104 protein-coding genes, 1 tRNA gene and 1 pseudogene (2 of these 106 only partly in view) are annotated in these 113,277 nt (G+C 73.3%); 50 read left to right on the forward strand and 56 right to left on the reverse strand.

Features of this window, described 5'->3' with window-relative positions:
* On the reverse strand, window positions 1-212 hold the start of the coding sequence (gene uvrA, locus E4623_RS08955) for an excinuclease ABC subunit UvrA (protein ID WP_134766154.1). The gene continues 2,815 nt to the left of window position 1, outside the view; 212 of the gene's 3,027 nt are visible here — the first part of the coding sequence; it begins with the start codon at window positions 210-212; its stop codon lies beyond the left edge, outside the window.
* A 171-nt stretch (window positions 213-383) separates the two neighbouring features.
* On the opposite strand from uvrA, the gene E4623_RS08960 reads away from it, so the two are divergent.
* Both E4623_RS08960 and E4623_RS08965 read left to right on the forward strand, forming a co-directional pair.
* A complete protein-coding gene (locus E4623_RS08960; RefSeq protein WP_167736539.1) occupies window positions 384-1,055 on the forward strand; it encodes a maleylpyruvate isomerase family mycothiol-dependent enzyme in 672 nt (223 codons plus the stop codon).
* 2 nt (window positions 1,056-1,057) lie between these two features.
* Entirely contained in the window at window positions 1,058-1,750 is a 693-nt protein-coding gene (locus tag E4623_RS08965; protein ID WP_134766458.1) for an MBL fold metallo-hydrolase, read from the forward strand.
* Window positions 1,751-1,753: 3 nt separating this feature from the next.
* On the opposite strand, the gene E4623_RS08970 is transcribed toward E4623_RS08965, so the two are convergent.
* Window positions 1,754-2,407 carry an SDR family oxidoreductase gene (locus E4623_RS08970; RefSeq protein WP_134766156.1) on the reverse strand — a complete coding sequence of 218 codons (654 nt, stop codon included), beginning with the start codon at window positions 2,405-2,407 and terminating at the stop codon, window positions 1,754-1,756.
* A 674-nt stretch (window positions 2,408-3,081) separates the two neighbouring features.
* On the opposite strand from E4623_RS08970, the gene E4623_RS08975 reads away from it, so the two are divergent.
* The 4 genes from E4623_RS08975 to E4623_RS08990 all read left to right on the forward strand — a co-directional run bounded on the left by E4623_RS08975 (window position 3,082) and on the right by E4623_RS08990 (window position 6,816).
* Window positions 3,082-4,335, forward strand: coding sequence for a DUF222 domain-containing protein (locus tag E4623_RS08975; protein WP_134766157.1), 1,254 nt, complete (start codon window positions 3,082-3,084; stop codon window positions 4,333-4,335).
* A gap of 289 nt (window positions 4,336-4,624) precedes the next feature.
* Complete coding sequence (locus E4623_RS08980; RefSeq protein ID WP_134766158.1) at window positions 4,625-5,107, forward strand: flavodoxin family protein; 483 nt, start codon at window positions 4,625-4,627, stop codon at window positions 5,105-5,107.
* 25 nt (window positions 5,108-5,132) lie between these two features.
* Complete coding sequence (locus E4623_RS08985; protein WP_134766159.1) at window positions 5,133-5,957, forward strand: septum formation family protein; 825 nt, start codon at window positions 5,133-5,135, stop codon at window positions 5,955-5,957.
* Window positions 5,950-6,816 carry a septum formation family protein gene (locus E4623_RS08990; RefSeq protein ID WP_134766160.1) on the forward strand — a complete coding sequence of 289 codons (867 nt, stop codon included), beginning with the start codon at window positions 5,950-5,952 and terminating at the stop codon, window positions 6,814-6,816. The genes E4623_RS08985 and E4623_RS08990 overlap by 8 nt, the downstream gene beginning before the upstream one ends.
* Window positions 6,817-6,901: 85 nt before the next feature.
* Here the strand turns inward: E4623_RS08990 and era are convergent, their stop codons facing one another.
* From era to E4623_RS09010, 4 genes are read right to left on the reverse strand one after another with little or no spacing between them, the layout of a single operon-like run.
* A complete protein-coding gene (era, locus tag E4623_RS08995) occupies window positions 6,902-7,852 on the reverse strand; it encodes a GTPase Era (RefSeq protein WP_134766161.1) in 951 nt (316 codons plus the stop codon).
* A 1-nt stretch (window position 7,853) separates the two neighbouring features.
* The gene (locus tag E4623_RS09000; RefSeq protein ID WP_134766162.1) at window positions 7,854-8,636 is read right to left on the reverse strand and encodes a siderophore-interacting protein; all 783 of its coding nucleotides are present in this window, start codon (window positions 8,634-8,636) and stop codon (window positions 7,854-7,856) included.
* A gap of 22 nt (window positions 8,637-8,658) precedes the next feature.
* Entirely contained in the window at window positions 8,659-9,960 is a 1,302-nt protein-coding gene (locus E4623_RS09005; RefSeq protein ID WP_134766163.1) for a cyclopropane-fatty-acyl-phospholipid synthase family protein, read from the reverse strand.
* A 4-nt stretch (window positions 9,961-9,964) separates the two neighbouring features.
* The gene (locus E4623_RS09010; RefSeq protein WP_134766164.1) at window positions 9,965-11,350 is read right to left on the reverse strand and encodes an FAD-binding oxidoreductase; all 1,386 of its coding nucleotides are present in this window, start codon (window positions 11,348-11,350) and stop codon (window positions 9,965-9,967) included.
* A 194-nt stretch (window positions 11,351-11,544) separates the two neighbouring features.
* Between E4623_RS09010 and E4623_RS09015 the strand changes: the two genes are divergently transcribed.
* Window positions 11,545-13,128, forward strand: a complete 1,584-nt coding sequence (locus E4623_RS09015) for a peroxidase family protein (RefSeq protein ID WP_134766165.1) — start codon at window positions 11,545-11,547, stop codon at window positions 13,126-13,128.
* 4 nt (window positions 13,129-13,132) lie between these two features.
* Here E4623_RS09015 and E4623_RS09020 read toward each other — a convergent pair whose 3' ends face one another.
* The 5 genes from E4623_RS09020 to E4623_RS09040 are packed head-to-tail and all read right to left on the reverse strand — an operon-like array spanning window position 13,133 to window position 18,076.
* A complete protein-coding gene (locus E4623_RS09020; protein WP_134766166.1) occupies window positions 13,133-13,495 on the reverse strand; it encodes a cytidine deaminase in 363 nt (120 codons plus the stop codon).
* Between the two features lie 5 nt (window positions 13,496-13,500).
* Window positions 13,501-15,222, reverse strand: coding sequence for a signal peptide peptidase SppA (gene sppA / locus E4623_RS09025; protein ID WP_134766167.1), 1,722 nt, complete (start codon window positions 15,220-15,222; stop codon window positions 13,501-13,503).
* Window positions 15,223-15,267: 45 nt separating this feature from the next.
* Window positions 15,268-16,575 (reverse strand): hemolysin family protein, encoded by a 1,308-nt coding sequence (locus E4623_RS09030; protein ID WP_134766168.1) that lies wholly within the window; start codon window positions 16,573-16,575, stop codon window positions 15,268-15,270.
* A 30-nt stretch (window positions 16,576-16,605) separates the two neighbouring features.
* A complete protein-coding gene (ybeY, locus tag E4623_RS09035) occupies window positions 16,606-17,055 on the reverse strand; it encodes an rRNA maturation RNase YbeY (RefSeq protein ID WP_134766169.1) in 450 nt (149 codons plus the stop codon).
* Window positions 17,056-17,062: 7 nt separating this feature from the next.
* Complete coding sequence (locus tag E4623_RS09040) at window positions 17,063-18,076, reverse strand: PhoH family protein (RefSeq protein WP_134766170.1); 1,014 nt, start codon at window positions 18,074-18,076, stop codon at window positions 17,063-17,065.
* 115 nt (window positions 18,077-18,191) lie between these two features.
* Here E4623_RS09040 and E4623_RS09045 point away from each other — a divergent pair, with 115 nt between their 5' ends.
* Window positions 18,192-18,458 (forward strand): hypothetical protein, encoded by a 267-nt coding sequence (locus E4623_RS09045; protein ID WP_134766171.1) that lies wholly within the window; start codon window positions 18,192-18,194, stop codon window positions 18,456-18,458.
* A 31-nt stretch (window positions 18,459-18,489) separates the two neighbouring features.
* Here the strand turns inward: E4623_RS09045 and E4623_RS09050 are convergent, their stop codons facing one another.
* Window positions 18,490-18,846: a histidine triad nucleotide-binding protein gene (locus tag E4623_RS09050; protein ID WP_134766172.1), complete on the reverse strand. Its 357-nt coding sequence runs from the start codon at window positions 18,844-18,846 to the stop codon at window positions 18,490-18,492.
* A gap of 82 nt (window positions 18,847-18,928) precedes the next feature.
* Between E4623_RS09050 and E4623_RS09055 the strand changes: the two genes are divergently transcribed.
* The 4 genes from E4623_RS09055 to E4623_RS09070 are packed head-to-tail and all read left to right on the forward strand — an operon-like array spanning window position 18,929 to window position 23,202.
* Complete coding sequence (locus tag E4623_RS09055; RefSeq protein WP_134766173.1) at window positions 18,929-19,447, forward strand: SigE family RNA polymerase sigma factor; 519 nt, start codon at window positions 18,929-18,931, stop codon at window positions 19,445-19,447.
* On the forward strand, window positions 19,444-21,141 hold the full coding sequence (locus E4623_RS09060) for a Gmad2 immunoglobulin-like domain-containing protein (protein WP_134766174.1): 1,698 nt from the start codon (window positions 19,444-19,446) through the stop codon (window positions 21,139-21,141). Before E4623_RS09055 ends, E4623_RS09060 begins: the two co-directional genes overlap by 4 nt.
* A gap of 38 nt (window positions 21,142-21,179) precedes the next feature.
* Complete coding sequence (locus E4623_RS09065; protein ID WP_167736540.1) at window positions 21,180-22,133, forward strand: Gmad2 immunoglobulin-like domain-containing protein; 954 nt, start codon at window positions 21,180-21,182, stop codon at window positions 22,131-22,133.
* Window positions 22,134-22,155: 22 nt separating this feature from the next.
* Complete coding sequence (locus E4623_RS09070) at window positions 22,156-23,202, forward strand: winged helix DNA-binding domain-containing protein (RefSeq protein ID WP_134766176.1); 1,047 nt, start codon at window positions 22,156-22,158, stop codon at window positions 23,200-23,202.
* Window positions 23,203-23,205: 3 nt separating this feature from the next.
* On the opposite strand, the gene E4623_RS09075 is transcribed toward E4623_RS09070, so the two are convergent.
* Genes E4623_RS09075 through hrcA form a run of 3 tightly spaced genes read right to left on the reverse strand, consistent with a single transcriptional unit; the run spans window position 23,206 to window position 26,218 of the window.
* Window positions 23,206-23,952, reverse strand: a complete 747-nt coding sequence (locus E4623_RS09075; RefSeq protein WP_134766177.1) for a 16S rRNA (uracil(1498)-N(3))-methyltransferase — start codon at window positions 23,950-23,952, stop codon at window positions 23,206-23,208.
* Between the two features lie 38 nt (window positions 23,953-23,990).
* On the reverse strand, window positions 23,991-25,151 hold the full coding sequence (dnaJ, locus tag E4623_RS09080) for a molecular chaperone DnaJ (protein WP_134766178.1): 1,161 nt from the start codon (window positions 25,149-25,151) through the stop codon (window positions 23,991-23,993).
* A 56-nt stretch (window positions 25,152-25,207) separates the two neighbouring features.
* The gene (gene hrcA, locus E4623_RS09085; RefSeq protein WP_134766179.1) at window positions 25,208-26,218 is read right to left on the reverse strand and encodes a heat-inducible transcriptional repressor HrcA; all 1,011 of its coding nucleotides are present in this window, start codon (window positions 26,216-26,218) and stop codon (window positions 25,208-25,210) included.
* 150 nt (window positions 26,219-26,368) lie between these two features.
* On the opposite strand from hrcA, the gene E4623_RS09090 reads away from it, so the two are divergent.
* From E4623_RS09090 to E4623_RS09105, 4 genes are read left to right on the forward strand one after another with little or no spacing between them, the layout of a single operon-like run.
* Window positions 26,369-27,124 (forward strand): hypothetical protein, encoded by a 756-nt coding sequence (locus E4623_RS09090; RefSeq protein ID WP_134766180.1) that lies wholly within the window; start codon window positions 26,369-26,371, stop codon window positions 27,122-27,124.
* Between the two features lie 31 nt (window positions 27,125-27,155).
* Window positions 27,156-28,034 (forward strand): MBL fold metallo-hydrolase, encoded by an 879-nt coding sequence (locus E4623_RS09095; protein ID WP_134766181.1) that lies wholly within the window; start codon window positions 27,156-27,158, stop codon window positions 28,032-28,034.
* Window positions 28,035-28,085: 51 nt separating this feature from the next.
* Window positions 28,086-28,304 (forward strand): hypothetical protein, encoded by a 219-nt coding sequence (locus E4623_RS09100; RefSeq protein ID WP_134766182.1) that lies wholly within the window; start codon window positions 28,086-28,088, stop codon window positions 28,302-28,304.
* A 35-nt stretch (window positions 28,305-28,339) separates the two neighbouring features.
* Window positions 28,340-29,179, forward strand: coding sequence for a DUF3097 domain-containing protein (locus E4623_RS09105; RefSeq protein ID WP_134766183.1), 840 nt, complete (start codon window positions 28,340-28,342; stop codon window positions 29,177-29,179).
* An 11-nt stretch (window positions 29,180-29,190) separates the two neighbouring features.
* Here the strand turns inward: E4623_RS09105 and hemW are convergent, their stop codons facing one another.
* The 6 genes from hemW to lepA all read right to left on the reverse strand — a co-directional run bounded on the left by hemW (window position 29,191) and on the right by lepA (window position 36,920).
* Window positions 29,191-30,417, reverse strand: coding sequence for a radical SAM family heme chaperone HemW (gene hemW / locus E4623_RS09110; protein ID WP_134766184.1), 1,227 nt, complete (start codon window positions 30,415-30,417; stop codon window positions 29,191-29,193).
* A gap of 33 nt (window positions 30,418-30,450) precedes the next feature.
* The gene (locus E4623_RS09115) at window positions 30,451-31,440 is read right to left on the reverse strand and encodes a 3,4-dioxygenase subunit beta (RefSeq protein WP_134766185.1); all 990 of its coding nucleotides are present in this window, start codon (window positions 31,438-31,440) and stop codon (window positions 30,451-30,453) included.
* Window positions 31,441-31,524: 84 nt separating this feature from the next.
* Window positions 31,525-33,345, reverse strand: coding sequence for an AMP-dependent synthetase/ligase (locus E4623_RS09120; protein WP_134766186.1), 1,821 nt, complete (start codon window positions 33,343-33,345; stop codon window positions 31,525-31,527).
* Between the two features lie 132 nt (window positions 33,346-33,477).
* Window positions 33,478-34,050, reverse strand: coding sequence for an MOSC domain-containing protein (locus E4623_RS09125; protein WP_134766187.1), 573 nt, complete (start codon window positions 34,048-34,050; stop codon window positions 33,478-33,480).
* 4 nt (window positions 34,051-34,054) lie between these two features.
* Window positions 34,055-34,948, reverse strand: coding sequence for an aminoglycoside phosphotransferase family protein (locus E4623_RS09130; protein WP_134766188.1), 894 nt, complete (start codon window positions 34,946-34,948; stop codon window positions 34,055-34,057).
* A 79-nt stretch (window positions 34,949-35,027) separates the two neighbouring features.
* Window positions 35,028-36,920 carry a translation elongation factor 4 gene (gene lepA, locus E4623_RS09135; protein ID WP_134766189.1) on the reverse strand — a complete coding sequence of 631 codons (1,893 nt, stop codon included), beginning with the start codon at window positions 36,918-36,920 and terminating at the stop codon, window positions 35,028-35,030.
* Window positions 36,921-37,033: 113 nt separating this feature from the next.
* On the opposite strand from lepA, the gene E4623_RS09140 reads away from it, so the two are divergent.
* A complete protein-coding gene (locus E4623_RS09140) occupies window positions 37,034-38,623 on the forward strand; it encodes an alkaline phosphatase D family protein (RefSeq protein ID WP_134766190.1) in 1,590 nt (529 codons plus the stop codon).
* 46 nt (window positions 38,624-38,669) lie between these two features.
* Here E4623_RS09140 and E4623_RS09145 read toward each other — a convergent pair whose 3' ends face one another.
* Entirely contained in the window at window positions 38,670-40,391 is a 1,722-nt protein-coding gene (locus E4623_RS09145; RefSeq protein ID WP_134766191.1) for a thiamine pyrophosphate-dependent enzyme, read from the reverse strand.
* A 40-nt stretch (window positions 40,392-40,431) separates the two neighbouring features.
* Window positions 40,432-42,012: an FMN-binding glutamate synthase family protein gene (locus tag E4623_RS09150; RefSeq protein WP_209020577.1), complete on the reverse strand. Its 1,581-nt coding sequence runs from the start codon at window positions 42,010-42,012 to the stop codon at window positions 40,432-40,434.
* A gap of 64 nt (window positions 42,013-42,076) precedes the next feature.
* Between E4623_RS09150 and E4623_RS09155 the strand changes: the two genes are divergently transcribed.
* The 3 genes from E4623_RS09155 to rpsT all read left to right on the forward strand — a co-directional run bounded on the left by E4623_RS09155 (window position 42,077) and on the right by rpsT (window position 44,427).
* On the forward strand, window positions 42,077-43,042 hold the full coding sequence (locus E4623_RS09155; protein WP_134766192.1) for a phosphotransferase: 966 nt from the start codon (window positions 42,077-42,079) through the stop codon (window positions 43,040-43,042).
* The gene (locus E4623_RS09160) at window positions 43,039-44,043 is read left to right on the forward strand and encodes a phosphotransferase (RefSeq protein ID WP_134766193.1); all 1,005 of its coding nucleotides are present in this window, start codon (window positions 43,039-43,041) and stop codon (window positions 44,041-44,043) included. Before E4623_RS09155 ends, E4623_RS09160 begins: the two co-directional genes overlap by 4 nt.
* A gap of 123 nt (window positions 44,044-44,166) precedes the next feature.
* Entirely contained in the window at window positions 44,167-44,427 is a 261-nt protein-coding gene (gene rpsT / locus E4623_RS09165; protein ID WP_134766194.1) for a 30S ribosomal protein S20, read from the forward strand.
* A 151-nt stretch (window positions 44,428-44,578) separates the two neighbouring features.
* On the opposite strand, the gene holA is transcribed toward rpsT, so the two are convergent.
* The 5 genes from holA to leuS form a co-directional block, all read right to left on the reverse strand.
* Complete coding sequence (gene holA / locus E4623_RS09170; RefSeq protein ID WP_134766195.1) at window positions 44,579-45,568, reverse strand: DNA polymerase III subunit delta; 990 nt, start codon at window positions 45,566-45,568, stop codon at window positions 44,579-44,581.
* A gap of 29 nt (window positions 45,569-45,597) precedes the next feature.
* Entirely contained in the window at window positions 45,598-47,934 is a 2,337-nt protein-coding gene (locus tag E4623_RS09175; protein ID WP_245154979.1) for a ComEC/Rec2 family competence protein, read from the reverse strand.
* A 4-nt stretch (window positions 47,935-47,938) separates the two neighbouring features.
* Complete coding sequence (locus tag E4623_RS09180; RefSeq protein WP_209020578.1) at window positions 47,939-48,943, reverse strand: helix-hairpin-helix domain-containing protein; 1,005 nt, start codon at window positions 48,941-48,943, stop codon at window positions 47,939-47,941.
* Between the two features lie 146 nt (window positions 48,944-49,089).
* Window positions 49,090-49,974, reverse strand: a complete 885-nt coding sequence (locus E4623_RS09185; protein ID WP_134766196.1) for a DegV family protein — start codon at window positions 49,972-49,974, stop codon at window positions 49,090-49,092.
* Between the two features lie 43 nt (window positions 49,975-50,017).
* On the reverse strand, window positions 50,018-52,537 hold the full coding sequence (gene leuS, locus E4623_RS09190; RefSeq protein ID WP_134766197.1) for a leucine--tRNA ligase: 2,520 nt from the start codon (window positions 52,535-52,537) through the stop codon (window positions 50,018-50,020).
* Window positions 52,538-52,732: 195 nt separating this feature from the next.
* On the opposite strand from leuS, the gene serS reads away from it, so the two are divergent.
* Both serS and E4623_RS09200 read left to right on the forward strand, forming a co-directional pair.
* On the forward strand, window positions 52,733-53,995 hold the full coding sequence (gene serS / locus E4623_RS09195) for a serine--tRNA ligase (RefSeq protein ID WP_134766198.1): 1,263 nt from the start codon (window positions 52,733-52,735) through the stop codon (window positions 53,993-53,995).
* A 28-nt stretch (window positions 53,996-54,023) separates the two neighbouring features.
* A complete protein-coding gene (locus E4623_RS09200) occupies window positions 54,024-54,491 on the forward strand; it encodes a VOC family protein (protein WP_134766199.1) in 468 nt (155 codons plus the stop codon).
* A gap of 13 nt (window positions 54,492-54,504) precedes the next feature.
* On the opposite strand, the gene E4623_RS09205 is transcribed toward E4623_RS09200, so the two are convergent.
* A complete protein-coding gene (locus E4623_RS09205) occupies window positions 54,505-55,128 on the reverse strand; it encodes a TetR/AcrR family transcriptional regulator (protein WP_245154980.1) in 624 nt (207 codons plus the stop codon).
* A 120-nt stretch (window positions 55,129-55,248) separates the two neighbouring features.
* On the opposite strand from E4623_RS09205, the gene E4623_RS09210 reads away from it, so the two are divergent.
* Genes E4623_RS09210 through E4623_RS09225 form a run of 4 tightly spaced genes read left to right on the forward strand, consistent with a single transcriptional unit; the run spans window position 55,249 to window position 59,513 of the window.
* Entirely contained in the window at window positions 55,249-56,043 is a 795-nt protein-coding gene (locus E4623_RS09210; RefSeq protein ID WP_134766200.1) for a glucose 1-dehydrogenase, read from the forward strand.
* A gap of 2 nt (window positions 56,044-56,045) precedes the next feature.
* On the forward strand, window positions 56,046-57,188 hold the full coding sequence (locus E4623_RS09215) for a DUF5938 domain-containing protein (RefSeq protein ID WP_245154981.1): 1,143 nt from the start codon (window positions 56,046-56,048) through the stop codon (window positions 57,186-57,188).
* Between the two features lie 4 nt (window positions 57,189-57,192).
* Complete coding sequence (locus tag E4623_RS09220; RefSeq protein WP_134766202.1) at window positions 57,193-58,743, forward strand: long-chain fatty acid--CoA ligase; 1,551 nt, start codon at window positions 57,193-57,195, stop codon at window positions 58,741-58,743.
* Window positions 58,740-59,513 carry a 3-oxoacyl-ACP reductase family protein gene (locus E4623_RS09225; protein ID WP_134766203.1) on the forward strand — a complete coding sequence of 258 codons (774 nt, stop codon included), beginning with the start codon at window positions 58,740-58,742 and terminating at the stop codon, window positions 59,511-59,513. Before E4623_RS09220 ends, E4623_RS09225 begins: the two co-directional genes overlap by 4 nt.
* A gap of 27 nt (window positions 59,514-59,540) precedes the next feature.
* Here the strand turns inward: E4623_RS09225 and E4623_RS09230 are convergent, their stop codons facing one another.
* Together E4623_RS09230 and E4623_RS09235 are read right to left on the reverse strand one after the other, a co-directional pair.
* Entirely contained in the window at window positions 59,541-60,989 is a 1,449-nt protein-coding gene (locus E4623_RS09230; protein ID WP_134766204.1) for a TIGR00366 family protein, read from the reverse strand.
* A gap of 151 nt (window positions 60,990-61,140) precedes the next feature.
* Window positions 61,141-63,198, reverse strand: a complete 2,058-nt coding sequence (locus E4623_RS09235; protein WP_134766205.1) for a PhoX family phosphatase — start codon at window positions 63,196-63,198, stop codon at window positions 61,141-61,143.
* A 195-nt stretch (window positions 63,199-63,393) separates the two neighbouring features.
* Between E4623_RS09235 and E4623_RS09240 the strand changes: the two genes are divergently transcribed.
* A complete protein-coding gene (locus tag E4623_RS09240) occupies window positions 63,394-65,094 on the forward strand; it encodes an alkaline phosphatase (RefSeq protein WP_134766206.1) in 1,701 nt (566 codons plus the stop codon).
* Here E4623_RS09240 and E4623_RS09245 read toward each other — a convergent pair.
* Entirely contained in the window at window positions 65,069-66,103 is a 1,035-nt protein-coding gene (locus tag E4623_RS09245) for an AraC family transcriptional regulator ligand-binding domain-containing protein (protein WP_134766207.1), read from the reverse strand. The genes E4623_RS09240 and E4623_RS09245 overlap by 26 nt on opposite strands.
* A 71-nt stretch (window positions 66,104-66,174) precedes the next feature.
* Between E4623_RS09245 and E4623_RS09250 the strand changes: the two genes are divergently transcribed.
* Window positions 66,175-67,668: an NAD(P)/FAD-dependent oxidoreductase gene (locus E4623_RS09250; protein WP_134766208.1), complete on the forward strand. Its 1,494-nt coding sequence runs from the start codon at window positions 66,175-66,177 to the stop codon at window positions 67,666-67,668.
* Between the two features lie 114 nt (window positions 67,669-67,782).
* On the opposite strand, the gene E4623_RS09255 is transcribed toward E4623_RS09250, so the two are convergent.
* From E4623_RS09255 to E4623_RS09285, 8 genes are all read right to left on the reverse strand, one after another.
* Window positions 67,783-67,855: transfer RNA gene (locus E4623_RS09255), tRNA-Ala, on the reverse strand.
* 91 nt (window positions 67,856-67,946) lie between these two features.
* Window positions 67,947-68,597, reverse strand: coding sequence for a histidine phosphatase family protein (locus tag E4623_RS09260; RefSeq protein ID WP_167736541.1), 651 nt, complete (start codon window positions 68,595-68,597; stop codon window positions 67,947-67,949).
* Complete coding sequence (gene rsfS, locus E4623_RS09265; RefSeq protein ID WP_134766210.1) at window positions 68,594-68,971, reverse strand: ribosome silencing factor; 378 nt, start codon at window positions 68,969-68,971, stop codon at window positions 68,594-68,596. The genes E4623_RS09260 and rsfS overlap by 4 nt, the downstream gene beginning before the upstream one ends.
* Window positions 68,968-69,585, reverse strand: coding sequence for a nicotinate-nucleotide adenylyltransferase (nadD, locus tag E4623_RS09270; RefSeq protein ID WP_134766211.1), 618 nt, complete (start codon window positions 69,583-69,585; stop codon window positions 68,968-68,970). Before nadD ends, rsfS begins: the two co-directional genes overlap by 4 nt.
* Window positions 69,586-69,587: 2 nt before the next feature.
* Window positions 69,588-69,755: a hypothetical protein gene (locus E4623_RS22570; protein ID WP_167736510.1), complete on the reverse strand. Its 168-nt coding sequence runs from the start codon at window positions 69,753-69,755 to the stop codon at window positions 69,588-69,590.
* Between the two features lie 35 nt (window positions 69,756-69,790).
* On the reverse strand, window positions 69,791-70,255 hold the full coding sequence (locus E4623_RS09275) for a VTT domain-containing protein (protein WP_134766212.1): 465 nt from the start codon (window positions 70,253-70,255) through the stop codon (window positions 69,791-69,793).
* Between the two features lie 6 nt (window positions 70,256-70,261).
* Window positions 70,262-70,882, reverse strand: coding sequence for a CDP-alcohol phosphatidyltransferase family protein (locus tag E4623_RS09280; protein ID WP_134766213.1), 621 nt, complete (start codon window positions 70,880-70,882; stop codon window positions 70,262-70,264).
* A 30-nt stretch (window positions 70,883-70,912) separates the two neighbouring features.
* Window positions 70,913-72,184: a glutamate-5-semialdehyde dehydrogenase gene (locus E4623_RS09285; protein ID WP_245154982.1), complete on the reverse strand. Its 1,272-nt coding sequence runs from the start codon at window positions 72,182-72,184 to the stop codon at window positions 70,913-70,915.
* A 69-nt stretch (window positions 72,185-72,253) separates the two neighbouring features.
* Here E4623_RS09285 and E4623_RS09290 point away from each other — a divergent pair, with 69 nt between their 5' ends.
* Both E4623_RS09290 and E4623_RS09295 read left to right on the forward strand, forming a co-directional pair.
* Window positions 72,254-72,697: a hypothetical protein gene (locus tag E4623_RS09290; protein WP_134766214.1), complete on the forward strand. Its 444-nt coding sequence runs from the start codon at window positions 72,254-72,256 to the stop codon at window positions 72,695-72,697.
* A complete protein-coding gene (locus E4623_RS09295) occupies window positions 72,586-73,215 on the forward strand; it encodes a hypothetical protein (RefSeq protein ID WP_134766215.1) in 630 nt (209 codons plus the stop codon). The genes E4623_RS09290 and E4623_RS09295 overlap by 112 nt, the downstream gene beginning before the upstream one ends.
* Before the next feature lie 71 nt (window positions 73,216-73,286).
* On the opposite strand, the gene E4623_RS09300 is transcribed toward E4623_RS09295, so the two are convergent.
* The 4 genes from E4623_RS09300 to E4623_RS09315 all read right to left on the reverse strand — a co-directional run bounded on the left by E4623_RS09300 (window position 73,287) and on the right by E4623_RS09315 (window position 76,608).
* Entirely contained in the window at window positions 73,287-74,240 is a 954-nt protein-coding gene (locus E4623_RS09300; protein WP_134766216.1) for an electron transfer flavoprotein subunit alpha/FixB family protein, read from the reverse strand.
* A gap of 46 nt (window positions 74,241-74,286) precedes the next feature.
* A complete protein-coding gene (locus E4623_RS09305) occupies window positions 74,287-75,096 on the reverse strand; it encodes an electron transfer flavoprotein subunit beta/FixA family protein (protein WP_134766217.1) in 810 nt (269 codons plus the stop codon).
* Between the two features lie 156 nt (window positions 75,097-75,252).
* The gene (locus E4623_RS09310; protein WP_245154984.1) at window positions 75,253-75,720 is read right to left on the reverse strand and encodes a hypothetical protein; all 468 of its coding nucleotides are present in this window, start codon (window positions 75,718-75,720) and stop codon (window positions 75,253-75,255) included.
* A 108-nt stretch (window positions 75,721-75,828) separates the two neighbouring features.
* The gene (locus tag E4623_RS09315) at window positions 75,829-76,608 is read right to left on the reverse strand and encodes an enoyl-CoA hydratase-related protein (RefSeq protein WP_134766218.1); all 780 of its coding nucleotides are present in this window, start codon (window positions 76,606-76,608) and stop codon (window positions 75,829-75,831) included.
* A gap of 79 nt (window positions 76,609-76,687) precedes the next feature.
* Here E4623_RS09315 and glgX point away from each other — a divergent pair, with 79 nt between their 5' ends.
* The 3 genes from glgX to E4623_RS09330 all read left to right on the forward strand — a co-directional run bounded on the left by glgX (window position 76,688) and on the right by E4623_RS09330 (window position 79,959).
* Window positions 76,688-78,844, forward strand: coding sequence for a glycogen debranching protein GlgX (glgX, locus tag E4623_RS09320; RefSeq protein ID WP_134766219.1), 2,157 nt, complete (start codon window positions 76,688-76,690; stop codon window positions 78,842-78,844).
* A gap of 79 nt (window positions 78,845-78,923) precedes the next feature.
* Window positions 78,924-79,151 carry a hypothetical protein gene (locus E4623_RS09325; protein WP_134766220.1) on the forward strand — a complete coding sequence of 76 codons (228 nt, stop codon included), beginning with the start codon at window positions 78,924-78,926 and terminating at the stop codon, window positions 79,149-79,151.
* On the forward strand, window positions 79,129-79,959 hold the full coding sequence (locus E4623_RS09330; protein WP_134766221.1) for an N-acetylmuramoyl-L-alanine amidase: 831 nt from the start codon (window positions 79,129-79,131) through the stop codon (window positions 79,957-79,959). Before E4623_RS09325 ends, E4623_RS09330 begins: the two co-directional genes overlap by 23 nt.
* Here E4623_RS09330 and glgP read toward each other — a convergent pair.
* Window positions 79,956-82,556, reverse strand: coding sequence for an alpha-glucan family phosphorylase (glgP, locus tag E4623_RS09335; RefSeq protein WP_134766222.1), 2,601 nt, complete (start codon window positions 82,554-82,556; stop codon window positions 79,956-79,958). The two genes, E4623_RS09330 and glgP, sit on opposite strands and share 4 nt — an antisense overlap.
* A gap of 111 nt (window positions 82,557-82,667) precedes the next feature.
* Here glgP and E4623_RS09340 point away from each other — a divergent pair, with 111 nt between their 5' ends.
* From E4623_RS09340 to E4623_RS09360, 5 genes are all read left to right on the forward strand, one after another.
* Window positions 82,668-84,656 (forward strand): maltotransferase domain-containing protein, encoded by a 1,989-nt coding sequence (locus tag E4623_RS09340; protein ID WP_134766223.1) that lies wholly within the window; start codon window positions 82,668-82,670, stop codon window positions 84,654-84,656.
* A complete protein-coding gene (gene treS, locus E4623_RS09345) occupies window positions 84,653-86,449 on the forward strand; it encodes a maltose alpha-D-glucosyltransferase (RefSeq protein WP_134766224.1) in 1,797 nt (598 codons plus the stop codon). The genes E4623_RS09340 and treS overlap by 4 nt, the downstream gene beginning before the upstream one ends.
* Window positions 86,446-87,885: a hypothetical protein gene (locus tag E4623_RS09350; protein WP_134766225.1), complete on the forward strand. Its 1,440-nt coding sequence runs from the start codon at window positions 86,446-86,448 to the stop codon at window positions 87,883-87,885. The genes treS and E4623_RS09350 overlap by 4 nt, the downstream gene beginning before the upstream one ends.
* A complete protein-coding gene (glgB, locus tag E4623_RS09355; RefSeq protein WP_134766226.1) occupies window positions 87,882-90,134 on the forward strand; it encodes a 1,4-alpha-glucan branching protein GlgB in 2,253 nt (750 codons plus the stop codon). Before E4623_RS09350 ends, glgB begins: the two co-directional genes overlap by 4 nt.
* A 168-nt stretch (window positions 90,135-90,302) precedes the next feature.
* Window positions 90,303-91,370, forward strand: coding sequence for an NUDIX hydrolase (locus E4623_RS09360; RefSeq protein ID WP_134766227.1), 1,068 nt, complete (start codon window positions 90,303-90,305; stop codon window positions 91,368-91,370).
* Window positions 91,371-91,379: 9 nt separating this feature from the next.
* Here E4623_RS09360 and E4623_RS09365 read toward each other — a convergent pair.
* Window positions 91,380-92,327 (reverse strand): annotated as a pseudogene (locus E4623_RS09365) (EamA family transporter); the annotation flags it as partial.
* Between E4623_RS09365 and E4623_RS09370 the strand changes: the two are divergent.
* The 3 genes from E4623_RS09370 (at window position 92,280) to E4623_RS09380 (ending at window position 95,223) form a co-directional block, all read left to right on the forward strand.
* Complete coding sequence (locus tag E4623_RS09370; protein WP_134766228.1) at window positions 92,280-93,182, forward strand: LysR family transcriptional regulator; 903 nt, start codon at window positions 92,280-92,282, stop codon at window positions 93,180-93,182. The pseudogene E4623_RS09365 and the gene E4623_RS09370 sit on opposite strands and share 48 nt — an antisense overlap.
* 84 nt (window positions 93,183-93,266) lie before the next feature.
* Window positions 93,267-94,796 (forward strand): APC family permease, encoded by a 1,530-nt coding sequence (locus E4623_RS09375; RefSeq protein ID WP_134766229.1) that lies wholly within the window; start codon window positions 93,267-93,269, stop codon window positions 94,794-94,796.
* Between the two features lie 4 nt (window positions 94,797-94,800).
* Window positions 94,801-95,223, forward strand: a complete 423-nt coding sequence (locus tag E4623_RS09380) for a universal stress protein (protein WP_134766230.1) — start codon at window positions 94,801-94,803, stop codon at window positions 95,221-95,223.
* Window positions 95,224-95,238: 15 nt separating this feature from the next.
* Here E4623_RS09380 and E4623_RS09385 read toward each other — a convergent pair whose 3' ends face one another.
* Window positions 95,239-96,612 (reverse strand): MFS transporter, encoded by a 1,374-nt coding sequence (locus E4623_RS09385; RefSeq protein ID WP_167736542.1) that lies wholly within the window; start codon window positions 96,610-96,612, stop codon window positions 95,239-95,241.
* An 18-nt stretch (window positions 96,613-96,630) separates the two neighbouring features.
* Here E4623_RS09385 and E4623_RS22575 point away from each other — a divergent pair, with 18 nt between their 5' ends.
* Window positions 96,631-96,975 (forward strand): helix-turn-helix domain-containing protein, encoded by a 345-nt coding sequence (locus tag E4623_RS22575; RefSeq protein ID WP_167736543.1) that lies wholly within the window; start codon window positions 96,631-96,633, stop codon window positions 96,973-96,975.
* Here the strand turns inward: E4623_RS22575 and E4623_RS09390 are convergent.
* Window positions 96,962-97,732 (reverse strand): EI24 domain-containing protein, encoded by a 771-nt coding sequence (locus tag E4623_RS09390; protein ID WP_134766232.1) that lies wholly within the window; start codon window positions 97,730-97,732, stop codon window positions 96,962-96,964. The two genes, E4623_RS22575 and E4623_RS09390, sit on opposite strands and share 14 nt — an antisense overlap.
* 12 nt (window positions 97,733-97,744) lie before the next feature.
* Window positions 97,745-98,695, reverse strand: a complete 951-nt coding sequence (locus E4623_RS09395; RefSeq protein WP_134766233.1) for a tetratricopeptide repeat protein — start codon at window positions 98,693-98,695, stop codon at window positions 97,745-97,747.
* Window positions 98,696-98,778: 83 nt separating this feature from the next.
* Here E4623_RS09395 and E4623_RS09400 point away from each other — a divergent pair, with 83 nt between their 5' ends.
* Window positions 98,779-100,044, forward strand: a complete 1,266-nt coding sequence (locus E4623_RS09400; RefSeq protein WP_209020579.1) for an endonuclease/exonuclease/phosphatase family protein — start codon at window positions 98,779-98,781, stop codon at window positions 100,042-100,044.
* Between the two features lie 72 nt (window positions 100,045-100,116).
* Here E4623_RS09400 and meaB read toward each other — a convergent pair whose 3' ends face one another.
* Together meaB and E4623_RS09410 are read right to left on the reverse strand one after the other, a co-directional pair.
* Window positions 100,117-101,091, reverse strand: a complete 975-nt coding sequence (gene meaB, locus E4623_RS09405) for a methylmalonyl Co-A mutase-associated GTPase MeaB (protein WP_134766234.1) — start codon at window positions 101,089-101,091, stop codon at window positions 100,117-100,119.
* Complete coding sequence (locus E4623_RS09410; protein WP_134766235.1) at window positions 101,075-102,265, reverse strand: acetyl-CoA C-acetyltransferase; 1,191 nt, start codon at window positions 102,263-102,265, stop codon at window positions 101,075-101,077. The genes meaB and E4623_RS09410 overlap by 17 nt, the downstream gene beginning before the upstream one ends.
* A gap of 142 nt (window positions 102,266-102,407) precedes the next feature.
* On the opposite strand from E4623_RS09410, the gene mce reads away from it, so the two are divergent.
* From mce to E4623_RS09430, 4 genes are all read left to right on the forward strand, one after another.
* The gene (gene mce / locus E4623_RS09415; RefSeq protein ID WP_134766236.1) at window positions 102,408-102,857 is read left to right on the forward strand and encodes a methylmalonyl-CoA epimerase; all 450 of its coding nucleotides are present in this window, start codon (window positions 102,408-102,410) and stop codon (window positions 102,855-102,857) included.
* Between the two features lie 94 nt (window positions 102,858-102,951).
* Window positions 102,952-104,301 carry a crotonyl-CoA carboxylase/reductase gene (gene ccrA / locus E4623_RS09420; protein WP_134766237.1) on the forward strand — a complete coding sequence of 450 codons (1,350 nt, stop codon included), beginning with the start codon at window positions 102,952-102,954 and terminating at the stop codon, window positions 104,299-104,301.
* Window positions 104,302-104,456: 155 nt separating this feature from the next.
* Window positions 104,457-105,728 carry a hypothetical protein gene (locus tag E4623_RS09425; protein WP_134766238.1) on the forward strand — a complete coding sequence of 424 codons (1,272 nt, stop codon included), beginning with the start codon at window positions 104,457-104,459 and terminating at the stop codon, window positions 105,726-105,728.
* Window positions 105,725-106,921 (forward strand): AI-2E family transporter, encoded by a 1,197-nt coding sequence (locus E4623_RS09430; RefSeq protein ID WP_245154986.1) that lies wholly within the window; start codon window positions 105,725-105,727, stop codon window positions 106,919-106,921. Before E4623_RS09425 ends, E4623_RS09430 begins: the two co-directional genes overlap by 4 nt.
* A 45-nt stretch (window positions 106,922-106,966) precedes the next feature.
* On the opposite strand, the gene E4623_RS09435 is transcribed toward E4623_RS09430, so the two are convergent.
* Window positions 106,967-107,950, reverse strand: a complete 984-nt coding sequence (locus E4623_RS09435) for a DMT family transporter (protein WP_134766239.1) — start codon at window positions 107,948-107,950, stop codon at window positions 106,967-106,969.
* 39 nt (window positions 107,951-107,989) lie between these two features.
* Here E4623_RS09435 and E4623_RS09440 point away from each other — a divergent pair, with 39 nt between their 5' ends.
* Together E4623_RS09440 and E4623_RS09445 are read left to right on the forward strand one after the other, a co-directional pair.
* Window positions 107,990-108,526, forward strand: a complete 537-nt coding sequence (locus E4623_RS09440; protein WP_134766240.1) for a CGNR zinc finger domain-containing protein — start codon at window positions 107,990-107,992, stop codon at window positions 108,524-108,526.
* Between the two features lie 80 nt (window positions 108,527-108,606).
* On the forward strand, window positions 108,607-108,894 hold the full coding sequence (locus E4623_RS09445; RefSeq protein ID WP_134766241.1) for a hypothetical protein: 288 nt from the start codon (window positions 108,607-108,609) through the stop codon (window positions 108,892-108,894).
* Between the two features lie 4 nt (window positions 108,895-108,898).
* Here E4623_RS09445 and E4623_RS09450 read toward each other — a convergent pair whose 3' ends face one another.
* The 4 genes from E4623_RS09450 to E4623_RS09465 form a co-directional block, all read right to left on the reverse strand.
* Window positions 108,899-109,663 (reverse strand): endo alpha-1,4 polygalactosaminidase, encoded by a 765-nt coding sequence (locus E4623_RS09450; RefSeq protein ID WP_167736544.1) that lies wholly within the window; start codon window positions 109,661-109,663, stop codon window positions 108,899-108,901.
* 9 nt (window positions 109,664-109,672) lie between these two features.
* The gene (locus E4623_RS09455; protein WP_134766243.1) at window positions 109,673-110,395 is read right to left on the reverse strand and encodes a GNAT family N-acetyltransferase; all 723 of its coding nucleotides are present in this window, start codon (window positions 110,393-110,395) and stop codon (window positions 109,673-109,675) included.
* The gene (locus E4623_RS09460) at window positions 110,395-112,215 is read right to left on the reverse strand and encodes a 3-hydroxybutyryl-CoA dehydrogenase (protein WP_134766244.1); all 1,821 of its coding nucleotides are present in this window, start codon (window positions 112,213-112,215) and stop codon (window positions 110,395-110,397) included. Before E4623_RS09460 ends, E4623_RS09455 begins: the two co-directional genes overlap by 1 nt.
* A gap of 100 nt (window positions 112,216-112,315) precedes the next feature.
* A complete protein-coding gene (locus tag E4623_RS09465; RefSeq protein WP_167736545.1) occupies window positions 112,316-112,846 on the reverse strand; it encodes a GNAT family N-acetyltransferase in 531 nt (176 codons plus the stop codon).
* A gap of 25 nt (window positions 112,847-112,871) precedes the next feature.
* Between E4623_RS09465 and nucS the strand changes: the two genes are divergently transcribed.
* Window positions 112,872-113,277, forward strand: partial view of an endonuclease NucS gene (gene nucS / locus E4623_RS09470; RefSeq protein ID WP_209020580.1) — the 5' portion only. It continues 293 nt past the right edge of the window; the window shows 406 of its 699 coding nt (coding positions 1-406); the start codon lies at window positions 112,872-112,874; its stop codon lies off the right edge, out of view.

Consider the following 113,277-nt stretch of genomic DNA (forward strand, 5'->3'; position numbering starts at 1 on the left):
TTGTCCATCTGGCCGAGGAACTGGCGCGCGTACGCCGAGAGCGACTCGACGTAGCGCCGCTGGCCCTCGGCGAAGATCGTGTCGAAGGCCAGCGACGACTTCCCCGAGCCGGAGAGACCCGTGAAGACGATGAGCGAGTCGCGCGGGAGGTCGATCGACACGTCCTTGAGGTTGTGCTCGCGCGCGCCTCGGATGATGAGCTGGTCAGCCACTGGGGTCCCTGGGTCGAAGGCTTGGGGGGTCGAGAGATTCGAACAAGTGTTCGTCATCGGTGGTCGATCGGGCAAGTCACCGCGCCGACCGGGCAAGCCTAGGCGGCGGCACCGACAGTCCCTCCCCTCGACGGGGTGACCGTGCGGCTGATGTGGCGCAGGATGGGTCCTGTGACCCACGACGTGCTCGACGTCTCGACCCAACGGCTGGTCCGGACCATCGATTCCCTCGCCGACGAGGCCTACCCGGCGCCGTCGCTCCTCCCCGGCTGGACCCGCGCGCACGTGGTCGCCCACCTCGCCCTGAACGCCGAGGGCCTCGCCGGGGCGCTCCGCGGGGTGGTCGAGGGGCGCCCCGTCCCGATGTACGCGTCGGCCGAGCTCCGCGACGCCGACATCGAGACGCTCGCCGCGGCGTCGCCGTCCGAGCTGCGCGACCGGCTCCTCGGCAGCACGACGGTCCTGGGCGAGGCGCTCCGCCACCTCCCCGCCGACTCCTTCGAGACCGAGATCGAGCGCACGCCGCACGGGCGGGGCTTCGCCGCCGGCGACGTGATGTCGATGCGGTTGCGCGAGGTCGAGATCCACCACGTCGACCTCGACGCCGGCTACACGCGCGCCGACTGGTCCGCGGCCTTCGCCGAGGTGCTGGTCTCCCAGCTCGCGGGCCGCGCGCCCGCGACCCTGGTCGCCACGGACCTCGGCCACACCTGGCAGGCTGACGACGACGCGACGCCCCGGGTGTCCGGCACGGCCGCCGACCTCGGCTGGTGGCTCACCGGGCGCGGCGACGGCGACGGACTGACCACGGACGGCGAGCTGCCGAGGATCGGAGCATGGTGACGATGGACGACCAGGCGGACGGCTACACCGGCGAGGTGACGGTCGGCGGCGACGCCGACGTCCGCGAGCTCGCCCACCTCACCATCACCAAGGTGGCGGTCGACGAGGAGATGAGCAACAACTGCTACCTGCTCCGCTGCCGGGCGACGGGCGAGCAGGTGCTCGTCGACGCGGCCGACTCCGCCGCGACGCTGCTCCCCCTGATCGGCGACGCGGGCCTGACCACCGTTGTGACGACGCACCAGCACTGGGACCACCACCGCGCGCTGGCCGCGGTCGTCGAGGCGACCGGGGCCGAGGTCGTCGCCGGCGTCCCCGACGCCGCCGCGATCACCGAGCAGACCGGCGTCCCCGTGACCCGACCCGTCGAGCAGGGCGACACCGTCACCGTCGGCGCGTGCACGCTGTCGGTGATCGCGATCGCCGGCCACACCCCCGGGTCGGTCGCCCTCGTCTACGACGACACCGCCGACGGCGGGCAGCACCACCTCTTCACCGGCGACACGCTGTTCCCCGGCGGGGTGGGTGGCACGTTCGGCGACGCCGCGGCGTTCCAGCAGCTGATCGGCGACGTCGAGACGAAGGTCTTCGGCACGCTCCCCGACGCGACCTGGTTCTACCCCGGCCACGGCTCCGACTCCACGCTCGGCGCCGAGCGTCCTTCGCTGCCGGAGTGGCGCCAGCGCGGCTACTGACCCTCAGCCGTCGTAGGCGACCTCGGTCCGCCACGCGTCGGCCGGCTGGTCGAGCGCGGCGCGGATCGCGGCGGCCACCCGGTCGGGCGTGAACGCGCCCTCGCGGGACAGCGTGCCCCGCACCGTCACCGACACGGCGCGGATGCCGTCGGCGCGCAGGGTCGCGTCGATGCTGTGGACGAGGTTGCGCACGCCGGCCTTCTGCACGCCGAGGGACGCCGCGCGGTGCCACGGCTCGTCGGCGGCCATGCTCCCGGTGACGGTGATGCGGCTGCCGTCGTGGAGGTGGGGACGCGCCGCCCGGACGACGGTGAGCAGGGCGCCGACGCCGAGGGCGACGTCCTGGAGCAGCTCGGCCGGGGTGAGCTCGAGCGGGTCCTTCTCGCGGAACGCACTCGGGTTGAAGTGCAGGACGTCGACCGGGCCGAGCGCCTCGGCGAGCCCCGTGACGGCGGCGTGGGTCGCGTCGACGTCGGTCAGGTCGGCCAGCCGGCTCTCGACCCGGGCGCCGGCGTCGGCGAGCTGCCCGGCGAGCTCGCGGACGGCGTCCTCGTCGGCGCCGACGAGTCCCACCGGGTGACCCTCACGGGCCAGCAGCCGGGCCAACGAGCCGCTGACGCCGGGGCCGGCCCCAGCGATGATCACGCTTCCGCTCATGGGCCCAGCGTGCGTCTCCAGCAGGTCCGTGGCAACCTCCGGGACCGTGGCCGCGACCGCGGGTCGGCGTCGTCCCGACCGCCGTGGTGACCGCCGCCGCGGCTGGGACCAACCTCTCCTGCACGTGTGGTCGGCCTTTGTGCGACGAGCCGCAGCCTCGTCGAGCGCCCAGCAGCAGCCAGCGGAGCGGTGTCGGGGGCTGGCGGCGGCGCGGACGCCTCCGTCCGCGCGTGAGCCGACCCCGAGACCTTCGACGCGATCCCCCGGTCGCCGCGATCACCGATCACCGCGGTTCGCTGACCCGACACCGGGTCCACGTCCCGGACGACCAGGTCGCCTCCGCGCCGTGCCAGCGGACGCCTACCTCCTCGCCGTGCGTCCAGACCGGCGCCGCCGACATCGGCGCGTCGTCGACCTCGCGAACGCGGTCCGGGGACGAGCTGCACCCACGCCGATCGAGGTTGAGCACCCTGTGGCCGTCCGGGAACCAGCGGGGACGGCGCCGTCGTTGCTGCGGGCGTCGCGGGCCAGACGCCTGCCTCTCCGGGTGACCCGCCCGGGCGGTGGTCTGCCAGCAGCGGAGCAGTCGGGCGGACTTCCGGAGGCTGCAACATCCATCCACAGATTGATCGAACACACTGTCGAATCGTGAACGAGCGGCGTAGAATCATGGCATGGCCGCACCCACCGCCACCCAGGACGCCGACCCGGCACTGGTGGCGGTGCGCGCCAGCGACCACGCAGCCCGCGAGGCCGAGGTCGCCCGGCTGGTCGCGGTCCTCGACTGGGCAGCGGGCCACACCACCGAGGCCGACCCGCACACCGTGACCTTCGGTGAACGCGCCCTCGCCCTGGGTGGTGCAGGGTGCCCCGCGGTCGAGGAGTTCGCCGCTCACGACCTCGCCGCCGCCCTCGGGCTCTCGACGGAGTCGGGGTTGAAGTACCTCGCCCGGGCCCTGGAGCTGCGCCACCGCCTCCCGCGGCTGTGGGCCGCGGTCCTCGCCGGACGGCTGGCGGTGTGGAAGGCCGGCAGGATCGCCGACGCCACCATGCGCCTCCCCCTCGACGGCGCCGGCTACGTCGACCAGCGTCTCGCCCAGGCCGTCCGGTCCATCACCGTCACCCAGCTCGACCGCCTGGTCGAGGAGGCCGTCGCCCGCCACGCACCCCACGAGCTCGCCCGGGTCAAGGACGACCGGCACGTGTGGGTCGACCTCGACCGCCCGAGCATCGAGGGCCACGTCCGCCTCGATGGGCTCCTGTCGGTGCCCGACGCCCTCGACCTCGAGCAGGCGCTGCAGGCCGGGGCCGACACCCTCGCCGACGCCGGGTGCCACCTACCCCTCGACGTCCGCCGCTCGATCGCCCTCGGCGACCTCGCCCGCGGCGACCGACCCCTCGACCTCACCAGCCAGAGCAGCCGCCCGCTTGTGGTGCACCTCCACCACGACAGCCCCGACGTCGCGCGTTGCGGGACCACCCGGACACCCCTCACCGTGGAGACCATCCGGTCCTGGTGCGCCGCCTCCGCGACGGTGGTCGTCAAGCCCGTCATCGACCTCCACGACCACGTCCACGTCGACGCCTACGAAGCCCCCGACCGGCTCCGCGAACAGATCGAGCTGCGCGACCTCACCTGCGTCTTCCCCCACTGCCGCAGAACCGCCACCCGCTGCGACCTCGACCACATCACCCCGCACGCACACGGCGGCACCACCAGCAGCGACAACCTCGCCCCCCTCTGCCGCAGGCACCACCGCGCCAAGACCCACAGCCGCTGGACCTACACCACGACCGAGCCCGGCACCTACCACTGGACCGCACCCTCCGGCCTCACCTACCGACGAGACCACCACGGCACCACCCCACTCGACCCACCACCACAACCACCACCACCAGCCGAGCCAGCCGAGCCAGCCGAACCCTGACCACCCCGCCCCAGACCCCGCCCCGGCGGGGCTCTCGGCACGCCCGGGCCGTCGCGGGGGGATCACCCGCGTTGCTGCGACGCCCTCGCGCACGAACCGCGGTGGGGAGCAACCGTGGGAGGCGTCCCGGCCGCGATGCTGCGGGTCCGTGGCTCGCCCGACCCAGCCCCGACCGGCCACGTCCCAGGACCGGGGCGTGACGACACCGTCGGTCGGCGCCCGTCGTCGGTGCTCGAGCGCCACGACGTGCACCCCCGCGCCCACGTCCCGTCGTGGCTATCGTGCGAGCGTGCCGCGCCTGCTGATCGTCCACCACTCCCCGACGCCGCTCGTGCGGCTGCTGACCGACGCGGTCGTGGCCGGAGCGCACGACGACGCGATCGAGGGCGTCGAGGTCGTCGTCCGGGCGGCCCTGGAGGCCACGGCGGACGACGTGCTGGCCGCCGACGGCTACCTGCTCGGGACGACGGCCAACTTCGGCTACATGTCGGGCGCGCTGAAGCACTTCTTCGACACGATCTTCCTCACCGCCGGCGGGGCGCTGTCGGACGACGGCTCGGGCACACCGGGCGCCGGCGGGAGGAAGCCGTACGGGCTGTGGGTGCACGGGAGGTACGACACGACGGGGGCGGTGCGCAGCGTCGCCTCGATCGTCCAGGCGCTGCCGTGGCGTCGGGCTGCCGACGTCCTGGAGGTGCTCGGGGACGTGGGTGCGCCCGAGCTCGAGCGCGGCTACGAGCTGGGCGGCACGCTGGCCGCGCTGCTCGCGTGAGGGCCCGCAGGTAGCATCGCCCCTCGTGGCGAGGAGCAGACGGACGACGTGGCGCAGCGGCGCGATCGTGGTCGCGGCGACCCTCACGGTCCTCCTGGGCGCCTGCGGTACACCGACCCAGGCCGACCCGGACGCCGACCCCGACCAGGTCGACGCGGTGGAGACGCCCGAGCTCGGAGCCTGCCGGCTGCTGACGCTCGAGGAGATCTCGGCGCCGTCCAACGCCACCCGCACCGTCGACTGCGGCCAGAAGCACACCGCCCAGACCTACGCCGTCGGCGAGCTCCCCGACGAGCTGCGGGAGTCGGCCTACGACGCCCCCGAGGTCGGCGAGTTCGCCTACCGCACCTGCAACACCAAGCTCAGCGCGTTCCTCGGCGCCGACGAGAGCCTCGCGATGCGGACCATCCTCAGCTGGGCCTGGTTCCGCCCCTCGGAGAAGGCGTGGGACGACGGCGCCCGCTGGTACCGCTGCGACGTCGTCGGCGGCGGCGAGCAGAGCGCCACGCTGGTGCCGCTCCCCGAGACCGCCGAGGGCCTGCTCCAGGGGCGCCCGGACGACGCCTGGATGGCGTGCGTGGCCGAGCCCGCCTTCGCCGGGTCGAAGAAGATCCCGTGCGACCAGGACCACCAGTGGCGCGCCGTGACCACCATCAAGCTGGGCGAGGCCACCGACCCGTACCCCGGCGACCGGCTCTCGGAGGTCCAGAGCCGCGACTTCTGCTCGAAGTCCGTGCTGGCCTTCCTCAACTACCCGGTCGAGTACGACTTCGCCTACACGTGGTTCCACGAGAGCGAGTGGAACGCCGGCAACCGCCGCTCGGTCTGCTGGGCCAGGACCAGTGACTGACCGCCGGACGCACCGGACGCGGACCGCCGGCACCCTCGCCGCGGTGCTGGTCGCGGGACTGGGCCTCACCGGGTGCACCTCGGACGACGAGCCCGACGACACCGTGCCGACGTCCACCCCGACGCCGACCCCCACCGCACCCCCGCGAGCCACCGCCGCGCCGATACCGGCCGACGACTCCTGCTACCGCCTGACCTACGAGGAGGCGGTCTCCCCCACCGCCGAGATCGAGCCGGTCGCCTGCCGCGGCAGCCACACGTCGGAGACCTTCGCCGTCGGCCGCATCGACAACGTCGTCGACGGGCACCTGCTCGCCGTCGACTCCCAGCGGGTGCAGGACCAGGTCGCCGCGTCCTGCCCGGCCGCCCTCGGCGACGTCGTCGGCGGCACGGTCGAGGACCTGCGGCTGAGCATGCTGCGGGCGGTGTGGTTCACCCCGAGCCTGGACCAGGCCGAGGCCGGCGCGTCGTGGTACCGGTGCGACGTCGTCGCCCTCGCCGGCCGCGACCGGCTGGCGAGCGTCAGGGGCAGCCTCGCCGGCGTCCTCGACGACGAGGAGGGCCGCGACCGCTACGGCATGTGCGGCACCGCCAGCCCGGCGGCGAAGGGCTTCGAGCGGGTGCCCTGCAGCGCCGAGCACTCGTGGCGCGCCTTCGAGGTCGTCGACCTCGACCCCGGGGACGGCCCCGACGGCTACCCCGGCCGCACCGCGGTCACCGCGGCCGGCGAGGGGCCCTGTGAGGACGCCGCCGCCGGCGTCGCCGAGGACTCCCTCGACTACGAGTGGGCCTTCGAGGGTCCCGACCCGGAGCAGTGGGCCGCCGGCCAGACCTACATCCGCTGCTGGTCGCCCGACTGATCCCGACTGATCCCGGCTGATCCCGGCTGATCCCGGCTGATCCCGGCTGATCCCGGCTGGTCCCGGCGGGCCGCCCGCGGGCGGCTCAGAAACCGAGCTTGCGCAGCTGGCGCGGGTCGCGCTGCCAGTCCTTGGCGATCTTGATGTGCAGGTCGAGGTAGACCGGGGTGCCGAGCAGCGCCTCGATCTGGAGCCGGGCCCGGCGGCCGACGTCCTTGAGGCGGGCGCCCTTGTGGCCGATCATGATCCCCTTCTGGGAGTCGCGCTCGACGTAGAGGTTGGCGTGGATGTCGAGCAGCGGCTTGTCGGCGGGGCGGTCCTCGCGCAGGCCCATCTCCTCGACGACGACGGCGATGGAGTGCGGCAGCTCGTCGCGCACGCCCTCGAGCGCGGCCTCGCGGATCAGCTCGGCCACGATGATCTCCTCGGGGGCGTCGCTGAGGTCGCCGTCGGGGTAGAGCTGCGGGCCCGTGGGCAGCAGGCCGACGAGGAGGTCCTCGAGCAGCTTGACCTGGTGGTTCTCCTTCGCCGAGACCGGGACGATCTCGGCCCACTCGGTGCCCGTCTCGGTGCCGAGGCCGGCGATGTCGAGCAGGTGCTGGCCGAGCTGCTCGGGCGTGGCGAGGTCGGTCTTGGTGGCGATCGCGACCTTGATGGTGCGCTTGACCTTGCCCATCTCGTGGACGATGAAGCGGTCGCCGGGGCCGATCTTCTCGTTGGCGGGGAAGCAGACCGCGACGACGTCGACCTCGGACAGCGTGGTCTTGACCAGGTCGTTGAGCCGCTCGCCGAGCAGGGTGCGCGGACGGTGCAGACCGGGGGTGTCGACCAGGATCAGCTGGGCGTCGTCGCGGTGCACGATGCCGCGGACGACGGTGCGCGTGGTCTGCGGCTTGGAGCTGGTGATCACGACCTTCGAGCCGACCAGCGCGTTCGTGAGCGTCGACTTGCCCGCGTTCGGGCGCCCGACGAACGAGGCGAACCCGCTCTTGTGCTCGGGGGTGTGCTCGGGGGTGTGTCCGGTGTCCTGCGTCATGTCAGCCTCGCGCCTCGTCGTAGTCGGCCCAGATCTCCTCGTCGGACTTGCCCGCCCTCTTGCCGGCCCGGTAGACCGGGCCGGGATCGACGGCGCGGGGCTGGCGCCCGGTGGTCTCGCGCCAGTAGCCCATGACGTCGTACGCCGTGCCGGGGAGTCCCCGCTCACGCATCAGGTGCTTGCGGATCGCGCGCATCTGCGCCGACTCCCCCGCCATCCAGAAGTAGCCGTCACCCTCGGGCCAGACCAGGTCGGTGACGACGTCGGCGAGCCGGCTGACCCCGTCGCCGGGCTGCTCGAGCCAGTCGACCTCGAGGCGTCCGGGCAGGTAGCCGGCGAGCGCCACGACGTCGTCGGGCACCTCGGCCCACGCCCGGGTCGGCACGCCGGTGACCTCCGCGATCCGCGCCATCGCCGGCAGCGCGGTCAGGTCGCCGACCAGCATCAGCCAGGCCGCGTCGGCGGGCATCGCGAACGAGCCCTTCGGCGCGCTGACGACGACGACGTCGCCGACGCAGTCGCCCTTGGCCCACTCGGTGACCAGGCCGACGTCGTGGACGACGACGTCGAGCACCAGCGCGCCGGCGACCGGGTCCCAGGACCGCACGGTGTAGTAGCGGCTCTGGAACTGACCGGGCACCAGCAGCCCGACCCACTCGTCCGGCACGCCGGTGGAGGTGAAGTCGGCCAGTCCCGGTCCGCCGAGCACGAGGCGCACCAGGTGCTCGCTCAGCGGGGTCCGTGAGAGCACCTCCGCCTCGTAGGTCGCTGCCCGGGTGCTCACCAGGAGAGGGTAGTGCGCTCCCTCACCACGTCGGCCGGAGGGCGAAGCCGTCGGCCCCGTCGTCGCCGGTGCGGACGCCGAGCACCTGGTGCAGCTGCACCTCGTTGCGCTCGAAGCCGACGCGGCAGGCGGCCATGTAGAGGCCCCACACGCGGGCGGTGCCGATGCCGACCTCCTCGACGCACGCGTCCCAGCTGTCGACCAGGTTGCGGTTCCAGTCGCGCAGGGTGCGGGCGTAGTGCAGCCGGATGTTCTCCGAGTGCATGACCTCCAGGCCGGCGTCCTGCATCTCGGTGATGATCCGGCCCGAGCCGGTCAGCTCGCCGTCGGGGAAGACGTAGCGGTCGATGAACGCCCCGGTCGTCGCCGGCCGGTTGTCGTGGCGGGTGATGCAGTGGTTGAGCAACCGGCCCTCGGGCCGCAGGTGGTCGCGCAGGAACCCGAAGTACGACGGGTAGTTCCTGACCCCGATGTGCTCGGTCATGCCGATCGAGCTGATCGCGTCGAAGTCGGTCTCGAGCACGTCGCGGTAGTCGAGGTGGCGGACCTCGGCGAGGTCGGCGAGGCCGGCGGCGTCGATGGCCTCCTTGGCCCACGACGCCTGCTGCTGGCTGAGCGTGACCCCGACCGCCTTGACGCCGTACTCCTTCGCGGCGTGCAGCACCATGCCGCCCCACCCGCAGCCGACGTCGAGCAGGCGCTGGCCCGGCTGGAGGTCGAGCTTGCGGGCGACGAGGTCGAACTTCTCGCGCTGCGCCTCCTCGAGGGTGGCCGACTCGTGCGGGTAGACCGCGCAGGTGTAGGCCATCGAGGGTCCGAGCACGTGGCGGTAGAAGGTGTTGGAGATGTCGTAGTGGTGGTGGATCGCCTCGGCGTCGCGGGTGAGCGTGTGCCGCATCCCCTCCATCAGCCGGCGCCAGCGCGGCAGGTGCTCCTGCGGCGGCGGGGGCGGCGGCTTGAGGTTGGAGATCCCCAGGCCGCGGAGGATCGTGACCAGCTCGGACGCCGACGGCGCCCGGAACTTCGTGTGGTCCTTGAGCTTCTGCATCACCTCGTAGGGGTTGCCCGGGTGTCCGCCGTGGACGACGAGGTCACCGGACACGTAGGCCCGCGCGAGCCCGAGGTCACCCGGGGCGGTGACGAGGTACTGGAGGCCGCGCTGGTTGACCAGCTCGAGACGGATCTCGGCGTCGGCGGGCCCGGCGGCGCTGCCGTCGTAGGCCTCGAACCGCAGTGGCATGCCACCGCGGGTCAGGTCGGCGACGACGTCGGCGATCCGGAAGTCGGCCCTGGACGTGGTTCGGGAGTCGGTGCGGTTGCTCATGCGATCACTTCCTGCGGACGGTCTTGTCGTAGAGGTCGGTGAGACGGTGGCCGGGGTCGTAGCGGTCCTTGACCGCCGCGAGGGCCGGTCCGTCGTAGAGGGCGTCGAAGGTGGCGCGGTCGTAGAACGACTCGGAGTAGAGCGACTTGTGGCCGCCGAGGCGGTGCACCTCGGCCTCGATGGCGCGGTTGCGGGGCGCGTCGACGGCGTCCGGCCCGACGTGGACGGTGCCCCAGAAGCCGGCGTTGACGTAGGTCTCCCCCGGTGCCAGCGGGTACGTCGGCCAGGCGCGCCGCGCCACCAGCGGGCACAGCCACACCGGCCGCATGCCGATCTCGTCGTCGAACCAGGCGAGGAACTCCGCGATCCGCTCGACCGGCACCTCGATGTCCTGGACGACGCGCTCGCGCTGCGGACGGCCGGCCCGGCGGTCGAGCCGGTCGGCGACGTCGAAGCGCCGGTCGAGACCGAGCAGCCTCATGTAGACGTCGGAGCGTCGCAGCCGGCGCGGCCACAGACGGCGGATCCGCGGATCCTGCGCACCGAAGGCACCCGAGCACCAGAACCAGTCGGTGTCCCAGCGCCACAGGTAGTCGTACATCGTGAGCAGGTCCGTCTCGCGCTCCTGCAGGGAGCGGAAGTAGACGTCCTGGCCGGTGTAGTCGGACGCGGCTCCCCCGGCCGACGCGTCGGCGGGGTCGTCGGTCCAGCGGGCCAGCGTCAGGTAGAGCTCGCCGGGCGCGAACGCGACGCCGTCGAGGCCGTCGACCCGCTGGCCGGCGTGCTCGTGGGTGGCGGTGATCTCGGCGATCGTCTTGGCCAGCAGGCCGGCGTCGTCGAAGCGCACGTGGCGCAGCGCGACGTAGGCCGGCACCGCCTCGAGCTCGATCCGCAGCCGGGTGGCGTAGCCGAGCGAGCCGTAGGAGTTGGGGAAGGCGTCGAACAGGTCGTCGCCGGGGCGCGTCGTGACGACCGTGCCGGCGCCGGTGAAGACGTCCATCTCGAGCACCGACTCGTGCGGGAGCCCGTTGCGGAAGCTGGTGGACTCGATGCCGAGACCGCTGACCGCGCCACCGAGGGTGATCGTGCGGAGCTGGGGGACGACGAGCGGGATCAGGCCGTGCGGGAGGGTCGCGTCGACGAGGTCCTCGTAGGTGCACATGCCCTGCACCTCGGCCGTGCGGGCGACCGGGTCGACCTCGATCACGCCGTCGAGGCCGGAGACGTCGAGGCCGGGCGCCGAGGTGACGCTGCGGACCCGGAAGAGGTTCGTCGTGCGCTTCGCGAGCCGCACCGGCGACCCGGCCGGGATCGCGGCGTACGACGCCGCCAGCCGGGCGACCGCCTGCTCGTGCTGGGCCCAGGCGTCCGGGACCGTGTGCTTCCCCACCCCTCGAAACTACTCCGCCCGTGTGTCGGGCAGGTTGCGGGCCGGCGGCGCGCCGCGAGATCGGTGCCGGCCATCACACCCCGGGCCGCACGAGCCGGGCCGCACGAGCCCGGCCCGATCGAGCCCGGCCGGACGAGCTCGGGATGACGAGTTCGGGTCATGTGCGCGGGTCCGCCCGTTCCTATCGTCGAGGGATGGGCACCCACCGGCACGGCACCGAGACCTTCTTCATCGACGGCGAGGGTCTGGTCGAGACCGACGTCGGCCGGCGCAGCGCGCAGACCCGCGCGCTCGCCCGGGCCGAGGCGCCGCCGTTCCGGTTCTTCCGGGCCGGCCCGCGCGGGCGCCGGGCCGCCGACTCGCTCAACCGCAAGCTCGCGCTCGCGATGGTCGCCGGGGGTGGCGGCGCGGGCGACGTCCCGGCCGGCTACACCTACCTCGGCCAGTTCATCGACCACGACCTCACCCTCGACCAGACCCTGGTGCGGCTCGGCGAGGACGTCACGCCCGCCGAGCTGGTGCAGGGGCGCTCACCGCGGCTCGACCTCGACTCCCTGTACGGCGCCGGGCCGGCCGACCCGGTGTCGGCGGCGTTCTACGAGGCCGACGGGCTGCACCTGCGCACCGGCGACACGATCGAGATCGGCGCGGACGGCGTCAAGGCCGGCCACGACCTGCCGCGGCGCGGCACCGGGTCGCGGCGCGAGCGGCGCACGGCGCTGGTCCCCGACGTCCGCAACGACGAGAACCTGATCGTCGCCCAGACCCACCTCGCGATGATCCGCTTCCACAACCGCGTCGTCGACACCCTCGGCGCGGGCGTCGCGCCGGCCGCGAGGTTCCGGCGGGCCCGCAAGCGGGTCACGCTGCACTACCAGTGGATGATCCGGCACGACTACCTGCCGCGCCTCCTCGACCCGGCCGTCGTCGACGACGTCTTCACCCACGGTCGCGCGGTCGTCGAGCCGGACGCAGCCCCGACCGACGTGCCGCGGATGCCCGTGGAGTTCTCGGTGGCGGCGTTCCGGCTCGGCCACAGCATGGTGCGGGCGTCGTACAACTGGAACCGGCGCTTCGCGGGGCCGAACGGCTTCCTCGACTACATGTTCCAGTTCTCCGCGACCGGCGGCGACCTCGGCGGCGAGGACCGGCTGCTGAGCAACTGGATCGCCGACTGGCGCCGGATGTACGACTTCCCGGCCGGCGGCCACCCCGAGCTCGCGGCGCCGAACGACAACGTCTCGCGGGCGATGCGGCTCGACACCCTGCTGACCGACCCGCTCAAGAACCTGCCGCCCGGGACCTTCGGCGGGCCGGCCGGGACGCCGTTCGACGACGTCTCCCGCAACCTCGCCTTCCGCAACCTGACGCGCTCCTCGATGCTCCGGCTCGCCAGCGGTCAGCAGATGGTCGAGCACCTCGCCGCGCGCGGGGTGGTCGTGCCGGCCCTGACCCGCGGGCAGGTGCTCGACGGCGCCGGCGGCGCGTCGCTGGCGGCCCTGACGGCCGCCGAGAAGGACGCCGTCGCGGCCCGGACGCCGCTGTGGTTCTACGTGCTGCGCGAGGCCGAGGTCAACGGCGGCCGGATGACCGGGGTGGGCGCGCGCCTGGTGGCCGAGACGATGCACCGCGCGATGGAGGGCAGCCGGAGCTCGATCGTGCGCGACCCGTCGTTCCGCCCGACGCTGGGGCGCGGTGACCTGTTCGAGATGACCGACCTGCTCCACGTCGCGTTCCGCGGCCGCGCCAGCGGGATCAACCCGCTGGGCGGGCCGTAGCCGGCTAGGTCGCGTCCGCGCGGGGCCGGATCGCGCCCCGCGCGTCACCGAGGTGGACGACGACGTCGGGGCCGGCGTACTCGTCGAGGACGGCGCGGTCGGGCGAGGTGAGCTCGGTGGCGTCCCCGAGGACGACCACGGCGGCCAGGCCGCGCGAACCGGCGGCCACCGCCATCGCCACGCAGGCCTGCACGGCGCTGAGGTGGAGGGCGTCGAGCTCGACCGTGGCGGCGGCGTAGGTGCGACCGTCGAGGTCGCGCACGGCGGCGCCCTCGGCCGCCTGGGTGCGGGCCCGGGTCGCCCGCGCCAGGGTGACGAGCTTGGTGTCCTCGGCGCTGAGGGCGGTCGGCGTGGGCTCCTGCGACATGGGCCTCAGCCTAGGAGACGCAGGCCGGGCGGCATCGAGAGCACCCCGTGGGTGAGCGGCAGGCCGACCACCTCGGAGAGCCGCGCGAGCATCGCCTCCGGTCCGCCGAGGGTGACGGTCGCGGCCGTGGTGAGCGACGCCGCGGCCGGCGACTCGCTCGACTCCGCCACCCGCAGCTGGCGCAGGAAGTCGAGCGGGGACGGCGTGCGCAGGGCGACGTCGTCGACGTCGAGGCCGGCGAGGGCACAGACCCGCTCGAGCGCGAGCCGGGTGCCGCCGAGGTGGTCGACGAGACCGCGGTCGGTGGCGTCGCCGCCGGTCCAGACCCGGCCGCGGGCGAGCGGCTCGAGGACGTCGAGGGCCAGCCCGCGGTCGGCCGCGGCCTTGGCGGTGAAGTCGGCGTACACGTCGTCGAGCCAGGCGTCGAGCACCGCGCGCTCCTCGTCGGTGAAGGGCCGGCTCACCGCCATCATCGCCGCCCGCGGACCGGCGCTGACCGACTCGTGCACGATGCCGGCGCGGTCGAGCAACCGCTCCACGACCATCTTGCCGGCGAGGACGCCGATCGAGCCGGTGAGGGTGGTCGGCTGGGCGACGACCTCGTCGGCGCCCATCGCGACGAAGTAGCCCCCGGACGCGGCCACCGTGCCCATCGCGGCGACGACCGGGCGGCCGGACTCGCGCAGCCGGAGCACCTCGCGGCGGATCGCGTCGCTGGCGACGTACGAGCCGCCCGGGCTGTCGACGCGCAGGACCACGCCCCGGACGTCGTCGTCACGACCGACCTCGCGCAGCCGGGCGCCGATCCGCTCGGCACCGGCCTGCCGCGCCGTCCCCGGGCCGAGGACGATCGGGCCGGTCACGTCGACGACGGCGACGCCCGGCCGGTGCCGCTGGGTCAGCGCGCGGAGCGCACCACCCGCGCCGCCCGGGCCGTCACCGGCGTACCGGTGCACGAAGCGCGGCTCCCAGGCCGGCGTCCACGTCTCCCGGGCCCACGCGTAGACCTCGTCGGCGTAGCCGAGCCGGTCGACGAGACCGGCGTCCAGCGCAGCGGTGGCGCTCAGCGGCGCGGCCGCCATCGCGGCGCGCACCTGGTGCTCGGTGAGCGAGCGCCGCGCCGCCACCCGCGCGACGGTGTCGTCGACGACGGCGTCCGCGAGCCGCTGGGTCATCTCGCGGTTGGCCTCGCTCACCTCGCGCCCGGCGAGCTGCTCGGCGGCCGACTTGTACTCGTGGCGCTGCTCGAGCTCGGGGTCGATGCCGAGCTTCTCCAGCCCGCCGCGGAGCAGGGTGATCCCCGCGCTCACCCCGACGAGCCCGACCGCGCCCGACGGCTGGAGCCAGACCTCGCGCGCGTGGACGGCGACGCGGTAGGCCGCCAGCCCGCTGGTCAGCTCGCCGAACGTCTCGGTCCACGCCACCGACGGCTTGTCCTGCGAGAAGTCCGCGACCAGTGCGCCGACCTCGTCGGCCTGCGCGAGGGTGAGCGGGCAGGTGCCGACGTGCACGAGCAGGCCGAGGACGTCGTCGTCCGCCGCGGCGCGGCGCAGCCCGTCGCCGAGCGCCCGCAACGTCGGCGCCTGGCGCAGGCGGAGCGCCTGGAGGGGGCTGCCCGGCGGCCCGACCTGGACGCCGTGGGACAGGTCGAGCTCGAGCACGGTCCGCGGGTGGTCGCCCCCGCGGCCGGGGAGCCGGTCGATCAGGGGCAGGGCGCGCAGGTTCATGCGACCGACCCTAGGCGGCCTCTCCCAGGGCGCCCGCGCGACGAGTCAGTCGTCGGCCGGCTCGTCGCCGGCCGGCTCCGGCACCGGGACGACGGCCGGGCGGATCCGCACGGTGCCGACCTTGTTGCGGCGGCCGGCGACGTCCTCGGCCTCGAACCGCAGGCCGTGCGCCTCCACGACGGAGCCGGCGATCGGCACCCGGCCGAGGTGCTTGGCCATCAGGCCACCGACGCTGTCGACGTCCTCCTCCTCGACGTCGAAGCCGAAGAGGTCGTCGAGGTCGTCGACGGGGTAGCGCGAGGAGACGCGGTAGCCGCCGTCGAGCCCGTCGACCTCGTCGAGCTGCTCGACCTCGACCTCGTCCTCGTCGAACTCGTCGGTGATCTCGCCGACGATCTCCTCGAGCAGGTCCTCGATGGTGATCAGGCCGGCGGTCCCGCCGTACTCGTCGACGACGACGGCGATGTGCTGGCGGTCGGCCTGCATCTGGCGCAGCAGGTCGTCGACCGGCTTGGACTCCGGCACCCACAGGACCGGCCGCATGGCCTCCTCGACGTGCTGGGTGAGCTCGATGTCGGGGTCCTCGAAGTCGCGGCGGACGACGTCCTTGAGGTAGGCGAACCCGCGGATGTCGTCGAGGTTCTCGCCCACGACGGGCAGCCGCGAGAAGCCGCTGCGCAGGAACAGCGACATGGTCTGGCGCAGGTTCTTGTAGTGCTCGATGTAGACGACGTCGTTGCGCGGCACCATCACCTCGCGCACGGTGGTGTCGCCGAGCTCGAAGACCGAGTGGATCATCCGCCGCTCGCCCTCCTCGATCAGCGCCGACGCCTCGGCGATGTCGACCATCTCGCGCAGCTCGGTCTCGCTGGAGAACGGACCCTCGCGGAACCCCCGCCCGGGGGTGATCGCGTTGCCGAGCAGGATGAGCAGCCGCGGCAGCGGGCCGAGGACGGTGGTGAAGGCCGACAACGTGCCGGCCGAGAGCAGCGCGACCGTCTCGGAGTGCTGGCGCCCGAGGGTGCGCGGCCCGACGCCGATGACGACGAACGAGACGACGAGCATGACACCGATCGCGACGAGCACGCTGATCCACCACTCGCCGTCGAGGACCTCGTCGAGGTCGAGGGTGACGAGCACGATCGCGGAGATCTCGCAGAGCAGCCGCAGCAGCAGCGCGGTGTTCAGGTGGCGCGGCGCGTCCTCGAGCAGCCGGACCAGCTGCTTGGCGCCGGCCCGCTCCTCGGTGACGAGCTCGGCGGCGCGGGCCTTCGAGAACGACCCCAGGGCGGCGTCGACGGCGGTGAACACGCCGGCCAGGACGACGAGGACCGCGGCCAGGACCCAGGTCATCGGCGGGTCACCGGCGGAACGGGAGGCGGGTCACGGGGTGCGCCACTCCCCCAGGATCTCGTCCTGGAGGGCGAACATCACCCGGTGCTCCTCGGGCTCGGCGTGGTCGTAGCCGAGCAGGTGCAGGATGCCGTGGGTCGTGAGCAGCTCGATCTCCGCCAGGGTGCCGTGCCCGGCCGTCTCGCCCTGCCGGACGGCGACCGCGGGGCACAGCATGATGTCGCCGAGGACACCCTCCTCGGGCTCCTCGTCGACCAGTCCCGGGCGCAGCTCGTCCATCGGGAAGGCGAGCACGTCGGTCGGGCCCTCCTTCTCCATCCACTGCTCGTTGAGCTGGGCGATGGTGTCCTCGTCGACGGCCTTGATGCACAGCTCGGCGAGCGGGTGCACGCGCATCCGGTCCATCACGAACCTGCTCAGCCGGGCCAGGTGCTGCACGTCGACGTCGAGCCCCGACTCGTCGATCACCTCGATCGTCACGAGCCGCTCACCTGGTCTGCTCCTTCGCGTTCTGGAGGCCCCCGCGGGCGTCGAACTCGTCGTAGGCCGCGACGATGCGGCCCACCAGCCGGTGCCGGACGACGTCGTGGCTGGTCAGGCGCTGGAAGGAGATGTCGTCGACGTCGTCGAGGATCCCCTGGATGACCCGCAGGCCGGACTTCGTGCTGCCCGGCAGGTCGACCTGGGTGACGTCGCCCGTGACGACGATCTTCGATCCGAACCCGAGCCGGGTCAGGAACATCTTCATCTGCTCGGGCGTCGTGTTCTGCGCCTCGTCGAGGATGATGAAGCTGTCGTTGAGGGTGCGCCCACGCATGTAGGCCAGCGGCGCGACCTCGATGGTGCCCGCCGCGAGCAGCTTCGGGATCGTGTCGGGGTCGATCATGTCGTGCAGCGCGTCGTACAGCGGGCGCAGGTAGGGGTCGATCTTCTCGCTGAGCGTGCCGGGCAGGTAGCCGAGGCTCTCCCCCGCCTCGACGGCCGGGCGGGTCAGGATGATCCGGTTGGCCTGCTTGCTCTGCAGGGCCTGCACCGCCTTCGCCATGGCGAGGTAGGTCTTGCCGGTGCCGGCCGGGCCGATGCCGAACGTGATCGTGTGCTTGTCGATCGAGTCGACGTAGCGCTTCTGGTTGAGCGTCTTGGGCCGGATCGAGCGGCCGCGGTTGCTCAGGATGTTGAGCGACAGGACGTCGGCGGGGCGCTCGGTGGTCTCGGTGCGGAGCATCGTGATCACCCGCTCCACGGTCTCGGACGTGATGCCCTGGCCGGTGCGGATGATGGTGACGAGCTCGTCGAGCAGCCGCTCGGCCAGAGCGACCTCGCCCGGCTCGCCGTGCAGGGTGATCCGGTTGCCGCGGACGTGGATCTCGGCCTGGAAACCGCCCTCGATGATGCCGAGGTGCTCGTCGCCCGGACCGAGCAGGGTGACCATGTCGATGCTGTTGGGGACCACGACGGTGTGGCGGGTCTGGAGGTCACCGGTGCTGTGGGAGTCGGTCATGGGTGCCCGGGCGGGCGGCCTTTCGGGTCGGGAGGTCGTGGGAGATCCATGGTACGCCGCGGGTCGTGGGCCCTTCCACCGCGTAACCCGCGGCCCGGGGTCGTACCGTGTGCGCATGCAGCGCGACGAGTTCGACGAGGACCTCGCGCCCGACGACGCCGGCGAGCCCGCGCCGCCGTACTGGTTCCCCGGCGGGATGCTGCCCGAGGACGCCCGCAAGATGGGGTTGACCCACCACGTGCCCGACGGCGCGCTCCTCGACTTCGCCGGCAGCCTCGACGGCACCAAGCCGCTGCACCGCATCACCGCCTGGGTGCTGCTGGTGGTCTTCGGGATGCCGGTCCTGTTCGCGGTGCTCCGGATCGTCTTCGCCGTCCTCTGAGCCCCGGCCCGCCGAGGCCCGGCGCCCGCCGTCAGCCGGGCGGCCAGTCGAACGAGCGGCCGGCGAGCAGGTGCAGGTGGGCGTGGAAGACCGTCTGGCCGGCACCGGAGCCCGTGTTGAACACGAGCCGGTAGTCGTCGTGGCCCTCCGCGCCGGCGACCGCCGCCGCCGTCCGCACCAGCTCGGCCGAGGCCTCCGGGTCGGCAGCGGCGAGGGCGGCGGCGTTCTCGTGGTGGTCGCGGGGGACGACGAGCACGTGGCTCGGCGCCTGCGGGTTCAGGTCACGGAACGCGACCGTGCGCTCGGTGCTGTGCACGACCTCGGCCGGGATGTCACCGGCGACGATCTTGCAGAACAGGCAGTCACCGACGGGGGCCACGGAGGTCATGGGCACCCACGGTAAACCCCGGGGCCCCGGTGCGCGTCGCACTACCGTGATCACCCATGTCGGCACCGAGGACGAGGCAGCCATGAGCGGGTCCCGTGACTGGGACGCCGACCAGGCCGTCGAGTCCCTCTACGCCGCCCACTGGCGCCAGCTGGTCCGGCTCTCGGTCCTGCTCGTGCGCGACGTCGGGACCGCCGAGGAGGTCGTCCAGGACGCGTTCGTCGCGATGCACGGTCACTGGCGACGTCTGCGCGACCCCGACAAGGCGCTGTCCTACCTGCGCCAGGCGGTGGTCAACCGCTCCCGCTCGGTGCTGCGCCACCGCGGCGTCGTCGACCGGCACGCCGCTCGCGAGCGGCTGCCCGACCCGGCGCCCCCGGCGGACGAGCCGGCCCTCGCCCACGCCCGCCGCGAGGTCGTGCTCGACGCGCTGCGCGCGCTGCCCGGACGCCAGCGCGAGGTGCTCGCGCTGCGCTACTACCTCGACCTCAGCGAGGCCGACATCGCCGGTGCCCTCGGCATCAGCCGCGGTGCGGTCAAGTCCCACGCCTCCCGCGGAGCCGCTGCGCTCCGCGTCCTCCTGGACGGAGCAGACCTGTGACCACCCCCGACCCCTGGCAGCGCCGCCACGACGACCGCCACGACGACCGCCACGACGACCGGCGCGACGACGACCTGCGCGCGCTGGTGGGCGACGCCGTCGCCGACGTGGAGCCCACCGACCGGCTCGCGGCCATCCGGGCCCGGACGACGCCACCGCCCCGCAGGGGCTGGTGGGCGGCCGGCGGCTCCGCGCTGCTCGCGGCTGCCGTCGTCGTGGCCGTCGCGGTCGTCGTCGACCGCGGCGGCGACGACCCCGACGTGGCCGCCCCGACGACCGCCCCCACCACCACGTCGCCGCCGACGGGCCAGGTCCCTCCGCCCGACACCGCGCCGTCCGGTGCCACCCAGGCCGTCGGCCTCTACTTCCTGGGCGACACGCCCGAAGGGACCCGCCTGTTCCGCGAGTTCCAGCAGGTGCCCAGGTTCGACCGCAGCCGTGACGTGCTGGAGGCGGTCGAGGCCCTGGCGGATCCCGACGACCCCGACTACCGGACCTCGTGGCCGGCCGGCTCGGTGACCGGTGCCCGGGTCGTCGAGGGGGAGGTGCGGGTGCAGCTCGCCCCGGACGCGCCGGACGACGAGCTGGCCCTGCAGCAGCTGCGGGCGACGGTCGCGGCGGCCTCCGAGCTGCAGTCGATCACGTTCTCCCGCGGGGCCGAGGCCTTCACCGTCGAGGCCGACCCCGGTGCCCTGGCCCTCGTGAGCATCAGCGACCCCCGCGAGGGGCGCACCGTGTCCGGCAGCTTCACCGCCCGGGGGGTCGCCAACTCCTTCGAGGCGACCGTGCCCTGGCAGGTCGTCGACGCCGACGGCACCGTGGTGAAGGAGTCCTCGGCGACGGCCGAGGGCGCCTACGACCGGCTCTACCCGTGGGAGACCGAGATCGACGTCTCCGACCTCGAGCCCGGCACCTACACCTTCATCGCCCGGACCGACGACCCCACCGGCGGCGAGGGTGGCGGGCCGACCGAGGACACCCGCACGATCGTCGTCGCGGCCGAGGGGGCCGGGGACACCGGGTCTTCCGGGGCCTCCGCCTACTTCGTCGGGCCCGGCCCCGACGGACCGGACGCGCCGGCCGAGGTGCTCTACCGGTCGACGTCGTCCGGTAGCGACGCCCTGGGCGCGCTGATGGCCGGTCCCGCCGACCCGGACTACGAGACCCGGTGGCCGGAGGGCTCGCTGGTGTCCTACGAGGTCGGCGACGACGTCGTCCGCGTGGTCGTCGACGGCGGCCCCGCCGACGACCCGGTCGCCGTCCAGCAGCTCGTCCTGACGCTCCAGGCCACCGAGGACACCGACCTGCCCGTGGAGCTCGTGGACGCCGGCGGCGACGTGGTCGTGGCGCCGACGGCCGCCGAGGACGAGCTGACGGTCCAGTCGCACGTGCAGATCCACGCGCCCGCCGAGGGCACCGTCGTCAGCGGCGCGTTCACGGCGTCCGGGGTCGGGAGCTCGTGGGAGGGGTCGATCTTCTGCCAGCTCCTCGACGCCGACGGCGACGCGGCCCGGGAGCGGGCGACCGTCAACGGCGGCCTGCTCGACGACGCGCTGGAGCCGTGGGAGACGCGGGTGGCCCTCGCCCGGGTCGAGCCCGGCGACTACACGCTCCGGTGCCAGACCGACGACCCCACCGCAGGCACCGAGGGCAGGGGCACCGACGTCGACACGCGCACGCTCACCGTCGGATGAACCACCGATCGACCGCCCGACGACGCCAGGATGGACCCATGAACCTCAGGACCCGCGGAGCCGCTCTCGTACTCGCCGCCCCCCTGGCGCTCGGCCTCCTGGCCGGCTGCGGCGACGACGACCCCGAGCCGGCGTCGTCCGGCACCGGGACCGACCCGAGCCCGAGCGAGTCCCCGGGCGACGACGACGGCGACACCCCCGACGACGGACCGAGCAGCAGCCCGGAGGAGTCCGGCGCCCCGTCGACCGCGCCGAGCGAGCCCGCCGCCACGACCGCGGTGCCGGTCTACTTCACCGGGGACTCCCCGTTCGGGCAGCGGCTCTACCGCGAGTTCCGCGAGGTCGGGTCCGACAACCCGCTCGAGGAGGCGGCCGCGCTGCTCGTCGCCGGGGACGCGCTCGACCCCGACTACGGCACCCTGCTGAACGCCGTCACGATCGAGACGGTCGCCCAGCAGGACGGCGCCATCGTGGTGACCCTCGCCGAGGACTCGGTCACCAGCCCCGACAAGGGCCTCTCCCCCGCCGACGCGAGGCTCGCGGTGCAGTCGCTGGTCTACACGCTCCAGGGCGTCGCCGGGTCCCGCGAGCCGGTCCGCGTCGTCCTCGCCGACGGCGCCCCGGTCGACCTGCTCGGCCAGCCCACCGGCGACGGCGTCGAGGCGGCCAAGCCGCTGAAGGTCCTCGCCCTGGTCAGCCTGACCACGCCGGAGGAGGGCGCGACGGCGAGCGGGAGCCTGAGCATCGAGGGCGTGGCGTCGTCGTTCGAGGCGACGGTGCCGTTCTTCGTCACCGACGCCTCCGGCAAGGAGGTGCTGCGCGACTTCGCCACGGCCGAGGGCTGGATCGACGACCTGTACCCGTGGTCGGCGGAGGTCGACGTCTCCTCGCTCGCCCCCGGCGAGTACGTCCTGCACGCGCAGACCGACGACCCCAGCGGCGGCGAGGGGCCCGGCCCCTACGAGGACACCCGGACCTTTACCGTCGCGTAGCGCCCACTGACCGGTCGCCGACGTGAGGCTGTCGCCGCGGACCCTGAACCGCACGCTGCTGCGGCGCCAGCACCTGCTCGAGCGCACCGACGCGAGCGTCGTCGACGAGTCCCGCCACCTCCTCGGGCTCCAGGCCCAGGAGAACCTGCCCCCGTTCCTGTCGCTCGCGGCGCGGCTGTCGTCGTTCGACCCGGACGACGTCACCCGCGGTCTCGAGGACCGGACCCTGGTGCGCCTCCTGACGATGCGCGGCACCGTGCACCTGCTCGCGGCCGACGACATCGGGCTGCGCGCCTTCACCGCGACGGTCCACGAGCGCGAGATCAGGAGCAGCCAGAACGTCGGGCCGGCTCGCGACGTCGACCGGACGGCGTTCCTCGCCGCGCTCGACGAGGTGCTCGCCGACGGGCCGCTGCCGCAGCGGGCGATCGGCGCCGCGCTGGCCGAGCGGTTCCCGGCGTACCCCGCCACCCGGCTGGGCCAGCTCGCGCGCTCGGCCGCCCCGCTGGTGCAGCTGCCGCCCCGCGGCACGTGGCGCGGCGTCGGCGGCGTCGTCTACGACCGCGCCGACCGCTGGACCGGTCGCCCGCTCGACGCCCCCGCCACCGAGAACGTCGTCCGCCGCTACCTCCGGGCGTTCGGTCCGGCCACGGCGGCCGACCTGACGGCGTGGTCGGCGGTGACCCGGCTCGGTCCGGTCGTCAGGGCGATGACCGACCTCGTCGTCCACGAGGACGAGGACGGCCGCACCCTGTACGACGTCGAGGGTGCGCCGATCGCGGCGGCCGACGAGCCCGCCCCCGTCCGCCTACTCGGCACCTACGACAACCTCTGGCTCTCGCACGCCCGGCGCGACCGGGTCACCGCGCCCGGAGCGCGCGACGCCTGGTCAGGCGTCAACGGCGCCTCGGCGATGACGCTGTTCGTCGACGGCTGGCTCACCGGTCTGTGGCACGTCGCCGAGGGCCGCGTCGTCGTCCTCGAGACGCTGCGCGACCTCACCCGCGCCGAGCGCGCCGAGCTGGCCGAGGAGTCGGCCCGGGTCGAGGCGCTGCTCGCGAGCCGCTGATCCTCAGGACCAGCGCGGCGTGCGGGCCAGCAGCGCGCCGACGGCCACGACCCCGGCCGTGGAGGTCCGCAGCACCTCCGAGCCCAGCCGGACGCCGTGCGCCCCGGCCGCGACGAGGGCCGCGACCTCGTCGTCGCTCAGGCCGCCCTCGGGACCCACGACCACCACGATCCGCCCGGACGCCGGCACCGCGACGGCGGCGAGCGGCGACGTCGCCGCCTCGTGCAGGACGACGGCGAGGTCGGCGTCGGCGACCAGCCGGACGACGTCCGCGGTGCTCGCGAGCGGGGTCACCACGGGGTGCCACGAGCGGCGGGCCTGCTTGGCGGCCTCGCGGGAGGTCGCGCGCCAGCGGGCCAGCGACCTCTCGGCGCGCTCGCCCTTCCAGACCGCGACCGAGCGGGACGCGGCCCACGGCACGACCTCGGCGACCCCCACCTCGGTGAGCACCTCGACGGCGAGCTCGCCGCGGTCGCCCTTCGGCAGGGCCTGCACGACGGTGACCGCCGGTGACGGCTCGGGCACGACGTCGACCTCGTCGACGACCACCGTGAGCCGGCGCTTGCCGGTGCCGTCGACCGTGCCGGTCACCGACGTGCCGGCGCCGTCGGTGAGCACCAGGCGCTCACCGACCCGGGTCCGCCGGACGGCCACGGCGTGGTGTGCCTCGTCGCCGTCGACCTCGACCCGGTCGCCGACGACCGGGGTCGGGTCCCCCAGCGAGGGGACGAGGTGGACGGGGAGGGACACGGCGACGACTCGGACGGCTGGGACGGCTCGGACGCGGCTCAGTGGCCGAAGAGGCGACCGAAGACGGACTTCTGCTGGGCCTTGACCTGCCCGGTCGGCTGCTCCTCGCCGCGCAGGGCGGCGAGCTCGCGCAGCAGCTCCTCCTGGCGGGGGTCGAGCCGCCCGGGCGTCTCGACGACGACGGAGACGACCAGGTCGCCGCGCCCGCCGCGCAGGCCGGGGACGCCGCGACCGCGCAGCACCTCCTGCGAGCCGGACTGCGTGCCGGGCTCGATGACGAGCTCGAACGACGTCTCGACGCCGGAGCCGGCGCCGCTCTCGACGTCGGCCTCCAGGGTCGGCAGCGTGAGGGTGGTGCCGAGGGCCGCCGCCGTCATCGGCAGGGTGACCGTGCAGTGCAGGTCGTTGCCGTTGCGGGTGAAGGTCTCGTGCGGGACGACCTGGATCTCGACGTACAGGTCGCCGGCGGGGCCGCCGCCCGGGCCGATCTCGCCCTGCTCGGCGAGCTGGACACGCGTGCCGGTGTCGACGCCGCCGGGGATCTTGACGGTGAGCGTGCGGCGCGAGCGGACCCGGCCGTCACCGGAGCACTCGCGGCACGGCTCGGGGATGATCGTGCCGAAGCCGCGGCAGGCCGCGCACGGGCGCAGCGTGCGCACCTCGCCCAGGAAGGACCGCTGCACGTGGGCGACCTCGCCCTGGCCCCGGCAGGTCTCGCACGGCACCGGGTGGCTGCCCGGCGCGGCGCCGTCGCCCTGGCAGGTGGTGCACAGGACGGCGGTGTCGACCTTGAGCTCGCGCGAGACGCCGAACGCCGCCTCGGCCAGGTCGATCTCGATGCGGATCAGGGCGTCCTGGCCGCGGCGCATCCGCGACCGCGGGCCCCGACCCCCGCCACCCTGACCGCCCGGGCCACCCTGGCCGCCGAAGAAGGCGTCCATGATGTCGGTGAACGAGAAGCCGGCGCCCTGGCCGAAGCCGCCGCCGAACGGGTCGCCGCCGCGGTCGTACGCCGCGCGCTTCTGCGGGTCGGAGAGCACCTCGTAGGCCGCCGAGACCTCCTTGAACCGCTCCTGGGTCTCGGGGTCCGGGTTGACGTCGGGGTGGAGCTGCCGGGCGAGCTTTCGGTAGGCCTTCTTGAGGGCGTCGGCGTCTGCGTCGCGCGACACCCCGAGGAGGTCGTACAGGTCCTGGCTCAACTGCGTTCCTTCGTGCGAGGGGTCGTGGGTGTGGTGCTGGGGTGGGACGGAGGTGGTCAGGCCTCGTCGAGGATCCGGGAGACGTAGCGGGCGACCGCGCGCACCGCTGCCATCGTCCCCGGGTAGTCCATCCGGGTCGGGCCGACGATGCCGAGGGTCGCCAGGGCGTCGTCGTGCGGGCCGTAGCCCGTGGTGACCACGCTGGTGGAGGAGAACTGCTCGATCGGGCCCTCCGCGCCGATCCGGACGGTGACGGTGCCGGCCGCGGAGGCCTCCCCCATCAGCTTGAGGAGCACGACGTGCTCCTCGAGCGCCTCGAGCAGCGGACGGACCGCGGAGTCGAAGCTGTCGCCGTAGCGGGCGAGGTTGGCGGCGCCGCCGACGGCGACGCGCGAGTCGGAGCGGTGGTCGCTCATCGCGTCGACCAGGACGCCGGCGACGAGCGCGCTCGGGCCGGGCTCGGCCTCGGCGAGGTCGCGCAGCGCGGTGACGGCGTCGGCGATCACCTCGCCGGTGGCGCTGAGGTTGAGGCGGGTGCGGAGCCGGGCGAGGTCGTCGTCGGCGATCGGGACGCCGAGCTCGACCAGGCGCTGCTCGACGCGCCCGCTGCTCAGGATGAGCACCGCGAGCAGGCGGTCGGGTGCGAGGGCGACCAGCTCGACGTGACGCACCGTCGAGCGCGAGAGCGTGGGGTACTGCACGACGGCGACCTGGCGGGTCAGCTGCGAGAGCAGCCGCACCGAGCGGGTGACGATCTCGTCGAGGTCGACGGCGCCGTCGAGGAAGCTGGAGATGGCCCGCTTCTCCGCACCGGTCATCGGCTTGACGGTGGTCAGCCGGTCGACGAAGAGGCGGTAGCCCTTGTCGGTGGGCACCCGGCCCGCGCTGGTGTGCGGCTGGGTGAGGTAGCCCTCGTCCTCCAGGGCGGCCATGTCGTTGCGGACCGTGGCCGGGGAGACGTTGAGCCCGTGCCGCTCGACCAGGGCCTTCGACCCGACCGGCTCCTCGGTCGAGACGTAGTCCTCGACGATCGCGCGCAGGACGGCGAGCCGTCGTTCCTCCTGCATGCCGCCCTCCTGTCCCGTGCTGATCGCCCCGCCCACGCGTGCTGGCACTCGTCGTGCGGGAGTGCCAAGCCTACCGCCTCGTCGTGACGGTCCTTGTCATCCCTGGGGAGATATAGGTTAGGCTTGCCTTATTCGTCTGGAGGAGTTCCGATGACCTCGCTCGACCACCGCAGCACCACGACCGGCCCGGGGCAGTCCGAGCCGGCCCGGCTCGCCCGTGCGGCCCGCAGCATCCTGGCCTGCCCGGCCGGGGTCAACCTCGTCGTCGACGGCGTCGACGACGTGCTCGGCGACCTCGGCGAGTCGGGCGACGAGCTCGGCATGCAGGACCTGGGGGGCGTCCCGACGTTCTCGAGCCCGGTCGGCACCAGGCTCGCGGCCGCCGCGGCCGAGGGCCGCCGCGCCCTGCTCACGCTCGAGAGCGGCGTCGGACGCCCCGGCTCGGCCGACCGCGACGCCGTCGTCACCCTCGGCGGCCGGCTCGAGGTCCGCGGCCTCGAAACCTGCGAGTGCTGCTGTGACGAGCGCGAGACCCTGGTGCTGGTCGTCGACCTCGTCGTGCTGTCCCGGCCCACCGCGCCCGGCGGCGAGCGGCAGCGGGTCCCGGTCGAGCACTTCCGCTCCGCCGACCACCTGCTGAACGGCGGCTACCTCCAGCGCTCGACCGAGCACGCGAACCTCTGCCACCAGGACGAGCTGCGCCGCGCCGTCAGCACCACCACCGGCACCCGCCTCGCGGACGTCATCGGCGTGGCGCTCGCCGACCTCTCCCCGGCCGGCGTCGACGTCCAGTGGGTCGACGTCGAGGGCTCGCACGTGCACAGGCTCGTGTTCCGCCGCGTCGCGACCACCACCGAGGAGCTCGGCGAGCTGCTGCGCAGCGAGCTGCACGCCGGCCTCTGCTGAGATCGGGGCCGGGCGTCCGTACGCTCGCCCCATGCCGTTCACCGAGATCGCCGACCGGGTCTGGGTCGCGCGCCACGCGTGGTTCGACGTCAACGTGACGCTCGTGCGTGGTGGGCGTGGGCTGCTCGTGGTCGACACGCTCGCCTCGGCCGCGGCGGCCCGCGAGATCGTCACCGACATCGCCGCGCTCGGCCTGGGAGCCGGCGTCGAGGTCGTCGAGGTGGTCAACACCCACGAGCACTTCGACCACGTGCTCGGCAACGCCACCCTGCGGTCGGCCTACGGCGAGGTGCCGATCCGCGCGCACGAGACGGCCGCCGCGAACGTCGTCGCGGCCGCCGAGCGCGTCAAGCGGCGCTACGCCGACCCCGACGACGGCGCCGACGACCCGCGCGCGGCGGAGGTGATCGACACCGACGTCGTCGTCCCCGACCACACCTTCTCCTCGGCGGTGGTCGTCGACCTCGGCGACCGCCAGGTCGAGCTGGTCCACCCCGGGCGCGGCCACACCGCCGGCGACCTGGTGGCGCGGATCCCCGACGTCGACGTCGTCCTGGCCGGCGACCTGGTGGAGGAGTCCGCCGACCGGGAGGCGACCCCCGGGTTCGGGCCCGACTGCTTCCCGCTCGAGTGGCCGCTGTCCCTCGACGTCGTCCTCGGCCTCACCACCGCCGCCACCGTCGTCGTGCCGGGTCACGGCGCCGTCGTCGACCGCGAGTTCCTCGAGGACCAGCGCAACGCCATCGGCGTGATGGCCGAGACGATCCGCGACCTCGCGGGTCGCGGCGTCCCGGTCGGCGACGCCCTCGCGCAGGCCGAGTGGCCGTTCCCCGTCCGCTACCTCGAGGACGCGGTCCACCGCGCCTACGAACAGCTCCCGCGGGCGCAGAAGCGGCTCCCCCTCATCTGACCCGCCCGCCCAGGTGGTCCCGCCGGCCCGGGGGCGACGTAGGTTCGGACCATGAGCGAGTCCGAGAACGAGTCCGCGCCCGAGGGCATCGGCGACGAGCAGCTGCCCGACGACCTGGTGCCGAGCGAGGACAACCCGCTGGCCGAGGGCCTCGACGACGGCGAGACCGTCGACGACCTGCTGACCGGCGGCAAGACGGCCGCGGAGTCGGAGGACGTCGACGCGGGCGGGTCCGCCACGTCACAGGACGGCGACGACGGCGCGTCCTGACCGCCGCCGTCGGTGCCCGCGCCTAGCGTGAGCCCGTGGATCGCTACGGCACCGACGTCCTGTCCGGAGACTGGCGCGCACCCAAGCGCGGCCGCGCCGCCGAGGCGGCGGCCGACCCGGGCCTCGTGGTCGAGGAGGTCATGACCGACTTCGTGGGCGAGATCGTCGCGGTCGACCGCGACCTCGACACGCTGACGCTCGAGGACCGGCGCGGCAAGCGGCGCACCTTCCCGCTCGGCCCCGGCTTCCTGCTCGAGGGCAGGCCGGTCATCCTCACTCCTCCGGCGCGCGCCGGTGCGCCCGCCAGGCCCACGCGGACGGCGTCCGGCTCGGTCGCCGTGCACGACGCCAGGGCCCGGGTCGCCCGGGCGAGCCGGATCTTCGTCGAGGGTCGTCACGACGCCGAGCTCGTCGAGAAGGTGTGGGGCGACGACCTGCGCATCGAGGGCGTCGTCGTGGAGTACCTCGACGGCGTCGACGACCTCGCCGAGCACCTGCGCGACTTCCGGCCCGGTCCCGAGCGCCGCGTCGGCGTGCTGGTCGACCACCTGGTGCCCGGCTCGAAGGAGAGCCGGATCGCCCAGGCGGTCGCGTCCTCACCGGTCGGGAAGCACGTGCTGATCGTCGGGCACCCCTACGTCGACGTGTGGGCCGCGGTGAAGCCCGGCCGGGTCGGGCTGGAGCGCTGGCCCGACGTCCCGCGCAGCATCGAGTGGAAGAAGGGCGTCTGCCAGCACCTGGGCTGGCCGCACCGCGACCAGGCCGACATCGCGCGCGCCTGGAAGCAGATCCTCGGCCGGGTCGGCTCCTTCCACGACCTCGAGCCGGCGCTGCTCGGCCGCGTCGAGGAGCTCATCGACTTCGTCACCGGCTGACGCCGGCCGGGTCAGCCCAGCAGGTCGCGGACGACGGCGTCGGCCAGCAGCCGGCCCGGCCGGGTGAGCAGCAGCCGCCCGTCGTCGACGACCGCGAGCCCGGCCTCGACGACCGGCGCCACCGCGTCGGTCGACTCCAGGACGTCGAGTGCCAGGCCCTCGGCGAGCCGCACCTCGAGCAGCACCCGCTCCAGCCGGCGGGTGTCGCCGTCGAGCACCTCGCGGGCGTGCGCCGGGCTCAGCCCGGACGCGAGCCGCTCGGCGTACGGGACGGGGTGCTTGACGTTCCACCAGCGGGTGCCGCCGACGTGGGAGTGGGCGCCGGGGCCGACGCCCCACCAGTCGCCGCCGCGCCAGTAGGCCAGGTTGTGCCGACACCGGGCCGCCTCGTCACGGGCCCAGTTGGACACCTCGTACCAGCCGAGGCCGGCCGCGGTGAGCCGGTCGTCGGCGAGCACGTACTTGTCGGCGAGGTCGTCGTCGTCGGGCATCGGGAGCTCACCGCGGCGCACCCGGCGGGCCAGGGCGGTGCCGTCCTCGACGATCAACGAGTACGCCGAGACGTGGTCGGGCTCGCACGCGAGCGCGACGTCGAGCGAGGTCGCCCAGTCGTCCAGCGACTCCCCCGGCGTGCCGTAGATGAGGTCGAGGCTGACCTGCTCGAAGCCGGCCGTCCGCGCCCAGTCGACGACGTGAGGCACCCGGAGCGGGTCGTGGGTGCGGTCGAGGACGCGCAGCACGTGGTCGACCGCCGACTGCATGCCGAACGAGATCCGGTTGAACCCGACCGCGCGCAGCTCCTCGAGGTCCGCCAGCGCGACCGAGTCCGGGTTGGCCTCGGTGGTGACCTCGACGTCGGCGGCGAGCCCGAACTCGGCGCCGATCGCGGCGACCACCGAGCCGAGGTCCGCGGGACTCAGCAGCGTCGGCGTACCGCCTCCGAAGAAGACCGTCGACACCGGCAGGTCCACGTCGCCGAGCACCCGGCGGGCCCGGCGGACCTCGGCGATCGCCGACGCGGCGTACGTGCCGCGGGAGGTCCCGCCCCGCCCGTCGGCCCCGGGCGCCCCGAGCTCCTCGGCGGTGTAGGTGTTGAAGTCGCAGTAGCCGCACCGCACCCGGCAGAACGGGACGTGGACGTAGAACGAGAAGCTGCGCTCCCCGAGGCCGGACAGGGCGGAGTCGGGCAGGCTGCCGTCGTCGGGCACCGGGTCACCGGTGGGCAGGACGGACGGCATGGCTCCATCCTCGCGCAGCCGTCGGACGGCCGCTCAGACGGGCACGTTGAGGGTCAGCACGTAGCCGTCGGCGACCGAGCCGGTGACCTTCGCCATCTGCAGCGAGTAGCCGTCCGAGAAGACGTTGTCGCTGCTCAGGCTGGTCTGCTCCATGTTGCTCACGCTGGCCTCGTAGCCCTCGACGCTCGCGTAGACCTCGTCGGCCGTGGCCTCGGGGATGGCCAGCTGCGAGGTCCGCAGCTTGTTGTCGGCCGACGTCGCCGCCGCGAGGCTCTCGTAGACCTCGAAGTGCATGTGCGGCCAGCGGCCGGAGTACGCCGCCGGGAAGATCGTGGTGAACTCGACCCACCCGTCGCCGTCGGTCTCCTGGACGCCGCGCAGGTAGTTCTCCTCGGCGATCAACTCCGAGTACATCGAGTACTCGCCGCTGCGGTCGCAGTGCCACAGGTAGACCGCGGCGCCGGCGAGCGCGGTCGCGTCGTCCCCGTCCAGGTCGTAGACCTTGAGCCGGACCGTCGTCGCGACGCCCTCGGCGACGCCGGAGGCCGTCCCGAAGCTGGAGGTGATGTCACTGCGGACGACGCCGGACTCGGTGAGCACGTTGGCGCCGTTCGACCCGTCGCCGGGGTAGGGACCGGCGGTCTCCTCGGGGATCTCACCGTCGGCGACGTCGACCTCGGCAGCGCCGGCGGCCGCACCGTCGGGCGGGGGGCCGCCGGGGCCGCCGCTCGCCGAGGTGGTCGAGGATGCCGGTGTGCTCGACGAGCCGGACGGGTCGTCGGCGGCGCAGCCGACGACCGCGACGGCGACGGTGCCGCCGAGGATCGTCAGCAGGCCGCGCCGCCCCAGGGAGGCCCGCTGGCGCCCGACGATCCGTACCAGGTCGTGCGACAGGCCGAGGTCGTGGTCCTCGAGCTCGTCGGTCCCGTGGCCGGGCGCGTGGTGGCCGGGCGCGTGGTGGTCGGGCGCGTGGTGGCCGTGGTGGTCGGGGTCGTGGTGGGCGCGGGGTCGCTCGGTGCTCATGACACCGAGCGTGTCCGCCGGCGCTGTGCGTCTCCTGTGGGGTGCGTCAGCCCCGGGTGTGTGGGACACACCCGGGGCCGGCGCTCAGGAGTAGAAGCCGGCGATGAGGTCCTCGTTGTTGGCCTCGACGACGTTCCGCTTGACCTTCAGCGACGGCGTGAGCTCGCCGGACTCGATGGTGAGGTCCTCGTCGAGGATCTCCCACTTCTTGATGGTCTCCCAGCGGTTGAGCTTGGCGTTGAGCTCCTCGACGTAGCCGCTGACCATCGCGTGGGCCTTCTCGGACCGGACGACCTCGGTGTAGCCCTTGCCGGCCAGGCCGTTCTCCTCGGCCCAGCCCACCATGGCGTCCGGGTCGAGGGTGACCAGCGCGACCACGAAGTTGCGCTCGCTGCCGAAGACCAGGAACTGGCTGGCGTAGGGGCACAGCGCCTTGAACTTCGCCTCGATCGCGGGCGGGGCGATGTACTTGCCGCCCGAGGTCTTGAAGAGGTCCTTGATCCGGCCGGTGATGGTGAGGAAGCCGTCGGCGTCGAGGGAGCCCTTGTCGCCGGTGTGCAGCCAGCCGTCGGCGTCGATCGTCCGGGCCGTCTCTTCGGGGTTGTTGTGGTAGCCGGCCATGATGTGCGGGCCGCGCAGCAGCACCTCGTCGCCCTCGCCGATCTTGACCTCGGCGCCCGGGAGCGCCGGGCCGACGGTGCCCATCTTGTAGTGGTCGGGGTGGTTGACCGTGGCGCCGGCGGCGTTCTCGGTCATGCCGTAGCCCTCGAGGATCTTGACCCCGGCGGCGTGGAAGAACGCGGCGATCTCGGGGTTGAGGGCCGCCGAGCCGGAGATGAAGAAGCGGACCCGCCCGCCGAACCGGTCGCGCACCTTGCTGAAGACGAGCTTGTCGAACAGGCCGTGCTGCAGCTTCATCCCGACCGGGATGGACGTGCCCTCGCGCTTGCGCCGGTCGACCTCGAGGCCGACGGCGAAGGCCTTCTTGAAGATCTTCTCCTTCGCGCCGCCCTCGGCGGCCTGCATCGTGACGATGCGGGCGTGTGCCTTCTCGAAGATCCGCGGGGCCGCGCCCATGAACGTCGGCCGCACGACCGCCAGGTTGTCGACGATCTTGTCGACGCGACCGTCGATGGCCGTCGCGAACCCGCAGGCGAGCTGCGCGGAGAGCAGCACCTTGCCGAACGAGTGCGCCATCGGGAGCCAGAGGAACTGCAGGTCGGTCTCGTCGAGGATCTTCTGCGCCTCGATGGCGGCGCCCTCGTAGACCCAGGACCGGTGCAGCAGCCGCACGCCCTTGGGCCGGCCGGTGGTGCCGGAGGTGTAGATGAGGGTGGCGAGCTGGTCGGCGGGGATCGCCCTCGCCTTCTCCTCGATGACACCGGGGTGCTCGGCGAGGTAGGCGTCGCCGAGCTCGGCCAGGGCGTCCAGCGTCAGGACGCGGTCGCCGTCGGCGGTGCCGTCGAAGGTGATGACCTTGACCAGGTCGGGCAGGTCGGCGGCCCGCTCGGCGATCTTGGCGAGCTGGACGTCGTCCTCGGCGAAGACGAAGCGGCACGAGGCGTCGCCGAGGATGAACCCGGTGTCGTCGGCGTTGGTGCTCGGGTAGACGGTGGTGGTGGCGCCGCCGGCGCACATGATCGCGAGGTCGGCGAGGATCCACTCGTAGCGGGTGCCCGACGCGATCCCGACGCGCTGCTCGGACTCGAGCCCGAGGGAGAGCAGTCCCCCGGCGAGGCGGCTGACGAGGTCGCCGGCCTGCTGCCACGTGACGGACTCCCACGACTCCCCGCGGGGGAAGCGGAAGGCCTCGGACCCGGGCGAGACCTTCACCCGCTCGATGAACTGCACGGCCACGTTCTGCGGCATGGTGTCGACGAACGACGTGTCGTGATTGACGGGCATTTCTCTCCTGGGCTCGACCTGGCGGGTACGGGTTGCGACGTAACCTAGATCACTTCACCTACCAGCGGGTAGACAACCCCGATGCTGACACTGTTTGCCCGGGCCTGCGTGGCGCCCGGGCAGGCACACCGCTCAACTGCGCGGGCCGCGCACGACCTCGCCGAACCACGACGACACCGTCACGCCGGTGCCCGGACGGTGCACCACCTCGACCGGGTCCCCGGCCTGCAGCACGCCGGGCGAGACGACCCGCAGGTACGCGCCGGGCCGGCCGTCCTCGGCGAAGCGCCGCGCCCAGGCCCGGTTGTCGTAACCCTGCCGCCCGAGCCAGACCTGGAAGGTGCGGCACGGCGTGCGGAACATCGTCACCTCGACCACGACGTCCTCGCCGATCCGCCACCGCTCGCCGATCTCCGCGCCGTTGACGTCGACGCCGCGGGTCGTCAGGTTCTCGCCGAAGGTGCCGTCGGGGACGTCGGCGCCGAACGTCCCCGCCCACCGGTCGAGGTCCTCGCGGGCGAAGGCGTAGACCGCCTTGTCCGGCCCGCCGTGGTGGCGGCGGTTGGACACCTCGTCGCCGTCGAGACCGAGCGGACCCACCGCCACGGGCCCGGTGACGGTGGCCTTCTCGATCGACGTGCGCCCGCTGCGGACCCACGTCACGGGCTGCGGACGACCGACGTGGACGGACTGGACGTGGGGCACGGCGTCAATCCTGCACGGCCTTGGCGATGCTCACGCAGCGGGTGATCCAGTCGCCGTCCGGCTCGCGCTCCCCCAGCGCCGCCACCACGTTCCCGAGCACCCGGACGACGACCCAGTCGCGGGCCCGGTCCTCGTCGAGTCCGGCGGCGTCGACCGTGGTGTGGAACCGGCGACGCACCCCGCCCCGGACGTCGCCGTCGAGCTCGTCCCACCGGTTCCAGAGCAGTGGCGCGACCTCGTAGTGCGGGTCGCCGCTGAGTGGCCTCGGGTCGATCGCCAACCACGGCTCGCGGTCCGCGGCGAGCACGGTCCCGTAGTGCAGGTCGCTGTGGATCATGGTGCCGGTGCTCGCCGGGTCGGCGAGGAACCCCCGACCGAGCGCCACGGCCTGCTCGACCATCCGGTGCGGCACCGGAGCGTCACGAGGCAGGTCGGCCAGCGCCGTGGTCCAGCGCTCGACGTGGGCCGTCAGGGGCCTCAGCCGGGGCGGCGCGGGCACGTGCAGGCGCGCGTAGAGGCCCGCGACGACCTCGCAGGCCTCCAGGTCCCAGTGGTCGGTGAGGTCGACCGGGTGCAGCCGCTCGAGGAGGAGGGCGGCCCGGTGCGGGTCAGCACGCAGCAGCAGCGCCGCGCCGTCGCCGTGCCAGTGCTGCAGCGCGAGGTGCTCGTGCTCGGACTCATCGTCGGGGCGCTGCACCTTCAGGACGGCGGCGCGGTCGTGGCCGTCGCGCACCGGGAGCACCAGGGCCGCTCCCCGGTGCAACGGCTCGCCGTCCACCGTGAGCGCCCACTCCGCCAGCAGGTCGCGCACCAGCCGCGGCAGCCGGTCGACCCAGGCCGCCCAGTCGGGGCCGCGGGCCGCCAGGGCCTGGACGCCCGGCGGGAGCGCGACGCTCACCGGGTCCCGGTCCCGGGCTGGTGGCCCGGCGGCACGTCCGGCCGGCCCGGGGCCGGTCGGACCGCCTCGGTCCCCGCGGCTACTTCTTGCCCTTCTCGGACGACGAGCCGGCGCCGTCGTTGGAGAGCGCGGCGACGAACGCCTCCTGGGGGACCTCGACGCGGCCGACCATCTTCATCCGCTTCTTGCCCTCCTTCTGCTTCTCCAGCAGCTTGCGCTTGCGGGTGATGTCGCCGCCGTAGCACTTGGCCAGCACGTCCTTGCGGATCGCGCGGATGTTCTCGCGAGCGATCACGCGGGCCCCGATCGCGGCCTGGATCGGCACCTCGAACTGCTGGCGCGGGATGAGGTCCTTGAGCTTGCCGGCCATCATCACGCCGTAGCCATAGGCGGCGTCCTTGTGGACGATCGCGCTGAACGCGTCGACCGGCTCGCCCTGCAGGAGGATGTCGACCTTGACCAGGTCGGCGACCTGCTCGCCGGAGCGCTCGTAGTCGAGCGAGGCGTAGCCCTTGGTGCGCGACTTCAGCTGGTCGAAGAAGTCGAAGACGATCTCGCCCATCGGCAGCGTGTAGCGCATCTCGACGCGGTCCTCGGACAGGTAGTCCATGCCGCCGAGGGTGCCGCGCTTGGTCTGGCACAGCTCCATGATCGTGCCGATGTAGTCGCTGGGGCTGAGGATCGTGGCCTTGACGACGGGCTCGCGCACCTCGTCGATCTTCATCTCGGGGAACTCGCTCGGGTTGGTCACCTCGATCGAGGTGCCGTCCTCGAGGATGACCTCGTAGACCACGTTGGGCGCCGTCGAGATGAGGTCGAGGTCGAACTCGCGCTCGAGGCGCTCGCGGGTGATCTCCATGTGGAGCAGGCCGAGGAACCCGACGCGGAACCCGAAGCCGAGCGCGCCGGAGGTCTCGGGCTCGTAGACGAGCGCGGCGTCGTTCAGCTGCAGCTTCTCGAGGGCCTCGCGCAGGTCGCCGTACTGGTCGCCGTCGATGGGGTACAGGCCCGCGTAGACCATCGGGTTGGGGTGCTTGTAGCCCCCGAGGGCCTCGGTCGCGCCGTGGTGCTGGGTGGTGACGGTGTCGCCGACCCGCGACTGGCGGACGTCCTTGACCCCGGTGATGAGGTAGCCCACCTCGCCGACGCCGAGGTCGCTCGACTTGACCGGCTCGGGGCTGATGACGCCGACCTCGAGCATCTCGTGGACGACGCCGTTGGACATCATCTTGATCCGGTCGCGGTGGCTGAGCTTGCCGTCGATCACGCGGACGTAGGTGACCACGCCGCGGTAGGTGTCGTAGACCGAGTCGAAGATCAGGGCCCGCGCGGGCTTGTCGGCGTCGCCGACCGGCGGCGGGGTCTCGGCCACGATGTGGTTGAGGAGCTCCGCGACGCCCATGCCGGTCTTGGCGCTCACCCGGAGCACGTCGTCGGGGTCGCAGCCGACCAGTCCCGCGATCTCCGCGGCGTACTTCTCGGGGTTGGCGCTGGGCAGGTCGATCTTGTTGAGCACCGGGATGATGTGCAGGTCGGCGCCCATGGCGAGGTAGAGGTTGGCCAGCGTCTGCGCCTCGATGCCCTGCGCCGCGTCGACGAGGAGGACGGCGGCCTCGCACGCCTCGAGGGAGCGCGAGACCTCGTAGGTGAAGTCGACGTGGCCCGGCGTGTCGATCATGTTGAGCACGTAGGTGCCCGGCTCGGCCTTCTCGTCGTTGTCGGCCGGCACGGTCCACGGCATGCGGACGGCCTGGCTCTTGATCGTGATGCCGCGCTCGCGCTCGATGTCCATCCGGTCGAGGTACTGCGCCCGGGCGGCGCGGGCGTCGACGACGCCGGTCAGCTGCAGCATCCGGTCGGCCAGGGTCGACTTCCCGTGGTCGATGTGGGCGATGATGCAGAAGTTCCGGATGATCGCGGGGTCGGTGTGACCGGGCTTCGGAGCGGGCTTCGGAGCGGTGGAGGCAGCCATGAGGCCTCCATTGTCCCCGACGGGTGCGCGCGGGACGAAATGGTCGTCGCCGGTTCCCGCCACGGTCGCGACGCGGACACCTCTCGTTGGCACGCGACGCGGAGGTTGGAGCCATGACTCGGGACCCCGCTCCGCTCACCCCCGCCCCCTCGCTGCCCCGCCGCCGACTGCTCCAGGGCGCCGCCCTGTCGGCGCTGGCGGTCCCCCTCGCCTCGCCGGCCGCGGGTGCGCCCGCGTTCGTCCGCTCCGGCCGGCCGCTGCTGACCCACGGCGTCCAGGCCGGTGACGTCCGGGACGGGCGAGCCGTGCTGTGGAGCCGCGCCGACCGACCGTCGCGCCTGGTGGCCGAGATCTCCCGCGACAGCTCGTTCCGGCGGTACCGGACGGTGCGCGGGCCGGTCGTGACGCCGCGCACCGACCTGACGGGCGAGATCGACCTGCGTGGGCTGCCGTCGGGCACCGACCTGCACTACCGGATCCGGGCCGTCGACCTGCACGACCCGCGACGGTCGGGACCGGCCGAGGTGGGCCGGCTGCGCACGGCGCCGGGACGCCGCGACGACGTCCGGTTCCTGTGGTCCGGCGACATCGCCGGACAGGGCTGGGGCGTCAACCCCGACCTCGGCGGTTTCCGGATCGCGGACGCGATGCGGGCCCGTGACGCCGACTTCTTCCTGTGCAGCGGCGACAACGTCTACGCCGACGGACCCGTGGTGGAGAGCGTCGCGCTCCCGGACGGCTCGACGTGGCGCAACGTGACGACCGAGGCGAAGTCGAAGGTGGCCGAGACGCTGGAGGAGTTCCGCGGGCAGTACCAGTACAACCTGATGGCCGACAACTGGCGGGCGTTCCTCGCCGAGACCGCCCAGGTCTCGCAGTGGGACGACCACGAGGTCACCAACAACTGGTACCCCGGCGAGATCCTGGACGACGTCCGCTACAGCGAGAAGCGCGTCGACGTCCTGGCCGCCCGCGCGCACCGCGCCTTCCACGACTACGTGCCCGTCGCCGACATCTCCCCCGACCCCGACGGGCGGGTCTACCGGGTCATCCACCACGGCCCGCTGCTCGACCTGTTCGTCCTCGACATGCGCACGTACAAGGACCCCAACACCGCCAACGGCGAACCCGGTCGCGCGGGTCGCGACGGAGGCGTCCTCGGACGCCGTCAGACCCGGTGGCTGCTCGACGAGCTGAGCCGGTCCCGGGCCACCTGGAAGGTCATCGCCGCCGACCTCCCGCTCGGCCTCGTGGTGCCCGACGGCACCGCCGCGCAGGAGGGGATCGCGCAGGGCGACCCCGGCGCTCCGCTGGGACGCGAGATCGACGTCGCCGACGTCCTCACCGGGCTCCAGCGGCTCGGGATCCGCAACCACGTGTGGCTCACCGCCGACGTCCACTACACCGCCGCGCACCACTACTCGCCGGACCGGGCGACCTACGACGACTTCGACCCGTTCTGGGAGTTCGTCTCCGGGCCGCTGAACGCCGGCGCCTTCGGGCCCAACGCCCTCGACGCCACGTTCGGACCCGTGGCCGACTTCGTCGCGGCCCCGCCGGCGCCGAACGCCTCGCCCGCCCAGGGGTTCCAGTTCTTCGGGGAGGTCGGCATCGACGCCGGCACCCAGCAGCTGACGGTGACCCTGCGCGACGTCGACGGCGCGGCGATCTACGAACGCACCCTCGACCCCGCCCGCCGCTGACGTCGGCGCCCCCGCCCGGGCGCCCGTGGTCACGCCCGCCGGTGCGTCACTCCGGCGAGGCGACCGCCTCCTTCATCTTGGCGATCGCGAAACCCCAGCCCTGCTCGATCGTGGGCTTCGGCGGGATCGCGACCTCGTCGGGGTTGGTGACGACGTCGAGGAGCACCGGCCCCGGGTGCGCCAGGGCCGCCGCGACCGCCCCGTCGACGTCGTTCGGGTCCTCCACCCGGACGCCGTGCAGCCCGATCGCCTCGGCGACCCGGGCGAAGTCGGGGTTCCGCAGCACGGTGCCGAACTCGGGCAGGCCGACCTGCTCCATCTCGAGCTTGACCATGCCGAGCCGGCTGTTGTCGAAGACGACGAGCTTGACCGGGAGGTCGTGGGAGACCGCGGTGATCAGGTCGCCCATCAGCATCGAGAGGCCGCCGTCGCCGCAGAACGCGACCACCTGACGCGACCGGTCCAGCGCCTGGGCGCCGAGGGCCATCGGCATCGCGTTGGCCATCGAGCCGAGGTTGAACGAGCCGAGGATGCGGCGCGAGCCGGTGATCTCGACGAACCGCGAGAGCCACACGGTCGCCATCCCGGTGTCGGCGGTGAAGATCGCGTCCGCGGCGGCGTGCCGGTCGAGGGAGGCCGCGAGGAGCTCGGGACGGATCTTGTGGTCGCGGTTGTCGACGCGGCGCCGCAGCAGCCCCGCCCGCTGGTGGTCGTGGTCGGGGCTGGTGAGGCGCGCCTGGGCGCTCCGCCAGCCCTCGTAGGCGTGCCGCGCCTCGTCGAGGTGACCGCGGTCGTCCTTCTGCTCCAGCAGCGGGAGCAGCGCCTCGAGACCGAGGCGGGTGTCGGCGACGATCGCGTGGTCGACGGGCGTGCGCCGTCCGATGTGGGCGCCGCGCAGGTCGAGCTGCACGACGGTCTTCCCGGTGGGGAGGAACTGCGTGTAGGGGAAGTCGGTGCCCACGAGGAACAGCACGTCGCAGTCCTCGAAGGCCTGCGCGGTCGCGGGGTTGCCCAGGAGTCCCGACTGCCCGACCTGGTGCGGGTGGTCGTCGAAGCCCTCCTTGGCCTTGAGCGAGACCACCATCGGCGCGGCCAGCCGCTCGGCGAGCCGGTCGACCTCCGCCCGCGCGTGCCGGGCACCCATGCCGACGAGCAGGGTCACCCGGTCTCCGGCGTTGATCGCCACGGCGGCGTCGCGGACGGCGTCCGGGTCGGGTGCGGTCAGCGGCTGGCGCGCCACGAACGACGGGACCGGCGTGTGCTTCGGGACGTCGAGCCCGCCGAGGTCGCCGGGCAGCGTGAGCACCGAGACGCCGCGCTCCTGCAGGGCGGCGTTGCCGGCCTGCTCGACCAGCTTGGGGAACTGCTCGACGCTGGTCACGGTCTGGCAGAACACGGCGACGTCGGCGAACAGGACGTCGTTGTCGACCTCCTGGAAGAAGTCGGAGCCCATGTCCTCGCGCGGGACCTGCCCGATGATGGCCAGCACCGGCGTGTGCGACTTCTTCGCGTCGTAGAGGCCGTTGAGCAGGTGGATCGCGCCCGGGCCGACGGTGCCCATGCAGACGGCGAGGTCGCCGGTGAGCTGCGACTGCGCCGAGGCGGCGAAGGCGGCGGCCTCCTCGTGGCGCACCCCGACCCACTCGATCCGGTCCTCGCGCCGGATCGCGTCGGTGACCGGGTTGAGGGCGTCGCCGACCACGCCCCAGACCTGGGTGACGCCGTGCTCGGCGAGGGAGGCGATGAGGTGCTCTGCGACGGTGGGCATGTCACCACGGTGCCAGGCGGCACCAGCGGGCGACAGCGCGTCAGGGGGTGAAGCGGTCCGGGTCGGCGGCGTCCCAGTCGGCACGCCAGCTCTCGGGTGCGCCCGTCAGCAGCTCGCCGGGCGCGAGGTAGTCGAACAGCTCGGCGTACGACGCGATGGTGCCGTGGTCGACGCGGCGCCGCAGCATGCGCGGGTCGAGGTCGTCGAAGGAGTGCAGCCCCATCGAGGCGACGACCCGGGCCGCCGACTCGACCACCTCGCGCTGGTAGCTGGTGACCCGCGCGGTCTTGTCGACGACGTCGAGGGCACGGGTCCGCTTGGGGTCCTGGGTGGCCACCCCGACCGGGCAGGTGTTGGTGTGGCAGGTCTGGGCCTGGATGCAGCCGACCGCCATCATCATCGCGCGGGCCGCGTTGGTGAAGTCGGCGCCCTGGATGATCCGCTTGACGACGTCGACGCCGGTCGCGACCTTGCCGGAGGCGCCGAGCTTGACGTGGTCGCGCAGGCCGACGCCGACCAGGGCGTTGTCCACGGTCATCAGGGCCTCGGTAAGCGGCATGCCGACGTGGTCGGAGAACTCCATCGGTGCCGCCCCGGTGCCGCCCTCGGCACCGTCGACCACGATGAAGTCGGGCGTGACGCCCTCCTCGACCATCGCCTTGCAGATCGCGAGCAGGTCGACCCGGGAGCCGAGGCACAGCTTGAACCCGGCCGGCTTGCCGCCGGCGAGCCGGCGCAGGTGGGCGACGAAGAGCACCAGCTCGCGCGGGGTCGAGAAGACCCGGTGGTAGGCCGGCGAGACGACCGTCTGCCCGAGCGGGACGCCGCGGGTCTCGGCGATCTCCCGGTTGACCTTCGCGCCGGGCAGCACGCCGCCCAGCCCGGGCTTGGCACCCTGGCTCAGCTTGATGCTCACCATCTTGACCTGGGGGTCGGCGGCCTTGGCGGCGAACTCGTCCTCGTCGAACCCGCCGTCGGGCGTGCGGCAGCCGAAGTAGCCCGAGCCGATCTCCCAGACCAGGTCGCCACCCTGGCGGTGGTACGGGCTGATCGCGCCCTCGCCGGTGTCGTGCGCGAACCCGCCCCCGGCGGCACCGCGGTTCAGGGCCTCGATGGCGCTGCCGCTCAGCGAGCCGAAGCTCATCGCGCTCACGTTGAGCAGCGCCATGTCGTAGGGCTGGGTGCAGTCCGGACCACCGATGCGGACCCGTGGCGGCTCCGGCAGCGGGTCGACGGGCCGGGTGGAGTGCACCAGGTACTCGTAGCCCACGGCGTACAGGTCGCGCTCGGTGCCGAACGGCTGCTCCTCCTGCTGGCCCTTCGAGCGCTGGTAGATCGAGGAGCGGGTGTTGCGGTCGTAGGGCCGGCCGTCGAAGTTGCGCTCGATGAAGTACTGCTGGAGCTCGGGGCGGATGCCCTCCATCAGGAACCGCATGTGCCCGATCACCGGGTAGTTGCGCAGGATGGCGTGCTGCTTCTGCACCAGGTCGTGCACGCCGACGACCAGCAGCCCGAGCACCACGGCGAGCAGCAGGAACCACCCGGGGCCGCCGATCGTGGCCGCGAGGGTGGCCATCGCGCCCAGGAACAGCAGGAACCCGAGGACGTAGAAGCGCAGCACGACTCGGTTGTACACCCGATCCGCCGGGCGATCGGTTCGGCGCGACGACGCCGCGTCGGCGAGGATGTCGCTCGTGATCTCGCCGCGGCCCTACCCCGCCCCCGTCGGCCGCACCGCCCGGCGCCTGGAGTGGCCGCACCTGCCCCCGGTGATCCGGTCGGCCGTCGAGTGGCGGATCGGGACGACGGTCCTCGCCGCGCACTCGCAGACCGCCGGGTTCACGCCCGGCTTCGCGTCGGTGCTGGTGGGCGCGGACGGCTCGCGGCACTTCGTCAAGGCGGCCTCGGTCAAGGCCCAGCGGCCGTTCGCGGAGTCCTACCGCGAGGAGGCGCGCAAGCTGGGGGCGCTGCCGGCCGGCGTCCCGGCCCCGCGGCTGCTGTGGGTGCACGACGCCGACGACTGGGTGGTGCTCGGCATCGAGCACGTCGAGGCCCGCGCCCCGCGCCGGCCGTGGACCCGCGGCGACCTCGACCTCGCGCTCGACATGCTCGCCACGACCGCCGCGGTCCTGACCCCGCCGCCGGCCGGGCTGGCCCTCGACACCTTCGCCGCCGAGCTGGCCGGGTGGCCGGCGTGCTGGGACTACGCGCTGCGCACCTTCGTCCTCCCGCACGGCGAGGAGGCCGCGGCCCTCGCGGCCCGGTTCGGCGAGGTCGTCGACGGCACGACGGTGGTGCACACCGACGTGCGCGACGACAACATCCTGCTCGCCGCCGACGGACGCGCGCTGCTCTGCGACTGGAACTGGCCCGTGCTCGGCGCCCCCTGGCTCGACTCGCTGCTCCTGCTCGTCGGTCCGTGCGGCGACGGGATCGACGTCGAGGCCGTCCTCGCCGAGCACCCGACGTTCGCCGACGTGCCGGCCGAGTCGGTCGACATCCTGCTGGCCCTCGTCATCGGCTACTTCCTGAAGTCGGCCGACGACCCCGTGCCCCCGACGTCACCGCACCTGCGGGACCACCAGCGCTGGCAGGCCGACGTGCTCTGGGACTGGCTCTGCGAGCGACGCGGGTGGGAGACCGGCGAGTGAGCGCACCACGGGCGGTCGGCCGTCGCGCGACGTATGCCGAGATGCCGGCGGCGGTGCGGGCCTGGGTGACGCAGACCCTCGGCTCCCCCGTCGTCGAGGCCAGCGAGCAGGTCGGCGGCTTCTCCCCCGGGTGCGCCACCCGGCTGCGCTGCGCCGACGGCAGTCGTGCGTTCGTGAAGGCGGTGGGCGCCGACCTCAACCCCGACAGCCCGACCCTGTTCCGACGCGAGGTGCTCGCCCTGTCGCTGCTGGGCTCGCACCCGCTGTGGGCCGACCTGCTGGCGTCGTACGACGAGGGTGGCTGGGTGGCCCTGCTGCTCGAGGACGTCGAGGGCCACCACCCCGACCTCGACGACGACGCCGTGATGGGCCGGCTCGTCGACGACACCGACCGGCTCGTGGCCGTCATGGCGCAGCGGGTGCCCGAGCCGCCCGCGCCCCCTCCGGCGACCGGCAACGCCCTGTACCGCGCCGGTCTCACCGACCTGCGGGCGACGTTCGTCGGGTGGCGGGCCGGGCTCGAGCACGCCGCCGAGATGCCCCCCGGCCTGGTGCCGGCCTGGGTCGTCGAGCACCGCGACGACCTGGTGCCCGGCGTCCGGGCCCTCGCCGAGCAGCCGAACGACCACCTCGTGCACTACGACATCCGCAACGACAACCTCCTCGTGCGACCTACCGGCGACCTGGTCTTCCTCGACTGGGGCGCCTGCGGCATCGGGCCGGACTGGCTCGACCCGTTGCTGGCTCGGCTGGAACGGGTGGACCTCCCCTGGTTCGACGACTCCCTCGCCACCTCCCCCGCCCTGGCACGGGTCGGCGACGACGTGGTGACGTCGTGGCTGGTCGCGATGGGGACCTACCTGGCCCACCGCGCGCACACCGCCGTCGACGTCAACCTGCCGACCCTGCAAGACTTCCGACGGCGCGAGTCGGCCCGGATGCTCGGCGCCGCGGCGCGCCGGCTGGGTCTCGGTCCGAGATCCGGTGCGGGACCCGGGTGACGATTTCTGTCCTGCCCGTCCCACTGGTAACTTGGTCCGTCGCGTGCCGGCCGTCCCGACGTGCCCACGCACCCAGACCTGCACCACCTGTCCAGCACCAGCATCCGAGGCGAAGGCAACCCTGTGGCGAACATCAAGAGCCAGATCAAGCGCAACAAGCAGAACGAGAAGCGGCACGAGCGCAACAAGGCCGTCAAGACCGGCCTGAAGACCGCCGTCCGCAAGTTCCGCGAGGCCGCGGCGGCCGGTGACAAGGACCAGGCGCTGACCCTCGGTCGCGAGGCCAACAAGGCGCTCGACAAGGCCGCCTCGAAGGGCGTCATCCACAAGAACCAGGCGGCGAACCGCAAGTCGGCGATCTCGAAGACCTCCGCCTCGCTCTGATCCTCACCTGCGTCGACCCGTCACCCATGGGTGACGGGTCGATCTGCATTTCGCGCTGACCCGTCACCTATCGGTGACGGGTCGATGTCTGTCTTGCGCTGACCCGTCACCTATGGGTGACGGGTCAGCGTGGTGGTCGGCGCGTTCGTGGTCAGCGCTCGTCGCGCAGGCCGGCGATGGTGAGCACCAGCCGCTCGAGGGCGTACGACGCGTCGCTGGCGGCGCCCTTGATGTCGGCGTCGGCCTGGGCCACCGCGCGGATGGCTCGCGACAGCCCGGACTCCGACCAGCCCTGGGCCTGCGAGCGCAGGGTTCGCAGCTTCCATGGCGGGACGCCGACCTCGCGGGCCAGGTCGGCCTCGCGCAACCCCCGCATCGCGCCCTTGTAGCGGGCCAGGCCCCGCGCGCTGCCGGCGAACGCCGAGGTCACCAGGACGGCGGGCGTGCCGTTGTCCATCGCCCAGCGCAGCTCCTCGAGCGCCTGCTCGCGATGCCCGGAGAACGCGTGGTCGGCCACCGCGAACGACTTGGCCTCGGCGCGCCCACCGAAGTAGCGCGCGATCTTGTCGGAGGTCAGCCGCTCGCCGAAGAAGTCGTTGGTGAGCTGGTGGGCGGCCGCCGACAGCGAGCGCAGGTCCTGGCCGACCGCCTCGACGAGGGCCCGGGCCGCGTCGTTGTCGATGGTGGCGCCGTGCCGGCGGACCTCGGCCGCGACGAACCCCGGGAACTCCGAGGCCTTGAGCTCCTCGGACTTCGCCTCGGTGACCCCGCGCAGCTTGCGCAGCTTGGTGAGGGTGCCGCTGCCCTTGGGGCCACCGCCGTGCACGAGCACGACGGCGACGTCCTCGACCGGCGCCGCGGCGTACTCGAGGAGGCCGGCGACCGACTCCTCGGGCAGGTTCTCCAGCCCCCGGACGACCACGCACCGCGTCGCGGAGAACAACGACGGCGCCGACATCTCCCCGAGCGAGGCCAGGGTGAGGTCGGAGGCTCCGGTCTCGGAGAACTCGGCCTCGCCGTCGTGGGCCCGGACGACGTCGCGGACCGTCTGGACGGTGCGCTCGTTGAGGAACTCCTCCTTGCCGGTCACCAGGGTGACGCGGCCGAGCACGCTGCTGCTGTCCAGGTTCGCTGCCGGCATGGCTGCACCCTGGCACACGCCACCGACGCTCACCCAGCGGCCCGCACGCTCACCGTGCCGCCTGCGCCGGCACCGGCCACGACCAGGACGTCGCCGTCCTCGTCGGTGCGCGCGACGCCCGCACCGGTGGCCTCCAGCGCCCCGAGGACGTCGGGCGCCGGGTGGCCGTAGTCGTTGTCGGCGCCGACCGAGACCAGCACCTGCTCGGCGTGCAGCGAGGTCAGCCAGTCGAGGTCCTGGTAGCGGCTGCCGTGGTGCGGGAGCTTGAGGACGTCGACGTCGAGGCTCGGCAGCTCGCGGGCCACCGCCGCCTGGCCGGGGGGTTCCACGTCGCCGGTCAGCAGGATCCGGACGCCGCGGACCTCGGCGAGCAGGACGACGCTCTCGTCGTTGGCCGTGCTGCCGTCGCCCGGCCCGACCGTGGGCGGTCCCGGGAGCGGCCAGAGCACCTGCAGGACGACGTCACCGACCGTGACGGCGCCGGACGGCGGCAGCGTCGGGACCACCCCGGCCCCACGCGCAGCGCCGACGACCTCCTCGACCGCCTCGGGCGGGTCGAGCAGCGACGTCGTCCAGACCTGGCCGACCCGACGGCCGTCGAGCACGCCGGGAAGACCGTCGACGTGGTCGGCGTGGAAGTGCGTGAGGACCACCAGCGGCACCTCCTCGACGTCGAGGCGGCGCAGGCAGCGGTCGACGGCCGTCGGGTCGGGTCCGGCGTCGACGACGACCCCGCGACCGGCACCGGCGTTGACCACCAGGGCGTCGCCCTGGCCGACGTCGCACATCGCGAGCACCCAACCCGCGCCCGGCCAGCCCGGTGAGGGCAGCGGCACCGTCACGACCACGACCAGCACCACCGCGGCCGGCACGGCGCGCGCCGGGTGGCGCAGCACCCAGGGCGCCGACGCCGCGAGGCCGACGCACCCGGCGACGAGCACGGCCAGCGACCCGGCGCCCGCGCCCCAGTCGACGGCGGCCAGCGGCAGGTCCGCGCCGCGGCGCGCCACCGCGACGATCCACCCGACGCACCACCCCGCCGCCGTGCCGAGCAGACGGGCGGGCGGGTCGCCCACCAGCGCCACCAGGCCGCCGGCCAGACCGAGCACGGTGGCCGGTCCGACGACCGGCGCGACCAGCAGGTTGGCGACCACCGCGACCAGGCTGACCTGGCCGGAGAGACCCGCGACGACCGGCGTGCACGCGACCTGCGCCGCCGCCGGGACCGCCACCGCCTCGGCCAGCCACCGCGGCAGCCAGCGGGCGAGCGCGTCGCGCCACCCGGGTGCCAGCACCACGATGCCGGCCGTCGCGAGGACCGAGAGGACGAAGCCGGCCGACGTCGCCAGGCCCGGCTGCACCAGGAGCAGGACGACGACCGCGACCCCGAGCCCGCGGAACGCACGGCGCCGGCTGTTGGCGCCTATCGCCAGCAGGCCGACGGCGCCCATCGCCGCGGCGCGCAGGACGCTCGGCTCGGTGCGTGCGAGCAGCACGAAGCCCACGATGCCGAGCCCCGCCACGAGCGCCAGCCAGCGACCGCGCACGTGGCACCACCGGGCCAGGACGAGCAGGAACCCGACCACGAGCGTCAGGTTGGTGCCCGACACCGCCGTGAGGTGCGTCAGTCCCGTGGTGCGGAAGTCGTCCTCCAGGTCGGCTGTCAGGCCGGCGTCGTCGCCGTCGACGAGCGCCGGGACGAGCGCCCGCTGGTCGGCCGGCCGGTGCGCGACGGCGTCGCGGATCGACGCACGGACCGCCCCGGCCCCGCGCCACCAGACGTCGGGGCCGTGCCGCACGACCGGGCCCGAGGCGCCGGTGAGCAGCGCGGCCAGGTCGGCGTCGTCGGCCGGCGCGAGGAGACCCCGGGTCGCCACGCTCGACCCGAGCTCGACGCCGGACCACCGCTCGTCGCCCAGCACCAGCACCGGGACGGCGACCTCGTGCCGCACGCCGCGACCCACGACCGCCCGCACCTCCAGGCGGACGACGACCCCGTCGCCGAACGGTCCCGCCACCGGGCGCGGGTCGGCGACCACGACGCCGGTCACCTCGACGGCGGCCCGCTGCTCGGCGAGGGCCGCCACCGGGCTGCTGCTCACCGCCTCCGCGCGCAGCGACGCCGAGGCCAGGACGGCGGCCGCGACCAGCCCGCACGCCAGCACCGCGCCGGCGAGGCCCGGCTCGCGCCGGAGCGCCGCGAGCACCAGCCCGGCCACCACCGCAGCCAGGACCACGGCCCCGGCGACACCCGGCGGCAGCAGCGCCGCGACGAGGCCGCCCGCCCAGCCCGACGCGGCCAGGCACGGTGTGCGCAGGTCGGCCGGGGCGGCGACCTCGGGCGGCTCCTCGTCGACGTCGGGCACGACATCAGACCGTCACCAGCGGGGTGAGGGTCGCGAGCGTCGCGTCACCGATGCCGGAGACCTCGAGCAGCTCGGTCACGGCGGTGAAGGCACCGTGCTCCTCGCGCCAGGCGATGATCGCGGTGGCCGTGACCGGCCCGACGTCGGGCAGGGTCTCCAGGAGGGCCTGGTCGGCGAGGTTGAGGTCGACGAGTCCGGCCGGGACCCCGGCGGCACCGGGGGCGGCCGGCGGGACGGTCGCTCCCCCGTCGACCCCGACCAGGATCTGCTCGCCGTCGACCAGGACCCGGGCCAGGTTCAGCGAGCTCAGGTCGACCGCGGGGCGCGCGCCGCCGGCCCGCTCGAGGGCGTCGACGACCCGCGCGCCGGCGTCGAGGACGACGATGCCTGGACGCCGGACCCGCCCGGCCACGTCGACGGTCACGGTCACCGCCCCCGCGGCACCGGCCGACGGCTCGGCCGCAGGCACGGCCGACGGGACCGCCCCCGCCTCGACGGGCACCAGGCCGGGGGGCGGGTCGGTGACCGGCACGGGCGGGCCCGGATCGTCGCGCAGCACCTGCCAGGCGGTCACCGCCAGCCCGACCGACACGAGGAGGGCGACGACCGCGAGGGCGCCGGCGCCGACCCGCACCCGGCCGCGCAGCGTCTCCGGCACGACCGCGGCGAGCGACACCCGTCGCCGCGCCGCGTGCCGCCCCGGGACCGGGACCGACGCCGCACCGGGCACCGGCCCGGACAGCGGCGACGCGGTGGTCGCCGGCGCCGGGGTGAGCGGTCGGTCGGCGGGCGCCGGGTCCGGCACCACGTGCAGCGGCGCCCGGGCCGCACTCACCCGGGTGTGGTCGTCCCACCACTCCCCGCCCGAGGCCGGGTCGACCGCCCCGCGCTCGACCAGGGCCTGGTCGACCGGGTCGGCCTCTCGCCCGGCCGCGAGCTGCTCGGAGAGCAGCGCGAGCCGGCGCGAGACCGCCTCCTGGTGCTCGGGGCTCGGACGTCTGCTGCGCATGTCGAGGACCGTAGGCAGCCGGTCGGGCCCTCCGCGACCACCGGCGACCCTCCTGTGGAGAACCCGCGGACACCCCGTCCTGTGGACGGTTCGTGGTCATCCGCGGTCGCGAGGCGCCACGCGGTGGGAGGCGCGGTCGCGAGGCGCTACGCGGGCCGCGGCGCCACGCACACCGCGAGCATCCCGGGCCCGACGTGCGCCCCGAGGACGGCCCCGATCTCCGCACACCACACCCGCCCCCCGTCCGGCCCGCCGCTCAGCTGGTCGGCGAGCCGCTCCGCCAGCTGGTCGGCCAGCGCCGTGGCGCGGTCGGGACTGGCCAGGTGCGCCACGCAGACGTCGACCGGCCGCTCGCCGGCAGCAGCGACCGCCAGGTCGGCCAGCCGGGCGATGGCCCGGCTCGAGGTGCGCACCCGCTCCAGAGAGGAGACGGTGCCGTCCTCGATGGTCAGCAGCGGCTTGACCGCCAGGGCACCCCCGAGCAGGGCGGCCGCCGCGCCGATCCGGCCACCGCGCCGCAGGTACTCGAGGGTGTCGACGTAGAAGTACGACGAGCAGCCGGCCGCCCGCTGCCTCGCTGCCTCGGCGACCTCGTCGGCCGAGCCCCCGGCCGCGGCGACCTCGGCCGCGGTCAGGGCGGCGTACCCGGTCGCGACGCCGACCTGGCGACTGTCGACGCACACCACCCGCACCCCCTCGGCACGGGCGTCGCGCGCGGCCAGCTGGGCCGACTCGAAGGTGCCGCTCATCTCGCCGGACAGGTGCACCGAGACGACGTCGGTCGCGCCGGCCGCGGCCGCGGCCCGGTAGGCGTCGAGGAACACCGCCGGTGCCGGCCGCGAGGTGCTCACGGGCCGGAACTCGCGCAGCGCGTCGGCGACCCGCTCGGGCGTCGCCTCGGGCGAGCCCTCGTCGAACGCGTCGGCCCCGACGACGACCTGGAGCGGCACCACGACGATGCCGTGCTCGGCCGCCAGGCCGGTCGGCAGGCTCGCGGTCGAGTCCGTGACGACGGCGACGGACGGGGGCATGCCGGGGATCCTAGGAGACATCCCGCCCGGACGACGAGCCCGCTCACACCACCAGGTTGACCAGCTTCGGCTCGCGCACGACCACCTTGCGCACCTCGCGCCCGTCGACCGCCGCGACGACGACCGGGTCGGCCAGCGCCAGCGCCTCCAGGTCGGCGGCGCTGATGTCGGGGGCGACCTCCAGCCGCGCGCGCACCTTGCCCTGGACCTGGACCACGGCCGTCACCGACTCCGCGACCAGCAGCGCCGGGTCGACGCTGGGCCAGGCGGCCTGGGCGACCGACGGGGCGTGGCCCAGCCGGTCCCACATCTCCTCCGCGACGTACGGCGCGACCATCGACAGCAGCCGCGCGACCACCTCGGCGGCCTCGCGCACGGCCGGGTCGGCGCCGCCGGGGCCGGAGTCGATGGCCTTGCGGGTGGCGTTCACCAGCTCCATCGTCCGGGCGACCACCACGTTGAAGCGGTGGCTCTCCAGCAGCGTCTCGGCCTCGGCCACGGTGCGGTGGGTGACCCGGCGCAGCGCGACGTCGCCACCGCTCGCGTCGGTGCCCGGCGCCGACGTCACGTCGCCGCTCAGCCGCCAGGCGCGCTGCAGGAAGCGCAGCGAGCCGGTCGGGCTCATGTCGGCCCAGTCGATGTTGTCCTCGGGCGGGCTGGCGAAGACCAGGGTCAGGCGCACCGCGTCGACGCCGAACTGCTCGAGCTGGGCGCCCAGGTCGATGCCGTTGCCCAGCGACTTGCTCATCTTGCGGCCGTTGTTGATGACCTTGCCCTGGGACAGGTAGGAGGTGAACGGCTCGTCCCAGGTGATCAGGCCCAGGTCGCGCAGCGCCTTGGTGAAGAAGCGCGCGTACAGCAGGTGCAGGACGGCGTGCTCGTCCCCGCCCAGGTAGAAGTCGACGGGCCCCCACGCCTCGGCCAGGGCCGGGTCGAAGGCCTGGGTGTCGTCGTTCGGGGACAGGAACCGGAAGAAGTACCAGGACGAGTCGACGAAGGTGTCCATCGTGTCGGTGTCCCGCTCGGCCGGGCCGCCGCAGGCGGGGCAGGCGACCTCGACCCACTCGCGGGCCGCGCCCAGCGGCGAGGTCCCCCGCGGCTTCAGGTCGGCGCCGCGCAGCTCGGGCAGCCGGACCGGCAGCTCGGACTCGGGGACGGCGACCTCGCCGCACGCGGGGCAGTGCACGATCGGGATCGGGGCACCCCAGTAGCGCTGCCTCGACAGCAGCCAGTCGCGCAGCCGGAAGTTGACCGTGCCCGCGCCGTGAGCGATCTGCTCCAGGTGGGCGATCGTGGCGCTCTTGGCCTCGGCCACCGGCAGGCCGTTCAGGTCGAGCGCCGACTCGACGCCCGGGGCGGGCGAGTTGATCGCGGCGCCCTCGCCCGCGTACGCCTCGCCCTCGAAGTCGGCGGGCGGCTCGGTGGTGCGCACGATCGGCAGGTCGAAGGCGGTGGCGAACTCCCAGTCGCGCTGGTCGCCGCCGGGGACGCCCATCACGGCGCCGGTGCCGTAGTCGGCCAGCACGTAGTCGGTGGCCCACACGGGGATCCGGTCACCGGTCAGCGGGTTCGTGGCGTGCACGCCCAGGAACACGCCCGTCTTCGCTCGGTCGGTGGCCAGCCGGTCGATGTCGGTGGCCTTGCGGACATCGTCCCGGTAGGCCTCGAACTCGGCGCGGTGCTCGTCGGTCACCAGGGCGTCGGCCAGCTTGGCGTCGACCGCGACGACCATGAACGTCGTCCCGAACAGCGTGTCGGGACGCGTCGTGAACACCGTGACCGGGTCGTGGCCCTCGACGTCGAAGGACACGTGCGCGCCCTCGGAGCGGCCGATCCAGTTGCGCTGGGCGTTGGCCACCTTGCCGATCCAGGTGTCCTGCAGGGCGTCCAGGCCGTCGTAGAGCTCCTGCGCGTAGTGCGTGGTGCGGAAGTACCACTGCGTCAGCTCCTTCTTGGTCACCTCGGCCCCGCAGCGCTCGCAGGTGCCGTCGGCCAGCACCTGCTCGTTGGCCAGCACGGTCTGGTCCTGGGGACACCAGTTGACCGGGCTGTTCTTGCGGTAGGCCAGGCCCTGCTCGCGCAGCTTCAGGAACAGCCACTGCGTCCACCGGTAGTACTCGGGGTCCGAGGTGTGCAGCCGCCGCGACCAGTCGAAGGACAGCCCGTAGTGCTTCATCGACGCCAGCTGGGTCTCGATGTTGGCGTAGGTGTAGGTCGCCGGGTGGGTGTCGTTGCGGATCGCGGCGTTCTCGGCGGGCAGGCCGAAGGAGTCCCAGCCCATCGGGTTCAGCACCTCGTAGCCGCGGAAGCGCCAGTAGCGGGCGATCACGTCGTGCAGCGCGAAGACCTCGGCGTGACCCATGTGCAGGTCGCCGCTGGGGTAGGGGAACATCGTCAGCGCGTAGCGCTTCTCCCTGCGCCCCTCGGTGACCGCCGCGTCGTCGGCCCGGAACGGGTCGAGCTCGGCCCACACCCGCTGCCACTTCTGCTCGACCGACCGGACGTCGTACGTCGCCGCCTCGCCGGTCCCGGTGACGGTGCTGTCGGTGCCCTGCTCGCTCATCGTCTGCTCCTGCTCGTGCTGCTCCGGACATAAAGAAACCCCTCACGTGGAGGGGTGGCCGCGCGATCAGCGAGTGATCAGCGCGGCTGTCCAAGAAGCAGGGTGTGGGTGCTCACCGGTGCATCGTACCGCGTGACAGGCCCCGGGCTCGACCACCTACCTCGCGCCCCGGGGACGCGCCCTAGCATGTTCGCCATGCTGGACGTACGCACCATCCGCGAGCACCCCGACCTGGTCAAGCACGCGGTGGAGGTGAAGGGGATCGACCTCGACGTCGACGCCCTCGTGGCGCTCGAGGCCGAGGTGCGCCGGCTGCGCCACGAGGTCGACAACGCGATGGGCGAGCGCAAGCGGCGCTCGAAGGAGTTCGGCCGGGCCGACGAGGCCACCCGGGAGCGGCTGCGCGCCGAGCAGGCCGAGTTCGACGTCCGGCTGAGCGCGACCAAGGACGAGCACGCCGTACGCGCGGCCGAGCTGCAGGACCTGATGCTCCAGGTGCCGGGCATCCCGTGGGACCAGGCGCCCGTCGGCGCCGGGGAGGCCGAGAACGTCGTCATCAAGAAGGTCGGCACTCCCCCGACCTTCGACTTCGAGCCCCTCGACCACGTCACGCTGCTCGAGGAGCGCGGGTGGGCCGAGTTCGCCCGCGCCCGCAACGTCTCCGGGGAGCGCGCCTACGCGTTGCGCGGGGACGCCGTCCTGCTCGAGCGGGCGGTGCTGTCCTACGCGCTCGACCTGCTCGTGACCCGCAGCTTCACGCCGATCTCGGTGCCTTCGCTGGTCCGCGAGGCCGCCCTGGTCGGCACCGGCATGTTCCCGAAGGGCCGCGAGGAGACCTACGAGCTGCCCGCCGACGACCTGTTCCTCGCGGGCACCGGCGAGGTCGCCCTGGTCGGCCTGCACGCCGGGGAGATCCTCGACAAGGCGCAGCTCCCGCTGCTGTACGCCGGCATCTCGCCCTGCTTCCGCCGCGAGATCGGCAGCGCCGGGCGCGACGTCCGGGGCCTGGTCCGGGTCCACCAGTTCGAGAAGGTCGAGCAGTTCGTGGTGTGCGAGGCCGACGACGCCGAGTCCGAGAAGTGGCACCAGGCCCTGCTCGACTGTGCCGAGCAGCTGCTCCTCGACCTCGACCTCGCCTACGAGGTCGTGGAGTGCAGCACCGGCGACATGGGGCTGGGCAAGTTCCGCATGAACGACATCAACACCTGGTTCCCCTCGCTGGAGAGCTTCCGCGAGACCCACTCCTGCTCCACGCTGCACGACTGGCAGGCGCGCCGCGCCAGCCTGCGCTACCGCGACACCGACGGCACCATCAAGCACGCCCACACGCTCAACAACACCGCGGCGGCGACGCCGCGGCTGCTGGTCGCGCTCATCGAGAACCACCAGAACGCCGACCGCACCGTCACCGTGCCGCCGGTGCTGCGCCCGTACCTGCAGGGTCGCGAGGTCCTGTGATGGTGCCGAGCCCGAGGAGCCGGCCCCGATGAGCCTGGCGCCGTGGATCGTGGCCGCGGACGCCGCCGCGCTGCTCGACTTCCTCGCCGAGGTCCTCGGCGCCCGGGAGACCGGTCGCGCGCCCGGGCCCGACGGGCTGGTCGGGCACGCGGAGACGGTCGTCGGCGGCACGACCGTCGTGGTGATGGACGCCCTCCCGGGGTGGGCCCCGCAGCCGGCGCTGATGCGCGTCGACGTCCAGGACGTCGACGCGGTGCTGGCCCGCGCGGAGGCGGCCGGCGCGACCACGGTCACGCCCCGGACGTCGTTGCCGTTCGGCGACGACGTCGCCCGGTTCACCGATCCGTGGGGCAACCTGTGGTGGGTGCACGAGCACGTGCAGGACGTCGACTTCGACACCCTCCTGGCCCGCATGGAGGATCCCGCCACCGCCGAGACGATGGGGCACTTCGAGCTCTCGCTCGATGCCGAGATGCGGCGCCGCGCCGGCTCCTGACCGGCGGTGAGGCTCAGGCCTCCGGCGCCAGCAGCACCGGCAGCAGGGCGCGCACCTGGGCGGGCAGTCCGGCGAGCACCGCCTCGCCGTCGCGCGTGAGGGCGAGCAGGCCCTGCTGGAACAGCCCGTCGAGGACGGCGTACGTCGCCGCCGGCGTGAGCGCCGGCGGGCGGCCGGCGAGGTCGGAGTAGCGCTCGACGACCCGCCAGATCATCTCCTGCAGCGTGTTGTCGATGTGGGTGACGGCCTCGCTCAGACCCGGCTCGAACATGCTCTGGGTGCGCAGGTCGTACCAGAGGCGGTGCATGGGCGCCTCGTCGCGCAGCGTCTCGACGAGCTTGGCGGCGAACGCCTCGACGAGCTCCTCGGCGCTGTCGGACTCCGCGACGACCGCGTCGTAGCGCCGCACGCACCGCGCCTTGTAGTAGCGCACGCAGTAGACGATGAGCTCGAGCTTGTCGCGGAAGTAGTAGTGGACGACGCCGTGGCTGAACTCGGAGTTCGTCGCGATCTCGCGCAGGCTCGCCCGGGCGTAGCCGAGCTCGCCGAGGGTGCGCAGCGCGGACTCGGCGAGCTGGTTGCGGCGCTCGTCGTGCTTGTCGCCCGGGGAGCGACGGGGAGTCGCCGTGGTCGTCACGTCTTCCATCATCGCACGACCGCCTGATCCTGACGACTGTCAAGTTTTCTCTTGACACCCGTCAAGAGCATGGAGGAACGTGTGACCGGCACCACACCCGACTCCAGGAGGCCACGCTCCATGACCCACCACGACCTGACCGGGCGCACCGCCCTGGTCACCGGCGGAGCCCAGGGGCTGGGTGAGGGCATGGCCCGCGCCCTCGCCGCCGCGGGCGCGACCGTCGTCATCGCCGACCTCCAGGACGAGGCGGCCGGCACGGTCGCCGCCTCGCTCGGGGAGGGGCACGGCGCGGTCCACCTCGACGTGACCGACGAGGCCGGCTGGGAGGCGGCCGTCGCCTCCGCCGTCGAGCGCACCGGTCGTCTGGACGTCGTCGTCAACAACGCCGGCGTCGAGGTCAGCAGCCTGATGGCCGACGTCGAGGTGGCCGACATCCGCACCATGCTCGACGTCAACGTGCTCGGCACCGCGCTCGGGATCAAGCACGCGCTGCGCACGATGCGCCCCGGCGGCGCGGCCGGCCACGGGGGCAGCATCGTCAACATCTCCTCGGTCGCCGCGACCATCGCCTTCCCCGGGATCCCGATCTACTCCGCCACCAAGTCGGCCGTCGACCGGCTCACCCGCGTCGCGGCGATGGAGGCCGGCAAGCTCGGCTGGGGCGTCCGGGTCAACTGCGTCTACCCCGGCCTGGTCCCCACCGCGATGGGCCAGGGGCTCGCCGTCGACATGGCCACCCTCGGGCTCTTCGAGAGCCCGGAGGCCGCCGTCGGCGCCGTCATCGAGCAGACCCCGCTCGGCCGGCTCGGCGAGGTCGCCGACATGGCCGACGCCGTCGTCTTCCTGGCCTCCGACGCCGCCAGGTTCATCACCGGCACGGGCTTGTCCGTCGACGGCGGGATGGGGATGTGACCGTGACCGACTCCCCGAGCAGCAGCAGGCCCGTCGTCGTCTACGGCGCCTCCGGCTACACCGGCCGCCTCGTGTGCGAGTACCTCCGCGAGTACGGCGTCCCGTTCGTCGCCGCCGGCCGCAGCGCCGAGCGGCTCACCGCCTCCATGCAGTCCCACGTCGCCGGCATCGAGACCGCCGACTACGAGGTCGTCGAGGTCGAGCACACCCTCGAGGCCCTCACCGAGCTCGTCCGCGGCGCCTCGGTGGTGCTCAACACCGTCGGCCCGTTCAGCAAGTGGGGCCCCGAGGTCGTCGAGGCGTGTCTCGCGACCGGAGCGCACTACACCGACACGACCGGCGAGCAGGACTGGTTGATCACCTGCGACGAGAGGTACGGCGCGGACTTCGCCGCCGCCGGGCTGCTCCTCGCGCCGGGGATCGCACAGATGTACACGACCGGCGAGATCGCGGCCCAGCTGTGCCTGGAGACGCCGGGGCTCGACACGCTCGACATCGCCGTGTTCTGGGGCGGCAGCCCGACGATCGCCTCGACGCAGACGATCCTCTTCAACGCCGCGACGTCGGCCGCGCACCACCTCCAGCAGAACCAGTACGTGCCGTTCGACGCCGGCCAGGGCCTCGTGCCGCTCGTGGTGCCCGGTCAGCACGAGCTGGCCCTGTCCCTGCCGTGGGGCGGCACGTCGCACCCGGTGTGGTTCAAGCGCGACCCGCGCGTGGCCAGCTGCAAGGCGCAGGGTGGGGTGTTCAACGCGGCGCTGATGCACGGCGTCCCGCAGATCGTCGCGGCGGCGCTCGAGGCCACCAAGGACATGGACGACGACGACCGCGACGCCGCGCTGGAGGCCACCGCGGCCCAGGTCATGAACCAGATGCCCCCGCGCGAGAACCCACGGCTCAACAAGTCGCTCGACTCGGTGCACGCCTCGGGTCCGCTCGGACGCGCGCACTGCGTCATCCACGGCAACTCCAACTACAAGCAGACCGGACTGCTGCAGGCCTACGCGGCCTACTCGCTGCTCCAGCAGCCGCCGCTGCGCGTCGGCTTCGCCTCGGGCTGCCAGGCCTTCGGCCACCGTGAGCTGCTCGGCGTCTTGCGCTCGTTCGGGCTGGTCGCCGCCCCGGTCCTGACCGTGGAGGCCTGACCCGGTGCGCCTGGCCGACTACCTCGACAAGGGGGCGTCGCTCGGACCCGACGCCCCCTGCCTGACCACCGACGGCACCACCAGCTCCTACGCCGACGTGCAGGAGCTGAGCCGGCGCGTCGCCGGCGGCCTGGTGGCCCGGGGGGTCGCGCCGGGCGACGCCGTGGCGATCGTGTCGTCCAACGACCCGGTCGCCTTCACCACCGTGTTCGGCATCAGCCGCGTCGGCGCGGTCTGGTGCCCGATCAACCCGCGCAACGAGGCCTCGGAGAACCGCGAGCTGCTCGAGCTCTTCGGGTGCACCACGCTGGTCTTCCAGGCCTCGTACGCCGGCCTGGTCGACCAGATCCGCGGCGACCTGCCGGCGCTGACGACGCTCGTCTGCCTCGACGCCGGACCCGACGACGCTCCCGCGTGGGCGCTGACCTGGACCGAGCTCCTCGACGCCGGCGACGGCGTCGAGGTGGCGGCTCCCCCGACGGGCGACGACCTCGCGATGATCGTCGGCACCGGCGGCACCACCGGGCGCCCGAAGGGGGTGCTGCTCACCCACCACAACCTCGAGACGATGACGGCCATCACGCTGATGAGCTACCCGTTCGAGGGCCGCCCGGTCTACCTGGCGCTCGCGCCGCTGACGCACGCGGCCGGCGTCCTGTGCTTCCCGGTGCTCGCGCTGGGCGGCGAGGTCGTGGTGATGCGCACCCCCGCCGTCGGTGGCTTCCTCGAGCACGTCGAGCGACACCGCGTCACCCACACGTTCCTGCCGCCGACGCTCGTCTACATGGTGCTCGCGCACGAGCGGCTCGACGTTACCGACCTCTCGACCCTGCAGTGCTTCTGGTACGGCGCCGCGCCGATGTCCGCGGCCCGGCTCGAGGAGGCGCTGACGCGCATCGGCCCGGTCATGGCACAGCTGTTCGGCCAGACCGAGGCGCCGATGATGATCGCGACGCTCCCGCCCCGCGCGCACTTCCGGGACGACGGGAGCATCGCCCTCGAACGGCTGTCATCAGCGGGGCGTCCGGCACCGCTGGTGACGGTCTCCATCATGGCCGCCGACGGCACCCTGCTGCCCCCCGGCGACACCGGCGAGATCGTCGTGCGGGGCTCGTTGGTGATGGCCGGCTACCACCGCGACCCGGCGGCGACCGCCGAGGCCTCGGCGCACGGCTGGCACCACACCGGCGACGTCGGCTACCTCGACGACGACGGCTACCTCTTCATCGTCGACCGGGCCAAGGACATGGTCATCACCGGCGGGTTCAACGTCTACTCGACCGAGGTCGAGCAGGCGCTGATGGCCCATCCCGACGTGCAGGACTGCGCCGTGGTCGGCCTGCCCGACGAGAAGTGGGGCGAGCGGGTGGTCGCCGTCGTCCAGCCGCGGGCCGGGGCGCGGCCCGACCCGGCGGAGGTCACGGCGTTCGTCAAGGCCCGGATCGGCAGCGTCAAGGCGCCCAAGCAGGTGGAGGTCTGGAGCGACCTGCCACGCTCGAAGGTCGGGAAGGTCCTCAAGACCGACATCAAGGACCGGCTACGGTCCGAGGCATGACCGAGACCCGTCCCGTCCCCGACCTCTTCCGCCTCGACGGCAAGGTCGCCGTCGTCACCGGCGCCTCCAGCGGCCTCGGCGTCGCGTTCGCCCGGGGGCTCGCCGAGGCCGGCGCCGACGTGGCGCTCGGCGCCCGGCGCGTCGACCGGCTCGCCGAGACCGCCGCGCTGGTCGAGGCCGCGGGGCGCCGCGCGCTGACCGTCGCGACCGACGTCGCCGACCCGGAGTCCTGCACGAACCTCGTGGCCCTCGCGATGGAGGAGTTCGGCCGCGTCGACATCCTGGTCAACAACGCCGGCATCGGTACCGCCGTCCCCGCCACCCGGGAGACGCCCGAGCAGTTCCGCCAGGTCATCGACGTGAACCTCAACGGCTGCTACTGGATGGCCCAGGCCTGCGGCCGGGTGATGCAGGACGGCTCGAGCATCATCAACATCTCCTCGGTGCTCGGCCTCACCACGGCGGGGCTCCCCCAGGCGGCGTACGCGTCGTCCAAGGCGGGCCTGATCGGGCTGACCCGCGACCTCGCGCAGCAGTGGACCGGACGCAAGGGGATCCGGGTCAACGCGATCGCCCCCGGCTTCTTCCTCTCCGAGATGACCGACCAGTACCCCGACGGCTACCTGGAGTCCCAGCTGGCGCGGGTCCCCCGCGGCCGCAAGGGCGACCCGGCCGAGCTCGCCGCGACCGTCGTCTTCCTCGCCTCCGACGCCGCCGGCTACATCACCGGCCAGACCCTGGCGGTCGACGGCGGCCTGACCATCGCCTGAGCGTCGCCCCGGGCCTGGACGTCGCGGTCAGGGCATCACCGGTGGCTCGAAGCTGAACGTCCGGCCGAGCGCCCACAGCAGGACCAGCACCACCGGCAGGTGGAAAAGGAACTGCAGGAACGTGAACCCGACCAGGTGGCGCGCCCGCAGGCCCAGCACGGCCAGCAGCGGCAGCATGAAGAACGGGTTGACCAGGTTGGGCAGGGCCTCGGCGGCGTTGTAGATCTGCACGGTCCAGCCGAGGTTCATCTCGACGTCGGTCGCCGACTGCATGACGTACGGCGCCTCGACCAGCCACTTGCCGCCGCCGGACGGCACGAGCAGTCCGAGCAGAGCGGTGTAGAGGGCGATCACGATCGCGAAGGCGCCGCCCCCGCCGATGTCGGTGAACAGCTCGGCGAGGTGGCCTGACACGGTCTCGCCGCCGCGCCCCTCGGCGCGGGTGAGGACGGCGGCCATGGCGGCGTACAGCGGGAACTGCACCAGCACCCCGGCGGTCGCGGGCACCGCCTTGCTGACCGCCGAGAGGAACCGCCGCGGCGTGCCGTGCAGCACCAGCCCGAGCACCAGGAAGACCATCAGGTAGCCGTTGAGGTTGCTCACGACGGTCAGCACCGGCAGCTCGACGAACTGCACGACCAGCCAGCCGAGGGTCAGCACGCCGACCACCGCGGGGAGGATCGGCGAGTACTCCAGCCACTCGCCCGGGTGCTGGCGCTCCGGCACGGTGCCGGCGTCGTCGGTGAGGTCGACGCCCATGTCCTCGGCCGTCCTGACGGCCGCGCCCTGGGGGGCCGAGGCCCACGCGATCGCGACGGACAGCGCGATCAGCACCGCCGCCATCACCAGCGACTGCCAGGTGAGGATCGTGTCACCGAAGTCGAGGACGCCGGTGATCTCGAGCAGCTCGGGCGGCAGGCTCTCCGGCGTCGCCTGGAGCTGGGCCGCGGACGACGACAGCCCGAGCGCCCAGACCGCGCCGAGACCGAGGTAGGCGGCCGCGCCGAGCGCGCGGTAGTCGCAGCGCAGGTCGCCACGGCGGGCGATGGCCCGGGCGAGCAGCCCGCTGAAGACCAGGCTGAGACCCCAGTTGAGCAGCGAGACGCTGCACGACAGCAGGGCCACCCAGGCGACCGCGCCACGGGGCGTCGAGGGCAGCCGGGCCGCCCGCTCGATGATCCGCGCGACCGGACCGGACGTCGCGACGACGTACCCGGTGAGCACGACCATCGCCATCTGCAGGGTGAACGCCGCGAGGTCCCAGAAGCCGTCGCCGAACGTGGTGGCGACCGTGCGCGGGCTCGACCCGTTGGCCATCGCGGCGACCGCGACGAGCACGACGCCGGCCAGGGCGAAGACGTAGGCGTCGGGGAACCACCTCTCCGTCCAGCCCGCCGTGCGCTGGGCGAACCGCGCCAGTCCGCGTTCCCGCTGCTCGTCCGGCGCCGGTCCCGGCGCTGGTGCTGTCGTCGACATGTGGTCCTCCGAGGTCCGACCGGTCAGGGCGTCTGCGCCGATCAGGCTAACCATCGTCCGGGCCGTGTCCAGGCCGCGGCCGCAGGAGGCCGCAGGCGGTCGACGGGACCGCCGACCCGTCGGTGGTCACCGACGGGTCGGCGGCTCGCGATCAGCGGTCGCGGTAGGCCACGCAGACCGAGGGGCGCGGGAAGTCGTCGGTGTGCGGCCACGTGCTCGCCTGCTCCTCGAACGTCGCCCCGGTCACCTCGCCGGGGTGCTGGACGGCGAAGAAGAGCGACCGGTCGCCGTCGGTGACCAGCGGCCCGCAGGCCTCGGCACCGGCCGGCACGGTGAGGAACTGCATGACCCGCCCGCGCTCGGGACCCGACGTCGGCACGCGGAAGATGCCGTCGTTGGAGCCGAGGACGTTGCCGTCGGTGGAGATCCACAGGTTGCCCCGGCTGTCGAAGCTGAGGTTGTCGGGGCAGCTGATCGGGCTGACCTTGCTCTTGTCGAAGCCGCCGAACCAGGTCTCGGCCGCCGCCGGGTCCCCGCAGACCAGCATCAGGTCCCAGCTGAAGGCGCGGCCCGTGTGCCGGTCACCGTCCTCGGTCAGCTCCAGGACGTAGCCGTTGCGGTTGCCGGACGCAGCCGTCAGCGGCTCCCCGAGCGCCGAGCGGACCATGGACGTCGCCAACGGGTTCGCCTCGTCGACCGGCATCGCCTCCGTGCCCCGGTTCGAGTTGTTGGTCAGGGCCGCGTAGATCTTCTTGTTGACCGGGTTCGGCTCGACGTCCTCCGGACGGTCCATCTTGGTCGGGCCGACCTTGTCGGCCGCCAGGCGCGTGAACAGCAGGACGTCGGCGACCGACATCCCCGGCACGTACGACGTGTTCTCGTCGCACAGCGGGATCCACCGGCCGGTGCCGTCGTGCTGCCCGTCGGCGCTGCCGTCCCCGGAGAGCCGGGCGACGTAGAGCGTCCCGGCCGTCAGCAGCCCCAGGTTGTGACGTCGGGCCGCGCGGGTGCCGCTCGTGTCCATCTTCTCGCGCGAGACGAACTTGTAGAGGTAGTCGCCGCGCTCGTCGTCGCCCATGTAGGCCACGGCCCGCCCGTTCTTGGCGATGATGATGTTGGCGCCCTCGTGCTTGAAGCGACCGAGCATCGTGTGCTTGCGCGGCACGGACGCGGCATTGCTCGGGTCGACCTCGACGACCCAGCCGAACCGGTGCGGCTCGTGCGGCTCCTGGCTCAGGTCGAAGCGACGGTCCACGGTGCCCCAGCCCTTCCCGGCGCCGGTGATGCCGTAGCGGGCGTACTCCGCGGCGTACTCCGCGGGGACCCCGGTCCCGGCGTCGAAGTACTGGTTGAAGTTCTCCTCGCCCGAGAGCACCGTGCCCCACGGCGTCATCCCGCCGGCACAGTTGTTGAGGGTGCCGCGCACCGTCGTGCCGCGCGGGTCGGCCTTCGTGCGCAGCCGGGGATCGCCGGCCGCCGGACCGGTCAGCCGGAAGCGGGTGTCGATGTGGATCCGGCGGTTCTCGGGGCAGCGGCTGAGCACCTTGACCTGCTTCCACGACCCCGGGGTGCGGCCCTGGCGGACCCGCACCACGGACATGCCGTGGTTGTACATCGCCAGCGCCTTGACCTCGTCGGCGGTGTAGGCGTCGGTCGGGAACATCAGGTTCTCGTTGGTGTACTCGTGGTTGACCACCAGGAGCGCCTCGTCGGTGCGCCCGGCCAGCGGCACGAGCCCGACGTAGTCGCAGTTGTAGCCGAACTGCGTCTTCGTCGCCTCGACCGTCTGGCGGTAGGCGTCGAAGGTCGGGGCACCGGCGACGACCTTGTCCCCCCACCGCATCACGACCGAGCTGGTGAAGCCGGACGCCGTCACCACGGCGTGCCGCTTGTTGGGCCGGACCGGCCGGAACCAGGACTTCGTGAGGTCGCGGCTCTGCGCGCGGGCCGGCGCGGCCGCGGCGTCGTCGACGAGGGCGCCACCGACGGCGAGCACCGTGCCGCCGAGCAGCGCGCTGCGTAGGACCCCACGACGTCCCACGACCTTGGCGATCTCGTCCTGGACGTGGGCGTGCTCGCTCCGGTTGGGCTCGGGGTGGTCGCAGGCGCTGCCGCAGCGGAGCAGGCAGGTCATCGGGTCGCGCGAGGCGCGGGTGTGCGCACCGATCGGGGCGATCGGGAGGTACCGGGTCGGGAGTGCGGGCGTCATGCCTCGGACCGTAGAGAGCGAGCCGGAGCAGCCTGCGGCGCCCAGGTGAACACCCGGCCACCATCAGGTGACGGGGTCGGGGCGACGACTTCTGCTGGTCATCGGATGCTCACGGCGAGTCCAGACTCCCGACGACGACGCGCCGGCCACGACCGCGAGATTGCTCGACGGAACATCCGACGAAAGGACCCACCCGTGCCTCGCACCCGCACCTCCCTCGTGGCCGTCGCCGCCGCCGGGCTGCTCGCCGTCGGCGTCACGGCCGCCACCGCCGGCCCCAGCGCCCCCGCCAGCCTCGCGCCCGGCTTCACGAAGGACATCTCGGCCGACCTCGTCGCCCAGGTCGACCCGAGCAAGCCGCGCAACGTCATCCTGATCATCGGCGACGGCATGGACGACTCCATGATCACCGCCGCCCGCAACTACGAGCTCGGCGCCGGCGGACGGTTCGCCGGTCTCGACAGCCTGCCGTTCACCGGGGCGATGACGACGTACGGGCTCAAGGCCGGCGCCGGTCCTGACTACCCCATCGCCTACGTGTCCGACTCGGCCCCGACCGCCAGCGGCTGGTCGACGGGCAAGAAGACGATCGACGGCCGCCTCTCGCAGGGTCCCAGCGCCGCCGCCAACGTGCCGGGCGAGAACTACGAGACCGTGCTCGAGCGCTACCAGGAGCAGGGCGCGCTCGTCGGCAACGTGTCGACCGCCGAGCTCACCGACGCCACCCCGGCCGCCGCGGCGGCCCACATCAGCCAGCGCGCCTGCCAGGGCCCGGCCGACATGACCAACTGCGCGGTCGAGAAGAAGTCCGCGACGCCGGCCGGTCTCGGCTCGGTCGCCGAGCAGCTGGTCGACCACGAGATCGACGTCCTGCTCGGCGGCGGCAAGCAGCGCTTCGCCCAGGCGACCGACGCCGGCCCGACGGTGCTCGACTACGCCCAGGACGCCCACGACTACCGCGTCGTCGAGGACGCGACGGCCCTCGCCGACGTCAGCTCGCTCGCCGACGGCCCGGTGCTCGGCCTCTTCGCGAACGCCAACATGACCCCGCGCTACCAGCCGCTCGTCGCCACGCCGCCGCCCGGCTCGGGCGGACCGGCGTACCGCTGCCAGGACGCCGACCGCGGCACCCAGCCCGACCTGTCGGCCATGACCGCCAAGGCGATCGAGCTGCTCGACAACCCGAACGGGTTCTTCCTGCAGACCGAGAGCGCCATGATCGACAAGCAGGAGCACTCCTCCGACATCTGCGGCGCCATCGGTGACCTGGCCGAGCTCGACGAGACCGTGCAGGTCGCCCTCGAGTTCCAGGAGGCCAACCCCGACACGCTGATCATCGTGACCGGCGACCACGCGCACTCCACGCAGATCATCGGCAACCCGGCCGACGACGGCCGCCAGACCGCGACCGTGCTCACCGCCGACGGCGACCCGATGTCGGTCGCCTACTCGACCAACGCCGTCGGCTCCGACCACACCGGCGCCCAGATCCGGGTGGCCGCCTCCGGCCCGCAGGCCGCCAACGTCACCGGCGTGATCGACCAGACCGACCTGTTCCGCACCCTGCTCGGGCGCACGCCGAGCGTCCTGCCCGGCCCGGGCGCCCCGACCCCGCTCAAGCCCTCGGTCGGCGTCGCCGCCCTCGAGCGGGTCGCGGCCACCACGCTGCGCAACCGCGGGCTCCACGTCTCCGTCGCTGCGGCCGGTGCGACCTCGGTGAAGGTCCAGCTCCTGCGCCAGGGTCGCGTCCTGGTCACCAGGACGGTGCGGGCCACCGGCGGCGACGTCCGGTTGCGCACCGCCCGGCTCGTGACCGGCCGGCTCACGGTCAAGGTCGTCGCGTCCGGCGCCAGCGGCACCGCGACCAGCGCTAGGAAGGTCGTCGCCACCCGCTGACGTCCTCCCCGCCCCACGCCGTGGCCGGCACCTCCTCCGAGGTGCCGGCCACGTCGCGTCCCGGGCGCTCCCACCGCCGCCGCGCGTGCAGGTACGCCGCCGGGCTGCCGTAGCCGAGGTAGGCCGCGAGGTCGGCCAGCGGCAGCGTCGCCGGGCGCGCGGTGAGGGCCGCGGCGACCGAGGACCGGACCTCGTCGACGAGCTCGCGGTAGCCGGTGCCCTCGGCACCGAGCCGGCGGCGCAGCGTGCGCTCGGTCATCCCGAGCGCGGAGGCGACGTCGGCCATCGGGGCGCCGTCGCGCAGCCGCTGCGCGACGAGCACCCGGACGTCGGCGGCGAACCCGGTCCGCGCCCGGCGCCGGTCGACGACGTCGTGGCACAGCGCCTCGGCCGCCTGCAGCCGCGCGGCGCTGCGCTCGGGCAGCGGCCGGGCGAGCTGGTCGGCGCCGAACCGGACGACGGCCCGGTCACCGACCACCTCCAGCCGGGCGCCGACCCCGCCCGGCACCAGGCTCTCGAGGACGAGGTGGACCGCGGTCGCGTCGCGCTCGAGCAGGAAGCGCCGGACGTCGTCCGGCAGCGTGGCGGCGTCGAGCGTGACGGCGACCTCGTCATCCCGGTCACCCCGGTCACCGGGGACGACAGCCGCGCTCGGGATCACGAAGGCGAAGCTCAGGTCGAAGAAGCGCAACGCCGTCGTCATCGCGTCGAGCACGGTGCGGCTGGCCAGCATCGCGTAGCCGAACGCCCCGAACGTCGAGGCGCGGTAGGTCTCCCCCACGTCGCGTCCGACGTCGCCGAGCTCGCGCCGCAGGGTGCGCACCACCCGCAGCTCCTGCGCGGCGGTGACCTCGCGGGTCGGGTCGTCGAGGTCCGCCGGCACCAGGCCGGTGCCGAGGAGGGCCGTGGCCGGCGCCACGCCGCGGCCGACGGCGTACCGGACGAGGACGGCGACGCCGACGACGGAGCGCGGGAACGTCCAGTCGTCGGCGGCGGGTCCGGGCAGCATGTCCGAAATTATCAACCACGCGGTGGCGCACCCCTGTCGGGAGCCCGATCCGGCTTCCTAGGGTCGGCGACATGACGGACACCACCAGCACGCCGTGGCCCCGCGTGGTCGTGATCGGCGCCGGCTTCGGCGGCCTCGGCGCCGCGCGCGCCCTGCTGCAGCGCGGCATCACCGACGTCACCGTGCTCGAGCGCGCCGACGAGGTCGGCGGGGTCTGGCGCGACAACACCTACCCGGGCGCGGCGTGCGACGTCCCCTCGCCGCTCTACTCCTGGTCGTGGGCGCTGAACGACTCCTGGAGCCGGCGCTACTCCGGGCAGCCCGAGATCCTCGCCTACCTGCGTGCTGCCGCCGAGCGGGAGGGGCTGCTGGCGCTGGTCCGCACCGGGGTCGACGTCCGCTCCTGCGTCCACGACGCCGAGGGGCGGACGTGGCGGGTCACGGCGGCCGACGGGACGACGTACGACGCCGACCTGGTCGTCTCCGCGGTCGGGCAGCTCTCGAACCCCCTCGTCCCCAGGGTCCCCGGCCTCGACACGTTCGCGGGGCCGGCCTTCCACTCGGCGCAGTGGCGCCACGACGTCGACCTGCGCGGGCGCCGGGTCGCGGTGATCGGCACCGGCGCCAGCGCGGTCCAGCTCGTGCCGGGCATCGTCGAGGCCGCCGGGTCGCTCACGGTCTTCCAGCGCTCGGCGCCCTACGTCGTCCCGAAGCCGGACGGCGAGTACCGACCGGTCCACCACCGCGCCTTCGCGCGCTGGCCGGGGCTCCTCACCGCCGAGCGCCGCGCGGTCTTCTGGCTGACCGAGCGGCTGAACGCCGCCCTCGGCGGGCAGGTCGCCTGGTCGCCCGCGCTGCTCGGCGCGATGCGGACGGTGTGGCGGCTGCACCTGCGCCGCCAGGTGCCGGACGCCGACCTGCGGGCCAGGCTGGTGCCCGACCACGAGATCGGCTGCAAGCGCATCCTGTTCTCCAACGACTGGTACCGCGCGCTGGCCCGCGAGCACGTCGACGTGGTCACCGGCGACGGCGGCGCCGTCGTCGGCATCGAGCCGGGCGGCGTCCGCACCGCCGACGGCGTCCTGCACGAGGTCGACGCGATCGTCTGGGGCACCGGGTTCGCCGCCACCGGCTTCCTGGCCGGCATCGAGGTCACCGGCACCGACGGCCGCGACCTGCACGAGGTCTGGGCGGACGGCGCCCGGGCCCACCTCGGCCTGACCGTGCCCGGCTTCCCCGGCCTGTTCTGCATCTACGGCCCCAACACCAACCTCGGCGGCAGCTCCATCATCGCGATGATGGAGGCCCAGGCCGGCTACGTCGCGGAGGTCGCCGCCCGCCTCGCCTCCGACGAGGCACCCGGCCGCACCGTCGACGTCCGCCCCGAGGTCGCCGACGCCTACGACCGCGAGATGCAGAGCCGCCTCGCCGCGACACCCTGGGCGTCGGGCTGCGCCAGCTGGTACGTCGACGGCGACCGCATCACCACCAACTGGCCCGGCACGGTGACGGAGTACCAGGAGCGGACGGCGACCGTCGAGTGGGACGACCTCGTCTCCAGCTGAACCGCGACGGTCTCGTACCGGGCGGCACGGCGCCTTCCTCCCGCCCCGCGGGACCACCGGGGCCGGGAACGACGAAGGCCGGCCCCCGGAACCGGGGGCCGGCCTTCTCTTCGGTGGAGGTGAGGGGACTCGAACCCCTGACCCCCTGCATGCCATGCAGGTGCGCTACCAGCTGCGCCACACCCCCCGAAGGGCGCCGCCCGATCGTGTGACCGGGCAACGCGGAGTACTTTAGCCAACCCCTCCGGCGGATGCGAAATCGGGTCGGCGGGAGCGCGTCAGACCGTGCGGTTGTAGGCCTGCAGGCGCAGGGCCGGACCGCCCGGACCGGTGCCCTCGGAGGTCTCCACCAGCTCGACGCGGCCACCGTTGTCGAGGCCGCGCAGGGTGTGGGTCAGCGCGTCGGGCCAGCCGAGCAAGGCGACCGTGGCGACCCGGATGGCGGCGCCGTGGCTGACGGCCACGCCGGTCTGCCCCGGCCCGAGCGCGGCCAGCAGCTCACCGAGGACCTCGACCATCCGCTCGCGGACCACGGCGGTCGGCTCGGCCGCGGGGACGCGGTCGTAGTCGCCGCGCCGCAGCGCCTGGAACGCGACGGCGTCCCGGGCCTCGAACTCGGCGTGCGACCACCCCTCGCACTCGCCGAAGTAGAACTCGCGCAGCCGCTTGTCGTACACGACCGGCAGGCCGGTGGCCGCGGCCAGCGGTGCGACCGTCTCGCGGGTGCGGGCCAGGTCGCTGCACCAGACCAGGCTCGGCGCCATCGCGGCCACCACGGGGCCGACGCGGGCGGCCTGCTCACGGCCGTGGTCGTCGAGGCTGACGTCGAGCTGGCCCTGCACGCGGCCCTCGTGGTTCCACGCGGTCCGGCCGTGCCGGACCAGCACCAGCGTGCGACCGCCGGCCGCGCCGGCGGACGGAGCGCTCACCGGTGCGAGGCGGTGACGTCGTCGGGGAGCTTGATGGCCGGGCAGTCGCGCCACAGCCGCTCGAGGGCGTAGAACTCCCGCTCCTCCTCGTGCTGCACGTGGACGACGATCTCGCCGTAGTCGATGAGCACCCAGCGACCGTCGCGCTCGCCCTCGCGGCGGATCGGCTTGGCGCCGATCTCGCGCAGCTTGTCCTCGACGGCGTCGACGATGGCCTTGACCTGGCGGTCGTTGGTCGCCGAGGCCAGCACGAAGGCGTCGGTGATCGCGAGCTGCTCGCTGACGTCGAAGGCGATGATCTGCTGGGCGAGCTTGTCGCTGGCCGCGCGGGCGGCGGCGACGACGAGCTCGAGGGCGTGGTCGGTGGCGGTCATGCTGTGTCTCCCTGGGGCCTCGAGTAGAGGCCGTGCTTGGTGATGTACTGCACGACTCCGTCGGGCACGAGGTACCAGACGGGTCGGCCCTGGCGCTGCCGGTCGCGGCAGTCGGTGGAGCTGATGGCGAGGGCGGGCACCTCGAGGAGCGTGACCCGGTCGTGCGGGATGGCGGCGATGGTGGTGGTCTCGAGGTCGGCACCCGGCCGGGTGCACCCCACGAAGTGGGCGAGGTCGAAGAGGCGCTCGTGGTCGCGCCAGCTGAAGATGTCGCCGAGCGCGTCGGCGCCGGTGATGAAGAACAGGTCGGCGTCCGGGTGCTGCTCCCCCAGGTCGCGCAGCGTGTCGATCGTGTACGTCGGCCCGTCGCGGTCGATGTCGACCCGGGAGACCCGGAAGCGCGGGTTCGCCGCGGTGGCGACGACGGTCATCAGGTAGCGGTGCTCGGCCGGCGAGACGTCGCGGTCGGACTTCTGCCACGGCCGGCCCGTCGGCACGAAGACGACCTCGTCGAGGTCGAACCACGACTGCGCCTCGGACGCCGCGACCAGGTGACCGTGGTGGATCGGGTCGAAGGTGCCACCCATCACGCCGACCCGGCGACGGGCAGACATGCTCAGCTGTGCTCGCGTCCTCCGCCGAAGGCCATCAAGGCACCCAGCAGACCCAGCAGGATGGCCAGCGCGATCGCGCCCACCACGTAGGGGTGGACGGCGGGCTCGCCGTGCGCCTCGGTCTCGGCGGCCACGGAGGTGGCGAGGGCGGCGATGGTGCTCAGCGTCATGGCGACCACCCTATCGCCCGACCCCGTCGGGCTCGTCAGTGGAAGGCGAAGTCGGCGCCGAGGAAGAGCAGCGAGAAGCGGATGGAGCGACCGACGAACACGGTGGGGACGAACACCCACATCGGCATCTTGAGCAGACCGGCGACGAACGACATCACCAGCAACGGCGGGATCCCGACCGACGCGGCCACGAACATCACCGCGCCGGCGTACACGGGCCGGCCGTCCATCCGGGCGGTCCACCGCTCGTAGCCGGCCTTCACCTTGGGCGCGGAGAGCTTCTTCCGGGCCCACGACGAGCTGATGCCGCGGCGGGCGACCTCGTACCAGACCACCTTGCCGATGGTCGCGCCCGCGCCGGCCGCGACACCGAGCGCGATCGAGGCCGCCGTCCCGGGGTTGGCGGCGGCGCCGCCGATGATGAAGGCCTCGATCGGCAGGAACGGCAGCAGCGCCGAGGCGATGCTGAGCCCGAACATGCTGAGCAGTGCGAGGAACACGGCCTGCTACCCGGCCGTCTGCGGCTGCCGCACCGGCACCGGGAGCCCCAGCTGCAGCAGCCACCGCAGCGACACGCACTTGAGGCCCAGCAGCGCGATCGCGATGACCAGGCCGAGCCACCACCAGCCGGTGACCAGGAGCAGGACGGCGAACAGCGAGGAGTTGACCGCCTTGGCCGGCTTCGACCAGTTCCAGGTGTAGATCCGGCGGTCGACCTCGTAGAAGTAGTTGGGGCTGCGGATCGGCCAGGCGAGGAAGGCCAGCGACAGGAAGAAGTCGATGACCAGGAACTCGAACAGGTACACCGCCACCGGCAGCAGCATCTCGGGCTGGAGGGCGGCGAAGCCGAGGTAGAACGCGGCGCAGTTGAGCCGGTCGCAGAGCATGTCGACGACCGCTCCGATCCGGGTCTCGCAGTCGAACCACCGCGCCCAGGCGCCGTCGAGGCTGTCCCCGGCCCAGTAGACGCCGAGCCCGAGGACGAGCCAGACCAGCTCCTCCTGCCACACCCCGACCAGGCACAGCGCGAGGGCCGCGACCGTGCGGAGGAAGGTGATGATCGTGGCGCCGGTCCAGAGTCGCTCGACCGCCGCGTCGGCGTGGGTGGAGCGGGTCCCGTCTGGCACGCCCGAACCCTATCCCCGACGGGGTCCGGGTCAGCGCACGTGGCCCTCGCCGGTGACGACGTACTTCGTGGAGGTCATCTCGGGCAGGCCCATCGGCCCGCGCGCGTGCAGCTTCTGGGTGCTGATCCCGATCTCGGCGCCGAAGCCGAACTCCCCACCGTCGGTGAACCGGGTGCTCGCGTTGACCAGCACCGCGGCCGAGTCGACGGCGGCGACGAAGCGCCGGGCCGCGTCCTGGTCACGGGTGAGGATCGCCTCGGTGTGACCGCTGGAGAAGCGCCTGATGTGGGAGACGGCACCGTCGACGTCGGGGACGACGGCCGCGGAGATGTCCATCGAGAGGTACTCGCGGGCGTGGTCGTCGTCGGTGGCCGGCTCGACGCCGGGCAACCGCGCGACGGTCTCGTCGCCGTGCACCGTGACCCCGGCGTCCTGGAGGGCGGCGACGACGGTCGGCAGGAAGGTGTCGACGAGGTCGGCGTGCACCAGGAGCGACTCGGCGGAGTTGCAGACGCTGGTGCGGTGGGTCTTGGCGTTCAGGACGATCGCCAGCGCGCGGTCGAGGTCGGCCGCGGCGTCGACGTAGACGTGGCAGTTGCCGACGCCGGTCTCGATCACCGGGACGGTCGAGCCCTCCACGACGCTCTGGATCAGGCCGGCGCCGCCGCGCGGGATCAGGACGTCGACCAGTCCGCGGGCCCGCATCAGGGCCGAGACCGTCTCGCGGGTCCCGGCCGGCACCAGCTGGACGACGTCGCCCGGCAGGCCGGCGCCCGTGACGGCGTCCCGCAGCACGGCGACGATCGCGGCGTTGGAGGAGGCCGCGCTCGAGGAGCCCCGCAGCAGGACGGCGTTGCCGGACTTCAGGCAGATCCCGGCGGCGTCCGCGGTGACGTTGGGGCGTGCCTCGTAGATCATCCCGACCACCCCGAACGGCACCCGCACCTGACGCAGCTCGAGCCCGTTGGCCAGGGTGCTCCCCCGCACCACCTCCCCGACCGGGTCGGGCAGCCCGGCCACGTCGCGCAGCCCCTGCGCCATCGCGGCGAGCCGCTCCCCGGTCAGCCGGAGCCGGTCGACGACGTTGGGGGGCGTGCCGGCGGCGTCGGCGCGGGCGACGTCCTCGGCGTTGGCGGCCAGGAGCTCGCCGCCGCGAGCCAGGAGGGCGTCGGCCATCGCGTGCAGGGCGGCGTCCTTGGTCGCGCGGGTCGCCAGGGCGAGCTCGTGGGAGGCCTCGCGGGCCCGCTCGGCCAGGGCGCGGACGACGTCGGTCGGATCGCCGAGGGGTTCGATGGTGCTCACCCGGGCGAGCCTAGTGAGCCCGGAGCCGGCCCAGGTGTGGACGGTCGCCCTCCGGGCAGCATCGACGCCATGGCCTCCCCCGCGCCGAGCCGCCTCGTGCTCGTCCACCTCGCCGTGACCGCCCTCCTGCCGCTGGCCGGCCTGGTCGTCCTGCTCGAGAGCCGGTTCACCGACGACGCGGCCACGACCGCCGCCCTCGACCCGGGCCGGGCCCAGCTCGCCGCGACGTGCTTCTGGCTGGCCTCGGCCGCCCTGCTCGTCGCCGCCGTCGGCGGTGCCGTCCGGGGCTCGCGCCGACCGCACGGGCTGGCGCTGGTGAGCGCCCTCACCGGGGTCTGCGCGCTCCTGGCCCGGGACCGGATCGCACGCCCCGGCACCGCCACCGGTGACCTGGTGGGGGTGTGGGTCGCGATCGGCACCTCGCTGCTGCTGTTGGTCGTCCTGGCCTTCCGTCACGGCCGGTCCGTGCCGCCGGCTGCCGCGACCGCGCCTGGCACGACGGTGTCGCGCTGAGCGCGGCGATCGGCCTCGTCGCGGCGTGGCTCGGTCGGGCGCTGCTGCTCGCCTTCGCGGTCTGGGGCGTCCTCGACGGGGCGCCGGCGCTCCTGGCGCCCGGCCTGGGCCTGATGAGCCTGTTCTTCGGGATCGTCGCCCTCGGGGTGCTGCTCGCGACGTTCCGGACGACGTCGGGTCCGGGGCTCGGCCTCGCCGGCGCGGGCCTGTGGGCGGCGCTGACCTGGTTCGGGGTGACGTCGTTCGTCGACCCGTTCGCGGTCGTCGTCGACGGGCTCGGGAGCCGGCGGGGCGCGGACGGTGAGCTCGGCGTCCGACTGCAGGGCGGGTTCTTCCTGCTGCTCGCCAACGCGCCGCTCGCGATGTGGCTCTGGGCGCGCCGGGACACGCGCCGTCGGGCCCGGCCTCCCCGGCCGGGCGCCGCCGAGCACCGCGCCGCGCGCCAGGCCCACCTCGAGCGCGAGCAGGCCCGCCGTCTCCGCCTCGCGGCCAAGCGACGACGCAAGCGCGACCGCTGACGGACCGTGGACGCGACGACGCCCCGTCGACCGCGGGTCGACGGGGCGTCACTCGTGCTGCGGGCCGGGAGCTAGCCCTTCTTGGCCTCGATCTGCTCGGTGGCGGCCGGGAGGACCTTGTGCAGGTCGCCCACGACGCCGAAGTCGACGAGCTCGAAGATCGGCGCCTCGTCGTCCTTGTTGACCGCGACGATGGTCTTCGAGGTCTGCATGCCGGCGCGGTGCTGGATCGCGCCGGAGATGCCGTTGGCGACGTAGAGCTGCGGCGAGACGACCTTGCCGGTCTGCCCGACCTGGAAGCTGTGCGGCATCCAGCCGGAGTCGACGGCGGCGCGCGAGGCGCCCACCGCGGCGCCGAGCGCGTCGGCCAGGCCCTCGATCGGGGCGAAGTCGCCACCGGTGCCGCGGCCGCCGGAGACCACGATCGCGGCCTCGGTCAGCTCGGGCCGGCCGGTCGCCTTGCGGGGCTGGGAGGCGACGATCTGGGCGGTCTTCGCGGCGTCGGAGATGGTCGGGGCGAACTCCTCGACCGTGCCTGCGCCTGCGGTCTCGTCGGGCGTCGCCGAGTTGGGCTTGACCGTGATGATCGGGGTGCCCCGGGTGACCTTCGCCTGCACGGTGAAGTTGCCGGCGAAGACCGACTGCGTGGTGGTGCCGTCGTCGGCCACGTCGACCGCGTCGGTGATGATGCCGGACTCGAGGCGGATCGCCAGGCGGCCGGCGATCTCCTTGCCCTCGTAGCCCGAGACCAGGAGGATCGCCGCGGGCGAGCTCTTCTCGGCGATCTGCTGCAGCACCTCGACCTTGGGCACGACGAGGTAGCCCTTGATCTCGGTGTCGTCGACGACGTAGACCTTCTCGGCACCGAACGCCTTCAGCTTCTCGGTGGCCGCGGCCGCCTTGTCGGCGCCGCCGATGAAGACCGCGGCGGGCTCGCCGAGCTTCTTGGCGAGCGCGAGCAGCTCGAGGGTGGGCTTGCGGACCGCTCCGTCGACGTGGTCGACGAGTACCAGGACCTCAGACATGTCTTCGTTCGCTCTCTTCCCTGTATCCCGGACTCTCTGGGCCGGCTCAGATGAACTTCTTGGACGCGAGGAACTCGGTGAGCGCCGTGGCGCCCGACCCGTCCTCGTCCTTGACGATCTCGCCGGCGGTCCGCGGGGGCCGCTCGGTGGTGTCGGTGACCTCGCTCCAGGCGACCGAGAGGCCGACCTGGTCGGCCTCCAGGCCGATGTCGGCGAGGGTGTAGGTCTCCAGCGGCTTCTTCTTCGCCGCCATGATCCCCTTGAACGACGGGTAGCGGGCCTCACCGGACTGGTCGGTCACCGAGAGCACCAGCGGCATCGTGCCGCCGATGACCTCGGTGGCGGTGTCGCCGTCGCGCTTGATGCGGACCTGGTCGCCCTGGGTCTCGATGACCGAGGCGAAGGTGACCTGCGGGAGGCCGAGCCGCTCGGCGAGCATCGCCGGGACGACGGAGCCGGACGCGTCGGTCGAGGCCATGCCGCACACGACGAGGTCGACCTTCCCGTCCTCGAGCGTGGCGCCGATCTTCTCGACGGCCTTGGCCAGCACGAGGGACGTCGCGGCGTAGTCGGACCCGGCGATCGCCTCGTCGCTCACGTGGACGCCCTTGTCGGCACCCATCTGCAGGGCCTTGCGGACGGCGTCCAGCGCCTTCTCGGGGCCGACGCAGAGCGCGGTGACGGTGACGTCCTCGCCCTCGCGCTTCTCCTTCAGCTGCAGGGCCTGCTCGACGGCGTACTCGTCGAGCTCCGACAGCAGCCCGTCGACGCCGACCCGGTCCACGGTGTTGTCCGACTCGAACCGCCGGTCGGCGGTGGCGTCGGGGACGTACTTCACACAGACGACAATGTTCATGGTGGTGTGGCCCGGAGGGCCCCTCCTGATGCACTCGGCGGGCCGGCGGCCCGGATGATGCGACGTTGGCAGGTTACCGCCGAGTCAACACGTTGGGACCACCCGCACCCAGAGCACGCGGTGCGACGTGCGCCACACCTCCGCGACGGCTCCCGGTCAGGGTCGGACGAGCCGGTCGACGATCCGTCCCACGATCAGCCAGACGATCGCGGCGATCCCGTAGTTGAAGAGCGCGGTCTTGGTGTCCTGGGTCTCCGCCAGCGTGGTGTCGAAGTCCTTGATCGGGTTGCTGAGGTCGAAGAAGCCGAGGTCGACGTCGTCGGCACGCTCGACCACGAACCTGACCAGGTCGTTGGCGGGGTTGGCCTCGAGCGCGATCATCAGCACGGCCGAGGCCAGGATCAGGGCGAAGAGCACGCAGACCGCCCACAGCAGGCGCGCCACCGCGATCCGTGCCTTCGCGAGGTCCATGCCGGGAAGGGTACGACCCTTCCCCGGGTCCTTCTCGGGAGCCTTCTCGGTGGCCTTCTCAGGAGCCTTCCCGGTGGACGACGTCTCCTCGCCGCCCCCGGGCGCGACCGGCTCCTGCCTCGGGGCGTCGGTCGTCGTCTTCTCGTCACTCATGTCGGTCCTCCGGTTCGGGCCTCCGGGTCGGGCCTCCGGGTCGGGCCTCGTCGCGGGGTGAAGACTGTCACACGGTGACGCGGATAGATACGCCCCGACGACCCTCGGTCAGCGCCCGACGAACGTCGCCCGGCCCGGCCCGCTCTCGACGAACGACGTCATGCCGCGGGTGCGGTCCTCGGTCGCGAAGAGCGCGGCGAACTGCTGGCGCTCGATCTCGAGGCCGGTCTCGAGGTCGGTCTCGAGACCGCGGTCGATGCTCTCCTTGGCCGCGCGCAGCGCGAGCGCCGCGGCCGAGGAGAACTGCGCGGCCCAGGCCACGGCGGTGTCGTAGACCTCGGCCGCCGGGACGAGGCGGTCGACCAGTCCGATCGCGAGCGCCTCCTCGGCCTTCACGAACCGGCCGGTGAAGATCAGGTCCTTGGCCCGGCTCGGTCCGACCAGCCGGGAGAGCCGCTGGGTGCCGCCGGCGCCGGGGATGATGCCGAGCAGCACCTCGGGCTGGCCGAGCGTGGCGTCGTCGGCCGCGATGCGGACGTCGGCGGCCAGGGCCAGCTCGCACCCCCCGCCGAGCGCGTAGCCGGTGATCGCCGCGACCACGGGCTTGGGGATCCGGGCGACGGCCGTCACGGCCGAGGAGACCGATGCGGAGAGCTTGACCATCTCGGCGTGGGAGAGGTCGGCCATCTCCTTGACGTCGTTGCCGGCGGCGAAGACCCGCTCGCCGCCGTACACGACCACGGCGCGGACGTCGTCCCGCTCGCTCGCCTCGGCGGCAGCGGCCCGCAGCTCGTGCTGGACCTGGACGCTGATCGCGTTCATCTTCGGCCGGTCCAGCCGGATGGTGCCGACGCCGTCGTTGACCTCGAGCCGCACGAACTCCGCCATGTCGTTCCTCTCCCCTGCCCTCGCGCGGCCGGTGAGCCGCTGCGTCCTGCCTATCATTGCGCGCCCTATCATCGGCCGAATGAGTCCGGGCGTGTGGAGCAGGATCGGTGAGCGCGCGGACGTGTGGCCCGGGCGGCACGAGCCGCTCGGCGCCACGTGGGGTGCCGAGGCGACGAACTTCGCGGTGCACGCACCGCGGGCGACGAGGGCGTGGGTGTGCCTCTTCGACGACGACGGCCGCGAGACCCGGCACCCCCTGACCGAGCGCACCCTCGGCACGTGGCACGGCGCGCTGCCCGACGTCGCGCCCGGCACCCGGTACGGCTTCCGCGTCGACGGCCCCTGGGAGCCCGAGCGCGGTCTCCGGTTCAACCCCGCCAAGCTGCTGCTCGACCCCTACACGCGCGCGGTCAGCGGGACGCTCACCCCGCACCGGGCCGTCTACGGCTTCGACGTCGACCACCCCGAGCGCCGCGACGACCGCGACTCGGCGCCGTACGTCCCGCGCTCCGTGGTGGTCGCGCCCGACGGCTTCGAGTGGGGCAGCGAGCGTCCCAAGCGCCAGCGGTGGCGCGACACCGTCATCTACGAGCTGCACGTCAAGGGCATGACCGCGCTGCACGACCGGGTGCCCGAGCACCTGCGGGGCACGTACGCCGGCCTCGCCAGCCCCGCCGTCACCGACTACCTCCGCGACCTCGGCGTGACCGCCGTCGAGCTGCTGCCGGTGCAGCAGTTCCTCTCCGAGCCGAGCGTGAGCGGGCGCGGGCTCAGCAACTACTGGGGCTACAACACGATCGGCTTCCTCGCCCCGCACAACGCCTACGCGTCCTCGGGCGAGCGCGGCGAGCAGGTCACCGAGTTCAAGGCGATGGTCCGGGCCTTCCACGCCGCCGGCCTCGAGGTCTACCTCGACGTCGTCTACAACCACACCGCCGAGGCCGGGTCCGACGGCCCGACGCTGTCCTTCCGCGGGCTCGACGACGACGCGTTCTACACGCGCTCGCGGGCCGAGGGCGCCGGTGACGCCTACTGGGACGCCACCGGCTGCGGCAACACCGTCGACACCGAGGACCCGTTCGCGCTGCGGCTGGTGCTCGACTCGCTGCGCTACTGGGCCGCCGAGATGCACGTCGACGGCTTCCGCTTCGACCTGCTCTCCGCGCTCTCGCGCACCGAGCGCGAGATCGACATGCGCTCCCGCTTCATGACCGCCGTCGGGCAGGACCCGGTGCTGCGCGGCGTGAAGCTGATAGCCGAGCCGTGGGACGCCACGATGGACGGCTACCTCGTCGGCCAGTGCCCACCGCCGTGGGTGGAGTGGAACGACCAGTACCGCGACAGCATCCGCGACTACTGGCGCGGCCATGCCTCGGGCACCCGCGACGTCGCGACCCGGCTGGCCGGCTCCTCCGACCTGTACGCCGACGACGGCCGCTCGCCGTACGCCTCGGTGAACTTCGTCACCGCGCACGACGGCTTCACCGTCCGCGACCTCGTGAGCTACGACGTCAAGCACAACGAGGCCAACGGTGAGAGGAACCGCGACGGCACCGACAACAACCGCTCGCACAACCACGGCGTCGAGGGCGAGACCGACGACGCCGACGTCGTGGCCCGGCGCCGGCGGGCCGCGGCCAACCTGATGGCGACGCTCTGCCTCTCGAACGGCGTCCCGATGCTCACCGCGGGCGACGAGCGGGGGCGCACCCAGGGCGGCAACAACAACGCCTACTGCCAGGACAACGAGACGTCGTGGATCGACTGGAGCCCCGACGACGCGTGGCTCGACGTCCACGAGACCACCAAGGCAGCGCTGCGGCTGCGGCGCTCGCACCCGGCGCTGCGGCAGCGGCACTGGTTCGAGGGCCGACCCACGATCGCCGGGGGGCCCAAGGACCTGGTCTGGATGCACCCCGAGGGGCGCGAGATGACCACCGACGACTGGCACGACACGGCGCTGGCGACGCTCGGCATGTTCGTCCTCGGCGACCCCCTCCGCTCCCCCGGCCCCCGCGGCGAGCAGCAGTCGGACCTGTCGTTCGTGCTGTGGTTCCACAGCGGCGCCGACCCGGTCGACCTGAAGCTCCCGCGCAACCGCTGGGCCCACACCGGGGAGGTCGTGCTCTCGACCGACCCGGACGTCACGGTCGGCGCGACGGTGCACGCGGGCGAGACGCTGGCGCTGTCGGGTCCGTGCGTCGTCGTCCTGCGCGAGGTCAAGGTCGACGCCTAGCCGGCCCGGCCCCCGTCCGGGGCGAGGTCAAGGGAATCCCCTCGTCACGAGCCCCGCGATCCGTGCTGGCATGGCCTGCATGGTGTCCCACGCAGCAGGAAGCCCGTCCCGCCGGGCCGACCCCCAGCCCAGCCGGCGTCACGTCCTCCTCGGCCTCGGCGCCGCCGGAGCGGCCCCGCTGCTCCTGACGCTGCCGCCCGCGGCCGGTGCTGCGCAGGCCGCCCCGGCCGGCACGGAGCTCGCCGAGTGCCTGGCCGACCTCGTCGAGAGCGGGGCGGTGACACGTGGCGATCTCGTGGCTCGCTGACGTCCTGCGCGGAGCGGGGGTCCAGGTCGTCGAGGAGGGCAACTGGCTGGCCCGCAGCGCCGGCTCGGGGTTCGACCCGATCGGCGTCCTGTGGCACCACACCGCGGCGCCGAGCAGCGCCGCCAACCCGGCGCCCGCGCTCACCGTGTGCATCGACGGTCGCGCCGACCTGCCCGGCCCGCTGTGCCAGGCCCTCGTCGACCACCACGGCGTCTTCCACGTCATCAGCGGCAACCGCGCCAACCACGCCGGCGCCTGCCGCGGCTCCGGTCCGATCCCGGCCGGCGACGGCAACACCCTGATGATCGGGTGGGAGATCGACTACGCCGGCGACGGTGGCGGCGGGCAGGTCCAGGAGATGACCCAGGCCCAGTACGACGCCTCGGTCGCCGCGACCGCCGCGGTCCTCACCCACCTCGGTCGCGACGCGTCGCACGCCCGGGGCCACCGCGAGACCAGCACCAGCGGCAAGATCGACCCGTCGTTCATCGACCTCGACGCGATGCGCGCCGACGTCGCCGCGGCCATGGGCGGCACTCCCCCGGAGCCGCCCGCGGGGACGCCGTTCCAGACCTGGGTCGCGAACGTCAACGTGCGCCCCACCCCCGACACCTCGGGCGCCCCCGTCGGCCGGCTCGCCAGCCCGACCACGGTCCACGTGGTCTGCGAGGCGGTCGGCGAGACCGTCACCGCCGAGGGCTACACCAACGACCGCTGGGCGAGGATCTCCAGCCCGGTCGCCGGCTACATCTCCAACATCTTCATCCAAGGACCCGCCCAGCTCCCCGTCGCGGCCTGCCCGATCTAGGCGGTCGCGACGACACCCAGCTCGGCGTACGACGTGAGCAGCCCGTTGCTCGGGACGACGCGGACGGTGTAGCCGAAGGGGCCGCTGCGGTCCAGCGCGAGGGTGCCGTCGAAGCGGTGCCGGCCGCCCTCGTAGGTCTCGGCGAGGTCGAGGGTGACGAAGGCGGTGTCGACGAGGGTGTCGTCGGACTGCACGCGCCCGTGGACCAGCTGCACCTCGACGTCGTCGGGTGCGAGCGCACCGAGCGAGACGAAGGCGCGGGCGCTCAGGAGGCCGCCGACCTCGGCGGCGTCGCCGACGCCGCTGCTCTCGACGTGCTCGACCTTGACCTCGGGCCAGGCGCCCTTGACGCGCGCCTTCCAGACGGCGAGCTCGCGGGCGCCGGCGTAGTCGGAGTTGAGCGCGCGGGCGTTGACGGCGGCCGGTGCGTAGAGCTGCCGGGTGTAGTCGCGCACCATGCGGGTCGCGAGCACCTTCGGGCCGAGGGACTTCAGCGTGTGCCGCAGCATCTCGACCCAGCGGGTCGGGACGCCGTCTGCGTCGAGGTCGTAGAAGCGCGGGGCGACCTCGTTCTCGATGAGGTCGTAGAGCGCCGCGGCCTCGAGGTCGTCACGCTTGTCGATGTCGGCGACGCCGTCGGCGGTCGGGATGGCCCAGCCGTTCTCGCCGTCGTACCACTCGTCCCACCAGCCGTCGAGCACCGAGAGGTTGAGGCCGCCGTTGAGGGCGGCCTTCATGCCGGAGGTGCCGCAGGCCTCGTAGGGGCGCAGCGGGTTGTTGAGCCAGACGTCGCAGCCGGGGTAGAGCGGCTTGGCCATCGCGATGTCGTAGTTGGGCAGGAAGACGATGCGGTGCCGGATCGCGGGGTCGTCGGAGAGCCGGACGATGTCCTGGATCAGCTTCTTGCCGCCGTCGTCGGCGGGGTGCGCCTTGCCGGCGATCACGAGCTGGATCGGCCGCTCGGGGTGCAGCAGCAGCGCCTTGAGCCGCTCGGGCTCGCGCATCATCAGCGTCAGCCGCTTGTAGGACGCCGCCCGGCGCGCGAAGCCGATCGTGAGGACGTCGGGGTCGAGCGCGTCCTCGATCCACTTCAGCTCGGCCTTGGCCGCGCCGCGCTTCTCCCACGACCTCGCGAGCCGCTTGCGCGCGTCGACGACGAGACGCTCGCGCAGGACCCGCTTGACCGACCAGACGTCGGTGCCGGGCACGCGGTCGACGGCGTCCCAGAAGCTCTCGGCGTCGTCGGCGCCGCCGTCGGCACCCTGCGACGTCGCCAGGCCGAACACCTCGCGCGCCACCCAGCTCGGCGCGTGGACGCCGTTGGTGATCGAGCCGATCGGGACCTCGGCCTCGTCGAAGGCCGGCCACAGGCCGTTGAACATCCCCCGGCTGACCTCGCCGTGCAGGCGGGAGACGCCGTTGGCCCGCTGCGCCAGGCGGAAGCCCATGACGGCCATGTTGAAGACCGAGGCGTCGCCGTCGGCGTAGTCCTCGGTGCCGAGCGCGAGGATCCGCTCGGTCGGGACGCCGGGCGTCGCGCCCGCGTCGACGTGGAGGTACTGCTCGACCAGCGAGCGCGGGAAGCGGTCGATGCCGGCGGGCACCGGGGTGTGGGTCGTGAAGACGGTCGAGGCGCGGCCCACCTCGAGGGCGGTCTCGAAGTCGAGGCCGGGGCCGTCGGCGGCGACGGTGAGCTCGCGGATCCGCTCGATCCCGAGGAAGCCGGCGTGGCCCTCGTTGGTGTGGAAGACCTCGGGCTCGGGGCTGCCGGTGATGCGGGCGTGGGCGCGCAGCGCCCGGACGCCGCCGACGCCGAGCAGGAGCTCCTGGCGCAGCCGGTGCTCGGAGTTGCCGCCGTAGAGCCGGTCGGTGACGTCGACGTAGTGGTCGGGGTTGCCCTCGACGTCGGTGTCGAGCATCAGCAGCGGCACGCGACCGACGCTGGCGACCCAGATCCGCGCGATCAGGTCGGGGCCGTCGGGCATCTGGATCGCGATGGTCGCGCCGGAGCCGTCGGGCTCGCGCAGCAGGGAGATGGGGAGCTCGTCGGGGTCGAGCACCGGGTAGGTCTCCTGCTGCCAGCCCTCGCGGGAGAGCGACTGCTTGAAGTAGCCGTGCCGGTAGAGCAGGCCGACGCCGATGATCGGGACGCCGAGGTCGCTGGCGGCCTTGAGGTGGTCGCCGGCCAGGATGCCGAGACCGCCGGAGTACTGCGGGAGGACGGCAGTGATGCCGAACTCGGGCGAGAAGTAGGCGACCGTCCGCGGCCCGGGGGCACTGGTGTCGCTGCCCGACGCCATCCGTCGCTGGTACCAGCGGTCGGCGGTGAGATAGGTCTCGAGGTCGGCACGTGCCGCGCCGAGGCGGGCCAGGAAGCCCTCGTCGGCGGCGAGCTCGTCGAACCGGGCCCGGCCCACCGCCCCGAGCAGGCGCACCGGGTCGCGGCCCGTGGACTCCCACAGGACCGGGTCGACCTCGGCGAAGACGTCCTGCGTCTCGGGGTGCCAGGACCACCGCAGGTTGCCGGCCAGCTCGCCCAGGGGGGCGAGGGCCGGGGGCAGGACGGGACGGACGGTGAATCGACGGATGGCGCGCACCCGCAGAAGGTACCGACATTTCTTGGATCGATCCAAGTGCCTGGACCGAGCCGGTGTCTTCACCCGCACGACGAGGTTGCACCACCACCGGCGACCAGCAAGGGTGAGTGCATGGTCGGTCGAATCCCAGTCATGGACGTGCACCCCGTCGTGGACCTCGGGCGGCTCGCCGCCAAGGCGACCGTCGACGAGCCGTTCCCCGTCTCCGCGACGATCTTCCGCGAGGGTCACGACAAGCTCGCCGCGGAGGTCGTGCTCATCTCGCCCAAGGGGAAGCGGCAGGCGCCGGTCCCGATGGTGCACCAGCCCGCCCCCGTCGACCGGTACGTCGCCTGGGTCACCCCCGACAAGCCCGGGGCCTGGACCTTCGAGGTGCACGCGTGGGCCGACCCGGTCGCCACCTGGCAGCACGCCGCCGGCATCAAGGTGCCGGCCGGCAGCGACGTCGAGCTCATGTTCACCGAGGCGCAGCTGCTGCTCGAGCGGGTCCTCGCCGACCTGCCGAAGGGCACCAAGGCCGAGAAGTCGGTGCTGACCGGCGCGCTGAGCGCGGCCGCCGACACCGCCCGCCCGCCCGAGGCCCGCCTGGCCCAGCTCATGTCCGACGACGTCACCGCCGTCCTCGCCGCCCACCCGCTGCGCGAGCTGGTCACCGTCGCCGGCCCGTTCCCGGCGTGGGCCGACCGCCAGCGCGCGCTGTACGGCAGCTGGTACGAGTTCTTCCCCCGCTCCGAGGGTGCGACCCAGGACGAGGTCACCGGCAAGGTGACCAGCGGCACGTTCCGCACGGCGTCCGAGCGGCTCGACGCCGTCGCCGCGATGGGCTTCGACGTGATCTACCTGCCGCCGATCCACCCGATCGGCGAGGTGAACCGCAAGGGCCCCAACAACACCCTCACCCCCGGTCCCGACGACCCGGGCTCGCCGTGGGCGATCGGCAGCAAGGACGGCGGTCACGACGCCATCCACCCCGAGCTCGGCGACTTCGACGACTTCGACGCCTTCGTGGCGCGCGCCGGCGAGCTCGGTCTCGAGGTGGCCCTCGACCTCGCGCTGCAGGCCGCGCCCGACCACCCCTGGGTGACCAGCAACCCGGAGTGGTTCACCACCCGCGCCGACGGCACCATCGCCTACGCCGAGAACCCGCCGAAGAAGTACCAGGACATCTACCCGGTCAACTTCGACAACGACCCCAAGGGGATCTGCCGCGAGGTGCTGCGGATCGTGCGGCTGTGGATGAAGCACGGCGTCCGCATCTTCCGCGTCGACAACCCGCACACCAAGCCGCTGGCCTTCTGGGAGTGGCTGCTCGCCGAGGTGCGCCGCACCGACCCCGACGTCATCTTCCTGTCCGAGGCCTTCACCAGGCCGCCGATGATGCACGGTCTCGGCTCGGTCGGCTACCAGCAGAGCTACACCTACTTCACCTGGCGCACGCAGCGCTGGGAGATCGAGGAGTACCTGCGCGAGGTCAGCTCGGAGTCCGACCACGTGATGCGGCCGAACTTCTTCGTCAACACCCCCGACATCCTCCACGAGTTCCTCCAGTACGGCGGCCCGCCGGCCTTCAAGATCCGCGCCGCCCTCGCCGCGACCAGCGTCCCGAGCTGGGGCGTGTACGCCGGCTACGAGCTCTACGAGCACGTGGCCGTCAAGCCGGGCAGCGAGGAGTACCTCGACTCGGAGAAGTTCCAGATCAGGGTCCGCGACTGGGCCGCCGCCGACGCGGAGGAGCGCACCCTGGCGCCGTACCTCACCCGGCTCAACCAGGTCCGCCGCGACCACGTGGCGCTGCAGCGGCTGCGCAACATCACGATCCACGCGGCCGACGACGAGAACGTCCTGGTCTTCTCCAAGCGCGCCACCACCGCGGAGGGCGAGGACGACACGGTGATCGTCGTCATCAACCTCGACCCGCACGGCACCCGCGAGACCACCGTGCACCTCGACATGCCGGCCCTCGGCCTCGGGTGGGACGACTCGTTCGTCGTCCACGACGAGATCACCGGCGCCGACTGGACCTGGGGCGAGCACGACTACGTCCGGCTCGACCCGCACCACGAACCGGCCCACGTGCTGGTCGTCAGGAGGCCCGCATGACGACGTCCCACCCCACCGGCCCCGAGACCACCGGCGCGGTCGGCGCCTCGACCACCGGCGAGCCGGTCGAGCAGCCGGTGCTCCCGGCCGCGCCCGGCGAGCCGATCAACCAGACGCCCGACTGGTTCAAGACCGCGGTGTTCTACGAGGTCATGGTCCGCAGCTTCCGCGACTCCAACGGCGACGGGACCGGCGACTTCAAGGGCCTCACCGAGAAGCTGGACTACCTGCAGTGGCTCGGCGTCGACTGCCTGTGGGTCCCGCCGTTCTTCTCCTCGCCGCTGCGCGACGGCGGGTACGACGTCGCCGACTACACCGACATCCTCCCGGAGGCCGGCACGGTCGAGGACTTCCACCACTTCCTCGACGAGGCGCACGCCCGCGGCATCCGGGTCATCATCGACTTCGTCGCCAACCACACCAGCGACCAGCACGCGTGGTTCCAGGCCTCGCGCGAGGACCCCGACGGCCCGTACGGCGACTTCTACGTCTGGTCCGACACCGACGAGAAGTACCAGGACGCGCGGGTCATCTTCGTCGACACCGAGCCGTCGAACTGGACGTGGGACCCGGTGCGCCAGCAGTACTTCTGGCACCGGTTCTTCTCCCACCAGCCCGACCTGAACTACGAGAACCCGAAGGTCCACGACGCGATCCTCGAGGCGATCTCGTTCTGGTTCGACATGGGGCTCGACGGCTTCCGCCTGGACGCCGTCCCGTACCTCTACGTCCGCGAGGGCACCAACGGCGAGAACCTGCCCGAGACCCACGAGTTCCTGCGCAAGGTGCGTCGCTTCGTCGACGACAAGTACCCCGGCAAGGTGCTGCTCGCCGAGGCCAACCAGTGGCCCTCCGACGTCGTCGACTACTTCGGCGACTTCGAGTCCGGCGGCGACGAGTGCCACATGTGCTTCCACTTCCCGGTGATGCCGCGGATCTTCATGGCGGTGCGGCGCGAGTCGCGGTTCCCGATCTCGGAGATCCTCGAGCAGACCCCGGCGATCCCGTCGGGCTGCCAGTGGGGCATCTTCCTGCGCAACCACGACGAGCTCACCCTCGAGATGGTCAGCGACGAGGACCGCGACTACATGTGGGACGAGTACGCCAAGGACCCGCGGATGAAGGCCAACATCGGCATCCGCCGCCGGCTGGCCCCGCTGCTCGACAACGACGTCAACCAGATCGAGCTGTTCACCGCCCTGCTGCTCTCGCTCCCGGGCTCGCCGGTCCTCTACTACGGCGACGAGATCGGGATGGGCGACAACATCTGGCTCGGCGACCGCGACGGCGTCCGGACGCCGATGCAGTGGACCCCCGACCGCAACGCCGGGTTCTCCTCGGCCAACCCGGGCAAGCTGTTCCTGCCGGCGATCCAGGACCCGGTCTACGGCTACCAGAGCGTGAACGTGGAGGCGCACCTGGAGAACCCGTCCTCGCTGCTGCACTGGACCCGCCGGATGATCCACGCCCGGCGCCAGCACCCGGCGTTCGGGCTCGGCACCTTCCACGACCTCGGCGGCACCAACTCCACCGTGCTGTCCTACGCCCGCGAGCACACCGACGCCGAGGGCAACAACGACATCATCGTGTGCGTCAACAACCTGTCGCGCTTCCCGCAGCCGGTCGAGCTCGACCTGCGGCGCTTCGAGGGCATGGTGCCGGTCGAGCTGCTCGGCGGGGTGGAGTTCCCCGCGGTCGGCGAGCTGCCCTACCTGCTGACGCTCAGCGGCTACGGCTTCTACTGGTTCCGCCTGGTCCCCAGCGAGCGACCCGACGAGGGGCACCTGCTGTGAGCGCCGAGACGCCCGCCCCGGGCAGCAGCGAGCACCTCGACCTGTCGGTCTTCGCGCCCTACCTGGTCAAGACGCGCTGGTTCGGCGGCAAGGGCCGCGACTTCGAGGTCACCGGGAGCCGGCGCATCGGCCGGCTCGGTGACGGCGACCCGACCCTCGACGTCCTGCTCGTCGAGCTCACCTACGCCGACGACGGCGCGCACGAGCTGTACCAGGTGCCGCTGAGCTACTACACCGAGCCGCAGCACCGCCTCGACCACGCCTTCGTCGGCTGGTGGGAGGACCCCGACCTCGGCTGGGTGCACGCCTACGACGCGCTGCACGACAAGCAGGCCACTGGTCTGTGGCTGCGGGCCTTCGGCGCCGCGGCGTCCGGGACGGCCGAGGTGGGCGGGCTGACCTTCCACCGCGTCCCCGGCGAGGACGTCGACCTGACCGCCGCCGGGAGCCTCTTCTCCGGCGAGCAGTCGAACTCCTCGGTGCTCTACGGCGACGACTCGGTGCTCAAGATCTTCCGCAAGGTGACGCCGGGCCCGAACCCCGACATCACCACGCACGACGCGCTCACCCGCGCCGGCTCCACCCACGTCGCGCACCTCTACGGCTGGGTCGAGCTCGTCCCGGAGGCCGACGCCGGCGGCGGGGGCCTCCCGACCCACCTCGGGATGCTCCAGCAGTTCCTGCGCACCGCCACCGACGGCTGGGACCTCGCGCTGACCAGCGTGCGCGACCTGTACGCCGACCCCGAGGTCGAGGCCCGCGAGGCCGGCGGCGACTTCTCCGGCGAGGCCGGGCGTCTCGGCGAGGCGTTGCGCGAGGTGCACACGACGCTGCACGAGCAGGTCCCGACCGACCCGGCCTCCGCGCCGACCCCCGCGGCGATCGCCACCGCGATGCGCACCCGGCTCGAGGCCGCCCTGCCCGTCGTCCCCGGCCTGGCGCCCCACGCCGACCGGTTGCGCGCGGCGTACGACGCCCTGGGCGCCCTGCCCCGCATCGACGTGCAGACCGTGCACGGCGACCTGCACCTCGGGCAGACCCTGCGCACCGCGGCCGGGTGGAAGATCGTCGACTTCGAGGGCGAGCCCGCCAAGACGCTCGCCGAGCGGCTGCTGCCCGACTCCCCCTGGCGCGACGTCGCCGGGATGCTGCGCTCCTTCGACTACGCGCCGCACGCCGGCGAGCGGCAGCGCCAGGAGTCCGGCGACGACGAGGCCACCGACGAGCGCCGCCGGCGCGGCCAGGAGTGGTCGGCCCGCAACCAGCGCTACTTCCTCGCCGCCTACGCCGGCGGCGACCTGACCGCCGAGCAGCAGGTCCTCGTCGACGCCTACGTCGCCGACAAGGCCGTCTACGAGACCGTGTACGAGACCCGCAACAGACCCGCGTGGGTGGAGATCCCGCTCGCCGCCGTGGCCAGGATCGGAGCACGATGACGAGCACACCCACGCCACCGCCCAGCCCCACCCCGCTCCCCGTCGCCCCCGACGAGCTCGAGCTGCTCGTCCGCGGCGAGCACGGACACCCGCACGCCGTGCTCGGCCCGCACGTCGGCGAGGGCCCGGCCGGCCCCCAGGTCACCTTCCGCGTGCTGCGTCCGCTCGCCGAGCGGGTCGTGGTGCGCTTCGGCGACACCGTGGTGCCGCTCGAGCACGAGCACGGCGGCATCTGGGTCGGCACGACCCCCGGCGGCGACGTCCCCGGCTACCGGGTCGGGGTCGACTACGGCCAGGGCGAGGTCGTCGTCGACGACCCCTACCGGTTCCTGCCCACCCTCGGCGAGGTCGACCTGCACCTGGTCAACGAGGGCCGGCACGAGAACCTGTGGCAGGTGCTCGGTGCCCGCGTGCACCGCTACGCCGAGCCGCTCGGCGGCGAGATCGTCGGGACGTCGTTCGCCGTCTGGGCGCCGTCGGCCCGCGCGGTGCGCGTCAAGGGTGACTTCAACAGCTGGGACGGGCGCGAGCACCCGATGCGCCAGCTCGGGCAGTCCGGCGTGTGGGAGCTCTTCGTGCCCGACGCCGGCGCCGGATCGGCCTACAAGTACGTCGTCCTCGGGGCCGACCACACCTGGCGCGAGAAGGCCGACCCGATGGCTGCCCACGCCGAGGTCGCGCCCGACACCGCCTCCCGCGTCTTCGACTCGACGCACGAGTGGGGCGACGCCGAGTGGATGACCGCGCGAGCCGCGCGCCGTCCGGTCGAGGAGCCGATGTCGATCTACGAGATGCACCTCGGCTCGTGGAAGCGGCACCCGGGCGGCCGGTTCTGGTCCTACGACGAGATGGCCGAGGACCTGGTCCCCTACCTCTCCGACCTGGGCTTCACCCACGTCGAGCTGATGCCGGTGATGCAGCACCCGTTCGGCGGCTCGTGGGGCTACCACGTCACGTCGTACTTCGCCCCCGACTCCCGCTTCGGCGACCCCGACGGCTTCCGCCGCCTCGTCGACCGGTTCCACCAGGCCGGCATCGGCGTCATCCTCGACTGGGTGCCCGGCCACTTCGCGACCGACGAGTGGGCGCTGGTCAAGTTCGACGGCACGCCGCTCTACGAGGACCCCAACCCCCAGCGCGGCTGGCACCAGGAGTGGGGCTCCCACATCTTCAACTTCGGTCGCCCCGAGGTGCGCAACTTCCTCTACGCCAACGCGCTCTACTGGCTCGAGGAGTTCCACTGCGACGGCCTGCGCGTCGACGGCGTCGCCTCGATGCTCTACCTCGACTACGGCCGCGAGGAGGGCGAGTGGACGCCGAACAAGCACGGCGGCCGGGAGAACCTCGAGGCGGTGCAGTTCCTGCAGGAGATGAACGCGACCGTCTACCGCCGGGTCCCGGGCGTCTGCACGATCGCCGAGGAGTCCACGTCGTGGCCGGGGGTCTCCGGGCCGACGTCTGCAGGTGGGCTGGGGTTCGGCTTCAAGTGGAACATGGGCTGGATGCACGACACGCTCGACTACCTGGCGCGTGAGCCGGTCCACCGCCAGCACCACCACCACGACCTGACCTTCGCGATCACCTACGCCTGGACCGAGAACTTCGTGCTCCCGCTCTCGCACGACGAGGTCGTGCACGGCAAGGGCTCGCTGCTGCGCAAGATGCCCGGTGACCGCTGGCAGCAGCTGGCCTCGTTGCGGGCCTACTACGCCTTCATGTGGGCGCACCCGGGCAAGCAGCTGCTGTTCATGGGCTGCGAGCTGGGCCAGGAGTCGGAGTGGGCGGAGTCCCGCGAGCTCGACTGGTGGCTGCTCGAGCACCCCGAGCACCGCGGTCTCAGCGACCTGGTGCGCGACCTCAACCGCGCCTACGTCGCCTCCCCCGCCGCCTGGGCCAACGACGTCTCCCCCGCCGGCTTCGGCTGGATCGACGCCGACGACGCGGGCCGCAACACCTACTCGTTCCTCCGGCGTGCCCCGGCGGGCTCCGGCGACCCCGACCTGGTCTGCGTCACCAACTTCGCCGCCACCCCGCACGACGGCTACCGCGTCGGCCTGCCCTCGGCCGGGCTCTGGACCGAGGTCCTCAACACCGACGCCCAGGCCTACGGCGGATCCGGTGTCGGCAACCTCGGCGCCGTCCTGGCCGTCGACGGCGAGCACGGCTCGATGCCCGCCCACGCCGACATGGTGGTCCCGCCGCTCGCCACGGTGTGGCTGCGCCGCGAGACGGGTGCGGCCCGCGGCTGATCCCCGGCGTCCGGGCCGGTCCGTGGCGGTCGTGTGCCTGACCACGGTCCAGGCACCGTGCGCGGACCCACGACTCCCGGCCCCGGTGGTGGCGGCCACCGCGGGTGTCGACACGGGCTCGCGGACCGCCGCCCGCCCCCGCGACCTGCCCCCCACTAGCCTGACGACGTGAGCACCGATCCCCTGCCCCAGCCCACGCTCACGGACGGGACGGTCACGCTCCGGCCCTGGCGCGACAGCGACGTGCGGCCCACGTGGGAGGGCCACGACGAGCAGGTCCGCTACTGGTACGGCGAGCACGAGCGGCCCTCGCTGGAACAGTGGCGCGAGGTGGTCGACCAGTGGCGCCGCGAGCACGCCGAGGCCGGACGCACCAGCTTCGTCATCGACGTCGACGGCGAGCCGGTCGGCACCGTCGAGCTGCGGCCGGTCGACGAGCACACCGGCGAGCTCTCCTACTGGCTCTACGCCGGGGGACGCGGCCACGGCTGGGCGACCCGCGCGGTCCGCAGCGTCACCGACTGGGCCCTCACCGGCGCCGACCAGGGCGGCCGTGGCTTCACCCGGGTCCAGGCCCGCGTCGAGCCCGGCAACGAGTCCTCGTTGCGCGTCGCGACCCGCAGCGGGCTGCGGCGCGAGGGGGTGCAGCGGGTGGCTCCCGGCACGGGCGACCGCGCCGAGACCGAGGAGTACGTCGTCCTCGCCCGGCTGGCGAGCGACCCGCCGCTGAGCGAGCCGGGCGCGTTCCGCTCGCTGCTGAACTCGTTCCTGCCGCGCAAGCGCGCCATCGCCCAGATGTTGATCCGCGACGAGGCGGCCCCCGAGCCTCGGGTCCTGCTGTGCCAGCTCACCTACAAGCAGGACTGGGACCTGCCCGGCGGCGTCGTCGAGGTCGGTGAGTCGCCGCAGGTGGCGGTCGGCCGCGAGGTCGAGGAGGAGCTCGCCCTGACCCTCGAGCCGGGTCGGCTGCTGCTCACCGACTGGCTACCGCCGTGGGGCGGGTGGGACGACGCCCTGTGCCTCGTCTTCGACGGCGGGGCCCACCCGGCCTCGATCACCGAGCGGATCGTCCACCAGGCCCGCGAGATCCGGACCGCGGAGTTCTGCACGCCCGAGCAGGTCGCCGAGCGGTGCGCCGACTTCACCGCGCGCCGGATCGGCGCCGCCCTCGCCGCCCTCGGGACCGACGGCGGCGGGCCGGGCGGGGCGTCGTACACCGAGAGCGGGCGCGCGTAGCGCGACCAGCACGCCCAGCACCATCACCGCGCCGCCACCGACCTCGGCGGCGTTCGGCCGCTGGTCCAGCAGCAGCGCGGCCGAGACCATCGCGACCACCGGCGCCAGCAGGACCCACGGCACGACGGCGGCCGAGGGGTTGCGCGAGAGCAGGGTGTTGAAGATGCCGTAGCCGACGAGCGAGGCCAGCCCGGCGGTGTACAGCGTCGACAGGGCGGCCTCCCACCCGAAGGCCACGAGCCCGTCGGCGACCGCCGCCGGCCCGTCGAGCAGCAGCGACAGCGCCAGCAGCGGCACCGGGACGACGACAGCCGACCACACCGTGAGCGCGAGCCCGCCGCGCGCGCCGGAGGCCCGCGAGACGACGTTCCCGACCCCCCACGACAACGCGCCGAGCAGGCACAGCGCCAGGGCCAGCACCGGCACGTGGCCGCCGCGGCCGAGGGCGACCACGACCAGTCCCACCGACCCGACGAGCACGCCGAGCGCCTGGGCTGCGGTCGGTCGCTCGCGCAGCACGCCGGCCGCGATGACCACGGTGAAGATCACCTGCGCCTGGAGCACGAGCGCGGCGAGCCCGGGCGGCATGCCGGCGTCCATCGCGACGTACAGGAAGCCGAACTGGCCCAGCGACATGAACGCCCCGACGGCGGCGAGCGTGCGCCACGGCAGGTCCGGTCGCGGGAGCAGGAACACCGCGGGCACCAGCACCACGACGAAACGGATCGCGACGAAGAGCAGGGGCGGGACGCCGTCCATGCCCCAGTCGATGACGACGAAGTTGAAGCCCCAGATCGTCGCCACGACGGCGGCGAGGAGCGAGTCACGGCGGTTCACCCCGCCAGCCTGACGGCCGGGACGATGAAGCACCAGCGAACGATGGTGCACGTCACTCGGTAGGGTCGCTGCATGATCGACCTGGACGCCCTCCGCTCCCTGCGTGCCGTCGACACCCACGGATCGGTGGTCGGGGCGGCCGAGGCCCTCGGGTTCACCCCGAGCGCCGTCTCCCAGCAGGTCAAGCGGCTCGAAAGGCAGACCGGCGTCGCGCTGCTCGAGCGCGTCGGGCGCGGCGTGATGCTCACCGGCCACGGCCGACACCTCGTCGACGCCGGCGGCCGGTTGCTGGCCGACCTCGAGGAGGTCGAGGCCGGGCTGCACCGCCAGGCCGACCGGGTCTCGGGCCACGTGCGGCTGGCGGCCTTCTCGACCGCGATGCGCGGACTGGTCGCGCCGGTCGCGCGCCGCGTGCTCGACGAGCACCCCGACCTGCGGCTCACCCTCGTCGAGCGCGAGCCGTGGGACACCGTCGACCTGGTCGCGACCGGCGAGCTCGAGCTCGGGCTGGTGCACACCTGGGGCGACGTGCCGCTCGAGGTCCCCGACCACCTGGTGCGCACCTCCGTCGCCGCCGACGAGGCCGACGTGGTCGTGCACCGCGACCACCCTCTCGCCGGCCGCGAGCGGGTGACCCCGCACGACCTCGTCGACGAGGGCTGGATCGCCACCCCCGACGGCACGATCTGCCGACAGTGGCTCAGCCGGATGTACGACGGCACCGGACGACGCCCGCGGATCGCGCACGAGTCCATGGAGTTCGACTCCCACCTCGCGATGGTCCGTGCCGGCCTCGGGATCGCGCTGGTGCCGAGGCTGGGGCGCGCGCCGCTCGGCGACGCGCTGGTCGCGGTCCCCGCGCACGACCCCGCGCCCACCCGCGACGTCGTCGCCGTGCACCGGCGCACGATGAGCGACTCCCCCGCCGTCGCCGCGCTGCTGGGCGCCCTGGCGGACCGGGGCCGCGACGACTGAGCTCGACGCTTTTCCTCGCCATTCGCGGCCGGATGCACTAGAACCGGTGCACGGCAACGTGACGGGCGGCGAGGGGAGCACGGCATGACGCAGGCACCGACCGAGGGCGCGTCCGGTGCGGGACCGGGCCTGAAGGCGGGAGCGATCGGGTTCGTCGACGCCCTCGTGATCGGCCTGGCGGCCACGTCGCCGGCCTACTCCCTGGCCGCGGTGATCGGGGCGATCGCCGCCGCGGTCGGCGTCCACGCCCCCGGCGCGCTGCTGGCGTCGTTCGTGCCGATGGCGCTGATCGCGACGGCGTTCCTCTACCTCAACCGCGTCGACGCCGACTGCGGCACGACCTTCAGCTGGGTGACCCGCGCGATGGGCCCGTGGTTCGGCTGGATCGGCGGTTGGGCGATCGCGATGACCGGCGTGCTGGTGGTCGGCTCGCTCGCGGACGTCGGCGTCAGCTTCTCGCTGCGCACGTTCGGCGCCGACGCGGCCGCCGACAACGCCTGGGTCCGGATGCCGCTGGCCATCGCGCTGATCCTGCTGCTCACCTGGGTCTGCGTCCTCGGCACGGACGTCTCGGCCCGGCTGCAGAACATCCTGATCCTCGCCCAGGTCGTCTCGCTGCTGGTCTTCGCCGCGGTCGCGATCGGCAGGGCCGTCACCGACAACAGCTCGCTCGACCCGGTCGACCCGTCGCTCGGCTGGCTCAACCCGTTCGGCGCCGGCGGCGCCGGCCTCACCACCGCGCTGCTCCTCGGGGTCTTCGCCTACTGGGGCTGGGAGTCCGCGGTGAACCTCAGCGAGGAGACCACGGACGGCAACTCGACGCCCGGGCGGGCCGCGGTGTGGTCGACGCTGGTCCTGCTCGTCACCTACGTCGCGGTGGCCGTCGCCGTGGTCGCGTTCGCCGGCACTGCCTGGCTCACCGACAACGCCGGCGAGGAGGAGTTCGTCTTCGCCGAGCTCGCCGACCGGGTGATGGGCGACTGGGGCTGGGTGGTGCTGGCCTCGGTGGCGACGTCCGCGATCGCCTCGACGCAGACCACGATCATCCCGGCCTCGCGTACCGGCCTCTCGATGGCACGGCGCCACGCCCTGCCCGCGAGGCTGGGCCGGATCCACCCGCGGCACCGCACCCCCGACGTCAGCACCTGGCTCGTGGCGGGCATCGCCATCGTCTGGTACGTCGGCATCTACCAGATCAGCGACAACGCGCTGTTCGACTCCCTGACGGCCCTGTCGCTGCTCATCGCCTTCTACTACGCCCTCACCGGCATCGCCTGCGCCGTCTACCACCGCCGGCACCTGCTCGAGAGCCCGAAGAACCTCCTGCTCATCGGGATCGGTCCGCTGGTGGGCTCGGCGCTGCTGATCTGGCTGCTCGTCCTCTCGGTCCGCGACATGGCCGACCCGGAGAACTCCTACACCGGCACGTCCTGGCTCGGTGTGGGCCCGCCGCTGGTCATCGGCGTCGCGATCTTCCTGGTCGGCATCGCGATCATGCTGTTCTGGCGGGTCAAGGACGGCCGCTACTGGCAGGAGAGGCCGGGCCTGCCCGACCCCGACGTCGTCCACGGCATCAGGTCCGGTGCCGCCGACCCCGACGGTCTGGAAGGCTGACGCCATGGCTGTGGTCCTCGGGTACGACGAGTCGCCCGGCGCGGACGCCGCGCTCGCGACGGCGATCTCGGTCGCCTCGCGCTTCGACGAGGTGCTGGTGCTCGTCTACGGCGCCGGCCCGCCCGGGGGCCTGGGCGAGGAGGCCGGCGCCCACCGCGACGCGCTGCGCGAGATCGGCCGCACCGCGCTCGCCCACGCCGTCGAGCGCGCCGAGGCGGCCGGCGTCCGCACCGAGGTCGAGCTGGTCGACTCCAAGCCGGCCCAGGCGATGCTCGAGGTCGGCGAGAAGCACGACGCGACCGTCCTGGTCGTCGGGACCGCCGGCGAGAGCCCGCTGCGCGGCGCGATGCTCGGCTCGACCCCGCACAAGCTGCTGCACCTGAGCACCCGCCCGGTGCTCTGCGTGCCGGGCGACCCGGAGGCGTGAGACTCCTCGGCGAGGTCAGCCGGGTCGGCCGCTCCGGCCGAGGGCCGCGATCGCCGCGGCACCAGCGACGCTGACGCACGCGCACCCGACGACGACGACGTTCCAGCCGTCGACGACGGTGTCGCCGACGTGGGTGGCGACGGTGACGAGGACGGTGATGCCGATCGCGGCCCCGAGGTAGCGCGCGGTGTTGTTGGCGCCGCTGCCCATCGCGGTGCGGTCGGGCGGCACGCTGGCCACCGCCTCGCGGCCGAGCACCGCGTTGAGCAGGCCGGTGCCGACCCCGGTCAGGACCATCACCACCGCGAGCCGCCACAGTCCCGAGCCGTCGTGGAGCCCGAGCCCGGTCAGCTGACCGAGGGCGACCAGGACCAGCAGCACGGCGATGCCGCGCGGTCCGGCGAAGGTCCAGGGCAGCCGGCGCAGCGTCAGCGACGCGACGACGCTCACGCCCGCCCAGAGGGCGGCGAGCAGGCTCGCGGACCAGACCCCGGCACCCAGGCCGACCTGCGCGACCGTCGGGGTGAGCGAGGCGAGACCGATCATGCTGACCCCGAGCGTCAACGACCCGAGCGTGGCGGCGACGAAGGCCGGGCTGCGCAGCAGCGCCGGGTCCAGGAGCGGCTCGCGGACGCGGGGCTCGACCACGGCCAGCGCCGCCAGACAGGCCAGGGCGGCGACCGCGAGGGCGGCGGCGGGCGCGTCGATGCCGTCGCGAGCCTGCGTCAGCGCCGACACGACGAGCGTCAGGAACGCGACCAGCAGCACCAGCCCGGGGACGTCGACGCGGCGCGGGGCGTCGGCCCGGGAGGCACCGAGCCGGCCGGAGAGCGGGAGCAGCGCGCCTGCGGCGACCGCGGTGACGGCGTACGTCTCGCGCCACCCCGAGCCGACCTCGCCGACAGCCGCGGCGAGCACCGAGCCCACCGCGATGCCGAGCCCGACGCTGGCGCCCCACAGCGACGTGGCGCGCAGCCGGTCCGGTCCGGGCGCGTGGCGGGCGGCCAGCAACGACAGGCCGCACGCGAGGACCGCCGCGCCGCCCACACCCTGCACCGTGCGTCCGGCGACCAGCACCGCCGGCGAGCCGGCCACGGCGCACACCACGGCACCGGCCGCGACGAGCACCATCCCGACGTCGTAGACGGTGCGCCGGCCGTACCGGTCGCCCAGGACCCCGCTCGCGAGCAGCGCGGCCGCCAGGCCCAGGCTCATCGAGCTGAGGATCCAGGCGCGGGCCCCCGCCCCGGCGTCGAGGTCGGGGGCGGTGACGGGGAGCGACACGATCGGCGTGACGTAGGTGACGAGCACCAGCGCCGTCCCGAGCGCGACGGGCACGAGCGGTCGCACCTCCACCCGGGTGCGTGTCGGTTTGATATTCAAACTCACGACGGGCACGCTAGCGCAGTGCGCAAGATCCTGCTCGCCGATCTCCCCGGCCGCCCCTGCCCCGCCGCCGCCGCGCTCGAGCTGGTGGGCGAGCGGTGGGCCCTGCTGGTGGTGCGCGAGCTGTCGTTCGGGGTGACCCGGTTCGGCGACATCGTCCGCGGCACGGGGGCGCCTCGCGACCGTGTCGCCGTCCGCCTCCGCGCCCTCGAGGACGCCGGCGTCGTCGAGCGGGAGCCCTACCAGGACTCCCCCACGCGATGGGACTACCGGTTGACGCCGGCCGGGCGCGACCTGCTGCCGGTCATCGACGCCCTCGTGGTCTGGGGCCGCCGACACGCGGTCGAGCCGGTCAGCCGGCCTTGACCACCGGGTAGGGCAGCGCCGGGACGTCGTCGAGGATCTCGCGCGCCAGCACGGTGGCGCCGGCGACCGCGACCGGCATCACCAGCACGCCGCCGAGCGGCACGAAGAAGCACGCCTGCGTGACGACCCCGAAGCCGAGCACCGAGCGCCGGTAGGGACGCAGGAGCTCCTTCTGCGCCGCGGCGTCCATCCCCCGGGCCTCGAGCGCGCGGCTGATCAGCTCGCGCGCCAGCATCCGGCCCGACAGCGTCAGGCCGAGGATGATGCCGAGCACCGGCCCGATGACCGGGATGAAGCCGCTGAGCAGCACCAGCACCGAGAACGAGAGGCCGACGGCGGCGAGCTTGAGCCCGTCGAGCGCCGAGCGCCAGAAGCCGAGCCCGTCGCCGAGCGGCACCGGGCCGATCATCTCCTCGGTGGCGCGCCAGATCCGCTCGTAGAACGGGTCACCGACGGTGAGGGTGAGCCCGGTGAAGGTCGCGGTCCACAGCAGCACCGAGGCGACGACGATGAGGACCGCGAGCAGGACGCGCACCAGCGAGCGCAGCGGGTCGACCCATCCGTCGGCGAACGGCGTCAGCCACGCCGCGATCGAGACGACGTTGAGCAGCAGCAGGACGAACGCGACCGCGAGCACGCAGAAGACGAGGAACGCCGGCACCATCCCCAGCACCAGCAGCCGCGGCCGGGTGCGCAGCAGGCGCCACCCCCGCCCGAGGCACTGGGCGCCGTACCCGAAGTCGCGCACCATCGCCATGGAACCGCGACCTCAGAAGAGGGCGGAGGCGAGTCGCTGACGGGCCTGCAGGACGGTGGCGTCGTCGTTGCCGACCGCGGCGAACAGGCCGATCAGGTGCTCCCGCGCCCGGTCGCGCTCCTTGCCCGCCGTGACGCGGACGAGCTCGACGAGCCGCCCGAACGCCTCCACCGGTCGCCCCTCGGCGAGGTCGACGTCGGCGGCCAGGGTCTGGGCGTCGACGTCGGCCGGGGCGGCGTCGGCCGCGGCCCGGACGGCGACCGGGTCGACGTCGTGGGTGCGCTGCAGCACCTTCGCCATCGCCAGCCCGGCGACCGCCTCGGCGTCGGCCGGGTTGGCCGTCACAAGCTTCTGGTACTCCGCGACGGCCGTGTCGACGTCGTCGCGCGCCAGCGCCTCCTCGGCCGCGGCGTAGCGCGGGTCGGCGGCCGGCTCCGCGCCGTCCTCGGCGGGCGCGGCGCCGCTCACCGGCTGGTGCCGGGCGGTCATGCCCTGCGACGCCAGCTGCTGCATCACCTGGGTGAGCGCGGTGCGCAGCTCGTCGATCGGGACGACGTCCTGGAACAGCGGCGCCGGGCGGCCGTCGAGGACGGCGACCACGAGCGGGATCGACTGCACCTGCATCGCCTGCGCGATCTGCGGCGAGGCGTCGACGTCGACGAGCCCGGCCAGGAACCGGCCCTCGAACTCGCCCGAGAGCGTGACGAGGTCGTCGGCGAGCTGGCCGCTCTCCGGCATTCGCCCCCGCGAGAACAGCACCAGCAGGACCGGCGCCGTCATCGAGGTCTCCAGGACCTGCTGGAAGTTCTCGGCCGTCACCTCGACGGCGTAGGATGACGGACCGGCCGGCGCGCCGCCGGTGGGTGCGCCGGCCGGCGCGCCCGCGCCGGGGGGCGGGGAGGCCGGACGCTTGAGTGCGGAGAGGTCGATCGCGCCTCGACGGGTGAAGGGCTGCTGCGTCATGCCGCAATCCTAGGAGTGCTCGCCCACGAACCTTCACCCGCCGTTCGCCCGTCGACCGACGCCGTCGTGGCAGGGTGGCGAGCATGACGACGCTTTCTCGGGCGCGACTGATCGCGCTGCCCTCCCTCCTGCTCCTCACCTCCGGCCTCGTGGCCACCGCCGCCCCGCCGGCCACCGCCGGGCCAGGCCACCACGGCGGGCACCACGGCGGGCACCACGGCGGGCACCACGGCGGGCACCACGGGCACGCGAAGGAGACCGTGCGCTTCCAGACCTTCAACGCCTCCCTGAACCGGGCCACCGCGGGGCAGCTCGTGCGCGACCTGTCGACCCGCGACAACGCCCAGGCGGCGACGGTGGCCGAGATCGTGCAGCGCACCCGCCCCGACGTCCTGCTGCTCAACGAGTTCGACTACGTCGCCGACGGCTCGGCGGTCGACCTCTTTCGCCGCAACTACCTCGAGGTCGGCCAGCAGGGCGCCCGCCCGATCCACTACCGCTACTCCTACGTGGCGCCGTCCAACACCGGCGTGCCGAGCGGCTTCGACCTCGACGGCAACGGCACGGTCGGCGGCGGCAACGACGCCTACGGGTTCGGCGACTTCGAGGGTCAGTACGGCATGGTCGTGCTCAGCAGGTACCCGATCGACCAGCGCCGGGTCCGGACCTTCCAGAAGTTCCGCTGGCAGGACATGCCCGGCAACCTGATCCCGACCGACTTCTACTCGCTCGAGGAGCAGGCCGCGCTGCGGCTGTCGAGCAAGTCGCACTGGGACGTGCCGATCAGGATCGGCCGCGAGACGGTGCACTTCCTGGCCTCGCACCCGACGCCGCCGACCTTCGACGGCCCCGAGGACCGCAACGGCCGGCGCAACCACGACGAGATCCGGTTCTGGGCCGACTACGTCTCGGGCGCCCGCTACGTCTACGACGACCGCGGTCGCCGCGGCGGACTCGCCCGCGGCTCGTCGTTCGTCATCGCCGGTGACCAGAACGCCGACCCGCTCGACGGTGACTCCGTCGCGGCCGCCATCGACCAGCTGCTCGACCACCGCGCCGTCAACGACCCGCTGCCGACCTCGGCCGGCGGACCCGAGGCGGCCGCCCGCCAGGGCGGGGCCAACGCGGCCCACCGCGGCGACCCGGCCCTCGACACCGCCGACTTCAGCGACTCCCCCGCACCCGGGAACCTCCGCGCCGACTACGTGCTGCCCTCGCGCGACCTGCGGGTCCGCGGCGCCGGCGTCTTCTGGCCCACGCCGTCCGACCCGCTGTCGCGGCTCACCGGCGAGTACCCGTTCCCGTCCTCGGACCACCGCGCCGTGTGGGTGGACCTCCGGGTGCACTGAGGAGGGCCTGGCTCGGCCCGTCGACGGTCCCGGGGACCACCTCGACGCAGGGGTCGGCCGGGGAGGGACGGGTCAGGGCTCGAGGAGCCGGTCGGCCGCGGCGTAGGGGTCGCACTCCCCGGCGACCACGGCGGCGGCCAGCCGGCCCAGCTCGGCGTGCCCGCCGATGTCGGCCCACCTCCGGCGCAGCGCGGCGACGGCGATCGCCTCGACCTCGGCGCGGGCCCGGCGCTCGCGGCGGCGGGTGAGCTCGCCCGAGTCCAGCGACCACGACCGGTGGGCGGCGAGCGCCTCCACGACTCCTCCGACGCCCTCACCGGTCTGGGCGACGGTCTTCAGGACCGGCGGCGTCCAGGCGCCGTCGCGCCGGTCGGCGAGCCTCAGCGTCGAGCGCAGGTCGCGGGCGACCTGGGCCGCGCCGTCGCGGTCGGCCTTGTTGACGACGTACACGTCCCCGACCTCGAGGATCCCCGCCTTGGCGGCCTGGATGCCGTCGCCCATGCCGGGCGCGAGCAGCACGACCGTGGTGTCGGCGAGCCCGGCCACCTCGACCTCGCTCTGCCCCACCCCGACCGTCTCCACGAGGACGACGTCGAAGGCGGCCGCGTCGAGCACGCGGATCGCCTGCGGGGTCGACCACGACAGCCCGCCCAGGTGGCCGCGCGCGGCCATCGAGCGGATGAAGACACCCGGGTCGAGGGCGTGGTCGCCCATCCGGATCCGGTCGCCGAGCAGCGCGCCGCCCGAGAACGGCGACGACGGGTCGACGGCGAGCACGCCGACGCTCCGGTCGTCGTCGCGCAGCGCGCGGACCAGGGCGTTGGTCGACGTCGACTTGCCGACGCCGGGAGCCCCGGTCACGCCGACGACCTGGGCGCGGCCGGTGTGCGGGGCCAGGGCGGCGCTCACCTCGCGCAGGCTCGGCGACTCGTCCTCGACGAGCGAGATCAGCCGGGCGACCGCCCGGGCCTCGCCGTCGCGGGCACGCGCCACGAGGTCGGGGACGTCGAGCCCCCGACCCCCACGGCCGTCAGCCCTTCGGGACACGGACGATCAGGGCGTCGCCCTGGCCGCCGCCACCGCAGAGCGCGGCGGCTCCGACCCCGCCGCCCCGCCGCTTGAGCTCCAGCGCCAGGTGCAGGACGACGCGGGCGCCCGACATGCCGACCGGGTGGCCGAGCGCGATGGCGCCGCCGTTCACGTTGACCTTCTCGGGGTCGAGACCCAGCGAGCGGGCCGACTCGATGCCGACGGCGGCGAACGCCTCGTTGAACTCGACGAGGTCGAGGTCCGCCGGGTCGATGCCCTCCTTGGCGCAGGCCTTCGCCGTCGCGTTGGCGGGCTGCATCTGCAAGGTGGAGTCGGGGCCGGCGACCATGCCGTGCGCCCCGATCTCGGCCAGCCACTCCAGCCCGAGCTCCTCGGCCCTGGCCCGGCTCATCACCACGACCGCGCAGGCACCGTCGGAGATCTGGGACGACGACGCGGCGGTGATGGTGCCGTCCTTGCTGAACGCCGGGCGCAGGCCCGCCAGGGACTCCGCCGTCGTGTCGCCGCGGATGCCCTCGTCCTGGCTGACGACGACCGGGTCGCCCTTGCGCTGCGGGATCGAGACCGGCACGACCTCGTCGTCGAAGACGCCGTTCTTCCAGCCGGCCGCGGCCTTCTGGTGCGACGCGGCGGCGAACCCGTCCTGCTCCTCACGGGTCAGGTGCGTGCGGGAGGCGTTGTAGTCCTCGGTCAGCGAGCCCATCGCCTGCTGGGTGGCCTGGTCGAAGAGTGCGTCGTAGGCCATCGAGTCGACCAGCGTGGTGTCGCCGTACTTGAAGCCCTCGCGGGACTTCGGCAGCAGGTGCGGCGCGTTGGTCATCGACTCCATCCCGCCCGCGACGATGATCTCGGCCTCGCCGGCGCGGATCATCTGGTCGGCGGTGGCGATGGCGTTCAGGCCCGACAGGCACACCTTGTTGATGGTGATCGACGGCACCGACGGCGGCAGCCCGGCCGCGAGGCCGGCGGTGCGGGCCGGGTTCTGACCGGCGCCGGCCAGGATGACCTGGCCCATGATCAGGTAGTCGACCTGGTCGGCGGCGACGCCGGCCTTCTCGAGCGCGCCCTTGATCGCCACGCCTCCGAGGTCGGCGGCCGACTGGGACTTGAGGCCTCCGAGGAGACGACCGATCGGGGTACGGGCCCCGGCGACGATGACGGTTCCGGACATGGGTGCCTCCGCAGGTTCGAGTGGGTCTCTCGTGACCCTACCCACGCCCCACCGGCCGCCGGGAGGTGTGGGACGCCCCGCCGGTGAGTCCTGGGTCACAGCCGCGGCCGGGTTGCCGTCGCGTCGTCCACAATGGCGTCCCATGACCGCCCCTCTCGACATCCCCGAGCACCTGTTCACCGCCATCGACCACGTCGGCATGGCCGTGCCCGACCTCGACGTGGCGATCGCGTTCTACCGCGACACCTTCGGCATGCGGGTCGCGCACGAGGAGACCAACAAGGAGCAGGGCGTCCGTGAGGCGATGATGGCCGTCGGCGACTCCGGCTCCTGCGTGCAGCTGCTCGCGCCGCTGGACGACACCTCGACGATCGCGAAGTACCTCGACCGCTCGGGTCCGGGCTGCCAGCAGGTCGCCTACCGCGTCACCGACGTCGAGCAGGTCAGCGCCATCCTCCGTGAGCGCGGCCTGCGCCTGCTCTACGACGCCCCGCGGCGCGGCACCAGCGACTCGCGCATCAACTTCGTGCACCCGAAGGACGCCGGCGGCGTCCTGGTCGAGCTCGTGGAGCCCGCGGCCGCGACGGCGTGACCTCGGGCACACCGAGCCGCCAGCTCGGTTACCCACCGGTATCTTGCGGACTGGTCGTGCCCGACCGCTCTGCCTGACGACAGGAGACCCAGCCGTGCAGCACATCCTCGATGCCATCACCGCCAGTCAGCGTGGCGACGCCACCACCGAGGACTTCGCGGACCTCGCGCTCCCGGAGGCCTACCGGGCGGTGACGGTCCACCGCGACGACGTCGACATGTTCGAGGGCCTCGAGACCCGCGACAAGGACCCCCGCCGGTCGCTCCACGTCGAGGACGTCGCGCTGCCCGAGCTCGGCCCGGGCGAGGCCTACGTCGCCGTCATGGCCTCGGCGATCAACTACAACACCGTGTGGACCTCGATCTTCGAGCCGGTCTCGACGTTCGGCTTCCTCGAGCGCTACGGCCGGCTCTCGGAGCTGACGAAGCGCCACGACCTGCCCTACCACGTGGTCGGCTCCGACCTCGCCGGCGTCGTGCTGCGCACCGGGCCCGGCGTCACCCGGTGGAAGCCCGGCACCGAGGTCGTCGCCCACTGCCTGTCGGTCGAGCTCGAGGACTCCGACGGCCACGACGACACGATGCTCGACCCGCAGCAGCGGATCTGGGGCTTCGAGACCAACTTCGGCGGCCTGGCGACGATCGCGCTGGTCAAGTCCAACCAGCTGATGCCCAAGCCCGCGCACCTCACCTGGGAGGAGGCCGCCTCCCCCGGCCTGGTCAACTCCACCGCCTACCGCCAGCTCGTGTCCAGGAACGGCGGCAACATGAAGCAGGGCGACAACGTCCTGGTGTGGGGCGCGTCCGGCGGCCTGGGCGGTTTCGCGACGCAGTACGCGCTCAACGGCGGCGCGGTCCCGGTCTGCGTGGTCTCGAACGAGGAGAAGGCCGCCATCGCCCGCTCGATGGGTGCGGAGCTGGTCATCAACCGCTCCGAGGAGGACTACCGGTTCTGGAACGACGAGGGCACCGCGCAGGACCCGAAGGAGTGGAAGCGCTTCGGGGCCAGGATCCGCGAGCTGACCGGCGGCGAGGACATCGACATCGTCTTCGAGCACCCGGGCCGCGAGACCTTCGGCGCGTCGGTCTACGTGACCCGCAAGGGCGGCACCATCACCACCTGTGCCTCGACGTCGGGCTACATGCACGAGTACGACAACCGCTACCTGTGGATGAACCTCAAGCGGATCATCTCCAGCCACTTCGCCAACTACCGCGAGTCGTGGGAGGCCAACCGCCTCGTCGCCAAGGGCATGATCCACCCGACGCTCTCGCGGACCTACGCGCTCGCCGACGTCGGGCAGGCCGCGCTCGACGTCCACCGCAACGCCCACCAGGGCAAGGTCGGCGTGCTGTGCCTGGCTCCGGAGGAGGGGCTCGGCGTCCGCGACCACGAGCTGCGTGAGAAGCACCTCACCGCGATCAACCGGTTCCGCGGCGTCTAGGCACCTCGGGGCGCCGTTCGGGGCCGCGCGGCGCCGGAGCCGAAAGTTCATCGACCGACGCGCGCGAGCGGGGTGGGATCGGGGAGCACCATCAGGGATCATGGGGCCGGGACCCCTTCCCCCATCCCACCCCGACGCGAGCGAGGTCACACTTCATGAACGACCAGGGCCTGTCCATCTTCGACGAGGAGCCCGAGGACAACGAGACCCCTCAGGCGACCACCGGTTCGCCCCAGGCGAAGACGTCCCCGGCCGATCCCGACGGGCAGCGCACCCAGGTGATCCCGGCGGCCGGGTCGGCCCCGAGGGCGCCGTCCACCCCGCGGACGCCGCCGACCCGAGCCCCCCAGTCCGCGCCGTCGCGCCCCGTGCTGCCCCCGGCGGCCGCTCCCGCGGCGGCCCCGACGTCGGGCACCGACCCGTTCCCGGTGGTGCGCCGCAACGGCTACGACCGCGCCGTCGTCGACGCGCGGGTCCGCCAGCTGAGCAGCGAGAAGGCCGGGCTGAGCGCCACCCTCTCCGACACCGAGCAGCGTGTCGCCGCCCTGCAGCAGCAGCTCGACGCCGCGCAACAGGAGCTCGACGAGCAGAAGTCGCCGTCGTACGCCGGGCTCGGCGGCCGCGCCAGCACGATGCTGCGCCTGGCCGAGGAGGAGGCCGACGAGATCCGCGAGGTCGCCCAGCGCGACGCCGGCGACATCCGCGCGCAGGCCGACCGCGACGCGAAGGCGATCCGGTCCGACGCCCTGCGGGAGATCGAGGACATGAAGGTCGTCCAGCTCCGCGAGCTCGACGAGACCCGCGCCCGCCTGGCCGCCGACGCCGAGCAGGAGCGCACGCTCGCCCGGGCCGAGGCCGCCGACATCCTCGCCTCCGCGAAGCGCGAGGCCGACCAGGTCCGCCTGGCCGCCCAGCAGGAGACCAGCGAGATGCGCACCGGCGCGACCCGCGAGGTCGAGCAGGCTCGCGCGGCGGCCGACCGCGAGGTCCAGGAGGCCCGACGCACGCTCGCGGTGGAGAAGGAGCGGCTGGCCCGCGAGGCCACCGACCACCACAACACCGCGGTCGCCGAGACCAAGCGACTGGTCGCCGAGGCCGAGCAGCGCGCGGAGGCCGCCGAGCTGCGGGCCGCCGAGGCCACCAAGCAGGCCAGCGAGCACCGCACCGCCACCGCAGCCGAGGCCGAGGGTGCCCTGCAGCGCGCCCGGCGCGAGGCCGAGCAGATCGTGGCCGCGGCGCGCCAGAAGGCCGAGTCGATCCAGACCAGCAGCGACGACGCCGCCCAGCGCGAGATCGCCGCCACCCGGGCCGAGCTGGGGCGCCTGGTGAAGCGCCGCGACTCGATCACCGCCCAGCTCTCGTCGCTGCGCGACGTCGTCGCGGGCTTCGCCGACGACTCGGGCGACGCCGGCGAGAACGGCCGTTGACGCCATCCGGCCCCGATCCGGAGGTCGCCGTCGAGGCGGCCGACCGGGCCGAGGACGCGGCGGAGCGCGCTGAGGCGTCGGCCGCCCACGTCGAGGACGTCGCGGCCGCCGTGGTCGCCGGCGTCCCGGACGGCGACGACGACTTCGGCGAGCCCGGCGAGCCGTTCGAGAAGCGCAACCCGTTCTACCTCGGCTTCGTGGGCGCGCTCGGCGCGCTGCTCGCGTGGTGGCTCTTCGAGGCGATCGTGGGCATCGGCTCGGTGCTCATGCTCGTCGTGGTCGCGCTCTTCCTCGCCGCCGGCCTGAACCCGTCGGTGGAGCTCCTCGAGCGCCGGGGCCTGCGTCGGTCGTGGGCCTGCACGGTGGTCATCCTCGCCGCGCTCGGCGCCGTCGCGCTCTTCGTCGTGGCGATCGTCCCGGTCATCACCGACCAGGTCACCAAGCTCACCGACAACGTGCCCGGCTGGCTCGACCAGCTGCAGGCGAACAAGAAGGTCCAGGAGCTCGACGACGAGTACGACGTCATCTCGAAGATCCAGGACTACGTCGCCAACGGCGACTTCGTCAGCGGGCTCTTCGGCGGCGCGCTCGGCTTCGGCCTGCGGGTGCTCTCGGTGCTGTTCAACGCCTTCATCGTCTTCGTGCTGACGCTCTACTTCCTCGCCTCGCTCGAGACCACCAAGAACGCGATCTACCGCCTCGCGCCGGCCTCGCGCCGGGACCGGGTGACCAAGCTCGGCGACCGGGTGATCCGCAACATCGGCGGCTACGTCTCGGGCGCCTTCATCGTGGCCCTGTGCGCCGGCCTGACCTCACTGGTCTTCCTGTTCGTCATCGGCCTCGGCGAGTACGCCGTCGCCCTGGCCTTCGTGGTCGCGCTGCTCGACGTGATCCCGATGATCGGCGCCACGATCGGCGCCGTCGTGGTGACGGCGATCGCCTTCGCCACCGACGTCCAGGCCGGGGTCGCCTGCATCGTGTTCTACGTGATCTACCAGCAGGTGGAGAACTACGTGATCTACCCGCGGGTGATGAAGAAGTCCGTCGACGTGCCGGGTGCGGTCACCGTGATCGCCGCGCTGGTCGGCACCGCGCTGCTCGGCATCGTCGGGGCGCTGCTGGCGATCCCGACGGCTGCCGCGATGCTGCTCGTCATGCGCGAGGTCGTCGTGAAGCGGCAGGACACGCGGTAGCCGTCGGGCGGCCGGTCCCGTCCCGGGGACCGGCCCCGCGGCCGGCTACGGGGTGGGGAGCGGTTCCGGCGTCGCGTCGCCGGCCGGGATCGCCCGCTCGCCCAGCTTGACCCCGAGGACGCCGAGCAGGATCAGGGCGCCGCCGAGCAGCTGCACGGGGGCCGGGAGCTGGTCGAGCAGCAGCCAGGCCCACAGGACGCCGGCGACGACCTCGCTCAGCGCCACGAACGACGCCAGTCGCGAGCCGAGCACCCGGCTGGCCGCGATGCCGGTCACGTAGGCGACCGCGGCGGTCACCAGCCCGAGCAGCACCAGCGGCACCCACCAGGCGACCGACGTGCCGGCGTAGGCGACGTCGACGGTCTCCACCCGCATCGGCATCAGCCCCACCAGGCCGAGCAGGCCGAGGGCGGCGGCGCCGACCACCAGTCCCCCGGCCGCGAGCGAGAGCGGCGGCAGGCCGGTGGAGTCGTCGCCGTTGACGATGAAGTAGGTCGCGCAGCCGACCATCGCGCCGAGCGCCCACAGGACGCCGACGGTGCTGAGCCCGGCGCCCGAGAACAGGTCGAGCACGAGGACCAGGCCGAGCGCGCAGACCGCGGCCCCGCCGAGGGTCACCGGGCCGGGCCGCTCGCCGTGACGCAGCCAGAACCAGACCACGACAGCGGCGGGCGCGGTGTACTCGATGAGCAGGGCCGGGCCGACCTCCATGTGCTGGACCGCGGCGAAGTAGCAGAACTGCGCACCGGCGACCGCCAGGGCGCCGTACAGCGCGATCAGGCGGGCGTTGCGGCGCACCAGCGACCACTGGCCGTGCAGGGCGCGCACGCCGAACGGCACGACCACGACCGCCCCGATCCCGATCCGGGTCAGCACCACCGACCCGGGGGTCCAGCCGGCGTCGAGGAGCGGGCGCGCGAGGGCCCCGGAGAGTCCGAACGCCACCGCCGACGTCAGCGCCAGCACGAAGCCGGCCGGGGTGGTCACCCGGCGGGCCGGGACGGTGACGTCATTAGCCAAGGTGGTCATGACTCATGACAGTAGGGACCCCTTTGGTAATCTGTCAACATGGTTTTCGCTCATGACGTCGAGCTCTCGCTGCAGTGCGCGGTCGTGCTCGCCAACAGCGCGCTCGACCCCGTCACCATCTCCACGACCGAGGACCTGGACGACTTCTACCGCGAGCACCACTTCAGCGGCCGCCACGACCGCGACGCCGCCGAGCGCGACGCCGTCCTGGACCTGCGTCCGGAGTTCCGCACCCTCCTCACCGCCAGCCGCGAGGACGCCGTCGAGCTGGTCAACCGGATGCTCGCCGAGGAGGACGCGCTCCCCCAGCTGATGCGGCACGACGAGTTCGACTGGCACCTGCACGCGGTCGCACCCGACGCCCCGTGGGCGACCCGGCTCCGGGTCGAGGTGGCGATGGCGATGATCGACGTGATCCGGGGCGACGAGATGTCGCGGCTCGGCGTCTGCGACGACGACGAGTGCGAGGGCGTCGTGCTCGACCTGTCCCGCAACCGCTCGCGGAGGTTCTGCTCGACGACGTGCGGCAACCGCAACGCCGTCGCCGCCTACCGGGCCCGGCAGGCCGGCGCCTGAGCCGACCCCGCGGGGCGGCGCGGGAGTGTCCGCGCCCGAGTGTCGGTGCCGCCCCGTAGGGTCGGACCCGTGATCCGACGATGAGCAAGACCGACGAGCTGCGCGCGATGCGCGAGGCCAAGTACGCACGGTCGGCGGCCGCCCGCGGCGCGACCCGGGCGACGCCCTCCCCCACGACCCCGGCCGCCAAGGCCCCGGTCGCACCCACGGCCGCGAAGGCGGCCAAGGCCGCCGCCGCCCTGGCCGCCGACCCCGACCCCGCCCCCGCCCCCGGCGCCGACGAGGTGCTGTGCGGGCACCGCAACATGGGCGGGCGCACCTGCACCCGCGAGCAGGGTCACGCGGCGAAGAGCCACCGCTACTCCTGACCCCTCAGCAGTAGCGGGGCCGGTAGCCCGGCCGGAGCGCCAGGTCGCGCAGCACGATCGCGTGGGTGGCGCCGTGGTCGGCGCACGCGCGTCGGAAGTCGGCGCGCCGGTACTCCACCATCAGCACCTGCGCGCCGAAGTCCTCCACGTAGCGACCGCACTCCCGGTACTGCGCGCACGACTCGCTGACGGCGAAGTCGAAGCCGATCCGGGTGCCGTCCCACCCGGCGAGGTTCTTCTGGCCGGCCGCGAGACCGGCGGCGTGCGTGCGGCGCACCAGCAGCCGGGCGAAGGCGACCGCGTCGCGGCGCGACAGCTCGCCGCGGCTGCGGGTGAAGGAGTCCAGGTTGTCGAACTCGACGGCCTGGAAACCGTCGCGCGCGCAGCCGTCGACCCAGCGCCCCACGATCGAGGCGAGCCGGCGTCGCTGGGCGGGCGTGCCGATGTCCAGCAGCCACTCGCCCCAGTTCTCGTCGACGACCGGGCGGCCGTCCTGCTTCAGCACGAGGTCCCACCGCTGGCGCCAGAACCGCTTCGCGTCGGGCTGGGTCTGGAAGCCGTTGACGTAGCAGACGTTGTAGCGGTCTGGGTCGGCCGCCGCGGTGCGGTCGCGCACGACGATGCCGACGTGGTCGGGCCGGTCGACCGGGCCGCCGAGCTGGTAGTCGACGTCGGTGCCGCTCGGCAGCGGCGTGACGTCGGCGGCCTGGGCCGGGAGGCCGGTGAGCCAGAGCAGGGCGAGGGTCAGGGCGAGGACGAGACGGCGCACGGGCAGAGCCTACGGTCGGTCGCCCGACCCGGCGAACGAGGTCATCCGCGCCGCGACCCGCCAGCCGAGCCCGGCGTACAGCGCCTGGCCCTCGACGGACGCCGCGAGCACCCCGCGGCGCGCGCCGCGGGTGTGCGCCCATCCCTGCAGCGACCGCATCACGTCGCGGCCCAGACCGCGGCGGCGGTGGGTCTCGGCGGTCCAGACGCGGTCGGCCACCGCGGTCGTCGACCCCGGCGGCCCGGTCAGCGCGACCCAGCCGACCGCCGCCACCCCGTCGCCGCCGCCGCCGCCGTCGCCGTCGCCGTCGCCGTCGAGGATGACCGCCCGGGCCCGGTCGCCGTGCTCCTCGACGACGGCGCGCGTGGTGTCACCGGACGACGCGAGCGACGCCAGGTCGAGCGTCATCAGCACCTCGTCGTCGACCTGCACCCGGACGCCGTCCGGCGGCTGGGGCGCCCACGGCGCGGCGGTCAGGACGGTGACCCAGACGTCGTCGGTCCCGACGAGGCGACGCAGCGTCGCGTCCAGCAGCGCGGGACCCGGCTCGGTCACCACCACCTCGAGGCGCCGTCCACCGCTCGCGACCTCGATCTCCGCGACCCCGTCGTGCCGGCGCACCGGCAGCTGTCGCGACACGGCGTAGCCGTCGAGCCAGGCGTCGACGAGCCCGGTGAGGCCGGTGGGCCCGGTGGGTCCGGTGGGTCCGGTGGTCCCGGGGCGGTGGGCCATCAGCGCCGCGAGTAGTCGCGGAAGCCGCGCTTGGTCTTGCGGCCCAGGTAGCCGGCCGTGACGAGGTGCTCGAGCAGCGGGGCCGGCGCGAAGCCCGGCTCGCGGAACTCCTGGTAGAGCTCACGCTGGATGGCCAGCGACACGTCGTTGCCGACGACGTCGAGCAGCTCGAAGGGGCCCATCGGCAGCGCGCAGCCCTGCTTCATCGCCAGGTCGATGTCGTCGGCGGTGGCGTAGTGCGCCTCCAGCATCTTGACGGCGTCGTTGAGGTAGGGGAACAGCAGGGCGTTGACGATGAAGCCGGCCCGGTCGCCGCACGACACCGCCACCTTGCCCACCTGGGCGCACAGCGCCCGGGTCGTCTCGGTGACGTCGTCGTCGGTGGACACCGTGGAGACCACCTCGACGAGCCTCATGACCGTGGCCGGGTTGAAGAAGTGCATGCCGACGACGTCCTGCGGGCGGCTGGTGACCGAGGCGAGCGCGATGATCGGCAGCGAGGACGTCGTGGTCGCCAGGATCGCTCCCGGCTTGCACACCTCGTCGAGGACCTCGAACAACGTCGTCTTGATCGCGAGGTCCTCCGCGATCGCCTCGACGACGACGTCGACGTCGGCGAGGTCCTCAAGCCGCGTGGTCCCGGACACCCGGGCCAGCACCTCGGCCTTCGCCTCCTCCGTGGCGCGGCCGCGCTGGACCTGCTTGTCGAGGCTCCTGGTGATCGTGGCCACCACGCCCGCGACCTTGTCGGCGCTGCGCCCGACGTAGCGGACGTCGTACCCGGCCCGGGCGAAGACCTCGACGATCCCCGACGCCATCGTGCCGGTGCCGACGACCCCGACCAGCCGGACGTCGTGCTTGAGCCGGGGGGCGTCGTCGTCCGAGGGCGTCCGGTCGTCGGGGACGACGACGGGGCTGTCGGGCCCCTCGTAGGTGTAGAAGCCGCGACCGGTCTTGCGACCGAGCAGCCCCGCGGTGACCATCTGCTTGAGGACCGGGGTCGGCGCGTGCAGCCGGTCCCGGCCCTGGCGGTACATCGTCTCGAGGATCTCGTAGGCGGTGTCGAGGCCGATCAGGTCGAGCAGGGCCAGCGGGCCCATCGGGTAGCCGCAGCCGAAGCGCATGGCGGCGTCGATGTCCTCGCGGCTGGCGTAGCGGCCCTCGTACATCGAGGCGGCGTGGTTGAGGTAGCCGAACAGCAGGGTGTTGGCGATGAAGCCGGCCTTGTCGCCGCACACGACCGGGCTCTTGCCGAGCGAGGTCAGCAGCGCCTGCACGTCGGTGAGGACGTCGGGCTCGGTGACGACGGTCCGCACGACCTCGACGAGGTCCTGCACCGGCGCGGGGTTGAAGAAGTGGACACCGACCACCCGGCCCGGGGCGGACGTCGCCGACGACAGCTCGGTGACCGACAGCGACGAGGTGTTCGTCGCGAGGACGGCGTCCGGCGAGACGACGCCGTCGAGCTCGCGGAAGATGGCCTTCTTGACCTCCATCGACTCCACGACCGCCTCGACCACCAGGTCGGCGGCGGCGAGGTCGGCCACCGAGGTCGTGAAGGTGATCCGGCCCAGCAGGTCGGCCTGCTCGGCCCCGGTCATCTTCTCGCGCCGGACCGCGCGGCCGGTCGAGTGCTCGAGGTGCTGGCGGCCGCGCTCGACAGCCTCGTCGTTCAGCTCGACGCCGACCACGGCGTACCCGTGGCGGGCGAAGACCTCGGCGATCCCGGCGCCCATCGTGCCGAGACCGACGACCCCGATCGTCGTGAACGTGCGGGACTCAGCACCTGCGGCGGGCGCTGCCGGACTCATGGACGTCATGGCACGGCATCATGACACGGTGTCGCGGGCACCGGGACGTGATGTTCACCCGTCGGTAACTTAGGTCACCGCGGCTGACCCGTCAGCGATCGGTGACGGGTCAGCGGCCGGGGCGGGCCAGGCTCGCCTGCATCACGACACGGACACCGGCGACGTCGAGCCCCAGGGCCCGCTCGTGGGCCCGCAGGTCGCGCTGGAACGGCTCCAGGGCGGTCACCTCGGCGAAGCCCAGTGACGCGTAGAACGGCCCGTTCCACGGCACGTCGCGGTAGGTGCACAGCGACATCACGTCGAAACCGGCCCAGCGGGCCTCCTCCATCGCCTCGCGCACCAGCCGGGCGCCGATCCCCCGCCGTCCGTACGACGGCAGCACCGAGACCTGCTCGAGGTGCGCGTGCAGGTCGTGCGGGACGACGTGCGCGAACCCCACGAGCCGCCGGTCGTCCGCCGCCACCAGCAGGGTGCCGACGCCGTCGCGCTCGGCCCCGCTCGCGGCGCGGGCCGTCAGCGCCGGCACGGTCGCCAGCACGGCGGCCCCGAGGTGCTCCTCGAAGAGCGCGACGCCGGCGTCCTCGATCGCCGCGATCCGGCGCAGGTCGGAGGGTCGGGCCCGCCGGATCGAGATGTCCACGAGCGCCACTGTAGATTCGTCGTCCGTGAGACTCGTCGTTGCCCGCTGCCAGGTCGACTACGCGGGACGGCTCACCGCCCACCTGCCGATGGCGACGCGGGTGCTGATGATCAAGGCCGACGGCTCGGTGCTGGTCCACTCCGACGGCGGCTCCTACAAGCCGCTGAACTGGATGAGCCCGCCGTGCACCCTGCGCGAGGGCACCACCGACGACGGCCAGGTCGAGTGGACGGTCACCTCGCGCAGCACCGCGAAGGGACCCGAGGACACCCTGCGCATCCTGATCGAGGAGGTCGTCCACGAGACGACCCACGACCTCGGCGTCGACCCCGGGCTGCAGAAGGACGGCGTCGAGAGGCACCTCCAGGAGCTGCTGGCCGAGCACCCCGCGACGCTCGCCGACGGCCTGAGCCTGGTGCGTCGCGAGTTCC

This window comes from Nocardioides sp. 1609 (assembly GCF_004522105.1).
Classification (GTDB): Bacteria; Actinomycetota; Actinomycetes; order Propionibacteriales; family Nocardioidaceae; genus Nocardioides.

Excerpts from the sequence above, each read along its gene's own strand:
- E4623_RS08965 (WP_134766458.1), top strand. The coding sequence starts at position 1,058 with ATGGACGACCAGGCGGACGGCTACACCGGCGAGGTGACGGTCGGCGGC.
- E4623_RS08970 (WP_134766156.1), bottom strand. The coding sequence starts at position 2,407 with ATGAGCGGAAGCGTGATCATCGCTGGGGCCGGCCCCGGCGTCAGCGGC.
- E4623_RS08975 (WP_134766157.1), top strand. The coding sequence starts at position 3,082 with ATGGCCGCACCCACCGCCACCCAGGACGCCGACCCGGCACTGGTGGCG.
- era (WP_134766161.1), bottom strand. The coding sequence starts at position 7,852 with ATGACGCAGGACACCGGACACACCCCCGAGCACACCCCCGAGCACAAG.
- E4623_RS09005 (WP_134766163.1), bottom strand. The coding sequence starts at position 9,960 with ATGAGCAACCGCACCGACTCCCGAACCACGTCCAGGGCCGACTTCCGG.
- E4623_RS09015 (WP_134766165.1), top strand. The coding sequence starts at position 11,545 with ATGGGCACCCACCGGCACGGCACCGAGACCTTCTTCATCGACGGCGAG.
- E4623_RS09020 (WP_134766166.1), bottom strand. The coding sequence starts at position 13,495 with ATGTCGCAGGAGCCCACGCCGACCGCCCTCAGCGCCGAGGACACCAAG.
- sppA (WP_134766167.1), bottom strand. The coding sequence starts at position 15,222 with ATGAACCTGCGCGCCCTGCCCCTGATCGACCGGCTCCCCGGCCGCGGG.
- E4623_RS09030 (WP_134766168.1), bottom strand. The coding sequence starts at position 16,575 with ATGACCTGGGTCCTGGCCGCGGTCCTCGTCGTCCTGGCCGGCGTGTTC.
- E4623_RS09040 (WP_134766170.1), bottom strand. The coding sequence starts at position 18,076 with ATGACCGACTCCCACAGCACCGGTGACCTCCAGACCCGCCACACCGTC.
- E4623_RS09045 (WP_134766171.1), top strand. The coding sequence starts at position 18,192 with ATGCAGCGCGACGAGTTCGACGAGGACCTCGCGCCCGACGACGCCGGC.
- E4623_RS09050 (WP_134766172.1), bottom strand. The coding sequence starts at position 18,846 with ATGACCTCCGTGGCCCCCGTCGGTGACTGCCTGTTCTGCAAGATCGTC.
- E4623_RS09055 (WP_134766173.1), top strand. The coding sequence starts at position 18,929 with ATGAGCGGGTCCCGTGACTGGGACGCCGACCAGGCCGTCGAGTCCCTC.
- E4623_RS09065 (WP_167736540.1), top strand. The coding sequence starts at position 21,180 with ATGAACCTCAGGACCCGCGGAGCCGCTCTCGTACTCGCCGCCCCCCTG.
- hrcA (WP_134766179.1), bottom strand. The coding sequence starts at position 26,218 with ATGCAGGAGGAACGACGGCTCGCCGTCCTGCGCGCGATCGTCGAGGAC.
- E4623_RS09090 (WP_134766180.1), top strand. The coding sequence starts at position 26,369 with ATGACCTCGCTCGACCACCGCAGCACCACGACCGGCCCGGGGCAGTCC.
- E4623_RS09095 (WP_134766181.1), top strand. The coding sequence starts at position 27,156 with ATGCCGTTCACCGAGATCGCCGACCGGGTCTGGGTCGCGCGCCACGCG.
- E4623_RS09100 (WP_134766182.1), top strand. The coding sequence starts at position 28,086 with ATGAGCGAGTCCGAGAACGAGTCCGCGCCCGAGGGCATCGGCGACGAG.
- hemW (WP_134766184.1), bottom strand. The coding sequence starts at position 30,417 with ATGCCGTCCGTCCTGCCCACCGGTGACCCGGTGCCCGACGACGGCAGC.
- E4623_RS09115 (WP_134766185.1), bottom strand. The coding sequence starts at position 31,440 with ATGAGCACCGAGCGACCCCGCGCCCACCACGACCCCGACCACCACGGC.
- E4623_RS09120 (WP_134766186.1), bottom strand. The coding sequence starts at position 33,345 with ATGCCCGTCAATCACGACACGTCGTTCGTCGACACCATGCCGCAGAAC.
- lepA (WP_134766189.1), bottom strand. The coding sequence starts at position 36,920 with ATGGCTGCCTCCACCGCTCCGAAGCCCGCTCCGAAGCCCGGTCACACC.
- E4623_RS09140 (WP_134766190.1), top strand. The coding sequence starts at position 37,034 with ATGACTCGGGACCCCGCTCCGCTCACCCCCGCCCCCTCGCTGCCCCGC.
- E4623_RS09145 (WP_134766191.1), bottom strand. The coding sequence starts at position 40,391 with ATGCCCACCGTCGCAGAGCACCTCATCGCCTCCCTCGCCGAGCACGGC.
- E4623_RS09155 (WP_134766192.1), top strand. The coding sequence starts at position 42,077 with ATGTCGCTCGTGATCTCGCCGCGGCCCTACCCCGCCCCCGTCGGCCGC.
- holA (WP_134766195.1), bottom strand. The coding sequence starts at position 45,568 with ATGCCGGCAGCGAACCTGGACAGCAGCAGCGTGCTCGGCCGCGTCACC.
- E4623_RS09180 (WP_209020578.1), bottom strand. The coding sequence starts at position 48,943 with ATGCGCAGCAGACGTCCGAGCCCCGAGCACCAGGAGGCGGTCTCGCGC.
- E4623_RS09185 (WP_134766196.1), bottom strand. The coding sequence starts at position 49,974 with ATGCCCCCGTCCGTCGCCGTCGTCACGGACTCGACCGCGAGCCTGCCG.
- leuS (WP_134766197.1), bottom strand. The coding sequence starts at position 52,537 with ATGAGCGAGCAGGGCACCGACAGCACCGTCACCGGGACCGGCGAGGCG.
- serS (WP_134766198.1), top strand. The coding sequence starts at position 52,733 with ATGCTGGACGTACGCACCATCCGCGAGCACCCCGACCTGGTCAAGCAC.
- E4623_RS09200 (WP_134766199.1), top strand. The coding sequence starts at position 54,024 with ATGAGCCTGGCGCCGTGGATCGTGGCCGCGGACGCCGCCGCGCTGCTC.
- E4623_RS09210 (WP_134766200.1), top strand. The coding sequence starts at position 55,249 with ATGACCCACCACGACCTGACCGGGCGCACCGCCCTGGTCACCGGCGGA.
- E4623_RS09225 (WP_134766203.1), top strand. The coding sequence starts at position 58,740 with ATGACCGAGACCCGTCCCGTCCCCGACCTCTTCCGCCTCGACGGCAAG.
- E4623_RS09230 (WP_134766204.1), bottom strand. The coding sequence starts at position 60,989 with ATGTCGACGACAGCACCAGCGCCGGGACCGGCGCCGGACGAGCAGCGG.
- E4623_RS09235 (WP_134766205.1), bottom strand. The coding sequence starts at position 63,198 with ATGACGCCCGCACTCCCGACCCGGTACCTCCCGATCGCCCCGATCGGT.
- E4623_RS09245 (WP_134766207.1), bottom strand. The coding sequence starts at position 66,103 with ATGCTGCCCGGACCCGCCGCCGACGACTGGACGTTCCCGCGCTCCGTC.
- E4623_RS09250 (WP_134766208.1), top strand. The coding sequence starts at position 66,175 with ATGACGGACACCACCAGCACGCCGTGGCCCCGCGTGGTCGTGATCGGC.
- rsfS (WP_134766210.1), bottom strand. The coding sequence starts at position 68,971 with ATGACCGCCACCGACCACGCCCTCGAGCTCGTCGTCGCCGCCGCCCGC.
- nadD (WP_134766211.1), bottom strand. The coding sequence starts at position 69,585 with ATGTCTGCCCGTCGCCGGGTCGGCGTGATGGGTGGCACCTTCGACCCG.
- E4623_RS22570 (WP_167736510.1), bottom strand. The coding sequence starts at position 69,755 with ATGACGCTGAGCACCATCGCCGCCCTCGCCACCTCCGTGGCCGCCGAG.
- E4623_RS09290 (WP_134766214.1), top strand. The coding sequence starts at position 72,254 with ATGGCCTCCCCCGCGCCGAGCCGCCTCGTGCTCGTCCACCTCGCCGTG.
- E4623_RS09300 (WP_134766216.1), bottom strand. The coding sequence starts at position 74,240 with ATGTCTGAGGTCCTGGTACTCGTCGACCACGTCGACGGAGCGGTCCGC.
- E4623_RS09305 (WP_134766217.1), bottom strand. The coding sequence starts at position 75,096 with ATGAACATTGTCGTCTGTGTGAAGTACGTCCCCGACGCCACCGCCGAC.
- E4623_RS09310 (WP_245154984.1), bottom strand. The coding sequence starts at position 75,720 with ATGAGTGACGAGAAGACGACGACCGACGCCCCGAGGCAGGAGCCGGTC.
- E4623_RS09315 (WP_134766218.1), bottom strand. The coding sequence starts at position 76,608 with ATGGCGGAGTTCGTGCGGCTCGAGGTCAACGACGGCGTCGGCACCATC.
- glgX (WP_134766219.1), top strand. The coding sequence starts at position 76,688 with ATGAGTCCGGGCGTGTGGAGCAGGATCGGTGAGCGCGCGGACGTGTGG.
- E4623_RS09325 (WP_134766220.1), top strand. The coding sequence starts at position 78,924 with ATGGTGTCCCACGCAGCAGGAAGCCCGTCCCGCCGGGCCGACCCCCAG.
- E4623_RS09340 (WP_134766223.1), top strand. The coding sequence starts at position 82,668 with ATGGTCGGTCGAATCCCAGTCATGGACGTGCACCCCGTCGTGGACCTC.
- treS (WP_134766224.1), top strand. The coding sequence starts at position 84,653 with ATGACGACGTCCCACCCCACCGGCCCCGAGACCACCGGCGCGGTCGGC.
- glgB (WP_134766226.1), top strand. The coding sequence starts at position 87,882 with ATGACGAGCACACCCACGCCACCGCCCAGCCCCACCCCGCTCCCCGTC.
- E4623_RS09370 (WP_134766228.1), top strand. The coding sequence starts at position 92,280 with ATGATCGACCTGGACGCCCTCCGCTCCCTGCGTGCCGTCGACACCCAC.
- E4623_RS09375 (WP_134766229.1), top strand. The coding sequence starts at position 93,267 with ATGACGCAGGCACCGACCGAGGGCGCGTCCGGTGCGGGACCGGGCCTG.
- E4623_RS09380 (WP_134766230.1), top strand. The coding sequence starts at position 94,801 with ATGGCTGTGGTCCTCGGGTACGACGAGTCGCCCGGCGCGGACGCCGCG.
- E4623_RS09390 (WP_134766232.1), bottom strand. The coding sequence starts at position 97,732 with ATGGCGATGGTGCGCGACTTCGGGTACGGCGCCCAGTGCCTCGGGCGG.
- E4623_RS09395 (WP_134766233.1), bottom strand. The coding sequence starts at position 98,695 with ATGACGCAGCAGCCCTTCACCCGTCGAGGCGCGATCGACCTCTCCGCA.
- E4623_RS09400 (WP_209020579.1), top strand. The coding sequence starts at position 98,779 with ATGACGACGCTTTCTCGGGCGCGACTGATCGCGCTGCCCTCCCTCCTG.
- E4623_RS09410 (WP_134766235.1), bottom strand. The coding sequence starts at position 102,265 with ATGTCCGGAACCGTCATCGTCGCCGGGGCCCGTACCCCGATCGGTCGT.
- mce (WP_134766236.1), top strand. The coding sequence starts at position 102,408 with ATGACCGCCCCTCTCGACATCCCCGAGCACCTGTTCACCGCCATCGAC.
- E4623_RS09425 (WP_134766238.1), top strand. The coding sequence starts at position 104,457 with ATGAACGACCAGGGCCTGTCCATCTTCGACGAGGAGCCCGAGGACAAC.
- E4623_RS09435 (WP_134766239.1), bottom strand. The coding sequence starts at position 107,950 with ATGACCACCTTGGCTAATGACGTCACCGTCCCGGCCCGCCGGGTGACC.
- E4623_RS09440 (WP_134766240.1), top strand. The coding sequence starts at position 107,990 with ATGGTTTTCGCTCATGACGTCGAGCTCTCGCTGCAGTGCGCGGTCGTG.
- E4623_RS09445 (WP_134766241.1), top strand. The coding sequence starts at position 108,607 with ATGAGCAAGACCGACGAGCTGCGCGCGATGCGCGAGGCCAAGTACGCA.
- E4623_RS09455 (WP_134766243.1), bottom strand. The coding sequence starts at position 110,395 with ATGGCCCACCGCCCCGGGACCACCGGACCCACCGGACCCACCGGGCCC.
- E4623_RS09460 (WP_134766244.1), bottom strand. The coding sequence starts at position 112,215 with ATGACGTCCATGAGTCCGGCAGCGCCCGCCGCAGGTGCTGAGTCCCGC.